Here is a 112,012-nt window from a genome sequence, read left to right as displayed (position 1 = left end):
TGATCCCAACCTTCCGCTTCGACGGCGAGCCGCTGGCGCTGGCTGACGCGACCATCTATGTGCCGACGCGGCGCGCGGCGCGCGCCCTGCGCGGCGCCTTCGTCGACATGCTCGGCAGACGCTCGGGCATCTTGCCAACGGTGCGGCCGCTCGGCGAGTTCGACGAGGACGAGGCCGCCTTTGACGCCGAGGCGGCACCGGCAATAGACCTCGCACCGCCGATCGCCGCGCAGGAAAGGCTGCTGTTGCTGGCGCCGCTGGTGCGCGCCTGGAAGGAAAGCCTGCCGGCGCACGTCAGGGCGCGCTTCAACGAGGAGTTCGTCGTGCCGACCTCGGCCGCCGACGCCATTTGGCTTTCGCGCGACCTTGCCCGGCTGATGGACGAGATCGAGACCGAGGGGACGGATTGGGCGAAGCTCGCCACGCTGGTCACCGGCAACCTTGCGGGCTGGTGGCAGGTGACGCTCGATTTCCTCGGCATCGTCACCGACAACTGGCCGGAGTTGCTCAAAGAGCGTGACCGCTCTAATCCGGCCGCGCACCGCAGCGCGCTGATCCGGCTGGAAGCGGCGCGGCTGAAGCGCAGTCCGCCGACCGGACCGGTGATCGCCGCCGGTTCGACCGGCTCCATTCCAGCCACGGCCGAGTTGCTTGCCGTGATCGCCGGCTTGCCGAACGGCGCCGTCGTGCTGCCCGGGCTCGACCGTGAGCTCGACGACGTGACCTTCGCGGCGATAACCGCGCCCGGCGCGCGGCCGGCAACACTTGGTCACCCACAATACGGCCTCGCCAAGCTGATCGGCAGCATTGGCATTGAGCGCCGCGATGTCGAGGAGATCGGCGCTGCGTCAAGACCGCTTGCATTACGCGCCGCCCTTGTCGGCGAGGCGCTGCGGCCGGCCGAGACCACCGAGCTTTGGACGGAGTCGCGGCCGCGTTTCCCGGTCAGCGATGTCGAGCAGGCGCTGGCCGGCGTGACGCTGGTCGAGGCTGCCAATGAGCGCGACGAGGCGGCAGCGATTGCCATTGCGCTAAAGCGCGCAGTGGAAACGCCGGGCAAGCGCGCGGCACTCGTCACCGGCGACCGCGCCCTGGCGCGACGCGTCTCGGCCGAGCTGCTACGCTTCGGCGTCGTCGCTGACGATTCCGGCGGCACGCCGCTAGCCAACACGCCGGCCGCCAGCATGCTCAGGCTGGCGCTAGGCGCAGCATTCCGGCCAGGCGATCCGGTGGGTCTATTGTCGCTGCTCAAGCATCCGCTGCTTGGCCTCGGTCTCGAACGCCAGAGCGTGCGCAAGGCTGCCGAGCTGATCGAGCTGGTGGCGCTGCGCGGCGGCACCGGCCGGCCGGACGTCGCTTCCCTCGACGCGCTTTTCGAGACGCGGCTCGCGGGCCTTGGCGGCGACAGCCGTCAGCCCTTCTGGTTCCAGCGCCTTACGGTACGCGGTATCGAAGAGGCGCGGGCAGTGCTCAATCGCCTCACCGATGCGCTATCCCCGCTCACGGCGATGCGCGGCGAGAAGGATGCCGATATCGCGACATTGACGCGGGCGAGCGTCGTGGCGCTGGAAGGTCTCGGCCGCGCGGCCGATGACAGCCTGACCAGCCTCTATGCCGGCGACGCCGGCGAGAAGTTCGCCGAGCTTCTGCGCGGGCTGGTTGCCGTGTCATCGCCGTTTATGTTCGATGCGGGCGAATGGCCCGACGTGATGGAGGCGCTGATCGCGCCGGAAACGGTCAAGCCGGCGCAAGGCACCGACCGCAACATCGCCATCTGGGGCGCGCTGGAAGCTCGCCTGCAAAGCGTCGACACGCTGGTCATCGGCGGCCTCAATGAAGGGGTCTGGCCGCGCAAGCCCGAGAGCGACCGGTTCATGTCGCGGCTGATGAAGACCGGCATCGATCTCGAGCCGCCGGAGCGGCGCATCGGCCTTGCCGCGCATGATTTCCAGATTGCGATGGGTACTGAAACGGTGGTGCTGACCCGCTCGGCCCGATCCGGCGACGCGCCGGCAGTGCCGTCGCGCTGGCTGCAGCGCATCCTCACCTTCATCGGCAAGGACCAGGCGACGGCAGTTCGCCGGCGCGGCGACGCGTTGCTTGCCTGGGCGCGCGCGCTCGATGCCGGCGACAGGAAGGATTTCGCGTCCCGCCCACAGCCGAAGCCGCCGCTGCACCTGCGGCCACAGCATTTCTCGGTCACCGAGATCGAGACGCTGCGCCGCGACCCCTATGCGATCTATGCCAGGCGGATTCTCGAGCTGATGCCGCTCGACCCGGTGATCCGCGACCCCGGTGCTGCCGAACGCGGCACGCTGTTCCACGAAATCCTGCATTTGTTTTCGCGAAGGGTGGAAGATCCGAGGGCGCCGGGCGCGCTGGCAGCCCTCATCGAGGCCGGTCGCGCGTGCTTTGCCGACGCGGCACTTCCGCCCGATATCGAGGCGGTGTGGTGGCCGCGCTTCGAAAAGCTCGCGGAAAACATCATCGAATGGGAGCATACCCGCGCCGACGCCGTCGCCCGGCGCTATGCCGAGGAACGCGCCGAAAAGACCGTTGTCGGCCGCACCGGCATCACGCTTTCGGGCTATGCCGACCGGGTCGACCTTCTCGCAGGCGGCATGGCCGACATCCTCGACTACAAGACCGGTTCCTCGCCTTCGAAGGCGCAGGCGCATACGCTTCTGTCGCCGCAGCTGGCGCTCGAGGGCGCGCTGCTTCGGCGGGGCGCTTTCAAGGAGCTCGGCATTTGCGAGCCCTCGCAGCTTGCCTTCGTGCGGCTGAAGCCGAACGGCGAGGTGTTCGAGGAATCGATCCTCGAATACAACCGCAAGCCGAAGACCGCCAACGAGCTTGCCGAGGAAGCGTGGGCGCGGCTGGAAAGGCTGCTGTTCCACTATGCTGACCCGACCACCGGCTATCTGTCACGCGCGCTGCCGTTCCGCGAAGGCCAGGCCGATGGCGACTACGACCATCTGGCGCGCGTGCTGGAATGGTCGGCCGGCGGCGCAAGCGAGGACGAGGCGGAAGGATGAGATATCCGATCCCCTCCGACACCGCCGCCAGCCAGGCGCGCGCTTCCGATCCGCAAAATTCCGCCTGGGTCTCGGCCAATGCCGGCTCGGGCAAGACCCATGTGCTGGCGCAACGCGTCATCCGGCTTCTGCTCAACGGCACCGATCCGTCGAAGATCCTGTGCCTGACCTACACGCGCGCCGCCGCCGCCAACATGTCGAACCGCGTGTTCTCGACGTTGTCGGAGTGGACGGCGCTTCCAGACGCCGAGCTTGCGACACGGATCGCGGCGCTCGACGGGCGGGCGGCCGACCGCGATACGATGCGGCGCGCGCGCCGATTGTTTGCCGAGGCGCTGGAAACGCCGGGCGGCCTGAAAATTCAGACCATCCACGCCTTCTGCGAATCGGTGCTGCATCAGTTCCCGCTGGAAGCCAACATCCCGGCGCATTTCGAGATGCTCGACCCGCAGATGGAGGCCTCGCTTTTCGCGGATGCGCGACGCGACATGATCTCGGGTGCCGGCGCTGGTGTCGAAGGCCTGGCGGAAGCCTTTGCCACGGTGCTGGAGCGCGGCGGCGAATTCGGGCTCGACATGCTGCTCTCCGAGATCGTCGGCAAGCGCGACGAACTGCGCGCCTTTATCGAAAAGCTGGGCAAGGACCGAGATTTCCGGCTGCTGTTCGCCGAGTTCGGCTTCAACCCCGGCCAGACGGCAGCCGGCATTGCCGCTTCGGTCTGGCCGCTGCCAGGCTTTGCGCCGAGCCAGTTCGCTGAATTCGCGCGCGCCGCCGAAGCCGCCGACGCGCGGCAGGTGCTGAACAACGTGCTGCCCTATGCGCAGACCGCTTTTGCCGAAGCCGATCCGATCAGGCGACTGCGACTGCTCGCCAAGGCATTTCTGCGCTCCGATGGCGACCCTTACGATCCACCGAAGATCTTCAAGAAGGCGCTGGTCGACAGGCTGCCCGACCTGCCCGAGCGCTATCTCGCGGCGGCCAGGGCGATCCTCGATGTATCGGACCGGCTGGCGCTGTTCCGCATGCTCGAAGGTACGGCCGCCGCGCTCACCGTCGCCGGCTGGCTGATCGCCCGCTACGAGCAGTTGAAGCGAAGCCGCGGTTTCCTCGACTTCAACGATTTGATCACCCGCACGGTAAGCCTGCTGTCGCGGCCCGATGCCGGGCCGTGGGTGCAGTTCAAGCTCGACCAGGGCATCGACCATATCCTGCTCGACGAGGCGCAGGACACCAGTCCCGACCAGTGGGAGGTGGTGAAGAAGCTGACGGAAGAGTTCTTCGCCGGCCTAGGCCAGCGCGAGACGGTGCGGCGCACGGTTTTCGCCGTCGGCGACGAGAAACAGTCGATCTACTCCTTCCAAGGCGCGGCGCCCGATTCCTTTGCCGAAAGCCGGCTTTTGTTTGCCGGGCGGGTGCGCGACGCGGAGGCTTCGTTTGCCGACCTGAAGCTCACCTGGTCGTTCCGCTCGAGCGACGACGTGCTTGCCGCCGTCGACCGCGTCTTCGCCGAGCCAGGCGTGCGGCGCGGCATCAGCCACGATCCCGATCCGCTCAGCCACAAGGCGATCCGCATCGATGCGCCGGGCTATGTTGAGGTGTGGCCCTCGATCGGCGCCGAAATGGTCGAAGAGCCCGACGACTGGACCTTGCCGGTCAACCACGCCAGCGCGCCCGCCGTGCGCGTGGCCGAACATGTGGCAACGACGATCCAGAACTGGCTCCGCAACGGCGAGGCCATCGAAGGCAAGGGCCGCAAGCTGACCGCCGGGGACATCCTGGTGCTGGTGCGCAAGCGCGATCGCTTCGTGCACGCGCTGTCGCGCAGCCTCAAGAATCGGCAGATCCCGGTCGCCGGCGCCGACAGGCTGAGCCTTCCCGGCCACATCGCCGTGCAGGACCTGATCGCGCTCGGCCATTTTTTGATCCAGCCGGAGGACGACCTGTCCCTGGCCGCCGTGCTGCGCAGCCCGATCTTCGAGGTTTCCGAGGAGACGTTGCTCACGCTCGCCGGCGAGCGGCCCAAGGGCCAGTCGCTGATCGCATCGCTCCGGCAGCATGCCGGCCGAGACGCGGCCCTGGCCGCGGTCGTTAGCCGGCTCGATGGCTGGGCGACTGAAGTGGCGTTCAAGCCGGTCTTCGAATTCTATGCCGCCGCGCTTTCGCGTGACGGCCTGCGCCGCAAGATGACGGCCCGGCTCGGGCCGGAAGCCGGCGACATCCTCGACGAGTTCCTGAGTTTCTGCCTGGCTGAGGAACGTACCGGCCTGCCGGGGCTGGAATCCTTCCTCTCGACGCTGGAAAACAGCGGGCCGGAGATCAAGCGCGAGATGGACCAGACCCGCAACGAGGTGCGCGTCATGACCGTGCACGCCGCCAAGGGCCTGGAGGCGCCGGTCGTCTTCCTGGTCGACGGCGGCTCGGCGCCGTTCAGCGACCAGCACCTGCCGCGGCTGATGGCCTTCGAAAGCTCGGGCGCTGATTGGAAGGGCAAGGGCTATCTCTGGCGCTCGGCGAGTGACGTCGCCAACGGCGTTTCGAAAGCGGCCTCGGCGCGGGCGCGCGAGCTTGCCGACGACGAATACCGGCGGCTGCTCTATGTCGGCATGACGCGCGCCGAGGACCGGCTGATCGTCTGCGGCTATCATGGCAAGCGCGCGCCGAGCACCGGCACCTGGCATTCGATCGTCAGCCGGGCACTGCTGGGTGCGCCGGAAAGCGCTGAACGGCGGCATCCGGCGACACCCGATGTGGCAGTACATCGCTTCCATATGACCAAGCTGCCGCCGATGGCGCTCAATCAGGCTGAGGAGACGATACCGTTCGATCATGCCGCGCCGCCGCCGGACGACCTGTTCCGGCCGCTGCCACCCTATGAGGACTTGCCGCGGCCGCTCTCGCCTTCAGGCGCCTCGGCGCTGATCGACGAAGCGACGGAAAGCTTGCCCGACACGCGCTCGCCGGTGCTCGACGCGGAAACCGAACCAGGCTTTGCGGTGATGCGCGGGCTGGCACTGCACAAATTGCTGCAGATGCTGCCCGGCATCGCGGAGGACGAGAGGCGGAGCGCGGCCGAGCGCTATCTGGCGCGCGCCGGCGCCGACTGGCCGGCCGAAGAGCGTGACACGGCGCTGGAAGCCGTGCTTTCCATCCTGTCCGACAGAAGCTTCGGGGCGCTGTTCTCGCCGTCCTCGCGGGCGGAAGTCGCCGTCATGGGCGGCCTGGAGGTAAAGGGCAGGCTGCGCTCCATCTCCGGCAAGATCGACCGGCTGGCCGTCACTGCGGAAACGGTCTCGATCGTCGACTACAAGACCAACCGGCCGGCGCCGGCCAGCCTGGCCGAAGTGCCGCCGGCCTATGTCCTGCAGCTTGCGCTCTACCGCGCGCTGCTTCAGCCGCTCTATCCGGGCCGCACGGTGACGGCCGCGCTGCTGTTCACCGAGGCGCCGCGCCTGATCGAGCTGCCGGCAGTGGCCATGGACGGTGTCCTTGCCCGACTCACGGGAGCGTGACACAAGAACTGCTTGAACATCGCCACCACAGCCACCACATTTGGTGCAACCCGAGTTTTCGAAAGGATTTCAGCATGGCCACCGTCAAGGTCGACAAGGGCAATTTCCAGGCCGATGTGCTCAATGCCAAGGAGCCGGTCGTGGTGGATTTCTGGGCCGAGTGGTGCGGTCCGTGCAAGATGATCGCCCCGGCGTTGGAAGACATCGCCAAGGAGCTCGGCTCGAAGGTGAAGGTCGCCAAGCTCAACATCGACGAGAATCCCGAGTTGGCCGCCCAGTACGGCGTGCGTTCGATCCCGACGCTGATGATCTTCAAGGGCGGCGAAGTGGCCGACATGAAGGTGGGTGCGGCGCCGAAGACCGCGCTGTCGCACTGGATCAATGGCAGCCTCGCCTGAGCCAATCCGAATATTAGCGAGATCGAGCCCGGCCATTGCGCCGGGCTTTTTCTTGGCGCCATCGCTGACGGCACTCTGGCCCTGACGCTTCGGGCGGCCATCTCCTTTCCTTAAGAAAAGGAGCCCCCCATGACCGGAACAGCCAAGGCCACAGTTCACGTCGACAATGAGCGCGTGATCGTCACCGAATACCGCTTCGCCCCGGGCGCCAACACCGGCTGGCACCGCCATGGCCACGACTATGTCGTCGTGCCGCTGATGGACGGCAAGGTGAAGCTGGTGACCAACGACGGCGAATCCTTCGCAGAGATGAAGCAAGGCGCGCCCTACTTCCGCCGGGAAGGCGTCGAGCACGACGTCATCAACGCCAATGACGGCGAATATGCCTTCATCGAGATCGAGCTGAAATAACCTTCGAGGCAGGCGCCGCTACCAATCGGCAACGCGATCGCCGCCGATGAATTGCGCGCTTTTGGCCGTGTATTCGAACAGCTCGATCTTCACGCCGTTGGGGTCTTTGATCCAGGCCTGCCAGGTGCCGTCGCAAGCGAGCTTCTTCGCCGTGACCTCGACCCCTTGCGACCGGATATGGGTGATCGCGGCGTCCATGTCTTCCACCTCCAGGCAGAAGTGGTTGATCTGGTTCGCCTCGCTGTAGCGGGCTTCGGCCTTCTCGAACACCTCGACATGGCTGCGGCCGCCGCAATCGAGATAGAAACCGAAGATCTTGCCGTCGCGCAGGAAGTTGAACCGCGTGTCCATGCCGAGCACATCCCGGTAGAAGCCGCGCGTCGCCTCAAGGTCATGCGCGAAGATGCAGACGTGGGCCAGCTGGTTCACCTTGATCACGATTGCTCCTCGCGACTGCCTCGGCGCTATCAGGTCGGCGGCGTGCCGTTCTCGTCCAGCACGGCGCCGGCGAAATATAGCGAGCCGCCGATGAGGATGCGCGGCGCCGGACCGTCCCAGCTATCGCGCAACAGCATAAGCGCATCGGCGACGGAGTTGACCGGCTCGGCCGACAGGCCGGCCTCGGTGGCGCGCAGCGCGAGCTCGTCATTGGGCACGCCGGCATCGCTCTTGCTCACCGGCACCGTGTAGACATGGCGGGCAAGCCCCTTGAAGGCGCTGAAATAGCCGGTCTGGTCCTTGGTGTTGATCATGCCGGCGATGAGGATCAGCGGGCGCGGGTTCTTTTCCTCCTGCTCGGCCAGCGCTTCGGCGATGACGACGCCGGCGCCCGGATTGTGACCGCCGTCGAGCCAGATCTCGGCGCCCTTTGGGGCAAGCTCAACCAGCCTGCCCTGCGTCAGCTTCTGCATCCGGGCCGGCCAGGCGGCACTGGTCATCGCTTTTTCGGCAGCGCGATGGCTGATCTCGAAGCCGGCGGCCTTGACCGCGGCGATTGCCGCGGCGGCATTGGCGAACTGATGCCGACCGGGCAGGCGCGGCAGCGGCAGGTCCATCAGACCGTCCTCGTCCTGATAGACCATGCGGCCGTTCTCCTCGAAGGCCAGGAAATCCTGACCGTAGACAACGGTCGGGCAATCCAGCCGCTCGGCGGTCTCGATCAGCACCTCCAGCGCGGTCTCGCTTTCCTGCGCGCCGATCACCACCGGGCAGCCGCGCTTCATGATGCCGGCCTTTTCGGCCGCGATCAGCTCAACGCGGTCGCCGAGATAGGCTTCGTGATCCATCGACACCGGCATGATCACCGAGACGGCAGGCCGCGAAATGACATTGGTGGCATCGAAGCGGCCGCCGAGCCCGACCTCGATGATCGCCGCCTCGGCCGGATGCTCGGAAAACAGAATGAAGGTGACGGCGGTGAGGATCTCGAAAACGGTGATCTTCTGGCCTTGATTGGCCTTGGCGACGCGCGCGATGGCCTCGGCAAAGACATCGTCGTCGACCAGCTTGCCGCCGCCCTCGGCCGCCAGCCGGTAGCGCTCGTGCCAGTTCACCAGATGCGGCGAGGTGTGCACGTGGACGAGGTGACCGGCCGCCTCCAGCAGCGCACGCGAGAAGGCGGCGCAGGAGCCTTTGCCGTTGGTGCCGGCGATGTGGATGACCGGCGGCAGCCGGTCCTGCGGGTTGCCGAGACGCTCGAGCAGGCGGGTGATGCGGTCCAGCGAAAGGTCGAAACCTTTCGGATGGAGCGTCATCAGATGTTCGATTTCACGATCGGCGGCGAGCGTTGTCATGGCGGAATCCTAGAGCATTTGCGGCGAAAGAACAGGATCGCCTTCAATGCTTTTCGTTCGTGTGCAATTCCGGACGCAAAACCGCTGCGCACTCTTGCTGGAATTGCTCTGGCGCATGAGCCCGAACCGGGATCCGTTTTGGAAAGGGATCATGCGCAAACGGCTACTGCGCGGCGCAGTTGGCGCAATCGCGTGGGCGGCAAACGACCTCGCGTCAGGCCTGCGGCCGGGATTCGGCGTTGACGACCGCCGGCGGCAGGATCTCAGGCTCCAATGGCGTCTCGGCCACTGGGGTCTTGAGGAGCATCTTCAACAGTCGTGCGATGGTCGAGCGCATCTCCAGACGCGAGACCACCATGTCGACCATGCCGTGTTCCATCAGATATTCGGCGCGCTGGAAGCCATCGGGGAGTTTCTCGCGGATCGTCTGCTCGATGACGCGTGGCCCGGCGAAGCCGATCAGCGCGCCGGGCTCGGCGATGTGAACGTCGCCCAGCATGGCATAGGACGCGGTCACGCCGCCGGTGGTCGGGTTGGTGAGCACCACGATATAGGGCAGGCCGGCTTCCTTCAGCCGGTCGACGCCGACCGTGGTGCGCGGCAATTGCATCAGCGAGAGGATGCCTTCCTGCATGCGGGCGCCGCCCGAGGCGGCGAACAGGATCAGCGGCCGCCTGCGCTGCAAAGCGACCTCGAAGGCATGGACGATGGCCTCGCCCGCGGCCATGCCGAGCGAGCCGCCCATGAAGGCGAAATCCTGCACGGTAACCACCACCGGCAGGCCTTCGATGGTGCCGACTGCGTTAAGAATCGCGTCCTCGAGGCTTGTCTTGGCCTTCGCCTCTTTCAGCCGATCGGTGTAGCGCTTCTCATCGCGGAACTTCAGCGGATCCTGCACGACCTTGGGGTTTTCCAGCGTCTCGTATCTGCCGTCGTCGAAGAAGTATTTCAGCCGCTCCTTGGCCGAGATCTTCATGTGGTGGCCGGAAGACGGGATGACGAACTGGTTGGATTCGAGGTCCTTGTGGAAGATCATCTCGCCGGTCTCGGGATCCTTGATCCAGAGATTTTCCGGCATGTCGGTGCGCCGGCCGAGCATCGAATTGATCTTCGGTCGAACGTAGTTGGTGATCCAGTTCATCGCTTCGGCTCCTGTCCCGACGAAGAGACGTCCAGCAATTCCAGGAAAAGTGTGTGGCGGTTTTCCGTCCGGAATTGCGTAAAAACAAATAGTCAGACTATTCGGCGGCAGCAAGGCGGGCCGAGCGGACGCCCTGGGCAAGCCCGCTGACCAGCGTGGCGACCGCTTCGGCCGGATCGGCGGTCTTCTCGCCCTTGGGCCCGAGCACATTGGCGACCGCGTTGACAATCGCCGTGCCGACGACGACGCCGTCGGCGGAGGCGCCGATGGTACGCGCCTGCTCGGCGGTCTTGACGCCGAAGCCGACGCAGACCGGCAGCGCGGTGTGACCCTTGATGCGTTTGACCGCCGCCGACACCTTGGCAGTGTCGGCCAAGGCCGAGCCGGTGATGCCCGTCATCGACACGTAGTAGACGAAGCCGGAGGTGTTCTCGAGCACCTTCGGCAGGCGCTTGTCGTCGGTGGTCGGCGTCGCCAGGCGGATGAAATTGATGCCCGCCTTCAGCGCCGGAACGCAGAGCTCCTCGTCCATTTCCGGCGGCAGGTCGACAACGATCAGGCCGTCGATGCCGCTCGCCTTGGCGTCGGCCAGGAAGCGATCGACACCGTAAATGTAGATCGGGTTGTAGTAGCCCATCAGCACGATCGGCGTTTCGTCGTCGCCGGCGCGGAATTCGGACGCCATCTTCAGCGTCTTGACCAGCGTCTGACCGCCTTTCAGCGCCCTGAGACCCGCCGCCTGAATGGCCGGGCCGTCGGCCATCGGATCGGAGAAAGGCATGCCGAGCTCGATGACATCGCTGCCGGCGCCGGGAAGCGCCTTCATGATAGCGAGCGAAGTGTCGTAATCCGGATCGCCGCCCATGAAGTAGGTGACCAAAGCCGGACGGCCCTCGGATTTGAGCTTCGCCATGCGGCGGTCGATGCGGGTCGTCATTGTCAGATCTCCATGCCCAGCATCTTGGCCACCGTGTGCACGTCCTTGTCGCCGCGGCCGGACAGGTTGACGATGACGATCTGGTCCTTGTCCATTTTCGGCACGATCTTCATCGCATGCGCGATGGCGTGCGCAGATTCCAGCGCCGGGATGATGCCTTCGACCCGGGTCGTCAGTTGGAAGGCCTCCAGCGCCTCGTCGTCGAGGATCGGCTCATATTCGACGCGGCCCGAATCGCGCAGCCAGGCATGCTCGGGCCCGACGCCCGGATAATCGAGACCGGCCGAGATCGAATGGCCGTCGAGAATCTGGCCATCCGCATTCTGCAAGAGATAGGTGCGATTGCCGTGCAGCACGCCCGGCGCGCCGGCATTCATCGAGGCGCAGTGCTCGACGCCGTCGAGGCCGCGACCGCCGGCCTCGATGCCGATGATGCGCACATCCTTGTCGTCGAGGAACGGGTGGAAAAGCCCAATGGCGTTGGAGCCGCCGCCGACGGCGGCGATGATGACGTCGGGCAGCCGGCCTTCCTGCTCCAGCATCTGGGCGCGTGCTTCCGTGCCGATCACCGACTGGAAGTCGCGCACCAGCTCCGGATAGGGATGCGGGCCGGCGGCGGTGCCGATCAGATAATAGGTGTCCTCGACATTGGTGACCCAGTCACGCAGCGCCTCGTTCATCGCGTCCTTCAGCGTGCCGTGGCCGGCGGTGACCGGGCGAACCTCGGCGCCGAGCAGCTTCATGCGAAAGACGTTCGGGCTCTGGCGGGCGACGTCGGTTGCACCCATGTAAACCACGCAGGGATAGCCGAAGCGCGCAGCGACCGTGGCGGAAGCGACACCATGCTGGCCGGCACCGGTCTCGGCAATGATGCGCTTCTTGCCCATGCGCTTGGCGAGCAGGATCTGGCCGAGGCAATTGTTGATCTTGTGCGAGCCGGTGTGGTTCAGGTCCTCGCGCTTGAAATAGACCTTGGCGCCGCCCCCGAGGCCCTTCGCCGAGGAAACCTCGCGAAGATACCTTGTCAGGCCCTCGGCGAAATAGAGCTTCGACGGTCTACCGGCATAATGGGTCGAAAGGTTCTCCAGCTCCGCCTTGAACTCCGGATCATTCTTGGCCTTGTTCCACTGCTCTTCGAGATCGAGGATCAGCGGCATCAGCGTCTCGGCGACGAAGCGGCCGCCGAAAATGCCGAACATGCCCTGCTCGTCGGGCCCGGTGCGGAAGGAATTGGGCATAGCCGGCCTGTTCATCGCCGATCTCCTGAGTCTTTGCTTCTGAGCACGTCCTTATCGGAAAACCGGTTCCCACTTTTCCGGGACATGCTCGGGTTTGAAAACTTCCTCAGGCGGCGCGGTCGTCGCGCGCGGCCCTGACGGCCCGGAAAAACTGCTCGATCAGCGCCGGATCCTTGACGCCCGGAGCGCTCTCCACGCCGGAGGAGATGTCTATCCCGGGCGGATTGGCCAGTCTGAGGGCATCGCCGACATTGGCGGCGTTGAGCCCTCCGGAAAGCATGTAATCGAGGCCGGCGTCAAGGCCGGCAAGGATGCGCCAGTCGAAGGCGACGCCATTGCCGCCAGGCAATTGCGATCCCTTGGGCGGCTTGGCGTCGAACATCAAGCGGTCGGCAACGCCGACATAGGGCTTTATCCGCTCGAGATCCGCGGCTTCGCTGACCGACAGCACCTTCATCACCGGCAGGCCGTAGCGGGTCTTGAGCTCGGCCACCTGCACCGGCGTTTCGGAGCCATGCAGTTGCAGCATATCCGGCTGCATCTTCGCGACAATATCGTCGAGAAAGTCATCATCCGCATCCACGGTGACGGCAACCGCCTTGGCCTTGCCGATGGCCGCCTGGCGCAGACGGCCGGCCTCGGCCGGATCGACGAAGCGCGGGCTTTTGGCAAAAAAGATAAAGCCGACATGGCTGGCCCCGCCGGCGAGCGCGGCGGCCATCGCGGCGTCGGTCTTCAATCCGCAGATCTTGATGTCGAGCGTCATGGCGCGGGATTGGCACGAAAAGCCGCAAGAGTCGAGAAAAAGCATGCCGTTGCCGGGCCGACGGAAAGCGCTACCTTTCGAATAGGAACACAGGCGGGAGCAGGAAGATCATGGCCGACAAGACCGTCGCCGAACTCAGGCAGAAGATCGCGCAAGCGCGCGAGGTGATCGCGCATCTGATGGACAAGTCCGCTTTCAACGGCGCCGAGGCGCACCGGGCGCTCGACTATTTCGGCAGCGACGCGTTCGACCGGAATTTTCTGCCGTGGCCGCATGCGAGTGAGGAAGGGCTGCGGCCGGAGGAACTCAACGCGGCGAATGACGATTGAGCGGCTGCGGTGGGCCGCCAGCTATACACGGGTGCCAGGCCGACGCCTACTCAAACACGATCGCCTGCAGCGCGCCGCCGTTGCGCTTCAGCCAGTCCTTGCAGCGATCGGTGTCGGGGCAGAGCTTTTCGCACAGCTTCCAGAATTTCGGTCCGTGGTTCATCTCTTTCAGATGCGCGACCTCATGCGCCACCAGGTAATTGATGACCGGCGGCGGCGCCATCATGATGCGCCACGAGAAGGACAGATTGCCCTCCGAGGTGCATGACCCCCAGCGGCTGGAGGTATCCTTGTAGCGGATCGCCTTGGCGCGCTTGCCGATCGCCTCGGTGTGCTTGACCACCAGCTTCTCGATCTCGCGCTTGGCCTCGCGTTTCAGATAATCGGCGATGCGGCGCGGCAGGTGGACACGCTCGCCATGGATGATGAGCAGCGGGCCGCGCTCGTCGCGCGCGATGGTGACGGTGCCGCGTTTGGCCGGCTCATGGACGATGCGGTGCGGCACGCCGCGGATCGGGATCTTGATGCCGGGCCGCACCTGCGGGCGCATCGGCACCTTGGCCAGGCGCTGCTCCAGCCAGTCTTGATGGCGGTCGAGGAACTTCTCCACCTCGCCGCGGCGCAAGCCGGGCGGCACGGTTATGCGCAGCCCCTGGCCGCCGGAATCGATACGCAGCGTCAACCGCCGGGCCCTCGCGCTCTCGACGATTTTGAGCGGCAGGGTGCGGCCGGCGACGCAATGCTCGCGCTCCACGACGGGCTTGGGTTCTGGCTTGGTCAGATTGCGAAAGAAGCCGAGGGTCATGGCCGGACGATACGCGATTCGAGAAAAACGACCAGTAGAGTGAGGCTACATGGAGAACAAAAAAGAAACGGCGCCGCTCGCGCGACGCCGCATGTCGGCCGAGCCTTATGATTGAGGCTCAGTCGTCAAGGAGGTTCGACCCCTTGCCGCGCTTCGGCCCCGTCGCTCCGGTTGGACCACTCGTCGTGGTCGGCGCGGTCCGCTTGTTACGCTCGGCCATGAAGCGGTCGAACTCTTCCTGGTCCTTGGCACGGCGCAGCTCGCGGGCATACTCGTCGAACTCGTTCAGCATCTCGTCGAGCTTGCGGCGCTCCTCGGCGAGGCGTTCGAGTTCCTTCTCGCGCCAGTCGTCGAAAGCGACGTTGCCGGTGCGGGACGAGCCATGGCCCCAGCGGGCCGCCTTTTCCGAGCCACGGCGGCAGCCGGCGAAGATGCCGTCGGTGGCGCGGTTGACATCGCGCTTGAAGCCTTCGAGCCGGTCGCCCCAGATGATGTAGGCAAGCATGGCGAAGCCCAGCGGCCAGAACACCATGAAGCCGATCACCATCAGCGCGATGGTCGCCGGCGTCCAGGCCGGACGGATCAATGCACTTGTGTTCATTTTCTCCCAATCCTTCCGTTGGAGACAGCCAAACCGGCTGCGTGGAATCGAAATGGGAAGGCGAAATCGGCGATTCAAGGCAAGTCCGGCCAAAACCGGCGAAAGGCCTGAAATGATTATCGCTTTTTGAGTTTCTCGAGGAAAAGCACTGCCATTCCGGCGACCAGCCCCCAAAAAGCCGCGCCGACGCCGAACAAGGTGAGCCCTGAGGCCGTCACCGCAAAGGTGAGCGTGGCCGGCATGCGCTCGCCCGCATCATGGAGCGCGATCGAGAGCGCGTTGGCTAAAGGCGCCATCAGCGCCAGGCCGGCGACCAGCACGATCAGGCTCTGCGGCAGGACGGCGAAGATCGCCACCAGCGAAGCGCCGAAGATGGCGAAGACCAGATAGGCGAGCGCATAGAACGGCCCCGTCTTCCAGCGCTCGGCGGGATCCGGATGGACATCCGGGCCGGTGCAGATCGCCGCGGAGATCGCCGCCAGATTGGTCGTCGAGGCGCCGAACGGCGCCGAGAGCAGCGAGAACAGCCCGGTGACGCCGATCAGCGGGCCAGGTTCCGGGTGGTAGCCGGCGGCTTTCAGCACCGCGAGACCGGAGAGGTTCTGCGAGGCCATGGTGACGAGGTAGAGCGGCAAGGCCAGGCCAATGATCGCCGAAACGGTGAACTGCGGCGCGATCAGCGTCAGTGTCGACAATTCCGGCGCCGGCAGGCCGCCGACGCGGCCGGTGAGGAAGGCGGCAAGGCCGCCGCCGATCAGCACGACAAGGACCGAAACCGCCGGGTTGAACAGCCGGATGACGAAGAAGGCGGCGATCAGCGGCAGGATCAGCCACGGATCGGCGGGAATGGCCTTGACCGCGCTGATGGCGAAGCCGACCAGGATGCCGGCCAGCATGCCGGACGCCACCGAGGCCGGAATCTGCGCGATCAGCCGGGTCAGCGGCTTGAACAGGCCGGTGGCGATCAAGAGGATGCCGGTGACGATGAAAGCGCCGACGGCTTGCGCCATGGTGAAGCCGCTGGAGGCCGCGATCAGCGCCAGGCCCGGGGTCGACCAGGCGGTGATGACCGGCATTTTCGTGCGCCAGGACAGCCACAGGCATTCTAGGGCCATGGCCAGGCAGATCGCCGTCACCCCGCTCGCGGTCTCGATCTGAGTGGCGCCGATCGCCTTGGCGGCGGCAATGACGATGGCTAAAGTGCCGCCAAAGCCGACGATGGCCGCAACGAAGGCGGATATCGGGATTGAAATGCGCATGCTCATGAAACCCGCTGGACCAGGTCGCCGACGGCGCGGTTGAGCATGTCGAGATCCTCCGGGCGGGAGAGGCGATGATCGCCGTCGGGGATAAGCGACAGCGTGACGTCATCGGCCGGCAGCAGTGCGGCGAGCTTCAGCGCATGGCCGGAAGGCACGTCGGGATCGGCGAGACCCTGCAGGATATGCACCGGGCAATGAGTGTCGATCGGCCCGGTCATCACCCGGTTCGCGCGGCCGTCCTCGATCAGCGCGCGCGTGTAGATATAGGGCTCGGCGGAATAGTCGGACGGTTCCTCGAAGAATCCCTTTTTCGAAAGGTCGCGCTTCTGCGCCCTGGTCAGCACCGGCTCGATCAGCTCGACGGTGAAGTCGGGCGCCGGCGCAAGCAGCACCAGGCCGGCGATGCGGTCGTCGCCGGCCTTGCGCAATTCCTGCACCATGCGCAGCGCAATCCACGCCCCCATCGAGGAGCCGACCAGGATCTGCTTGCCCTTGCTGAAGCGGCGAAAGACGGCGAGGCTCTCGGCCAGCCATTTCGAGATCGTGCCCTCGGCGAATTCGCCGCCCGATTCGCCGTGGCCGGAATAGTCGTGGCGCAGATAGGCGCGGCCTTCGCGGCTCGCCCAGGCCGACAGCGCCTCGGCCTTGGTGCCGAGCATGTCGGACTTGTAGCCGCCCAGCCAGACGATGCCCGGCGCTGAGCCCGGCGCCTGCCTGACAGCGATCTGCGTTCCGTTCACGTCGATGAAAACTGGTGCGCTGGCGTCCATGACCTCGTCCTTCCGGCCGGTCTTTTGGCACATCCGGCGGTTCGCGGAAAAGTGCTCGCACCTTTTCTTTGCTTGGTGCAGGCAATGGCAAGCTTTGAGGTGATTTCCTGGCGAGGCTGTGCTATTGACTCCGGCCGCGCGCTCACCACATAGGCGCGTCCAAGCGATTGAACTCAAAGAAACCCTGAACGAAACGGCCGAGGAGACCACGACCATTCGCAGACCTTTCAAAGCAGCGGCCCCGACCAAGGACGGTCCGCGCTCCAACCGAGACATCCGGGTGCCCCGGGTCCAGCTCATCGACGCAGAAGGCCACAACCGTGGCGAAGTTTCCATCAACGACGCGCTGCTGCTGGCCGAAGAGGCCGGGCTGGATCTCGTCGAGATATCGCCCAACGCGCAGCCGCCCGTCGTCAAGATCCTCGATCTCGGCAAGCTGAAATACGCCAACCAGAAGAAGGCGGCCGAGGCGCGCAAGAACCAGAAGGTCATCGAGATCAAGGAGATCAAGATGCGCCCGAACATCGACAGCCATGACTACGAGACCAAGATGAAGGCCGTGCGGCGCTTCTTCGAGGACGGCGACAAGGTCAAGCTGACGCTGCGTTTCCGCGGCCGCGAAATGGCGCATATGGAACTCGGCATGCAGCTCCTGAACAAGGTGCGCGAGGAAGTCGCGCCGATCGCCAAGGTCGAGGCCGAGCCGAAGCTCGAAGGCCGACAGATGATGATGGTGCTGGCGCCCCGCTGAAGGTGCGCCTCACGTTTTCCTTTCCGTCCTGGAGCCATTCCGGCGCGATCGCCGCAAACTGTCGCGCCGATCACGGTTTCGCGAGAGAGAATTGACCGGCCGGCGCTGCTTGGCGCTCCAAAATCCGCCTGAATTGCCGCGCAGGGCGACCCGACGATCGGCGGGGCGCCTGTTTTTCTATCCGATCGCCGGCTTCGCGACGATCGAGCTCCTCGATCGCGATCAAATCGACGATCGGGTGTTCCCGATCGCGACCAAATCGACGATTGGGTTTTCCCGATCGCGATCAAAACACGACGATCGGATTGGCCATGGTCGATGAAACAAAGATCCCGACCGACAACCAGATAGAAGGGTTGGGCGGCTACCAGTATATGCGCCGCATCGTGCTGGCGGTGCTCATCGTGGTGCTGTTTGCGGCACTCCTGTTCGGCCAGTCGACGTTCCCTCCCGAGACGCCCGTGCACGAGACGATCGAGATGTTCGGCGTGCTCCTGATCTTCCTGGGCATCGTCGGGCGCTTGTGGTCGACGCTCTACATCGGCGGCCGCAAATCCTCCGAAGTGGTCACCGGCGGGCCCTATTCGATCACCCGCAACCCGCTCTATCTGTTCTCGACCGTGGCGGCAGCCGGCGTTGGCGCGCAGATCGGCTCGTTTTCCGGCATCATCCTCTTCGCGGTCCTTTGCGCCGGCGCCTTCCACGTCGTCATCCTGCGCGAGGAGCGCTATCTCAAGGAAGTCCTCGGCGCTCCCTACAAAGCCTATCTGGCGCGCGTGCCTCGCTTCTTTCCAAAGCTTTCGCTCTACCAGGAAGGCGACACCGGCAGCTTCAAGCCGCGCCTGCTCTTGAACACGCTGCTCGACGGACTGGTGTTCCTGGTGGCGCTGCCGGCCTTCGAACTGATCGACGGCGCGCAGCAGTCGGGCGTGCTGCCGGTGTGGTTTACGCTGCCTTAATAGCTGCCGGACAGAAGCACTATTGAAGTGCCGGAGCTGACTTCCGGACATATTAATAGTCTGGCTACACCAATGGTGTAGCGATGGTCGCGGCAAATAAAGCGCTGACGGGTGCACTGTGTCGAGTGCCAGGCCGGGACCACCACATTTGCGAATGTCTTCCACACGGAGCAAAGCTTGAGGGTGAGGACTGCCGTTGCCGCCGTCGGTGGGTTCATTCTCCTGGCTTTGGCTTGGGTAGCGGAGACCGCGAACCACGTGACAGGGCAATTGTCCTCCACAAAGGACGCCTATATCGATCGCGGAACCTACTTCCGTCTGAAGGTGGACTTTGCCTATAAGGGCGAACAGCAACACTATGACATCGTCGTCGGCTGCAACGTCCTCAACATCCATTACAAGGACAGTTCCTCCACATACGAGGCAGGGCTGACCCCGACCGTGTGGGGTCAACGCATGAGCGACAATAAGGCGGTCGTCGTGCGCGCGCCCGACGCCTGCCGCGGCGACACGACGGAAAACGGCGGCGTGCCGGCGGATTTCCTTCCGGTGATGGTCGTCTATGACAATGCCAATACCGTGGCGTTCGGCACCGGCTACATGACGGACGATGCCTATCGGAGCCCGAAATCGGTGCTGCGTTTCGACAAGGCAACCGTCGAGCGCGCGACGCGCGCCGAGTTCGATGCCTTCCGTGCCAATGGCCCGCAGAACATCATCACCCGCAGTCAGTATCATTCGGCACAAAATGATTATCAACTCGGACTGCTCGGCCTCGCGAGAACGTATCCGGCATTCGGGAGGAGTTGCTCCGCTTTTTCCCGGTGGAAGCTGACCGGCCCAGAGCGGGAGATCGTCCGCAAGTACCGGCCGGCGAATGCTGCCCGATACTGGACTATTTCGGATCCGGCCGCGGGAGCCGCCTATGCGAACGAAATCCGCGAGGCGCGGAAAAAAGCGAAGAAACAAACGCGGGACGATGGGCTGACACTAGGGTTGAATGGAGGCTTCTGGCAGCCGGATTTTGGCGCGCTGCGCCGTGACGGCGTGCAATTGGTGGGATTGAAAGCCAGCAGCAAAGGCAGCAGCACCACGAGAGCTGCCGCGTTTTATCCTGCGGACACTTCGATGAGGCAGGACAAATGGCCGGTGGAGCGGACCGCGAGGATTGCGGCTTATGAGGTCCTGCAGTCGGTGAACACAACAAATATCGATATTGATGGCGGACTGAACCGTGGCTTCGCTTATTGCTACAGCGGCGAAGCGCCCAGAGGCGCACTGAGGGACAAGGTGTGGGCTTTGCCGGCAACCACGACCGTCGATGGCCAAGAGTCGGTAGCTGGCGCTCCAGAGCATTGGGGTTTTGGATTTGATCGCGCCAATTTCGTCTTCGACAGCGATGAATATGTGCTGGAACGCGTCCTTTTCAATCTCGAGTCCACACGAGGCGATCCATGACCAATGAGCCTGCGTAAGCGGGCTCTGGTCTTCTGCGACTTGAAGGGGCTGCACAGCTTCGGGTGTTGCGCACCGGCCCTGTTTGATCTATAGGACCGCCGTTCCAAGAAAACCGCCCGGCAGGGCATGCCGTGGCGGTTTCATTTGCTTTTCGGGCTTTGGTCGGCCCGAAGCGAGAAAAGAAGCGCGATGGTGCGCCACATTACGGAGTAGCAAAATGCCCAAGATGAAGACCAAATCGGCCGCCAAGAAGCGGTTCAAGATTACCGCCACCGGCAAGGTGCTGTCGGCTGCCGCCGGCAAGCGCCACGGCATGATCAAGCGTTCCAACAAGTTCATTCGCGATGCCCGCGGCACGATGGTTCTGGCTGAACCGGACGGCAAGAAGGTCATCAAGAATTTTCTGCCGAACGGCCTTTAAGCATTCGGTCCGGAACAGCGTTTTAAGGAGATCATGACATGGCACGCGTAAAGAGAGGCGTCACCGCCCACGCCAAGCACAAGAAGGTCCTGAAAGCCGCCAAGGGCTTCTACGGCCGTCGCAAGAACACCATCCGCATCGCCAAGCAGGCGGTGGAAAAGTCGCTGCAGTACGCCTATCGCGACCGCAAGAACCGCAAGCGCTCGTTCCGCGCGCTGTGGATCCAGCGCATCAATGCAGCGGTGCACGAGCACGGCCTGACCTATGGCCGCTTCATCGACGGCCTCAACAAGGCCGGCATCGAGATCGACCGCAAGGTCCTTTCGGACATGGCCATCCACGAGCCGCAGGCTTTCGCAGCCCTTGTGGCCAAGGCCAAGGTGGCGCTCGAATATCTGAAGAACACCACGCCGAATGCTTTTGAGAGCGCTGTCGCCTAAGCCAGCGCTTCCCAAGCATTCGCTATTCTGATTTTGGGGAACCCGCGCTGGCACGGCTGGCGCGGGTTTTTCTTATGCCTGATGCAACCAAATTGGTGACGCACCGAACCCCGGTGGTTGCCCGATCGAGAGAGTTTCGCCGTGAACGCCACCGCTGGAAATCTTGAAACCCTTGAAGCTTCTTTGATGGCCGACATCGCGGCCGCGGCCGACGAGCAGGCGATCGAGGCGGTGCGCGTCTCGGCGCTGGGCAAGAAGGGCTCGGTCTCCGAGATGCTGAAAACGCTCGGCGCGATGAGCGCCGAGGAGCGGCAGGTCAAGGGCCCGGCGATCAATGGGCTGAAGAACCGCGTCACGGAGGCGCTGACGGCGCGCAAGTCGGAGCTGAAGGACGTGGCGATCGCGGCGCGGCTCGCCGCCGAAACGGTCGACGTGACGCTGCCGGTGCGCCAGTCGCCGGCCGAGCGCGGCCGCATTCATCCGATCAGCCAGGTGATCGACGAAATCGCAGCGATCTTCGGCGATCTCGGCTTCGCGATCGCCGAAGGTCCGGACATCGAGACCGACTATTACAATTTCACCGCGCTCAATTTCCCGGAAGGCCACCCCGCGCGCGAGATGCACGACACCTTCTTCTTCCAGCCGGACGAGAAGGGCGAGCGCAAGCTTTTGCGCACGCACACCTCGCCCGTGCAGATCCGCACAATGGAGCAGCAGAAGCCGCCGATCCGCATCGTCATCCCCGGCAAGACCTACCGGCAGGATTCGGACGCCACGCACTCGCCGATGTTCCATCAGGTCGAGGGGCTGGTGATCGACAAGACCGCCAACATCGCCAACATGAAGTGGGTGCTGGAGGAATTCTGCAAGGCCTTCTTCGAAGTGCCGAGCGTCAAAATGCGCTTCCGGCCGTCCTTCTTTCCGTTCACCGAGCCCAGCCTCGAGGTCGACATCCAGTGCGACCGCTCGCGGCCGGGCGAAGTGCGCTTCGGCGAAGGCTCCGACTGGATGGAAATCCTGGGCTGCGGCATGGTGCATCCCAACGTGCTGCGTTACGGCGGGCTCGATCCCGACGAATACCAGGGCTTTGCCTGGGGCATGGGCATCGACCGCATCGCCATGCTGAAATACGGGATGCCGGACCTGCGCGCATTTTTCGACGCCGACGTGCGCTGGCTCACGCATTACGGCTTCCGGCCGCTCGACATGCCGACGCTGTTCGGGGGCCTTTCCACATGACCGCTCCCCATACCGGGGGCTGCCGCTGCGGTGCCGTGCGGTTCCAGGCCTCGGCCGAGCCGCACCACATCAGCTATTGCCATTGCGGCGATTGCCGGCGCGCCAGCGGCGCGCCGGTGTCGGCCTTTATCGGCTTCGCGGCCGACCAGATCGCGCTCGAAGGCAAGTCGCTGAAGAGCTACCGGAACGGCCCGGTGGCGCGCTCGTTCTGCGGCATTTGCGGCTCGCCGATCACCTATAGCGACGAGCGGCTCGCCGGCCATATTTACTTCACGCTCGGCGCCATGGACATGCCTGCCTATTTCAGGCCGACGCTGCATGCGCATGTGCGCGAGCAGCTGCCCTTCCTGCATATGCCCGATTCACTGCCGCGGCACCTCAAGACGAGCGTGGCCAGACCTGACGCGCAAAGCCCTTCCTACGGAACACAGTCATGAAATTCACCCTCTCCTGGCTCAAGGACCATCTCGAGACCGACGCTTCGCTTGCCGAAATCGTCGAGCGGCTGACGGCGATCGGCCTCGAAGTCGAACATGTCGACGACAAGGCGGGCCTAAAACCCTTTGTCATCGCCAAGGTGCTGACTGCCGTGCAGCATCCCGACGCCGACCGGCTGCGGGTGCTTACGGTCGATACCGGCGATGGCAGGCCGGCGCAGGTGGTGTGCGGGGCGCCCAACGCACGCGCCGGCCTGGTCGGCGCTTTTGCTGCGCCCGGCACCTATATTCCCGGCATCGACGTGACGCTTTCGGTCGGCAAGATTCGCGGCGTCGAGAGCCATGGCATGATGTGCTCCGAACGCGAGCTGCAGCTTTCGGACGAGCATACCGGCATCATCGACCTGCCCGAAGACGCACCGGTCGGCACCAGCTTCGCCGCCTACGCCCATCTCGACGATCCGGTGATCGAGATCAACCTGACGCCGAACCGCCCCGATGCGACCAGCGTCTACGGCATCGCGCGCGATCTTGCGGCGAGCGGCCTCGGCCGGCTGACCGGCGGCGCGATCATGCCGCATGCCGGCGACGGCATGTGCCCGGTGAAAGTCAAGATCGAGGCGCCGAAACTCTGCCCCGGCTTCGCGCTGACGCTGGTGAAGGGCGTGAAGAACGGCCCGTCGCCGAAATGGCTGCAGCAGCGGCTGATCGCCATCGGGCTTCGGCCGATCAGCGCGCTGGTCGACATCACCAACTACGTCACCTTCGACCGCGGCCGGCCGCTGCATGTGTTCGACGCGAAGAAGATCACCGGCAACCTTGTGGTGCGCCGCGCCAGGGACGGTGAAAACGTGCTGGCGCTCGACGGACGCGAATACTCGCTGACGCCCGAGATGTGCGTGATCGCCGACGACAACGGCATCGAATCGATTGCCGGCATCATGGGCGGCGAGCATTCGGGTTGCGACGAGAACACCACCGACGTGCTGATCGAATCGGCGCTCTGGGACCCGATCACGACGGCCCGCACCGGTCGCACGCTCGGCATCATCAGCGATGCGCGCTACCGCTTCGAGCGCGGCGTCGACCCTGAGTTTATGGTGCCCGGCGTCGAGCTCGCGACCAAGCTGGTGCTGGAATTGTGCGGCGGCACGCCGACCGAAATCGAGGTGGCGGGCTATGCCGGCCACAAGCCGAAGATCATTTCCTTCCCGCTGTCGGAAGTGAAGCGGCTGACCGGCATCGAGGTGCCGAGAGAAGAAGCGCTCACTATACTGACCCGCCTCGGCTTCGAGCCGCGCAGCTCAGGTGACGCCGTCGAGGTGAAGGTCCCCTCCTGGCGTCCAGATGTCGACGGCAAGGCCGATCTCGTCGAGGAAGTGATGCGCATCCACGGCGTCGACAACATAGCGCCGCAGCCGCTCACCTCGCATGACGCGGTCAACGGCAGGATCCTGACCATGCTGCAGGTGCGCACCCGGGCCGCCAAGCGCGCGCTCGCCGTGCGCGGCATGATGGAGGCGGTCACCTGGTCGTTCATTCCGGCGAAACACGCCGAGCTGTTCGGCGGCGGCCAGAACGGGCTGAAGCTCGCCAATCCGATCGCCGCCGACATGTCCGACATGCGGCCGTCGCTGCTGCCCGGGCTGATCAGCGCCGCCCAGCGCAATGCCGATCGGGGCATCGGCGACGTGGCGCTGTTCGAAGTGTCCGGCACCTATGAAGGCGACTTGGCCGACCAGCAGCGGCGCGTCGCCGCGGGCGTGCGGCGGGGCACCGCCAAGCTCGACGGCTCGGGCCGCAGCTGGGCCGGCAATGCCGGGCCGGTCGGCGTGTTCGACGCCAAGGCCGATGCGATCGCGGCGCTCGAAGCTTGCGGCGCGCCGGTCGACAGGCTGCAGATCGAGCCCGGCGGCCCGGCCTGGTACCACCCCGGACGCTCAGGCACGATCAAGCTCGGGCCGAAGACCGTGCTCGGCACTTTCGGCGAGTTCCATCCAAGGACGCTCGAAGTGCTCGACGCCTCTGGGCCGCTCTGCGGCTTCGAGGTCTTTGTCGATGCCGTGCCGGAGCCGAAGGCCAAGCCGACGCGCACCAAGCCGAAGCTGGAGCTTTCACCCTTCCAGACGGTGAAGCGCGATTTTGCTTTCGTCGTCGACCGGACGGTCGAGGCCGGCACGCTGGTGCGGGCAGCTTTGGCCGCCGACAAGAAGCTGGTCACCGGCGTCTCGGTGTTCGACGTGTTCGAAGGCGCTGCGCTCGGCGCCGCCAAGAAGTCGATCGCCATCGAAGTCTCGATCCAGCCGGTCGAAAAGACGCTGACCGACGAGGATTTCGAGGCGCTGGCGAAACGCATCGTCGAGAACGTCAACAAGCAGACGGGCGGCGTGCTGAGAGCATAAAGGATTGCCGGAAGGTGGCGAATCGCCCTCCATTGGGCGATGCACCATCTCCGCTATTCCGGCCTGCCTTTCGAGGAGCAACGCGCGGCGTTCCTCGAAATCGTGGCGGCGGACCCGCTGCTGGCCAAAACGCTGGCGCGAATGCGTGAACTGGCGTTGCCGGACTGGCTGGTGGTTTCCGGCGCGCTCTACAACAGCATCTGGAACCATCTCACCGGCAGGCCCTCAGGCTACGGCATCAAGGATGTCGATCTGTTCTATTTCGACGGCACCGATCTCTCCTACGAGGCCGAGGACGCGGTGATCCGCCGGGCGGCGCAGCATTTCGAAGGACTGACGCTGCCGGTGGAGGTGCGAAATCAGGCACGCGTGCACCTGTGGTATCCGGCCAAGTTCGGGCAGGCATGCCCGCGCTACACGAGCGCGAGTGAATCGGTCGGCTATTTCGCGTCGAAGACGCATGCGGTTGGGGTGCGGTACGATGCCGAGGGATGCCTAGATTTGGTGGCGCCGTTCGGGCTCGATGACATTTTTTCGTTCCGCATCACGCCGAACCGGGTGCTGGACAACCAGCGGACGCATGAGGCGAAGGGGAGGAGGGCGCGAGAGAACTGGCCGGAGATCAGCGTCGTGCCTTGGTAGGTCAGCGCGAGGCGCCCCCCTCTGTCCTGCCGGACAGAGGGGGGCGCTGTCCCGCCAGCGTCTCAAAGCAAACTGAAATGTCTAACCATTCACCAGCGCCAGCAGCTCTTCGGTATAGCGCTTGCCGACGACCTTGTCGGGCGACAGCGCGTCGCCGATGGCCGCGACCTCCGCGGCGCTCAGCTTGATCCCGGCCGCTGCCGTGTTCTGCTCCAAATGGCGGATCTTGCGCGCGCCGGGGATCGGCACGATGAAATCGCCCTGGTGCAGCACCCAAGCGAGCGCCAGTTGCGCCGCTGTCACGCCCTTTTCCATCGCCAACTTTTCCAGCACGGCAATGACGGCATTGTTGGCTTCCATGGCTTCGGCCTGGAAGCGCGGCAGGCCGAGGCGCCAGTCGCCGGCGCCGAGCGTATCGCGCTTGGCGATGGTGCCGGTGAGCAGGCCGCGGCCGAGCGGACTGTAGGGGACAAAGCCGATGCCGAGCTCGCGGCAAACGGCAAAGACCTCGTCCTCGGGATCGCGGCTCCACAGCGAATACTCGCTCTGCACGGCGGCGATCGGGTGCACGGCATGCGCCCGGCGCAGCGTGGCGCCGCTCACTTCCGACAGGCCGAGCGCCCGCACCTTGCCCTCGCGCACCAGTTCGGCCATGGCGCCGACCGTGTCCTCGATCGGCACGTTCGGGTCGACACGGTGCTGGTAATAGAGGTCGATGACGTCTGTGTTCAAGCGCTTCAGTGAGGATTCGGCCACCGCCTTGACGTGCTCGGGGCGGCTGTCGACGCCGATCATCCGGTCGGTGCCTGAGCCTTGCTCGGCGATCTTGAAGCCGAACTTGGTGGCGATCGTCACCTTCTCACGCACCGGCTTCAGCGCCTTGCCGAGCAGGATCTCGTTCTCGTAAGGGCCATAGACTTCGGCCGTGTCGAAGAAGGTGACGCCGATCTCGACGGCGCGGCGCAGCGTGGCGATGGCTTCCGCCTCCGGCTGTCCGCCATAGACAAAGCTCATGCCCATGCAGCCGAGGCCGACGGGGAAGACTTCGAGTTCAGTTCCTAATTTGCGGGTTTGCATGGCGCATCTCCTTGTTGCGATAGGGCAGAGAGATAGCGCCTCGCAGTGCGTTCGATAATTCTGTCTCTTTTGCACGGCTTGCTCTATTAAATAGAACAATGAATCGAACGAACCTCTCCCAACTTGCTGTGCTTGCCACGGTCGCCCAATGCGCCAGCTTCCGCGGCGCTGCCCGCGAGCTCGGCATCGCGCCGTCGGCGGTCAGCCATGCGGTGGCGAGCCTGGAGGCGCGGCTCGGCGTGCGGCTTCTGGCGCGCAGCACGCGCAGTGTCGCCCCGACCGAGGAAGGCGCGCGGCTGTTGGAGCGCCTGCGGCCGGCACTGTCCGAGATCGACCTGGCGCTGGAAACGGCGGTCGAGGCGCGCGACCGCCCGGCCGGCAATCTCAGGCTCAGCGTGCCGCGCACCGCCGCGCATCTGGTGCTGACGCCGCGGCTCGCTGCCTTCACGGCCGCCTATCCCGAGATCGTGCTGGAGGTCGTCATCGAGGACCGCTTCACCGATGTGGTGGAGGGTGGGTTCGACGCCGGTGTCAGGCTGGACGAAAGCCTGCAGCGCGACATGATCGCGGCGCGCATCGGACCGAACATCCGCGGCGCGTTGGTCGGCGCGCCCTCCTACTTCGCGACCATGCCCAAACCGCGTCATCCGCGCGATCTCGCCGATCACCGCTGCATCCGCTTCCGCTTCTCCAGCGGCATCCTCTACCGCTGGGAGTTCGAGAAGGACGGCGAGGAAATCGAGATCGCAGCACAAGGGCCGCTGATCCTCGACGAGGACCATCTGATCGCCCAGGCCGCGATCGACGGCGCCGGGCTCGCCTTCGTCTTCGAGGACTATGTGAAGGCGCCGCTCGCCGATGGCCGGCTGATCCGCGTGCTGGAGGACTGGTGCCCCGCCTTCGACGGCTTCTTCGTCTACTACCCAAGCCGCCGCCAGATGCGGCCGGCGTTGCGGGCCTTCGTCGATTTCTTCAAGGTGAGCGGGTAAGACTCCATCCTCCCCCTTGTGGGGAGGGCTGGAAGAAAGGTGATTTCAGCGACGTTTTTCGACCATGCAATCGTCCATCAACAACACCGCCACCCGCTATGGCTGGGCGATGATCATCCTTCACTGGCTGATCGGCATCATCTTCATCGGCCAGTTCGTGCTCGGCTTCGTGATGATGCGGATCGACAGCCAGCGGACGTCCTTCGAGCTGATCCAGCTGCATAAGTCCTTCGGCTTCCTGCTGCTTGGGCTGGTCATCCTGCGCATCGCCTGGCGTGTCGGCGATGCGGCGCCAGCACTCCCGCCTTCGGTGGGAACATTGGAGCGCAAGGCAGCGCCGCTGGCGCATTTCGCGCTTTACGCCTTCCAGGTTGCGCTGCCGCTCTCCGGCTGGGCGCTGGTCTCGGTCTCGACGCTGGAAATCCCGACGATGCCGTTCAACCAGTTCGTCATGCCCGACCTGCCGCTCGCCCAATCCGACGCCGCGGAAAGCTTCTGGTCGGCCGCGCATTGGTATCTTGCCTATGCCGGCATCGCGCTGGTCGCGTTGCATATCCTTGCTGCGATGCGCCACCATTTCCTGCTGCGCGACAGCGTGCTCACGCGCATGATCACGCCTTCGTCTGCCCGGGAATAGAGCGGGCCGCCCGTTCGTTGGTGGCGGGAAGACAGCAATGCGCTGGTTCAGGATAGGAAAGATGTCGATGCATGCGCGCATCCTCGGATTGGCGGCCTTTGCCGCTTGCCTTGCCGCGCCGGTTTGCGCCGCGGTGGCGCTCAGTGACGCCGCCGGCAGCTACACGATCAGCCCGGCGGGCTCCTCGATCCGCTTCACCATCGGCAAGGCCGGCGGTGGCGGCTTCGGCGGCGCCTTCGGCCGCTTCAAGGGCACGATCCGCATCGACAATGCCGATGTCGGGCGCTCGAAGGTCAACCTCACCATCTTTCCGGAAAGCGTCGGCACCGGCCAGGGCCGCATCGATGCTTTCCTGCGTTCCGACGCCGTCTTCGACAGCGCCAACAATCCGGAGATCCAATTCCGCTCGACAAACGTGACCCGCACCGGCGAGACCACCGCCGTGGTCACCGGCCGGCTGACGGCGCGCGGCAAGACGTTTTCGGAAAAGTTCACGGCCGAGCTCGATGGGCTGAAGTCAGGAACCATCAAGTTCCATGTCACCGGCAAGGTGCTCAGATCGCGCTACGGCATGGATGTCGGCACGCCGATTTATTCCAACGTCGTCGACTTCGACATGACCCTGACGGGGAGAAGGGGTTAGCTCTGGTCGCGCATCCTCGGGTTCGTCATCCTAGGGCGGAGCAAGGAGCGAAGCGACGCGCGCAGACCCTAGGATCCATGCCGTGACGCTAAAGCGTTGCAAGGGTTACAGAATTCTGCATCCCTGCACTTTACGTCATAGGTCACGGAATGGATCCTCGGGTCAAGCCCGAGGATGACGAAGGCGCTTTGTGGCCCGCGTCTGCGATTGGCTTTTCTCCGGAATTGGGGCACACCTCCATCGACGTAACCGACATGGAGAAGCATGATGTTCCGATGGGGTGTTCTGTCGACGGCCAAGATCGGCCGCGAGCAGCTTTTGCCGGCGATCGTAGATTCGGAGAACGGCGTGCTGTCGGCGATCGCCAGCCGCGACCTGTCGAAGGCCAAGGCATTGGGCGAGCGTTTCGGCGCGCCGCATGCCTTCGGCTCCTATGAGGAACTGCTCGCTTCCAAGGAGGTCGACGGCGTGTATATCCCGCTGCCGACCTCGCAGCATGTCGAATGGACGGCAAAGGCAATCGAGGCGGGAAAACATGTGCTGGTCGAGAAGCCGCTTGCGCTCGACGCCAAGGACATCCCGCCGCTGATCAAGCTGCGCGCCGAGAAGAAGGTGCTGGTCTGCGAGGCCTTCATGGTCGTCTACCACCCGCAATGGATCAAGGTGCGCGACCTGATCGCCAGCGGCGCGATCGGCCGCCTGCGCCACGTGCAGGGCGCGTTTTCCTACTACAATGTCGATCCCACCAACATGCGCAACCAGCTCGATCTCGGCGGCGGCGCGCTGCCCGACATCGGCGTCTATCCGACCGTGTCGACGCGCTTCTCGACCGGCAAGGAACCGGTCCGCGTGCAAGCCACCATCGAGCGCGACAAGACCTTCGGCACCGACATCTATTCCTCGATCCGTGCCGATTTCGGCGACTTCGAACTGTCCTTCTACCTGTCGACGCAGATGGCGGCGCGGCAGGTGATGGTGTTCCATGGCGAGAAGGGTTTCATCGAGGTCTTTGGCCCGTTCAATGCCGGGCTCTACGACCACCACCGCATCGAATTGCACAACCAGAACCACACCGAAGCGCAGGTGTTCCGCTTCCCAGGCACCCAGCAGTACCGGCTGGAATGCGAGGCCTTCGTACGCGCGGCCCAGGGCGGCAAGGACCGTGTCTTCACGCTGGAGGAATCGGTCCTCAACCAGAAGGTCATCGACGCCATCTTCCGCGCCGGCGACAAGAACGGCTGGGAGCCCGTCTGACAGGCCGTCGGAAGGGCGCTGGGGGAAACGAAGATGGCTGACGACGCGGATGTCATCATTGTCGGCGCGGGGCTGGCAGGCCTCGTCGCCGCGGCAGAACTTGCCGATGCCGGCAAGAAAATCATCATCGTCGACCAGGAGCCCGAGCAATCGCTGGGCGGCCAGGCCTTCTGGTCGTTCGGCGGGCTTTTCCTGGTCGACTCGCCCGAGCAGCGGCGCATGCGCATCCGCGATTCCCACGACCTCGCGCTCGCAGACTGGATGGGCACCGCCGCCTTCGACCGCGCTGAGGATTTTTGGCCGCGCAAATGGGCTGAAGCCTATCTCGGCTTCGCCGCCGGCGAGAAGCGCTCCTGGCTGATCGAGCGCGGGTTGAAATTCTTCCCCGTCGTCGGCTGGGCCGAGCGCGGCGGCGGCAATGCCAGCGGCCACGGCAATTCGGTGCCGCGCTTCCACATCACCTGGGGCACCGGGCCCGGCGTGCTGGAGCCCTTCGTGCTGCGCGTGCGCGAGGCGCAGAAGCGTGGGCTCGTCGAGTTCAAGTTCCGCTACCGGGTCAACGAGATCACGCGGACCGGGAAGACGGTGACCGGGGTGCGCGGCGACGTGCTGGAGCCAAGCACGGTCGAGCGTGGACGCAAGAGCTCGCGCAACGTGGCCGGGGATTTCGAGCTCCACGCCCAGGTCGTGATCGTCGCTTCCGGCGGCATCGGCGGCAACCACGAGCTGGTGCGTACGAATTGGCCGCAGCGTCTCGGCGCGCCGCCGAAGCGCATGATCACCGGCGTGCCGGACCATGTCGACGGCCGCATGCTGGCAATTGCCGAAGCAGCGGGCGGGAGGGTCATCAACCGCGACCGCATGTGGCACTATGTCGAGGGCATCAAGAATTGGGCGCCGGTCTGGACCGATCACGCCATACGTATCCTGCCGGGTCCCTCTTCGCTATGGCTCGACGCGCGCGGCAGACGGCTGCCGGTGCCGCTTTTCCCAGGCTTCGACACTTTAGCCACGCTCAGCCATATCATGAGCACCGGCTTCGATTATTCGTGGTTCATCCTGACGAAGAAGATCATCCAGAAGGAGTTCGCGCTGTCGGGCTCGGAGCAGAATCCGGACCTCACCGGCAAGAGCTGGCGGCAGGTGCTTGGCCGCGCCACGTCGGGCATTCCCGGCCCGGTGAAAGCCTTCATGGAAAAGGGCGAAGATTTCATCGTCGAGGCCAACCTTTCGAAGCTGGTGGCGCGGATGAACGGGCTGGCCGGCGAGCCGCTGCTCGATGTGGCGCAGGTCGAACGCGAGATCCGCGCCCGCGACATGCAGCTCGACAACCCGTTCTCCAAGGATGCGCAGGTCACCGCGCTGCGCGGCGCGCGCGCCTATCTCGGCGACAGGCTGATCCGCACCGCAAAGCCGCACAAGATGCTCGATCCGGCGAACGGTCCGTTGATTGCGGTCCGCCTCAACATCCTCACCCGCAAGACGCTGGGCGGCCTGCAGACCGATCTCGACAGCCGCGTGCTCAACGCGGAGGGCGAGCCGGTGCCTGGTCTCTACGCGGTGGGCGAGGTCGCCGGCTTCGGCGGCGGCGGCGTGCACGGCTATGCGGCGCTCGAAGGCACGTTCCTCGGCGGCTGCATCTTTTCCGGCCGCAGCGCCGGAAGGGCGGCGACGAAAGCGGTCGGCTGAGCGATCGAACGGTGTTGCCACAAGCTCGTGAGGCCTGCCCACCTTGTATGCTGCGGCCTCATTCCGGGGATTGATGGTGTTTGAAGTCGATGCCGGAAAGGGCGTTGACGATGCACGGAGACCTCATACCAAGCGGCCTCCGGCAAGTTTGGCCTCTTCCCCAAGCAGGATGGCCCGTACAACGGGTACCCACGCGCTTTAACGGATGCTAATATTCTCCGTTCCTCGGGAAGGTCGCAATGTCCAAGGTTTGTTTGTTGTGCGCGTGCCTTCTTTTGCTGGCCGGCTTGTCGACACCGGCCTCCTCTGAGACCCAGATCGGTCAACGCAGCCATAGATATGCGCTCGTAATCGGTAACTCGGCCTACCGTTTTGCATCATCGCTTCCCAACGGGGTAAATGATGCGAATGCCATCTCCCGAGTTTTGCAAGAGACGGGCTTCGACGTCACCCTTGGATTGGATACTGACGCATCAACGCTCAGGGAACTCATCGGAAAATTCAGGCGAAACTTGCGGCCGGGTGACGTCTCGCTTTTTTACTTCGCCGGACACGGGCTCCAAGCGAACGGGGAGAACTACCTATTGCCCGTTGACGCCGCCCTTCAACGTCCGGCCGACTTGGCTCTGGAGGCTGAGCGCCTGCAAGACATCATCGCCGCCATGACGGCCGAGGAAAATATCGCAATCGTCCTTCTCGATGCCTGTCGGGACAATCCTTTCGTTAAACAATTGAGTGGACCGGGTCAAAGTCGCGGCCTTGCCATAGGAAAGGGGCTGGGAGCCTTGGATGCTGGCAGGGGAGTCTTTATCGGCTTTGCAACACAACCCGGCAACGTGGCTCTCGATGGAGCCGTCAATCATAGTCCGTTTGCAGACTCTCTTGTGAAGCGGATAAAGACTCCTTCGATCGACATTGAAATTCTCATGCGTCGCGTCCGGTTGGACGTCATGAACGCGACTTCTGGGAAGCAGGTTCCCTGGAGCAACTCGTCCCTGGTGGAGCCGGGATTCTCATTCAACCCAGATGCCGCGTCTAGTCCGTCTTCGGCAGACGCCTATCAGCCAGACACCAACGCGGCGGCAGAGCTTGAATTCTGGAAATCAATCAAGGATACATCCGATGTCTCGATGTATCGTGCTTATCTAGCGGCATTTCCGAATGGTGCATTCGTCGAAATTGCAAAGAGCCGAATTGCCAAGTTCCAAGCACCTACGCCGCCACGCAAAAAGATCCTGCCGAAGAAAGTCAGTCGCAAGCCGCAAGTGTCGTTGCCTATCGATGAACCTTCCAATCGTTCGGCAAAAACGAGCGCACCAGCTAAACCGGAATCCGTGGGCCGATGCAGGGATGGCAACAAGGAGAGGTGTCGCCAGAGATGCCGTGAAGGCGCAAGGCGTGCCTGTCGCAAGCTGCAACAGCTAGGGGGTTAGTAACGCCGATGACTGCCTTGCGCGGCGGACTTAGCCCGCGCCGCCGACTGCGGCTGGAGACGAGCAAGGGTGCATGAAAAAATGCAGAACTCAAGAACGCGCCGGGCACCACTGCCGACCCGATCAGGATCGTGGATTAATACGCCACGTGAACCTCGCCGCGTGAGCGTAGGCAGCCAGCGACTGCTTCGGCCGGCGAGGCAAATGCGCGGGAGTTCAGTTTGATTAACTGGCGCACCGGAGAGGATGAAACTGGGAACTCGTATGTCATTGTGGTTACTTCAGATTCCTGACGGGAACGTCCGCTTTGCGCCACCATTTTTCGCCATTCAGACCACCGTTGCAGCTTCCCGAGAGCTGACGGTCTGCCTAAGCCGGCACTAAGGCCCCGAACGGGGTGGTAGCGGTTACGCCGGTCACAGGTCCTGGAACACCGCCCAAGGCGTAGAGGTTTGGACTGAGCTGCTGCCGGTTCGGTGGACGAGGTTAGGCTAGGTTATCCGCCCGCGTGGTCATTGCCACCGTGCGCGGCGATGAACATGGCGACGGCCGACCGGCAATAGGATTCGATCTCGTTGTCGTCCTCTGCTCTCGCCTCATCGAAGCGTGCGATAATCAGGAGATCGGAGCCTTTGAAAAGCGCGGCAAACAAACGGGCGGACCGGAGAGGATCGGGCACGTTCAGAACCGCCTTCGCGTGCAACTGACGCAACAGGGCCTCGATTTGGGCGATGATATGGGCGGGGCCGGCTTCGTAATGGAGCTTGCTCAACGACTTTTGACTCGTCATGTCGGCCATGACCATGGCTTCGACATTGCGGACGTCCGGGCGCAACAGCGTGCGAAGCAGTGATGATCCCACCGCCATGAGCTGATCTTCGGCCGAACCGTCGACGCCTTCAAAAAGGGCCTGTGGTATTAACTGATTGCAGCGGGCCGCAAACGCCGCGCCAAACAGCGTCTCCTTGTTCTCGAAGTGCCGATAGATGCTGAGCTTGGATATCTTCGCTCGCTGGGCGACCTTGTCCAATGTCGTCGCTTGAAAACCCAGTTCCGCAAAAAGTTCGCCCGCGGTGTCGACGATCGTTTGGCCAAGCGCCTCGTTGGCGGGCCGGCCGCGCCGGCCTCGGCTATTTTCGGTCACGACAATTCCAGTCCTTGACAGTATCCTAATTCCTGAATTACGATACCATACAGTTTCTTAAATGCGCAAGCCATTGGGGAGGTTTCAACCATGTCCTCCAAATCCGGGCCGCCCGGCGATATCGAATGCGGCATCGTCCGGTCGATCAACGCAGTGATGGGCGACTCGCTGGACGATATTGCGCGCCAGGCCCAACCCAACCCCCTCCAACCACAACACGGAGCCCATCACCATGGATGACGTCATCATCATCGGCGGCAGCTTTGCCGGTCTCGCTGGCGCCCTGCAGCTCGGCCGTGCCCGCCGCAAAGTCACCGTTCTCGATACCGGCCTGCCGCGCAATCGCTTCGCCGGCCACTCGCATGGTCTGCTCGGCCACGATCACAAGCCACCGCTGGACATCCTGGCTGAGGCGCGGCAGCAGCTGGCCCGCTATCCCACGGTCAAGCTGGTCAATGCCCGGGCCGAAAGCGTCTCCGGCGCCATCGACGATTTCTCAGTCGTCACTGATGATGGCGAAACCCTTAGGGCGCGCCGTCTGATCCTGAGCTATGGCGTCATCGACCAGATGCCTGATGTGCCGGGCTTTGCCGAAGGCTGGGGCACGTCCATCGTGCCCTGCCCCTATTGCGACGGCTTTGAAGTCGCCGGCCAGCATTGGGGCCTCGTCTGGTCCGGCCGGCAGTCGCACAATCAGGTCAGGCTGTTCCACGATTGGACCGACAGGTTGACGGTGTTCGCCGATGGTCATGACATTCCGCCCGATATCCGGGCCGATCTGGCGCGCCGCAACACACCTGTCGTCGATGGCCGGATCATCGAGATCGCCCATCACGGGGGCCATAACGCCACCGTCAAGCTCGATACCGGCCCGAATGTCGCGGTCGACATCCTGTTCGCGCATCCGCGCAACAAACCGTCCGCAAGCCTGCATCAATCACTGGGCCTCGCCACGGTCGATACGCCCGTCGGCATCATCCTCAAGGTCGACGAGCGCCGCGAAACCAGCATGCCCGGCATCTACGCCGCCGGCGACCTCGCCAACCCCCTCACGCCGCCATCGGTTACCCTGGCATCATCGCACGGCGCGATGGCAGGTATCTTCGCCCAGCAGTCCATGCTGGTTTGAGAGCAGAGATTGGAGAGGAGCATGGCCGTCGAACCGGACAGCGCGGGTGTGCGCTCTCCCTCCGCCTTTGGTCTATCTGGGAGCGCTGCTGTTGGGGCTGGCGGCGGAGCGGTTCGTCACCCTGCGCTCTTTCGACATCGACTGGCGGTTGCTGGTCGCGACGGGCGCGCTGCTGTTCGTTGCCGGCGCGGCGATGATGCTTGCGGCGGCGGGGCTGTTCCGGCGGCTGGGCACCAACGTTCCGCCGTCGCAGCCAACGACCCTCATCGCAACGACCGGTCCTTATCGGTGGACCCGCAATCCCATGTATCTCGGCATGGCGCTTATCTATGCCGGCCTTGCGATCGGCTTCGACGGGCCGATCGCCTTCGCGTTGCTCCCATTGGTGCTGATCGCGATCCAGACGCAGGTGATCGACCGCGAGGAGCGCTATCTCGAAGCGAAGTTCGGCGACGACTACCGCCGCTATAAGGCCGAGGTTCGCCGCTGGCTCTGACTGTTCCGCCGCTGCCGCCTGCGGGGCTTTCTGATAAACCAGCACCGGCTTCCTTGCCGCGAACTATCATATTCTGAAGGTTGCGGGCCGGTGTCATGGAAAACCGACTGGCCGGCTGACCCCGCAGTACACCCGGCGCCTGAGGAGACGCACAGATTTGGTCACCGCTTGCCGCCACAAATGAGCCGTCGACGCACTGCATGCCGACGTCTGCTTTCGAGAAGCGGTAACCAAGAGCGGAGAGACCGCCACCGGCCAACTCCGGTCATCGGACCGAAACGGACTGGAATGTGCGGAAAGGGTCTGGAAGCGGCCACCTTAGGAAGCCTGACGACGTCCGCACCACATTGGTATGTGCATTACAAAATGGCGCGCCCGAAGAGATTCGAACTCCTGACCCCCAGATTCGTAGTCTGGTGCTCTATCCAGCTGAGCTACGGGCGCGCATCAGGCCGTGTGAGACACAGGCCCCGCGATCCGGTCGAGACGCCGGCCGCGATGTGGAGTGTTCCCTAACGACTGAATTTCGGAAAAGCAAGCCGGCCCGGCAAAAGTTTTGTCGCAGGCGTTTACAGGATCACATTCCGACCGGGGTCTTTGCTTCGCGGAACTCCGAAGCGGGAACGTCTTCCCTGGCCTGCCACGGTCAAGCCGGGCGGCGCAGGCCGTTGCGGGCCTGATCGAGCCGCACCGGCTGGTCGGGGATGGTGACGGCGAAGACCGTGCGGCCGCCGATCGATTCGACCAGCTCCACCGTGCCGCCATGGGCGCGGATCAGCTCATGGGCGATCGCCAGGCCAAGGCCGGTGCCGCCGCTGCGCGCCGAGCCGCGGAAGGCGGCGAACAGGTTTTCGCGCGCCTTGGGCGGGAGGCCGGGGCCGGTGTCGCTGACGGTGATGCGGCTGACGCTGCCCAAGCGCTCGGCCGAGACGGCGAGCCGGCGCACCACCGCGCTCTCCGTGTCCGCCGCCATTGCCTGCACCGAGTTGCGGCACAGGTTGGTGAGCACGCGGAAGAGCTGGTCGGAATCGGCGTCGACTTCGAAGGTGAGCTCGACGGCATTGATGAATTCGATGCCCTCCTCGATGTCGAGCAGGCCGTGCACGTCGTCGACCAGCTGGCGCAGCCGCAAGCGGCGGCGCGACGGCGCCGGCTCCTGTGTGCGGCCATAGGCAAGCACGCCCTCCGAATAGGCGACGGCGCGGTCGAGCGCGCGCAACAGCTTCGGCGCGAAGGACTGCACGGTCGGATCCTTCACCTGGCGCAAGCGGTCCGACATAAGCTGCGCGGAAGCCAGGATGTTGCGCATGTCGTGGTTGATCTTGGACACGGCAAGCCCGAGGTTGGCGAGGTGCTTCTGCTCGGCGAGCATTTTTTGCAGCCGATCCTGCATCTGCGACAGCTCGCGCTCGGCGACGCCGATCTCGTCGGCACGCTCCGTCGGGCAAATTATGCGGCCGGGATCGTCGGGCGCCTCGGAGAAGGACAGGATCGAGCGCGTCATGGTGCGGATCGGGCCGATCATGATCAGATCGATCGCCGCATAGACGAGCATGGCGGTGAACAGCGAGATCAGCAGCGAGACGACGGCGACGTTGCGCGAATATCTGAGCATGGCGTTGCGCAGACTGTAGTCCGGCATGATCAGCTCGAATTCCTTGTCGCTATCGCCGACCGGGCCGAAGACGCGCAGCATGCGGTTGCCGCCGGCGAACAGCGTTTCCAGCGCGCCGGTCATGCCGTTGACCAGGCCGACATTGGCAATATCGATATGCTCGTCTACCTTCGGCGGCATGTCGGCCACGACAAGCAGCCGCGAGACGCCGCCGTCGCGCACCGCGATCGCCTTGGCGCCGATCGCCATCAGCACGTCGTTCTGGGCGGTGTGCGACAGGGAGTTGGGCTCGCCCTGCAGCAACACGATCGACACGGCGGCGGAGGTGCTCAGCCGCTCCTTCAGCCAGTTCACCCGGTAGCTGGCGATCCAGGGCAGGAAGATCAGGATTTCGGCGAGCAGCACGAAGACGATGGTGAGAAGCAGAAGCTTGGTCGACAGACCGCGCGACAGCGGCACCCGGCGCGGCGAGCTTGCCGCCGCGGGGCGTGGCTTTTCATCCGTTGACAGGACTTCACTTGTCATGACGCGGTTTTCACGAAGGCTTGATCGAGCAAGATTATGCGATTTGCGGCTTTTTTGCCAATTTCGCCGCCGGCCAGTGAAAAAATGCCTTTGGGCGGGCTGGATTGACTTCCAAAATCCTTCTTCCTATAAGCCCGCTCACGCTCGGGCCTTCCGTCCCGGCGCGGTTTCGATCGCGCCTATAACCGGCCCGGCAAAGCTCCTGTTACAGTGTGACAGAATCAAGAAGGGCCGCACGCCGCGGTATTAAAACAAATGAAGCGTACCTACCAACCGTCCAAACTCGTCCGCAAGCGCCGGCACGGTTTCCGTGCCCGCATGGCCACCAAGGGTGGCCGCGGCGTCGTCGCAGCCCGCCGCAACCGCGGCCGCAAGCGGCTCAGCGCCTGAACGAAAGACGAGATCGTTGCCCGCAACCGGCAAGCCAAAGGGGAAAACTCCCGGGCGGCTTCTGAAACGCGCGGATTTCATGGCTGTGCGCGGCGGCGAGAAGCGCCGCGGGCGGCTTTTTCTCGTCGAGGTTCTCGACCGGGGCGACGATTGTGCGCCACGCGTCGGCTACACCGTGACCAAGAAGGTCGGCAACGCCGTGGTGCGCAACCGCGTCCGGCGGCGGCTGAGAGAAGCCGTGCGAACGCATGCCGCCGATGACATGGCGCCCGGCAGTGACTATGTCATCGTCGGGCGCGAAGACGTGCTTGCCATTCCGTTCGGCCAGTTGAAGGCCGAGCTTTCCCGCCGGCTGCGCGGAACACGATAGGCCAAGGGCTTTCGATGGAAAACAACCGCAATTTCTTCATCACCATCGCGCTGTCGGTGCTGATCCTGACGCTCTGGCAGGTGTTCTACATGAACCCCAAGATGGAGCAGCAACGCGAGCAGGCCCGCATCGAGCAGCAGCGCGTCGAGGCGCAGAAGAAGGAAGCGCAGGGGACCAATCCGGGCGTGGCCGGGACGCCGGCGCCGGCTCCGGGCGCCATCCCGACCGCACCTGGCGGCGAGACAGTCACTGTCGAGAGCCGCGACCAGGCTGTTGCCGCGACCAAGCGCGTCAAGATCGACACGCCGAGCCTCGAGGGCTCGATCAATCTCACCGGCGCTCGCCTGGACGACCTCAAGCTCAAGCACTACACCGAGACGGTCGACAAGAATTCGCCCGAGATCCAACTCCTCAATCCGCAGGCGCTACCGACCGGCTATTTCGCCGAGATCGGGTTCGTCGGCACCGACAAGACCGGCGCGGTGCCGAGTTCCGACACGGTGTGGAGCGTTGAGGCCAATCCGACGCTGACCCCGTCGACGCCGGTGACGCTGACCTACACCAACGACAAGGGCCTGACCTTCAAGCGCACCATCTCGGTCGACAACGATTATATGTTCACCGTTTCGGACACCGTGCAGAATTCGGGAAGCGCTGCCGTCAGCCTGTTCAACTACGGTCGCGTCACGCGCTACGACAAGCCGGCGGTCGCCAGCACTTATGTGCTGCATGAAGGCCTGATCGGCGTTACTGGCACCGAGGGGCTGACGGAATACAAATACGCCGCCATCGAGAAGGACAAGGAAGTCAAGCCAGGCAAGTCGACCGACGGCTGGCTCGGCATCACCGACAAGTACTGGGCCGTCACCATGGTGCCGACCGAAAAGCAGCCCTTCCAGCCACGCTACGGCTATTTCGAGGACGGGCGCCATCGCTACCAATCCGACTTCCTCACTGATCCGATCAACATCGAGGCCGGCCAGTCCGCGACCATCGAAACCGAAGTGTTTGCCGGCGCCAAGGAAGTCGCCAAGATCAACGCCTATGAGGCTGACCGCCACATTCGCCAGTTCAACCTGCTGATCGATTGGGGCTGGTTCTATTTCATCACCAAGCCGATGTTCTGGCTGATCGACACGCTCTACAAATTCTTCGGCAATTTCGGCCTAGCGATCCTGGCCACGACCGTCATCGTCAAGGCCATCTTCTTCCCGCTGGCCAACAAGTCCTACGCGTCGATGGCGAACATGAAGAAAGTGCAGCCGAAGATGCTGGAAATCCGCGAGAAATACGCGGACGACAAGATGAAGCAGCAGCAGGCGATGATGGAGCTCTACAAGACGGAAAAGATCAATCCGTTGGCCGGCTGCTGGCCGGTGGCGCTGCAGATCCCGGTCTTCTTCTCGCTCTACAAGGTGCTCTACATCACCATCGAGATGCGGCACGCGCCGTTCTTCGGCTGGATCCACGACCTCGCGGCGCCCGATCCGACCTCGGTGTTCAACCTGTTCGGCCTGCTGCCCTTCGCGCCGCCGGCCTTCCTCCCGCATATGGGCGCCTGGGCGGTCGTGATGGGCATCACCATGTTCCTGCAGATGCGCATGAACCCGACGCCGCCGGACCCGACGCAGGCCGCGGTGTTCACCTGGATGCCGGTCCTCTTCACCTTCATGATGGGTTCCTTCCCGGCCGGCCTCGTCATCTACTGGGCCTGGAACAACCTGCTCTCGATCCTGCAGCAGGGCGTGATCATGAAGCGCCAGGGCGCCAAGATCGAGTTGTGGGACAATCTGGCGGCGATGTTCCGCAAGAAACCATCGCCGGCGGAATAGACGGCACCCCGGCCCTAACGCCAAAAACCCCGGCATGACCGGGGTTTTTTCGTTGGCGGCTTGCCCTATGGCGCTCCGGACAGAACTTCGCGCAGCCGTCTTTCGGAACTTGGCCTGCCCCCGCGAAACTGCGGCATGGCCTGCCTCGTAGCTTCCCCGGTCCTCCCCAAAAGCCGCGACGGCTTCCGGCGCAGCGACGCCGGTGTTGGGAAGGCCGTCCGGCAGGCCGGGGTCCCGCGGGGGGACCCCGGTTTTTCCTCCTAAAGCGCGACGCGCTTTAGGGACTTTGTTTTAGTGCAGTGTCGTTTTCCCAAAACCGCTCCACGCTTTTGGGCGACATGCACCAGCTCACTCCATGACGGCGCTGTGGTCGACCTTGGCCGGTGTGCCAGGCTTGCGCAGCAGAAGCACAAGCGGGATGGCGGCGAGCGAGAGCAACATCATCAGCTCGAAGTCGTCGACATAGCTGATGATCGTTGCCTGCAGCGTGACCAGCCCGTCGAGCGCGGCGCGGCCGGCGGCGGTGTAAGGGCTCAGCGCCTGCGCGATCGCCGGATCGCCGAACGCCGGATTATAGGGCGTCACATAGTCGGCGATGTTGGCATGGTTGATCTGCTGGTTCTGCGTCAGAAGCGCGGTGACGACCGAGATGCCGACGCTGGAGCCGATGTTGCGCGACAGATTGTAGAGGCCCGTCCCTTCAGCGCGCCGTTCCGGCGCCAGCGTGGCGAAGGTGATGGTGGTGAGCGGCACGAACAGGAAGCCTAAGCCGGCGCCCTGGATGAAGCCGGTGCGGATAATCGTCCATTGCGAAACGTCCGGGGTCCAGCCGGTCATGTCGTACATCGCCCAGGCGGTGACCGCGAGCCCCGTGAACAGCAGCCAGCGCGTGTCGACCTTGCCGACCAGCCGGCCGACAAGGAACATGCAGGCCATGGTGCCTAGGCCGCGCGGCCCCATGACGATGCCGGCGGTCACCACGGGATAGCCCATCAGCGTTTGCAGGTAGGGCGTCATCAGCGCCAGCGAGGCGAGATAGGTGATGCCTATGATGAAGATGAACACCATGCCGACCGCGAAATTCCGGTCGAGGAACAGCCGCGGGTTCACGAAGGTGTCGCGGGCGGTGAAGGTGTGGACGATGAAGATATAGAAGGCCGACGCGCAGACCAGCGCCTCGACGATGATCTCGGACGAGGAGAACCAGTTGAGCTGCTCGCCGCGGTCGAGGAACATCTGCAGCGAAGCGATGGCGAGGCTGAGCATGCCGAAACCCAACCAGTCGAGCCGGGCCTTGAGGTCGAGCTTGGTCTCCTGCACGAACATCGAGACGCCGGCGAAAGCCAGCACGCCGATCGGCACGTTGATGTAGAAGACCCAGCGCCAGGAAACATTCTCGGTCAGCCAGCCGCCGATGACGGGCCCAAGCACCGGGCCGACCATCACCGAGACGCCGAACAGCGCCATGGCCGAACCGCGCTCCTCGACGCTGTAGATGTCCAGCAGGATACTCTGGGACAGCGGTACAAGGGCGGCGCCGAACAGGCCTTGAAGCAGCCGAAAGCCGACGATCTGCGGCAGCGACTGGGCAAAGCCGCACAGCACCGAGGCGACGACGAAGCCGGTGATGGCGACCAGCAGGATGCGCTTGCGGCCGAAGCGGTTGGCAAGATAGCCCGAAGGCGGCGTCATCACCGCCGCGGCGACGATATAGGAAGTGAGCACCCAGTTGATCTGGTCGGCGCTCGCCGACACGCTGCCCTGGATATAGGGCAGCGCCACATTGGCAATGGTGGTGTCCAGCGCCTGCATGATGACCGCCAGGATGGCGCAGGCGGTGATGGCTCCGCGATTGGCGACCGCAGGCGTGCCCGTGGCGGCGGTGCTCATGACTTTTGCTCAAACCGCCTGAAGAGGTCGGTCACGAAATCGGGCAGGCCGCGGGCATGGCCGGTGTCTATGCTGACAACCGCGCTCATGCCCCCGCGCAGCGGCGGCTTGCCTTGCGGGTCGTCGATCGTCACCCGCATCGGGATGCGCTGCACGACCTTGACCCAGTTGCCGCTGGTGTTCTGCGCCGGAAGCAGCGAGAAGCTCGACGACGAGGCCGGGCTGATGCTGCCGACCTCGCCATGCCAGACCTCGCCCGGATAGCCATCGATGCTGATCGTCGCCTTTTGCCCCGGCCGGACATAAGTGAGCTCGGTTTCCTTCGGCTCGGCGGCGATCCAGATGTCGGTCGACGAGACCAGGCTGAAGGCCGGCTGCGAGGCGGGAAGGTACTTGCCGACCTGCAGCGCATCGACATTGGTAACGACGCCGTCGAACGGCGCCTTGACGACGGAATCGCCGAGGTTGCGCTGGGCATCATCCAGCGCCGATTGGGCCTGCAGGTAGAAGGGGTTCTTCTCGACCGGCTGGTCGGCGTCGCCGCCGAGCTGGGCGAGCGTTGCCTGCGCCTGCGCCTTGGCGACGATGACTTTCTGCCGGGCGGCGATGAGATCGTGCTGGGCGCTGTCGAAAGTCGCCTTCGAGGCGGTTGAGGTCTTGAGCAGGTCCTGCTGACGCTGGAAGGCCGACTCGTAATAGGGGATGTCGGCCTCGGCCTGGGCGATCTGCGCCAGCGATTGCTGGTAGATCGCCTGCAAGGTCAACACCTGGTTGCGCACCGTGCCGAGTTGCGCTTGAGCGCCGGCCAGCGCCGTCTCGAACGAGGCCGGCCGCAAGCGGAAGAGCACCTGGCCCCTCTTAACCGCCTCGTTGTCATGCACGTCGATCTCCTGCACGGTGCCGGAGACATCGGTGGAGACGCCGAGCGACTGCGCCTGGATATAGGCATTGTCGGTGGTCATGACCTGACCGCCGACGACGTAGTAATAGCCCCCGACCGCCAGCGCCACAGGAAGCAGCGCAAACAGGACGGGCCGGGTCAGGCTGCGCCGGGGCTTGGCTCGGGCCGGCGAAGCCATCGTCACGGCGGCCGGCTTCGGCTGGGCCGAGGGTGCTTCGAGCGCAGCGGGTTCCGGCGCGACAGGCGCTTCCAGCTCATCGTTTTCGATCGCCGGATTGGCGGCACGCCTTTGCTCGCGCTGGCTGTCCAGGCGAATGACCTGGTCGCTGCTTCTGTCGCCGGCATTGTCGCCGTCGGCGGGCTTGCGTGGTGAGGCTGGTTCAGACATGGACTTTCTCCCGGTCGACAGCCGGCTGGGCGCAGGCCTCGAACAGATTGGATTTGATCAGACAAAGTGTTTGCAGCTGCTGCCGCGCCTCCGCGGAAAGGTGAATGCCTTCCTGTCGAGACAGATAAGCCCGCACCTGCCAATGCCCGCGGGTCAGGCCCGAGCGGCGCGAGCGCTGCTCGAAGCGCTTTCCGGGCAGGCGCGCGACGTCGTGCAGCACGAAGCTGCTGGTGAGCGAGGAAGGCATGGGAGGAACTTCGGAGTCGGCAGACAAGTTTTCGTGAGCATGCTTATTATCATCATGCACATAATCCTGCTGGACGCGGTGTGCAAGACCGGCTAAGCCGCCTGGAGCAAATGTCGCGCCGACGTGGCGCAACCGAAGGGCGGCAGAGGCACGCACGAAAAATGAAGACGAACCGGCTCAGGATCGCGACCGTGACTGCCCTGCTGACATGCGCGTTTCCGGCCGCCGCCAAGGAAGCGGTGAGCTGCGGCGGCGCGGCAATGCTCGGCGGCGCGCAGCTCAACTGCAGCGACGTGCAACCCAAGGCTCCGCCGCAGTTCTGCACCTATAGCTGGGCCCTGCACACCTCGGCCGGCGACCAGAAAGTCGTCGACGGCAGTTTCACGCTGCCGCCCGGCGCCTCCAACGTCCAGGTCTATCAGGGCAGCGGTTTCGACAGCGCGCTTTCCAACCCGATCGTGATCTGTCGCGGCAGCCGCTGAGCGCGGGTTGGTGCTGCAGCCGGATCACGGTAGTTTGATCGGGAGACAGCGTCGCCAGGGCGCCGCCTCGTGCCTGCCAACTACGGACTGACCGCGATGACCGGACCCAACCCCAACATCAAGCATCCCATTGCGATGCATCCGCGCGTCGGCTACCTGAAGCCGCTGGTCAATGCGCCGAACATCGAGATCGGCGACTTCACCTATTACGACGATCCCGACGGCCCGGACAAATTCGCCGAGAGGTGCGTGCTGCACCACTATCCCTTCATCGGCGACAGGCTGATCATCGGCAAATTCTGCGCCATCGCCGAGGGTGCCCGCTTCATCATGAACGGCGCCAATCACGCCATGTCCGGCTTCTCCACCTATCCGTTCAATATTTTTGGCCATGGCTGGGAGGAAGGTTTTGACCCCGAGACCTGGTCGAAAGAGATCCGCGGCGACACGATCGTCGGCAATGACGTGTGGATCGGCATGGATGCGGTGATCATGCCGGGCATCGAGATCGGCCATGGCGCGATCGTCGCCGCGAAATCGGTTGTCACGCACGACGTGCCGCCCTATGCGATCGTCGCCGGCAATGCGGCCAAGGTGGTGAAGATGCGCTTCGATGAGTTCACGGTGCGACGGCTTTTGAAAGCGGCCTGGTGGAACTGGCCGGTCGACAAGGTCAGCCGCAACCTCAACGCCATTCGCGGCGCCGATATTTCCAAGCTGGAGGCCGCCGTTTGAACGCGCCGGATAAAACCACGAGCGAAACTGCCACAAGTCCGGAGCTGTTCACCCGCGCGTGGATCTTCATCCGCGGCGTGCCGTCGATGAAATTCCTGCCGCCGGAAGGGCCGCCGGAGATCGCCTTTGCCGGCCGCTCCAATGTCGGCAAGTCGTCGCTGATCAACGCGCTGGTCGGCCAGAAGGGGCTGGCGCGCACCTCCAACACGCCGGGACGTACGCAGGAGCTGAACTATTTCGTGCCGGACGGCTTCTCCGGCGAAGGCGCCGACCTGCCGCCGATGGCGCTGGTCGACATGCCGGGCTACGGCTACGCCAGCGCGCCGAAGGACAAGGTCGATGCCTGGACGAAGCTGATCTTCGAATATCTGCAGGGCCGCGTCACGCTGAAGCGCGTCTATGTGCTGATCGACGCCCGGCACGGCATCAAGGCCAAGGACGAGGAGGTGCTGTCGCTGCTCGACAAGACGGCGGTGTCCTACCAGATCGTGCTGACCAAGACCGATAAGATCAAGGCAGCCGGCGTGCCGAAGCTGATCGAGGAGACGCTTGCCAAGATCAAGAAACGGCCGGCGGCGTTCCCGGCGGTGCTCGCGACTTCGTCGGAAAAGGCCTCAGGGCTCGAGGATCTGCGCGCGGCGATCGCCTTGGTGGCGAACGGCGGCTGACGCATTTTTCGCCTTGGAGCAGGGCAGCCGCGTACTGCGCTCCCCCTCACCCAGTCTCCGCTTCGCCCGGCTGACCTCTCCCCGAGGGCCCCAGATAGAACAAGGACGGGCAGGACCAGCCGCGATCGGCCGACCTGACTGCGCGCCCTAACGCCCGCTCAATCCGTCTCGTCGCGCTCCGGCGCATGGTCGCGCCGGCCGGCAAGGATTTCGCGCTTGCCGACATGGTTGGGCGCGCCGACCAGGCCTTCCTTCTCCATGCGTTCGACCAGCGAGGCGGCGCGGTTATAGCCGATGCCGAGGCGGCGCTGGATGTATGAGGTCGAGCATTTCTTGTCGCGCTTGACCACTTTGACCGCCTCCTCATAGAGGGCGTCGCCATCTTCGGCGTCGATCGAGCCCTTGTCGAAGACTGGACCCGTGTCGGCCGGATCTTCTTCCTCTTCCTCGCCGGCGGTGACCGTATCGAGATATTCCGGGCGGCCTTGCGCCTTCAAATGCGCCACGACGTGCTCGACCTCGAGATCGGAGACGAAGGGACCGTGCACGCGCACGATGCGCCCGCCGCCGGCCATGTGCAGCATGTCGCCCTGGCCGAGCAGCTGCTCGGCGCCCTGCTCGCCAAGGATGGTGCGGCTGTCGATCTTGGACGTCACCTGGAAGGAGATACGGGTGGGGAAATTGGCCTTGATGGTGCCGGTGATGACGTCGACCGACGGGCGCTGTGTGGCCATGATCAAATGGATGCCGGCGGCGCGCGCCATCTGCGCCAGCCGCTGGATGGCGCCTTCGATCTCCTTGCCGGCCACCATCATCAGGTCGGCCATCTCGTCGACGATTATGACGATGTAGGGCATTGGCGCGAGGTCGATCTCCTGCTCCTCGAACAGCGGCTCGCCCGTGCCCTTCTCGAAGCCGACCTGCACCTGCATGACGACGACCTCCCCCTTGTCGCGGGCGGCCGCGGCGCGCTGGTTGTAGCCGTCGATGTTGCGCACGCCGAGGCGCGCCATCTTGCGGTAGCGCTCTTCCATCTCGCGCACCGCCCATTTGAGCGCGGTGACCGCTTTCTTGGAATCGGTGACAACGGGCGTGAGCAGATGCGGGATGCCGTCATAGACGGACAATTCGAGCATCTTGGGATCGACCATGATGAGGCGGCACTCCGCCGGCTTCATCCGGTAGAGCAGCGACAGGATCATGGTGTTGATGGCGACCGACTTGCCCGAGCCGGTGGTGCCGGCGACCAGCAGATGCGGCATCTTGGCGAGGTCGGCGATGACCGGCTCGCCGCCGATGGTCTTGCCCAGCCCCAGCGCCAACTTGCACGACGTGTTGCGGAAGCCGGCCGATTCGATCAGCTCGCGGAAATAGACCGTCTCGCGCGTTTCGTTGGGCAGCTCGATGCCGATGACATTGCGGCCCGGCACCACGGCGACGCGCGCCGAGATGGCCGACATGGAGCGGGCGATGTCGTCGGCCAGGCCGATGACGCGGCTGGACTTCACGCCCGGCGCCGGCTCGAACTCGTAGAGCGTGACGACCGGACCCGGCCGGACATGGATGATCTCGCCCTTGACGCCGAAATCCTCCAGCACGCTTTCGAGCAGGTCCGCGTTCTGTTCCATCCGCTCCTGAGACATGTAGAAGCCCTGGCCTTCCGGCGGCATCTGCAGCAATTCCTCGGACGGAAGCTCGTAGCCGGCCGAAGCGGGCTGCGGCGCGACCTTGCCGGCGACGTGCAGGGACGGCGCGGGTCTGGCGGCCTTGGCGCTCTTTGCAGCGGAACGCGGCGCGACGGACTCAGGCGCGGGCGCGCGCGATTCGATTTCCCGAGGCGCGGGCCGGAGCGCGGGCAGATCGACCGCCGCCGTCAGCGGGGCCAGGCTTGCGGCCGGCCCGTTCGAGCGCCATTCGATGACGCGGTAGAACGAGGTCGCCTCGCCCCCCATCGCGGCGGGGCGGAGCGGGCTCGGTTGCGCCGCAGGACTCACCCGCGCGGAAGCCGCGGGCGTCTGCAAAGGATCGTTCAGCCGTGCCCGCGCCAGGCGCTCGGCGAGCAAGGGCAGGCTGAACTCGAAAAACGCATCGTCGGAGAGATAGGACCAACGAAATTTCGGCGGCTGCGGCTTTTGTGCCGGAGTGGCTACGGCCCGTGGCGGCGCGGCGCCCGCCTGCTGCGGCTTGACGATGGCCTGCGACGGCTTGGCCGGAGCGGTGGCGGCCGCGGCGGGAATTGCCCGGGCCGGATTGGCCGGCTGGGCCGCCGGCGGCGCCGGGCGAATGGAAACGCCGCGGGAAGCCACCGCCTGGGCCTGCGCTTCATCAACTGGCTCCGGTGCGGGCCGTTTGTCGGAATCCGGCGTGCGAGTGAAGCGCACATTGGGCGCGAGGAAGAAATATTGCTGCCAGGCCTGGCCGCCGAACTCGTCGCCGCCAGCCGAATCGGCGGCGTTCGATTCGCCGTCAGCGGCGGCTCGCAGCGTGACGACCTGCCCCGTTTGTCGCTGCGGCGGCACGGCAGCGCCATGGTGCCGCGCGTCTTCCGAGCTGCTGTCGTCGTTGTCGCCGTAAGCGGAAGCGCCGGAAGGATTGGCACGGGTAAAACGCATGGATGTCACACTCGAGATTCGTCGAACAAACGTGTCCCGAGACATAGGAACCGATGGTTAACAAGCTCTTCCGGAAGGGTCCGGGAAAGTGCCGGTCGACGGTTCGAGTTGGGCTGGAAGAAGGAGGTGACCGGTGGCATCGAAGTCGGTTGCCGCGGCGCCGTAGCGTCGTCAAAGCGCCTCGCGTTCCTTCGCAATCGCTGCGCGCCGCGGGTTCACGCCGAGAGCGAGGCCTGCTCCTCGGCCGCGAGCTTCTCGGTGCCGTAGGCCTTCAGAAAGACGTTCACGCCGGAGCGAACGACATGCTCGATCTCGGCCTGGCTCGGCGCCTTGGTGCGGTAGGAAAAAATGCACTGGCGGAAGAGGCCGGCGAGGCAGAGCTCGGTGAACTGATAGGCGGCGAGATCGACATCGTCGATCTTCAGCAGGCCGCGTTCGACGGCTTCATTGAGGAAGATCATCACCTTGTCGTGGCCACGCTTGGGACCGCGCTCGTAAAAGCGGGCGCCAAGCTCGGGAATCCTGTCGGAAGCACCGACCACGGTGCGCTGCGCCTGGATGACCTTGGCCGAGGTGATCTTGGCGGAGAGCACCATGCCGAACTTCACCAGCGTCTTGCGCAGGTCGTCGAAATGGTCGAGCACCTCATACATATTCTTGAAGATGGTGCCGCGCTCTTCCTCGATGAGAGCCTCGAACAGCTCTTCCTTGTTGGCGAAATAGACATAGATCGTGCCCTTGGAGACGCCGGCCTCGCGCGTGATGTCGTTCATCGACGCGGCTTCGAAGCCCTTGTCGATGAAGACGCGGCGCGCGCCTTCGATGATCTGGGCCCGTTTTATCGGATCCTGCCCGGCCGCGGGACGGCCTTTGCGCAGGTCGAGCAGATCGCTATCGGCTGTCGTTTCGACCATCGACGTCAAACCTCGCGAAATATTTCGAACCAACCGGTTCGATTTGCTCTTGATATGGGCCTCTTTCCGCGCTATGTCAATCACCAATTCGAACCGAACGGTTCAGTCTGACTGACTTGTCCCAGAGAGATTATCATGTCCTCGAACGCGCCCGCTACCGCCGAAGTCCGCAATTTCCCCAACGCCAAGGTCCAGCCGTCGACCGAAGCTCCGGAAGCGCCTGTACTGCCCGCGCCTGCCGAAGCGCCGGCCAAGAAGAAGCGCTCTGTCCGCTCGCTGCTGCTGCCGATCATCGGGCTGGGCCTCCTCGGCGCCGGCTGCTGGTATGGGTACGATTACTGGACCGACGGCCGGTTCATGATCTCCACCGACGACGCCTATGTCCAGGCCGACATGTCGTTCGTGTCGCCGAAAATCTCCGGCTATGTGGACAAGGTGCTGGTGAGCGAGAACCAGAGCGTCAAGGCCGGCGATCCGCTGTTCGTCATCGATGACGGCGACTACAAAATCGCGGTCGCCCAGGCCGAGGCGCAGATCGCCACGCTGGCGAAGACGCTCGACCGCATCGACGCGCAGACCAAGGCGGCGCAGGCCTCGCTGGCGCAAGCACAGGCGCAGAAGATCGCCGACCAGGCGGCAGCCGACAATGCGGCACGCGCCCAGGCCCGCGCGGCGCAGCTGCTCAAGACCCATGTCGGCACGCAGGCGCAGCTCGACGACGCCCAGACGGCGCTCGACCAGGCAAAGGCAGCCCTTGCCGGCGCCGACGCGCAGATCACCGCCGCGCAGGCCAATATCGGCGTGCTCGAAGCCCAGCGCGCGGAATCCGCCAGCACGCTCGCCTCGCTGCAGCTCACCCGCGACAAGGCGCAGCGCGACCTTTCCTTCACCGTGCTCAAGGCGCCCTATGACGGCGTCGTCGGCAACCGCTCGGTCGAACAGGGCGACCTCGTCACCCCCGGCCAGAAGCTCGCCGTCGTCGTGCCGATGGACAAGCTCTACATCGTCGGCAACTTCAAGGAGACGCAGCTTGGCCGGCTGGTGCCCGGCGAGAAGGTCCGCATCACGGTCGATGCCATCGACGGCCAGACCTTCGAGGGCACGGTTTCGTCGCTGGCACCGGCTTCGGGCGCGGTGTTCTCGCTGCTGCCGCCGGAAAACGCTACCGGCAACTTCACCAAAGTCGTGCAGCGCGTGCCGGTCCGCATCGACGTGCCGGCCGACGTGCTGAAGACCGGCAAGCTGCGCGCCGGCCTGAGCGTCATCGTCGCCGCCGACAGCCGCACCGCGCCGGCCACGACGACCAACTGAGAGTTTGGGGGGCGGCCCGGTGGCCAATTTGAGCGCCGAGCCGCCCAGCCTGTTTTGACGCAGTTCCGGGCGGAAAACGCCGCGCACTTTTGGAGCTGCCGTAGGGAGGCCATGAGATGGCAACCGCAACCATTACCGCAGGAGCAGCGCCGGCCCGGCCGGCAGCCGCCGCCCCCGCCGACCACATGCCGGCGCGCCGCGTCATCGCCTTCCTGGCGATGGTGTTCGGCATGTTCATGGCAATCCTCGATATCCAGATCGTCTCGGCATCGCTGGCCGAGATCCAGGCCGGCCTCAGCGCCAGCTCCGACGAGATCCCGTGGGTTCAGACCGCCTATCTGATCGCGGAAGTGGTGATGATCCCGCTGTCGGGCTTCCTCAGCCGCATGCTGTCGACCCGCGTGCTGTTCACGACCGCGGCCGCCGGCTTCACAGCAGCAAGCGCGCTGGCCGCGACCGCCACCAACATCGACCAGATGATCGTCTACCGCGCCATCCAGGGCTTTATCGGCGGCGGCATGATTCCGAGCGTGTTCGCTGCCGCCTTCACCATCTTCCCGCCGTCGCGCCGCGCCGTCGTCTCGCCGATGATCGGCCTCGTGGCGACGCTGGCGCCGACCATCGGCCCGACGGTCGGCGGCTATATCAGCCATGCCATGTCCTGGCACTGGCTGTTCCTGATCAATGTCGTGCCGGGCATACTGGTGGCGACGGCTGCCTGGTCGCTGATCGATTTCGACAAGCCGAACCTCAAGCTGTTTTCCAAGTTCGACTGGTGGGGCCTGATCGGCATGGCCGCCTTCCTCGGCTGCATGGAATACGTGCTGGAGGAAGGCCCGAACCATGACTGGCTGCAGGAGCCGGCCGTCTTTGCCTGCGCCATCATCATGACCATAGGCGGTCTCATCTTCTTCTGGCGCGTCTTCACCGCCGAGGAGCCGATCGTCGATCTGCGGGCCTTCAACAATGTCAATTTCGCCTTCGGCTCGCTGTTCTCCTTCGTGGTCGGCATCGGCCTTTATGGGTTGACCTACCTCTATCCGGTGTTCCTCGGCCGGATCCGCGGTTACGATTCGATGATGATCGGCGAGGCGCTGTTCGTCAGCGGCCTGGCGATGTTCTTCACCGCGCCCGTTGCCGGCATCCTGTCGAACAAGATCGATCTCAGGCTGATGATGATGGTCGGCTTCATCGGCTTCGCCACCGGCACATGGTGGATGACGCATCTCACCGCCGACTGGGATTTTTATGAGCTCTTGATCCCGCAGATCCTGCGCGGCTGCTCGATGATGCTGTGCATGGTGCCGATCAACAACATCGCGCTCGGCACGCTGCCGCCGGAGCGGCTGAAGAATGCGTCGGGCCTGTTCAACCTGACCCGCAACCTCGGCGGTGCCGTCGGCCTGGCAGTCATCAATACGGTGCTGATCGACCGCAATGCCTTCCACTATGCAAGGCTTTCCGAGCATGTGCAGTGGGGCAGCGAGGCCGCGCAGACCAAGCTGCAGAACATGACGCTGACCTTCCAGCAAAACGCCGGCCTCGACGCCACGACCGCCGCCATTTCGAAGCTGTCCGGCATGGTGCAGCAGCAGGCGGCGCTGCTGTCATTCATGGACGTGTTCATGATGCTGACCGTGCTGTTCGCCTCGCTCGGATTTTTCGTGCTGTTCATCAACAAGCCGGCGCAGCAAGGCGGCGGTGGCGGCGGAGGCCATTGAGGAGCCGGAACCCCCGCCTGGCGTCCTCAACGCGTGACCCCGGAAATCGTCGCCGATTTCCGGGGTCATTTCTTTGGGCAGATCGCAGTCCGCTCAGGCCGCGGCGGGCTTGAAGGTCAGCGCCACGCCGTTGATGCAGTGGCGCAGGCCGGTTGGCGGCGGGCCGTCGTCGAAGACATGGCCGAGATGACCACCGCAGCGGCGGCAATGCACCTCGGTGCGCGTCATGCCGAGCGAACGGTCTTCGGTCTTGCCGATGGCATTGGGGATCTCCTGCCAGAAGCTCGGCCAGCCGGTGCCGGAATCGAACTTCGTTTCCGACGGATAGACCGGCAGGTCGCAGCCGGCGCAGGCGAAGATGCCCTTGCGGTGTTCGTTGAGCAGCGGGCTGGTGCCCGGATATTCGGTGCCCTCCCTGCGCAGCACGTCGAAGGCGGCATCCGAAAGGATGGCGCGCCATTCGGCGTCGGTCTTGGTGATCTCGAAGGTCTCGGCGGCCAGAGCCGGCTTCGCGCCGCCCATGTGCAACGCCGCTCCGGCTCCGATTGTGAGGGCGGTGGCGGCGGCACCGCTCCAGAGAAAGTCGCGACGGTTCATGGCCTTTCGTCCTGACGTGATCTTACAAACTAGGACGCCACCGGAAAAGCAAAAGCCGTTGACGGTTCGCGCGCCACCCGCGTCGACCGAAGCGCTGGCGATGCGGAGCGGCGCTTGACGGCAACACGGATCGTGGGAGGGAGACCGTGCGGCCGACGCGGACATACGCCACTTCGCCGGCCGCACGCGCTTTGTTACATCTTCGGTAGAAGAACCTTGTCGATGACGTGGATGACGCCGTTCGACTGGCGCACGTCGGCGATCGTGACATGAGCGACGTTGCCGTTCTCGTCGGTCGCCGTGACCTTGCCCTTTTCCGACTTCAGCGTCAGGGCGCAGCCGCCGACGGTCTTGACCTCATGCGCACCGCCATCGGCCTTGGCCATCTTGGCGACGTCGGCGGCCAGCGCCTTGGCGGCAATGACATGGCAGGTGAGGATCTTGGTCAGCTTGTCCTTGTTCTCGGGCTTGAGCAGCGTCTCGACGGTGCCGGCCGGAAGTGCAGCGAAGGCCTCGTTGGTCGGGGCAAAGACGGTGAAAGGACCGCGGGTCTGCAGCGTGTCGACCAAGCCGGCGGCCTTGACGGCGGCGACCAGCGTGGTGTGGTCCTTCGAATTGACGGCATTCTCGATGATGTTCTTCTTGGCATACATCGGGGCGCCGCCGACCATCGGATTGGCGGCATAGGCAACGGCGCCAAGCGCCGAAAGGCCGATTGTAGAGGCAAGCAGAAGGGTGGCGAGTTTACGCATTGTATCAGTCTCCTCGGGTTGTTTTCCCCATCCTTGGGAACGCGAGGAGATACGAGGCGTCAAAAACTTAGTTTCGCGAACTTCGAAGATTTTTTATTCGTCGGCCCGGATGCAAACGTACCGCGTCTAAGCGCACGAAAGCGCTGCTGCCGACACATGTCGGGTGGATAGACTTCGGCTAGTCTCCAATTCTTTTCCGAAGTGTCGTCAGATGCCCTTCAGATCGCCGGCGGCGACGACGGGGCCGGTCGGCTGGCCGGTCGGCGAACCGCCGGCCGGCTCGAGACTGACGGCGAGCACGGCGCCTTGCGCCAGCTTCTCCTGCACGGCCGGCGTGACGGCCATGCGCGCGCTCTGACCGGCCGGGATGACGCCCATCGAGACCGGCGCAGTCTTGCCCTCGATCATCCACAGCTCGAAATCCTTGCCGACGCCGCGTTCGCCGGAAACATGCGAGAGGCCGACCTCCTGGCGGGCTGCGTCGTAGACAGCGAGGTATTTGACGTTGCTGTTGTCGGCGGCGAGCGAGGCGACCAGCCTGGTTTCGGGCTGCGGCAACGGCGGATTGACGAGAGGCAGGGCGACAAAGACGGCCAAAGCGGCAAGCGCGGCCGCGGCAAGCCCGCGCCAGAAGGCGAGGCTCCCCAGCAGGCCGGTGCTGGGCGCGGCGGGGGTGGCCACTGATGAGGCAAACAGCCGCCGGTCGATCGCCGCCTTGACCGAAGCCGGCGCCTCGACCGCAGCGTAGGCGGCTGCCATCGGCGCGAAATGGGCTTCCCAGGCATCGACCAGGCGGGCAAAACCCGCCTCGGTATCGATGCGGCGGGAGGCGATCTGGCGTTCGTCGGCTGCCAGAACGCCGAGAACGTATTCGGCGGCGAGCAGGTCGTCGCCTCCGCGTTCCGGTCCGTTGTCTTCCGCCAGCGTCATCTTTCCAGGCATTCTCTCAGTTTGAGCAAGCTTCGCCGCAGCCAAGTCCGCATCGTGTTCAGCGGGACCTTGTGGCGCTCCGCCAGCTCGGCATAGCTTTCGCCGTTGAGATAGGCGCCCCGGACCGCCGCCGCCCGGTCTTTCTCCAATTCGTCGAGGCAATGGTAGATGCGGTCGGTCTCGCCGCCCGCGACAGCCATGGCCTCAGGCCCCGGCGCCGGATCGGCGACCTCGAGCGCTGCGTCGATATTGGCGGAAGGACCGCGCCGGGCCCTGATGCGGTCGATCGCATGATTGCGCGCAATGGCCACCAGCCAGGAAATCGGGCTGAGATCGGAAACCGCGAAACGATCGGCCTTGGTCCAGATCTTGACGAAGACCTCCTGCAGCGCTTCTTCCGCCTCACTCTTGTCCCTCAATACACGAAGGCAGACGCCGAAAAGTTTCCCGCTGGTCTGCTTGTAGAGCAGATCGAACGCAGCCCGGTCCTTCATCGAAGTCCGGACGATCAGCTTGCTGATGTCCTGAGGCCCCATGCAGGCAAATTAGAAGATTGCGATCTATTTGCAACGGCACCGGCGGTGTTGTCCACCCAAGGCTGCCGCATCGCCAGTACGTGAAGTCATCTTCTCCAATGCGAGATGAACAACGCAAATCCGGATTTCGATTTGCGGCTTCATGCGATAGCCTTCGCCAAAACAGGGGAGCGGCAATGTCAATTGAACGCGTGCTTTGGGAACAGGATGCGACCGGACTTGCCGAGCTCGTCCACAAGGGGGAAATCTCGCCGCAGGAGCTGGTCGACGCCGCGATCGCCCGCGCCGAGGCGACAAGACCCGACATCAACGCCATAGCGACGCCGCTCTATGACGCCGCCAGGGCGCGGGCGAAGGCGATCGACCGCAAGCAGCCGCTCGCCGGCGTGCCCTTCGCGCTGAAGGATCTCGGCATCGGCATCAAGGGCGTGCCGATCCATGGCGGCAGCCGCATCCCGGCCTTCACGGCCGATTTCAACTCGGTGATGGTCGAGCGCTATCTGGCCGCGGGCCTGATCCCGATCGCTACCAGCACCTCGCCCGAGCATGGGCTGCGGCTGATGACCGAATCGGCCCGCTTCGGCATCACCCGCAACCCCTGGAACACCGGCCACACCACCGGCGGCTCGTCCGGCGGATCGGCGGCGCTGGTGGCGGCCGGCGTGGTGCCGGCGGCGCACGCTTCCGACGGCGGCGGCTCGATCCGGGTGCCTTCGGCCTGCAGCGGCTTGGTCGGGCTCAAGACCTCGCGCGGCCGGGTGCCGCTGACGCCGCTCACCAGCGAGAGCTGGTACGGCATGGTCGTCGACCATGCGGTCAGCCGCTCGGTGCGCGACACAGCCCTCCTGCTCGACCTGACGCACGGCGCCGATCCGCTGTCGCCTTATGCGGCGCGGGAGCCGAAAGGCTCCTTTGCTGCTGCCGCGGCCCGCGATCCAGGCCGACTCAGCCTCGCCGTCTACCGCAAATCGCCGCTCGGCCTGCCGATCTCGGCTGAGACGATCGAAGCGCTGGACACCGCGGTGGCGCTGGCGCGCGAGGGCGGGCACACGGTGGAAGAGATCGACCTGCCTTATATCGGCCGCGACTTCATCGCGAATTTCTGCAAGAGCGTCGCCTCGGCCGTCGCAGGCATGATGCGTGCCGAGGCGAAGCGCGTCGGCCGCCCGGTGTCCGGCGAGGTCGAACGTGCGACGCGCGTGCTCGGCCGCCTCGGCGAAATGCTGTCCGCCGGCGAGGTCTATGACGCCGTGCAGCGGCTCAACGCCACCGCGCGACAGATGATCGAAGACACGGCGCGCTTCGATGCCGTGCTGATGCCGATCATTGCGCACCCGCCGCTCGCCTGCGGCGCGATGGATCCGAAAGGCGCCGACGAGCTCGTCGAGAACCTCCTCGACAAATTGCATCTTACCGGGCTGCTCAGGATCAAATCGTTTTTCGGCCAGCTGATGGACAAGAGCCTGTGGTTCACTCCCTGGCCGGCGATCCACAATGTCAGCGGCCAGCCCTCGATCGCGCTGCCGGTGCATGTCACCTCGGCTGGCCTGCCGCTCGGCATCCAGGCCGCGGGACGGCCAGGCGACGAGGAGACGCTTTTGTCGTTCGCCGCGCAAATGGAGAAGATTTCAGGATGGCTGAAACGCCGCGCACCGCTCAAGGTGCCCGGCTAGGTCTGTTGATACTCAGGTGATGCCGGCCTGCGAATGGCGGTTTTCTGCGCTTCCGTACTTGCGTACCAGAAATACGCTCCGTTCCGGTTCTCGAAATCCGCCATTCTCGACCGGCCTGACCTGAATCTCGACAGACCTTGAAACCCGCCGATTTCGTCATTGTGAGCGCAAAGCCGTTTGCGACCTGCGGCAATTCCCGCTAAGACGCCCGCCATCCTTGCCACCTAGGGAAAAGCACCGATGACGGACATCGCCGCCAACGCCGAAATGCAGGCCGCGCTGCTTTCCAGAGCGCTGCCTTATATGCAGCGCTACGAGAACAAGACGGTGGTGGTGAAGTATGGCGGCCATGCCATGGGCGACAACGAGCTCGGCAAGGCCTTTGCCCGCGACATCGCGCTGCTCAAACAGTCCGGCGTCAACCCGATCGTCGTTCACGGCGGCGGGCCGCAGATCGGCGCCATGCTCAACAAGATGGGCATCGAATCCAAGTTCGAGGGCGGCCTGCGCGTCACCGACCAGAAGACGGTCGAGATCGTCGAGATGGTGCTGGCCGGCTCGATCAACAAGGAAATCGTGGCGCTGATCAACGCCGAAGGCGAATGGGCGATCGGGCTCTGCGGCAAGGACGGCAACATGGTCTTCGCCGAAAAGGCGCGCAAGACCATGATCGATCCGGATTCCAACATCGAGCGGGTGCTGGATCTCGGTTTCGTCGGCGAGCCGGTCGAGGTCGACCGCACGCTGCTCGACCTGTTGGCTCGTTCCGAGATGATCCCGGTGCTGGCGCCGGTGGCGCCCGGCCGCGACGGCCATACCTACAACATCAACGCCGATACTTTTGCCGGCGCCATCGCCGGCGCCTGCCGCGCCTCGCGCCTGCTGTTCCTGACCGACGTGCCGGGCGTGCTCGACAAGAACAAGAAGCTGATCGACGAGCTGACGGTGGCCGAGGCCAAGTCGCTGGTCAAGGACGGCACGATATCGGGCGGCATGATCCCGAAGGTCGAGACCTGCATCGAGGCGATCGAGCGCGGCGTCGAGGGCGTTGTCATCCTCAACGGCAAGACGCCGCATTCGGTGCTGCTCGAGCTGTTCACCGAGCACGGGGCCGGCACGCTGATCGTGCCCTAGCGATTATTTAACCGGCTAGCCTACTGCTTTCCGCGACCCGCTTATCCTCCGCGACGGTCAGGGCCGGCTTTCGCGCCGGGCGCTGAAAGACCATCGATTCCTCGTCGGCGTCCTGCGGCGCGCCCCAGAATTCGGCAAGCGTCGGGCCCGCGGCCACGCGGCGGTCCCGCACCAGAAAACCCCAAACCTCACGGAACCAGACGCGGCGGCCCATCTTGGTGTACCAACGCATCGAATGCCGCTGCTCTGGGTCCGGATGGAAAAGGACCCGCGCCAGCGCTTTCGGCCGTGACTGCACGGCAAGCTCGATCAGCTTGACAGCGGAGAACAGCATCCACGGTTTCAGCCGGGTCATATGCAGCACCTGGTGCTTGTAGTCCCAGAGCCGGACGTCCTTCTGGATCACCCTGCGATCCTTGGCGATGCGGAAGAACGGCGTCCAGCGATGCGGCGTCACATAGAGCGCCTGGATCTGGTCGGGATCATAGGCGATGAGCTGGCGAAAGCCGCGCCAGAGATCGCGAAAACCCTCATCCTCGAAGCCAACGACCCAGGTCGCCATGGACAATATGCCGTGCCGGCGAAGCAGCCGGATCGCCTCGCGGTCGGACTTGGTGCTGCCGCCCTTGCGGATCAGCGACAGTGTGGCCTCGTCGGTGTTCTCCATGCCGAGCAGCCAGCGGATGACGCCGGCCTTGCGATAAAGGTGCAGGATATCGGCATCGCGCACGATATCGTCGGCGCGCGTCGAGCCGACGATCAGCACCGGCACGTTCTCGGCGATCATGGCATCGAGAAAGGCGCGCCAGGCCTTCTTCGAAGAGGTGGGGTTCTCGTCGGCCAGATTGACCAGCTCGACGCCATACTCGCGGTGCAGCCAGGCGATCTCCTTGGCGAAGCTGACCGGGTCGCGATGTCGCCAGCGGGTCCAGAAGCCGCGCTGGCCGCAATAGTTGCACAGATGCGGACAGCCGCGCGAGAACTGCATGACCACGGCCCGCTTGCCGCCCCAATAGCTGTAGCGGCCATGGTCGATCAGCTCCCAGCCGACGCGGCAGGCGTCGAGATCGGCAATCGTCATCGCAGGCGGCGTCGCGAAGGGTCGGCCGCAATCGTCGCGGTAGGCGATGCCGGCGACACCCGACACCGGCCGGCGCCTTTCCAGCGCCTCGACCAGCGCCAGCGCGGTCGCCTCACCCTCGCCGCGCACGATGAAGTCGAAGACGTCCGTTGCGGCGAGCACGTCGCGCCAGTGATAGGTCGGGAAGACGCCGCCATAGAGGATGACCACCCCTAGCGCGCGGGCCTTGATCATTTCCGCGATCCGCAGCGCGGTCGGATGCGCCGAGGTCGAGCCGGAATGGCCGATCAGGACGAAATCCGGATTATCGCTCAGGGCCTCATCGACGAGCGTGGAAAGCGGCATCGGCCCGAACTCCGCGTCGACCAGGCGCACCCGATGGCCGGCATCGAGCAGCGGACCGCCGATCGCCAGCAGGCCCAAAGGCGGCAGGTGATCGTCGGGCACGCGGCTGCCGATGGCCGTATGCGGCGGGTTGACCAGCACGATGTTCATGGCGGACCTCCGTTGTGTCGGTCCGCCGGTCGTATTTGGCGATGTCGAAGCCGCCTTGGCGCGGTTCAGCAGTTTCGATGCAGCTTTCCCACAGATTTGATGGGCACACCCGAAACGTCGCGCAGAGCGGGAGACGGCGTTAGCCCAGTGCATAACAAAAGGTTAAGGACATGCGCGTTGCGCAGCTCGATCGAGCTCTGGTTTTCGGCGCTTCAAACCTTCGGCAGGGAGAGTATTAGCAATACCTAATGCAGTTGACCCTAAACTTTTATTAAAACTCTAGGCATTTATAATTGTCGGTTGGGGGACCACAAGGAAATGCCCATATGGCGCTGAATCCCGATCTGAAAATCGATGAGGCGAGCCTCATCACATCGACGTTGATCAAGAAGCACAAGGCGGCGTCCGCGGAGGCGGTCGACGCCGCCGAGCTCAAGGCGCGGGCGGCCCAGCTCGCCCTGGTGCTGGACCTCGCTCATCAGGCTTTCGCGCGCCAGGAGCCCGCAGGGCAAATCGTCGAGCGCCTGGCGGGTCGACTGCATGAACTGCGCCGGGAGGTCGCTCCGGCTCTTTGGCAGGAACTGATCCCGCTCGCTCAGCAGCACCGCGTGGCGGCCTACCTGAAGCAGGATCCGTTCACGCGCTGGTCCTTCGAAAAGCCGCGCGGCTATTCGGGCGACGCGACGCTGCTGGACATCTACTACAAGCACCCGAGCGCGGACGAGATCGTGGCATCGTCGAGCGAACTCGGCCGCGAGATCTTTGCCTATACGAGCGAAGCGGCAAGCTCGGTGGCGGGGCGCGAGCGCCGCGAGATACTGGCCAAAACGGTCGACGAAACGGCTGCCCGGGTAGAAAACGCCGAGGTGCTGGCAATCGCCTGCGGCCATTTGCGGGAAGCCGAACTCTCAAAGGCACTCGCCGAGAGAAGGTTAAAGCGCTGGATCGGTCTCGACCAGGACCCGGTGAGCGTCGGCACGGTCAACCGCGACCTCGCCGGTACGGCAGTGGAAGCCGTGGACGGATCCGTGCGCGGTCTTTTGCGGCGCGCCTACCCGCTTGGCACATTCGATCTCGTCTATGCGTCCGGGCTGTATGACTACCTGCCGCTTTCGGTCGGCGCACGCCTGCTGCAGCGCGCCATGGAACTGGTCAAGCCGGACGGCGAATTCCTCTTCGCCAATTTCAGCGACGAGATCACGACCGACGGGTACATGGAGACGTTCATGGACTGGCCGCTCATCCTGCGGTCGGCCGGCGACATGTGGGACATCATCAATGCCGCGGTGGACAAGAACCGCGTCGAAGCCGAGGTCTATTACGGATCGAATAGGAACATCGTCTACGGCAAGATCCGCAAACGCGTGGATTTCGCGGCGCCCGCCATGGAGCGGTAGCGGAGCCGCTTCACATTCCGATTTCAAGTCGGGCCGTGCAGCGGCCCGGCTTCTGATGCAGCGCGCGGCGTCCTCGTTTCGCCGAGATGGCGCCGCCCTACATTCCTGCCGCACTGCTTTGAGTTAAGCGACGAGGTCCTGCCTGGCCTGCATGATCTCTTCGATCGGGACGGGACGTCCGGTCAGGAAGCCCTGGATCGACTGGATGCCCATGTGCTGCAGCAAATTCTGCTGCTCTTTCGTCTCGACACCCTCGACAAGGACCGTATGGCCCAGATTGCGCAGCAGTCTGACCATGTCCTGCAACAGGCTCAGGCCTCGAACCGTCTGGCAATCGTGCAAGAAACTCCGATCGATCTTGACGACGTCGAACTTGAAACGACGGAGCCAGGCCAGACCTGCAAATCCGGTTCCGAAATCATCGAGCCAGATCTGAACGCCCAGGTTTCGAAGCTGCTCGATACTTCTGGCGGCCTGCGCCTCCAGGGATATATCGCTGCCTTCAGTGACCTCGAGCGCCAGCCTCTGGGGCGCCATGCCATGCCGACCAAGGATCTCGGTGACGTGAAGCGGGAAATTCGGAGCCTTGAGCTGGACGACCGAGACGTTCACGGACACGACCGATCCCAATCCGTGCTCGACCATGTCGCCGCAAGCCCGATCGATCACCCACATCCCGAGTTCCTCGATCCCGCCGGTCTGCTCGGCGACAGGTATGAACACGGACGGGCTGATCACGCTGCCGTCGAAGTCGCGCAGCCGCATCAACGACTCATGGCCAAGCACCTTGCCGGATATCGCATCGCAGATCGGCTGATAGACGACGGAGACCAGTCCCTCCGAAACGGCTTGCTTGAGCAGTTCCGAAAGATTCTGGCTGGCGCGCTTCTGATCGATGGCCTGCGCATCATAGATGGTGACGGTCGCGCGACCGGAAAACTTGGAGGCGTAAAGCGCGCGATCGGCCTCCTGCAACAAGATCCGAAGCTCTATGCTTTGATCGGCGCGCGTCAACGAGGCGCCAGCGCTGATGGTGACGATGTTGAGTTTATCGTCCCGATCGGGATGGGAGATGTTCAAGTCCTCGACGGCCCGGCAGAATTGATGGGTCACCTCGCGCAGGTGATCCGGTCCGGCGACCTTGCAGAGCACGACGAATTCTTCGCCGCCGTACCGTCCCGCGATGGCGTGATTGGACGCCGCCGTCTCGTCGAAGGCTCGGGCAAGCTCGATCAGGCAGTCGTCGCCGGCCTGATGGCCGAGCCGGTCGTTGAACCGCTTGAAGTAGTCCACGTCCATGAGAATGACGCCTATTTCGTCATTGTCCCTAGCCCATTCCTTGCACAACTCCGCGAATTCCCGGGTGATCGCCCTGCGGTTCTTAAGCCCGGTAAGCGGGTCGGTGTCTGCGATCTCGATGAGCTTTTGACCATTTTCGATGGCGACCTGCTCCTGGATCTGCGCCTGAAGGGCATGCAGGAAGGTTTGGTAGCGCTCCATGCTGAGGCGCCATGACAGATAAAGCGACAAAACAAGGCAATTCACGAAATAGGTTGCAAGCACCAGACGGGTGCCAAGATCGGCTTGAAGCAAGAACAGCGTGGCGCCGAGGAATGCTATTGTCACGGTTGCGGACGACAGCGCCGAGAGCCATAGCCGGAAGTTGAAGAAAAGGTTGGCACCGAGAATGAAAACCGTGCCGAAGATGATGAAATGGGACAGCGCCTCCTGATGCGTCGTTCCGAGCGCCGACAGCAGCCATCCGATCGCGCCCGCCACGATCGCCAGAGCAGCAACGTAGTGCAGAGTGGTGACGGCAAAATCGCGTCGAGCAACAAGTTCGACAAGCACCAGGAAGGTCAATCCCAACGTCAGGCGCGTCAGAATCACACGGTCGGCAATGTCCGGGAAAAGGAACCAGTCGAAGGCCCCGTAGCATATGTAGCTCAACACAGCCGCCGCTATGCCCCAGCGCACGACCTTGCGATTCTGATCCGCGTTCTTCTGCAGCAGCATCGCAAAAAGCGTCGGATCGGCGGATTTCCACGGCGGGCGTGAAATCGCTTCAGTGACCCTCTGAGCCACGTCCTCCGTCAGTTGCATGCAATGCTCCTTTGCGATCATCCTCCGCATGAACGGGTTCGAGCAAGCGAAGTCCGTCAAGTCCTTACGGAAGGACGAAGGCAAGCCTGGTTCATTATAAGACACTAATGTTGCTAACCGCCGGTAAACGGATCATGCGATTGCACCGGCCCAGCGACCCGCTAAGGATTCCATGCAACAATCATGAGTTACCGAATAATGCATGGTCACACTTTCTCCAGATCGCAAGAGAAGACGCACGAAACATTGCGTAAATTTCCAAGGGCGTCTTTTGTTAAGATTCGTGTAACCTTAATTTCAGTTGATATCGGGGAAATCGTCCCGAAGTAGATTCGCCCCGACAACATTGTCGGGCCGTTCTTTACGGAGAACCGTTTCGGGCACGATTACCGCCGCAAATGGCTGAGCGGCACGTGGCCTGGCCCCTTGATGTTCTGCAGCACAAGCTGGGTGTGGACGTCGCGGACGCCGGGCAGCCGCATCAGCCGGTGCATGACGAAAGCATTGAGATCGTCCACCGACGGCACCATCACATGCAGCAGGAAATCGTGGTCGCCGGTCATCGTCCAGCAGGACGAGACCTCGTCCATGCGCTGCACGGCGGCGATAAAACTTTCCGGCGAGCCGTCGCTGTGGCTCACCAGGCGGACCTGGATGAACACCTCGACCGTCAGCCCCAGCGCGCGTCGGCTGAGCACGGCGGCAAAGCCCTTGATGACGCCGGCGCCTTGCAGCGCCTCGAAGCGCCGCGCGCAGGGCGTGGTCGACAGGCCGATCTCCTGCGCGAGTTCCGACACGGCCTTGCGCCCGTCGCGTTGCAGGGTGTCCAGCATTCTTATTTCGAACTCATCCAACTGAGGCATTTTCCCTCCTAAACGTCTAAATTTGAGCGAAGTTTACCTCAAAATCCCTCGCTTGGCTACAAAGAAGGCTGATTTGCCTCACGAGCCGCGGCTACGATGACGCCACCATCCGGGAACCGACGATTTTTTTCAGGAGGAAGAAATGACGATCAGCGTTGCCGACTATGCCCGCGAATGCGCGGCGCAAGGCCTTCGCGGCGACTATTCGGTGTGCCGCGCCGACTTCACAGTGGCTCAGGATTACGACTATTCCGCCGACGAGCAGGCAGTGTGGCGCACGCTCTGCGATCGCCAGACGAAGCTGACGCAGAGGCTGGCGCACCGTTCCTATCTCGACGGCGTCGCGACGCTCGGGCTGCTCGACAAGATTCCGGATTTCGACGCCATCAGCGAGAAATTGCGCAAGCTCACGGGCTGGGAAATCGTGGCGGTGCCCGGGCTGATCCCCGCCGGCCCCTTCTTCGACCATCTCGCCAACCGCCGTTTCCCAGTCACCAACTGGCTGCGGACCAGGCAGGAACTCGACTACATCGTCGAGCCGGACATGTTCCATGACTTCTTCGGCCATGTGCCGATCCTGACGCAGCCGGTGTTCGCCGATTTCATGCAGATGTATGGTGAGAAGGCCGAGGACATGATCGCGCTGGGCGGCGACGAGATGATCACCCGGCTCTACTGGTACAGCGCCGAATACGGCCTCATCCAGGAAGCCGGCCAGCCGGTAAAGGCTTTCGGCGCAGGACTGATGTCGTCTTTCACCGAGCTGCAATTCGCGGTCGAAAGCAAGGACGCCCATCATGTGCCGTTCGACCTGGAGACGGTGATGCGCACCGGCTACGAGATCGACAAGTTCCAGCGCGCCTACTTCGTGCTGCCGTCCTTCGACGCATTGCGCGATGCATTCGCCGGCGACGACCTCGCCGGGATCGTCACGCGGTTCAAGGGTCAGCCGGCGCTCGACCCCGCCACGGTGTAGGTACTGAAACAAATGCGCGGCGCCCAAAACCGTTCGGTGCGGCGTGCTTCGAGGTCCGGCTTTCGCCCAGCCGGCCGTCAGAGCGGCTCGGTGGCCTGAAGGCGGCTGAGCCGCTCTGGGTTTTGCGGAAGCAAGCCGCCAGTGTCCGGTCCCTCGGGCATCAGCCGACCGAAGCCGGCTCGGCCTTGAGCCTCGCCAACTGCTCGCTTTGCAGCTCCAGCGCGGCGTCGATGAAGCGCAGCACGGTCGCCAACTCGGCGTCGCTGAAACCCGCCATCACTTTCTCGCCCTCGCGCGCGATGGCGCCATAGTAGCGCTCCGAAAATTCTCTGGTCAGCTCGGTCGCCTCGATCACCACCTTGCGCCTGTCTTCCAGGCTGCGGGTTCGGGTAACGAGCCCACGCGCCTCAAGGCGGTCGATCAAGGCCGTCACCGCTGCCGGCGTCAGCCCCGTCGCCGCCGCCACGGCGCCGGCCGATTGCGGCCCCGCGTAGAGCAAGCCCAGACAATGCCGCTCGGCCGCGATCAGCCCAAGCCGCTCCCCGACCGCCTCGTCATAGGCTTGCGTCGCGTCCTGCCAGCGCATGACGGCACGGCTGACGGCCGCCGTCATCTCAGCACGATTCATGCTTGACGAATTTAGTTCGATCATCTAACTATCAAGTTGTCTAACATTCAGACTATCGTATCAATATGCGATGCCACCCTTTGCGAAGCAAGGGCAAAGTCGCCGACAGGAGTGAACAATGAGCTTGATTCAACAGCGCCCCCCTCTCTCGCATGAGGACGAGTACAGATACGCCAAGCTGGCCATGGAATGGTATGGCTGGGGCTCGCCCATCGGCCTCGGCATCCTGCTGGTGGCACTTGCCGCCGCGGCCGTGCTGGTGCGGGTCGCCGTTTACGGACTGTAGATCCGACCCCCAAAGGCGCGCCAGGGCGGCGCCGGTTGCCATTGCAGGCGCCGGCGCCGCCCGCCTGTCGGGAGTTCAGACTGTGATCACCTGGCCGAGGTGATCGCCCAGCCGGCAGGCGAGCGCCCGCCGTCTCCTCATTCGTCGGATAATCGCCACCATTGCCGATAGACTCGGCGATGCGCACGCGGCCGAGATTCTTCCGCGCCATGGTCGTGCCGAAGAGCCGCAAGCCTTCCGCGATGCGGACTCCCTAGGCATTCCGTTGCTGGACGGCACACATGCCGCCGCCGAAGCCAATTCCGTGCCAAGTCCAGATGAAAACCGCGTTACAACCTGCGGATCGCCGCGGCTGAATTTGGTAAGGGTGAGGAATTTGCTAACGCCACTCAGGCCTCAGGCGGCTTCCGAAAGGTCGCGATCGAGAACGGACAGGTTGCGGCCGCGATGCTTGGCCTCGTAGAGCCTGCGGTCGGCGGCGCGCATCAGCTCCGACACGGTGGCGCTCTCGCCACAGGTGATGCCGCCGATCGAGACCGTCAACGGCACGGTCCGCTCGTCGACAGGGCGAAAGCGGATCAGCTCGACCTCGCGGCGGATGCGCTCGGCCACGCGCCTTGCTTCCGGTTCGGTGGCGCCAACCAGGAAGGCGGCGAACTCCTCGCCGCCGATTCGGCCGAGCACATCGCCGCTGCGCACGCCGCGCTCGATGGCGCCGGCGATCAGAAGCAGCGCATCGTCGCCGGTCAGGTGACCGTAATTGTCGTTGATGGTCTTGAAGTGGTCGGCATCGATGATCAGCAGGGCGCCGCGATCGGCCTTGCGCCGGGAACCGTCGAGCGCGGCGAAGAAGGTCTCGCGGTTGAGCATGCCGGTCATGTCGTCGCGGCTTGCTTTCTCCGACAGGCGTCTGTGGGCCGCGGCGAGCTGGGCATGCGCGCGGGCAAGCTCGCGATGCGCATTTTTCAGCCGGTCGCTTTGCCAGAAGGTGCCGACGCTAGCGATCCATGCGAGAATCAAAGGGCAAACTGTGGCCGTCAGCCAGACGGTGCGGCTGATCGGAAAGCCCATGGCCGGGACCACAACCAGCGTCAACAAGAGCGAGACAGCGACCGAAGCGAACGCGACGACTGCGGACTTCAAGATTATGCGACTCATCGCTGTCTCCCAACGGACTGCCTCTGTGCCAGCAAGCGCTGAAGGTGACCTTTCCGGGACGATTAAAATTTGAAGCGAGGCGCCATTTTCACGACGCAAGACGCGCGGAAGTTGTGGATAAGCTCCGCGTCCGCATGCCATAAGGAGGCCATGACGACGACACCCGAGCCCGCCCGTTTTGCCCATGTCACGGATTGGGTATTCGACCTCGACAACACGCTCTATCCGCATCACTCGAATCTGTTCGCGCAGATCGACGTGAAGATGACCGCCTATGTCGGCGAGCTGCTGACGCTCTCGCGCGAGGAGGCGCGCAAGCTGCAGAAAGAGCTCTACCTGGAGTACGGCACGACGCTGAACGGGCTGATGGCGCGCCATGGCATCGACCCCGACGACTTTCTCGAGAAGGTGCACGACATCGACTATTCCTGGCTGGTGCCCGATCCGGTGCTCGGTGCCGCGATCCGCCAATTGCCGGGCCGCAAGTTCATTTTCACCAATGGCGACCGCAAGCATGCCGAGCGCGCCGCGCGCCAGCTCGGCGTATTGGATCATTTCGACGACATCTTCGACATCGTCGCGGCGGGTCTCAACCCCAAGCCGGCCCGCCAGACCTATGAGCGGTTCGCCGAGCTGCATTCCGTCACCGGCCACAACGCGGTGATGTTCGAGGACCTGGCGCGCAACCTCTCGGTGCCGAAATCGCTCGGCATGACGACGGTGTTGGTCGTGCCGCGCAATTTCGAGCCGACTTTCTCCGAGATCTGGGAGCGCGACCCGGCGAATGAGGACGACGTGGATTTCGTCACCGACGACCTCGCCGGCTTCCTGACGGCAATCGTCGAGGTCCCGGGCTGACCCAACTCCAGATTGCCGGCGCCGCCGTCAGAACTCGCTGGTCATTGCGGTAACGACGAGCGCGCGCTCAGAGGCTGTAGAAGCGGCGAACGATGTCCCAGGCTTCGTCGGCGGTGTCGACGAAATCGATGATGTCCTGGTCGCCGGGCGAGATCGTGCCTTGCTCGGCAAGGAAGTCGAGGTCGATCGCCCGTTGCCAGAACGCCTTGCCGAACAGGATCACCGGCACGCGCTCCATGCGCCCGGTCTGGATCAGCGTCAGCGTCTCGAAGAATTCGTCCATCGTGCCGAAGCCGCCCGGAAACACGGCTACCGCCTTGGCGCGCATGACGAAATGCATCTTGCGGATGGCGAAATAGTGGAAGTTGAAGCAGAGTTCGGGCGTCACATAGGCGTTCGGCGCCTGCTCGTGCGGCAGCACGATGTTCAAGCCGATCGACGGCGCGCCGACATCGTCGGCGCCGCGATTGCCCGCCTCCATGACTCCCGGTCCGCCGCCGGTGACGACGACGAATTCGCGATAGTAGGACGTGGCCGACTGCTGCGAGCACAGCCGGGCGAACTTGCGCGCCTCTTCGTAATATTTGCTGTTTAGCTCGAGGTTCTTCTTCTGCGTCTCGTTCTTGGCGGCCCAGGCGGCGCCGCCCGGCTCGGGAAGGCGCGCCCCGCCGAACAGGATGACGGTCGAGCGGATGCCGCGTTCGGCAAGGATCATCTCCGGCTTCAAGAGCTCGAGCTGCAGGCGCACCGGACGCAATTCGCGCCGCGTCATGAAGTCGGGATCGTTCCAGGCCAGGCGATAGGTTTCGGCCCGCGTCTGCGGCGTGTCCGGCACGCTTTTCGACCGCTCGAGATCCTCGTCCGAATGGGGCAGCGGCGTCCAGCCCGCCTTTTCCATGGGTGTCATCGAATCCACCGTCCTAATTCCTTTACTTGCGCCGTCCCGTGACGCAGTCGCGATTGACCCCCATTAAGGCTTCACATAGGGTCCGCGCGATTTCAAAACAGGTTAAGGCGCAGGCCTTAACAGCTTTGTAATGGAGCAAATTCATGTCGAAGCCCGATCTGGCGAGCCTCGAAAAGACCATCGAAAAGGCCTTCGAGGAGCGCGATACGATTTCGACCGCGACCCGCGGCGAAACGCGCGACGCCATCCAGTCGGCGCTCGACTTGCTCGACCGCGGCGTGGTTCGCGTCGCCGAGCGGCAGGACGACGGCAAGTGGCTGGTCAACCAGTGGCTGAAGAAGGCGGTGCTGCTCTCCTTCCGGCTGAACCCGATGGAGATCATCAAGGGCGGCCCGGGCCACTCGGTATGGTGGGACAAGGTGCCGTCGAAGTTCGAGGGCTGGGGCGCGGTCGATTTCGAGAAGGCCGGCTTCCGCGCCGTGCCGTCCTCGGTCGTGCGCCGCTCGGCCTATGTTGCCCCGGGCGCGGTGCTGATGCCGTCCTTCGTCAATGTCGGCGCCTATGTCGATACAGGCACCATGGTCGACACCTGGGCTTCGGTCGGTTCTTGCGCCCAGATCGGCAAGAACGTGCATCTCTCCGGCGGCGTCGGCATCGGCGGCGTGCTGGAACCGATGCAGGCCGGTCCGACCATCATCGAGGACAATTGCTTCATCGGCGCGCGCTCCGAGGTGGTCGAAGGCTGCATCGTGCGCGAAGGCTCGGTGCTCGGCATGGGCGTGTTCATCGGCCAGTCGACCAAGATCGTCGACCGCGCCACCGGCGAGGTCTTCTACGGTGAAGTGCCGGCAAATTCGGTGGTCGTCGCCGGCTCGCTGCCGGGCAAGCCGCTGCCAGATGGCGAGCCGGGCCCCAGCCTCTACTGCGCCGTCATCGTCAAGCGCGTCGACGCCAGGACCCGCTCCAAGACGTCGATCAACGAATTGCTGCGCGATTGATCTTTCCCGCGAACAGACGCAGCCTCCGCCGGCGCGACATTCCGTCGCGCTGGTTCAACGGAGGGGCGTCATGGACTGGAAGTATCTGCTGACGAGTTTCGACGGCCGCATCAACCGGGCCAAGTTCTGGGCCGGCATCGGCATATTCATCGTCATCGCCATCATTGCGTTCATTCTCGACTCGATCCTCGGCACACGTTTCACCACCGCCGGCGGCGACCAGATCGGCATCCTCGGCATCCTCGTCGCGCTGGCATCGATCTATTTCGCGATTGCTCTCTATGCCAAACGCTGGCACGACCGTAACAAGTCGGGCTGGTGGACACTGATCGGCCTTATACCCATCATCGGCGGCATCTGGCTGTTCATCGAACTGGGCATGCTCGAAGGCACCAGGGGCGCCAATCAATACGGACCGGACCCGCTTGCCTGAAAAAGCAGACTTCATCTGGCTCTTCTTCAAAACCTCGGGCCGCGTCAGCCGCGCGGCTTATTTTCTCGGCGGATTGCTGGTTGCTATCGTCCAGGCCTTTCCGCTTTATCGCTTCACGCTGGTGCCGGAAGGTTCGGCCGAGAGCAACATGTGGTCGTTCGTCTTCTTCCTCACGTTCCTCGCCTCGTTGTGGTCGAACGTCGTGCTGGCAGTGAAGCGGCTGCACGACCTCGACAAGCCGGGCATCACGGCGCTGGTGCTGTTCGTTCCCGTCGTGTCGATCGTTGCCTTCCTGGTGCTCTGCCTGTTTCCGGGACAGCCCGGATCCAATCGCTACGGCAGCCGCACGAATGCGCCGGCCGACCGCTAGCGCCGGATGATTTTTAGGTCGTTTCGACCTCAAATCTGATCCGGCTCTAAATCACAGAGCTAAGGCGTGATGTAATCGGTCAATGACGATGTCGTCATCCTTGGCGTCAACGAGACCGAGAATTTGAGCAGCTGCAAATATCACGCTGATCGAGGACCGCGGCTGACCTCGTGGGGCGTCAATCCGGGCGGACCGCGCCTGTCCGCTTCCGCCTGACGCACCAGCGCCATGATGCGCTTTGTCACAGGCGCCGGCATGCCGGTCTTTTGCGCGAGCCGCAGGATCGCTCCCTGCAATTCGTCGACCTCGGTCGGCCTGCCGCGCTGGAGATCGTCCCACATCGAGGAGCGCGCCTTGGGGTCGATCGCCAGCAGCCGCCGGGCCAGGATTCCGAACAGCCAGTCCGGAAGCCGCAGCACTTTCGGCAGCAGCCATGGTGGCGGCCCAGCGATGCGCGCCGGCTCGATACGGCAAGCTTTCATTGCAGCCAGGGCCTCGTCGATCTGGTCCGCCAGAATGACGCGCCAGCCGCGGTCCGCCAATTCGGTTGCCAGCGGCAGGTCGGAGAGCGCGACCAGCGCATTGTTGAGGTTCATCAACAGTTTGCTCCACTGCACCGCCTTGATGTCGGCCTGGGTTTCGACCCCAAGTCCTTCGACATTGAGCAGTGCTGCAAGACCGGGCTCAGTATTCTCGATGATGATCATGCCGTCGCTGGCGCGACGGACGCTGAACGGCGTCTCGCCGTCCGGCGATTGCACGACATTGAACGCGACCATACCGGCAAGCACGCGATGCGCGGGAAGCGCTCCACGCAGTTTGTCCGGATTGTCGACGCCATTCTGCAGGCTGATCACAATGGCATCGGGGCGGGCATGAGCCGCAACAAGCGCCGCCATCTCCTCGGTCGCGCCGCTCTTTACGGTGACCAGAACGATATCCGCGTTGCGCAGCGCCAGCGCCGGATCGTCGCTGACCGCCAGCGTCTCAGGCCCGATGCGTCTGTCGCGGCCGTCAAGATCGCTGATCCGCAGCCCGTCCTTGCGCAACGCCTCCACAATGCGGCCGCGGCCAAGGAAGACGACCTTACGCCCGGCGAGCGCCAGGCAGCCGCCGAAATAGCAGCCGATGCTGCCGGCGCCGGCTATCGCGATCGTCTTTCCTTCTTTGGCCATGCGATCATCCCGTCCTGGCCCGCGCGACTATACGACACGACAACCATATTGTCGGCGGCTTGCTCGGCGAACATCTGCCACCGTGACAGGCCTGCCGCTTTCGACTATCGCTTTGCCCATGAAATTGCCGACCGACCCTGCCCAGAACCTTGCCGCCCTGATCCGCTGCCCTTCCGTGACGCCCGCCGAAGGCGGCGCGCTGCAGACCTTGGAAGACATGCTGAAGCCACTCGGCTTCGCCGTAGAGCGGCCGATATTCTCGGAAGATGGCACGCCGAACATCGAAAATCTCTATGCGCGCCGCTCCGGCAACGGCCCACATCTGATGTTTGCCGGCCATACCGACGTGGTGCCGGTCGGCGACGAGGCGGCGTGGACGCATCCGCCCTTTGCCGCCGAGATCGCCAATGGCGAGATGTATGGCCGCGGCGCCGTCGACATGAAAGGCGGCATCGCCTGCTTCATCGCCGCGGTGGCGCGCCACATCGAGAAGAATGGCGGCCCGAAAGGCTCGGTCTCGCTGCTGATCACCGGCGACGAGGAAGGGCCGGCCATCAACGGCACGGTGAAGCTGCTCGACTGGGCTGCCGCCAAGGGCGAGAAATGGGACGCCTCGATCGTCGGCGAGCCGACCAATCCGGATGCGCTTGGCGATATGATCAAGATCGGCCGGCGCGGCTCGCTCTCCGGCAGCGTCATCGTCAATGGCCGTCAGGGCCACGCCGCCTATCCGCAACTTGCCGACAACCCGGTGCGCGGGCTTATGAGCCTTGTCGACGCGCTGCTCCATCCGGTGTTCGACAGGGGAACAAAGGATTTCCAGCCGACCAATCTGGAAGTGACGTCGATCGACGTCGGCAACCCCGCGACCAATGTCATCCCGGCCAAGGCCACCGCCACGTTCAACATCCGCTTCAACGACACTTGGGATGCCGAGACCGTCCAGGCCGAGATCCACAACCGGCTCGACCAGGCGGCGGGCCGCAAGAAATATCGGCCGGGCAAGAAGACCGCCGTCGACTACGAGCTTGTCTGGCGCGACCGGCCGAGCCATGTCTTCCTTACCCGCGACGAAAAGCTGATCGACACGCTGAGCGGTTCCGTGGCCGCGGTGGTCGGCAAGAGGCCTTCGCTCTCCACCTCCGGCGGCACTTCGGATGCGCGTTTCATCAAGGATTTTTGCCCGGTGGTCGAGTTCGGGCTGGTCGGCAAGACCATGCACATGGTCGACGAGCGCGTGGCGGTCGCCGATCTCGAGACGCTGACAGGGATATACGAGCGCTTTATCGAGGACTGGTTCGGACAAGGTCTGACGTGACCATGCTCTCAACGGACGAAACCTTTGCTTCGCTGGCCGGCGCCTGGCGGCTGATGCTCGGCAGGGCCGACGGCCTGCGCATGCTCGATCTGTCTGCGGACGGTTTTTGGAATTCCTTCTTCGCCATCGTCGTGGCGGCGCCGGCGCTGATCGTCGGCTGGGTCGGGATCGCCAATGAGATAGGCGATCCGAATGCGTTCGCCGGGCGGCTCGGCATGCTGCTCCGGCTGGCAACCGTCGACATCGGTTCCTGGGTGCTGCCGCTGGTGGCGCTTGCGCTGGTCGCGCCGCGCGCCGGCATCGGCAGCCGCTTCGTCCACTACGTCGTCGCCTCCAACTGGGCCTCCGCGATCATCGCCTGGCTGATGCTGCCGTCGGCGCTGCTGAGGCTGTTCCTGCCTTCGACCGACGAGGTCAGCGGCTTGGTCTCGCTGCTTCTGTTCGCGCTGTCGATGGTGCTGACCTGGCGCATGACCAACGCGACGATCGGCAAGGGCGCGGCTGCCGGCACCGCGGTGTTTGTCGGCATGTTTGTCGCCTCGCTGCTCGTCTTGTTCGGGCTGCAGGCGCTGCTCGGCATCGACATTCCGGACGGCGCGAGGGGCTGATCTTGGCCGGCTGACGGGTTCTTTTCTTGAGACAGGGGGGTATGATAGTTTCACACCACTGTCCTCCCGGAGCGCTAGCCATGTCCGCTACCGAAAAACGCACCTTCAGCCTGCCGGCCGAGCAAGCGGCCTTCATTGATCAGCTCGTCCGCTCGGGCACGTATGCGACCAGCAGCGAAGTCATCCGCGCCGGGCTCCGCGCCCTTCAGGAGCGCGACGCCGCGGTGGAGCGTTGGCTGCGCGAGGAGGTCGCTCCGGCCTATGATGCGTGGAAGGCAAACCCCGGCAAAGGCATTTCGCCGGAGGAAATGGCCGAACGGGCGCGCAAGCGTCACGAGCGCTATTCGCAAAAGAAACCGTGAAGCGTCGGACCGTCGTCTATACGCTTGATGCCGGCGACGATCTCGATCGGATTTACACCTTCATTGCTCAAGCCAGCAATCCCATCCTTGCAGACCGCTACGACGCTCGCATCCGGGCGTTCTGCGAGCGCCTCGAGCATGGCTCTGAACGCGGCACGCGCCGTGATGACGTGCGGCCGGACCTTCGCGTCGTCGGATTTGAGCGCCGGATAACTGTCGCTTTCGTTGTGGAGCCTGAGCGCGTCGTGATTCTGCGCCTCTTCTATGGCGGCGCGAATTGGTCGGACGAACTCGCCGGGGACGACGCCGGCTGATCGACGCCGCCCTCAGACGTCTTCTGGATAGTCCACCCCGACCAAGAACAGGCCGTCGGGCGGCGCTACCTGTCCGCAGGCTGCCCGGTTGCGCGCTTCGAGCGCTGCCTTGAGATCGGCGGCGCTCCAGGAGCCGTCGCCGACCCTGCGCAGTGAGCCGACCATCGAGCGCACCTGGTTGTGCAGGAAGGAACGCGCCGAAGTTCGCACCTCGATGAGATTTCCGGCGCGGGTGACATCGAGACGGTCAAGCGTGCGCACCGGGCTTTCGGCCTGGCACTGGGTGGAGCGGAAGGTGGTGAAATCGTGCCGCCCGAGCAGCACCCTCGCCGCCTCGTGCATGGCCTCGGCATCGAGCCGTTTCGGCACCCACCAGACCTTGCCCCGTTCAAGCGCCGATGGGGCACGGCGGTTGAGGATGCGATAGAGATAATGGCGGCCGGTGGCCGAAAACCGCGCATCGAAATCGTCGGCGACGACGGCAGCCTTGAGGATGGCGATGCGCGCGCCGGCCGCCTGCAGATGGGCGTTGACGGCGTCGCGCACCTTGTCGCGCGCCCAGTCCCTGGCCAGATCGACATGGGCCACCTGGGCGGTCGCGTGCACGCCGGCATCGGTGCGGCCGGCGGCACGTATTCGCACCTCTTCGCCGCAGAACTTTTCGATCGCCTGCTCGATCGCCTGCTGCACCGAAAGCTGGTCCGCCTGATGCTGCCAGCCGGCGAATTGGCTGCCGTCATATTCGATATCGAGCCGAAAACGCGGCATGACAGCTCTGCGTTTGGCGCTCGCCTAGGCGGCCAGCGCGGTGAAGGCCGAAGCGTATAGCAGTCTGCCGGCCTCGGGCGCGTCGCCCCAGGCCAGCGCCTGCAGCGCCTCGCCCTGGTACTCGCTCTCGAATTTCTCGGCGCGGGCGTGGGTGTAGCCGAAGCGGCCGTAATAGGCCGGATCGCCGAGCACCACCGCCAATGCCTCGCCGGCTTCCTTCAGGCGGACATGCGCCTCGCGGATCAGCGCGCCGCCGATGCCGGTGCCGTGGAAGGACGGCTCGACGGCCAGCGGCGCCAGCGCCACGGCCGCGAAGCGCTTGCCGCCGTTCTGCACAAAAAGCCTGGAAAACAGGATGTGGCCGACGACCTGGCCATCTTCTTCCGCAACCAGTTCGACGACGGCGTCGCCGCCGGTGACCAGCGCATCGACCAGGCCGGCCTCCGCCTGCTGGCCGAAGGCATGCTCTTCGACGAGGCGGATCGCCTCGCGATCCCGCGGCGTCGCCGCACGTATCGACATCATGCTCATTGGAGTTTCGTTCCTTTTTCGATCTTGGCCCCGCGCAAGAACTCCTGCGCGGCGGCGGGCCTTCCACCCGCCCGTTGAACTTCGACCAGCCGCACCGCGCCTGACCCGCAGGCGACCGTCAGCCGATCATCGAGAATACCTCCCGACTCGCCGACGCCGTTGGAGAGCGTCGAGCGAAGCAGTTTCAGCCGCTCCACGCGGCCACCAATTTCGACCTCGCACCACGCGCCCGGAAAGGGCGAGAGGCCGCGAATGTGATTGTGGACTTCGCCGGCAGGCCGCGTCCAGTCTACGCGTGTCTCCGATTTATCGATCTTTCGCGCATAGGTCACCCCTTCCGTCGCCTGCGGGGCAAATGTCAGACAATTTATCCCCAACTGTGCGAGCGCATCCACCATCAGCGAGGCGCCTCGAGCCATGAGGAGGTCATGCAATTCCCCGGCGGTCATATCGGGACCAATGGCGCATTTTTCAACCAATGCCACCGAGCCGGTGTCCAGCCCCTCTTCCATGCGCATCACCATCATGCCGGTTTCGACATCGCCGGCCATGATGGCGCGCTGTATGGGAGCAGCACCGCGCCAACGCGGCAAAAGTGAGGCATGGCCGTTGAGGCAACCGAGCCTGGTGGCTTCAAGAACGGGTTTCGGCAGAAGGAGGCCATAGGCGACGACCACGGCGAGATCGGCCCGCAAACCGGCAAAGGCCTGCTGCTCGGTCTCTGCCTTGAGTGATGTCGGCGTGCGCACCTCGAGCCCGAGCCGTTCCGCCTCGCGCTGCACGGGCGAGGGCGTCAATTCCAACCCGCGCCGGCCGGCGGCGCGCGGCGGCTGCGTATAGACGGCGGCAATCTCGTGGCCGGCCTCGGCGATGGCGCTGAGCGTCGGCACGGAAAACTCCGGCGTGCCCATGAAGATGACGCGAAGGGGCATTTCTCCTGCCATGCTATGTTCAGGCGTCCGCTTCAAACGGGTTCACGAGCTTCAGGCCAAGCTCGTCGAAGTCGCGAACATTGCGTGTCGCAAGCGTAGCGTCATGGGCCAGACAGATAGCCGCAATCATGGCATCGGAAAGACTGACCGGACGACCGATATTTTCCCGCATTGCCCGAAGCTTGCCGGTAAGGCGAGGTACCGAGCCAGCAAAGTCAACGATGCGACCCGAAAACTGCTTCGAGATCAGATGGTCGAGAGCACGAACGTGTCGATCAGAGCCGGTCTTATTCAGAAATCTTTCGGCGCCGAAAGATTGTTCCATGACGACCGGGCCGCACAGGTAAAGATTGAGCAGATCCTGTTTGCGAAACCATTCGACCACGTTCGGATCAGGTGTGATCCTGCTTGCTTCGGAAACGACGTTGGTATCGAGAATAATCAATCGAAACCCTCGACCAAGGGGCCAAAGTCCTGTTTCCTCGCAGCTTCGATTTCAGCCATTGTCTCAGCAAACTCGTTGTCAATTGCGCTTTCGTTTGCGAATGCGGAGCGGATACTCTCCCATGCTGAGAAGTTTGGCTCTAGCCTTCTTTCCTTTTCCACACTCATGCCCTTCCACAAAAGATCGATGGCTTTGCCCGATAGGCTCTGGCCGACTTTTCGAGCGGCTTGCTCAATTTCGCGCTTTAGGGGTTCTGGTACATTTCTGATTAGCATATCGCTCAAGGCTAAGCCTCCAATTTGATATCATGATATCATGGTTAGGCGATTTGCTCAATCATACCCAGCACGGGTTTGCGCGGCGCTTAAAGACTCTTCGGTAACCAAGTTCGAATGCTTTCCTCATATGATTCGGGCCTCTTGCCCCTTCGGAGCCATTCATATGAAGACTCGTCAAAAGACATTTGGGGCGTGTCCTACGCCAGGTTCAAATCGCTCGATGAGGAATCTACGAAGGGCAAGTTGTCCAAACGACGTGAGCGGGCATTAGCTGTCTACCTCACGCCGCTTTTTGCAGTGGCATTAGTCGTGGTTTTGATATTCTCGCCAAAGTCTCGCGCGCTTGCGTTTGAGTTGGGTTCCAAAGCCATCGAAGTCGGGAAAGACTGGATCCTGCGTGGAATGCTCGAATGAGGTTCAGCCCGCCATCTTGCCCGGCGCCTTGTCCTTGGCGAGCTTCTTGAATTTCCTGACCACCATGTCGCGCTTCAGCTTCGAGATATGGTCGATGAACAGCACGCCGTTAAGATGGTCGATCTCGTGCTGCAGGCACGTCGCCATCAGGCCTTCGGCCTGCATCTCCTGCAGCTTGCCCTCGCGGTCGAGATATTTCACCCGCACCGCCGCGGGACGCTCGACCTCGGCATAGTAGTCAGGGATCGACAGGCAGCCTTCCTCATAGACCGAGCGCTCGTCGGAGCTTTCGAGGATTTCCGGATTGATGAAGACATGCGGTGCCGGCGGCTCGCCTTCCTTGGCGAGGTCGATGACCAGCAAACGCCGCGGCTCGCCGACCTGGATCGCCGCCAGCCCGATTCCCGGCGCGTCATACATGGTTTCCAGCATGTCGTCGGTGAGCTTGCGCAAGTCACCGTCGACGCGCTCGACCGGTTTGGAAACCTGGCGCAGGATTGGATCGGGAAGGATGATGAGCGGCTTGATCGACATGGCGTCTCACCTAAGACGTCGATGGAAAAGCGTCAACCGGGGCGGCTTTGACTTGTTCACGTTTTGATCTGTGCCAGCAGAGCGAATCGGTTATGCTGCCCAAATGAACGACATGACCTCGATCCTTTCGCAGCCCGTCGCGCGGCTCGGCGCCACCACGATCAGGCTCGGCGAGACGCTTGGCTTCGGAGCGCTGCTGCTGCTGACGCTGTTCCTGGCGCTCGTCATCGCGTTGTGGCGCGCGGGAAAGGCGCGCGCGGCGGCGGCGGCGGAAGCGGCCGACCATGCCCGCGACACCGAGGCCAGGATGGCGGACATTCTGCAGGCGCAGGCCGAGATGCAGGGTCGCATGGGCGCTATCGCCGAAGTGTTCGGCGCCAGGCAGGCCGAGCTCACCCAATCGCTCGGACAGCGGCTCGACGCCATGACCGGCCGTCTTGGCCAGACCATGGCCGAGCAGACCAAGTCGACGCATGAGAGCCTGGCCAAACTGCAGGAGCGGCTGGCGGTGATCGACACGGCGCAGGGCAACATCCAGTCTTTAGCCGGACAGGTCGTGCAGCTGCAGGCGATCCTCTCCAACAAGCAGACTCGCGGCGCCTTCGGCCAGTCGCGCATGGAGGCGATCATTGCCGACGGCCTGCCGCACGGCGCGTACGAGTTCCAGGCGAGCCTTTCCAACGGCAGCCGGCCCGACTGCCTGGTGCGGATGCCGAACGGCGCGCCGATGCTCGCCATCGACGCCAAGTTTCCGCTGGAGGCCTGGAATGCCATTCGTGCCGCCGAAACCGCCGACTTGCAGAAGGCGGCGGCGCAGGCGTTCCGGCGCGACATCGAGGTGCATATCCGCGACATCGCGGAAAAATACCTGATCCAGGGCGAGACGCAGGACACCGCCTTCATGTTCGTGCCCTCGGAATCGGTGTTCGCCGAGATTCACGAGAATTTCGAGCCCGTGGTGCAGAAGGCGCACCGCGCCCGCGTCGTCATCGTCTCGCCGTCATTGCTGATGCTGTCGATCCAGGTCATCCAGGCGATCCTGAAGGACGCGCGCATGCGCGAGCAGGCGCATCTGATCCAGGGCGAGGTCATCCGCCTGATGGAGGACGTGGCGCGAGTCGACGAGCGTGTGCGCCGGCTGCAGACGCATTTCGGCCAGGCGGCCAGGGATATCGACGACATCCTCGTCTCGACGACGAAGGTCACCAAACGCGGGCAGAAGATCGAGGCGCTGGAGTTCGCCGAGGGCGAACCCGAACCGCCACGCGGTCCTGCCAAGGTGGAGGCGGGCGCACGCGTGGCCGATTCCAAGACGGGTCAGCTCAGGCTGCGCGTCGTCGAAGGCGACGACTGAGCTGCCGTAACTCCGTTACTGCTCCTCGATGGTGGTGATGCCTTCGATCTCCGGCAGCCAGTGCAACGCCGAGCGGTGCCAAACCTGTCTTCTCGGCACCAGCTGGTCGCGCTGGCGCGCCGTGCCCACCCGAATGCCGTAGATTTTCGGTCCATCGCCAACCGACGTGGCATAGAGATGCGATCCGCATTCGCCGCAAAACCCCTGAGCGCGCCTGGCGCCGCTGGATCCGGTCTTGATGTAGACCTTCGGCGTGCCGTTGGTAATCCGGTAATCCTCTTCTGGCGCGCCCACCGTCACGCGAAAGGCCGTTCCCGTCAGTTGCTGGCAATCGGTGCAATGGCAGATCGAGGTCTTTTCGGGATCGACCTCCGCTTCGTAGGTGATGGCGCCGCAATGACACCCGCCGTCGATTCTCATTCGGCATGCTCCCAAAAGATTGCTTCGCTCAAATCTAATCCTCTTCGGAGGTCCCGGCGATAGCCTTACGCCTGCGCTCCCATGTGCCAGTCGCCTGCGGCTTGACGAACAGCCTGGTGATTTCGGGCATGTCGCTTTTCAGTCGCGCCTCCAGGCGTTCAACGCAGGCTTCGATCTCAGGCGCCGTGAGATGATCCTCGAATTCGATGCTTAGGCCTGCGACGATCTCCTCCGGGCCGATATGGACGCTCAGTATGCCGTTCGCCCGCTGCACGGCCGGGTCTTCCTGAGCGATCGCCAGAACCTTGCGCTGCACCTCGGGCGAAGCGGGCTCACCGATGAGCAGACCCTTGCTCTCGCGCGCCAAGAAGATGGCGGTGGCGCCCAGGATGACGGCGATGCCGATCGAGCCGGCGCCGTCGAGCTCGGGGATACCCAGGAGCTCGGCAGACAGGATGCCGACGAAGGCGACGACGAGGCCGAGCAGCGCGGCGCTGTCCTCGAACAGCACCGTGTAGATGCTGGGATCCTTGCTCATCCGGACCGCCTCGAACCAACCCAGCCTTCCCTTCTGTCCCCGGAACTCCTTCAGCGCCACCAGCCAGGAACTGCCTTCGAACAGAAAAGAAAGACCAAGCACGATGTAGTTGACCTTGGCGTTGACGACCGGTTCCGGCGCCATGATGTGGATGACGCCCTCGTAGAAGGAAACGCCGGCGCCAAGCGCGAACACCAGCAGGGCGACAATGAAGCTCCAGAAATAGAGTTCGCGTCCGTGTCCGAGCGGATGCGTGCGGTCGGGCGGGCGCGCGGCACGGCGCATGCCGTAAAGCAGAAGCGCGCCATTGCCGGTGTCGACCAGCGAATGCACGCCCTCCGACAGCATGGCTGAAGAGCCTGTGAAGGACGCTGCGGCGAATTTGGTCAGGGCGATCGCAACATTGCCGGCGAGCGCGGCGTAGATCACTCTTTTCGAGCCGCTATGCCCTGCCATGCGCTTCCGATCCTCTTCCAAGTGGGAGCTCAGCGGCCGCCGCCCAAAGCTCCACCGACAATGCGCCAGCCGCTCCGAGGTTCAGATGCCCCTATGCATTTCTGTTGCCTGATCGATCCCGAGGTCGCGGGATCAAGGGAAAACGGTTGACATAGCGCAAGCCGGCTTTCGAAGCTGCAAGCGGCCTCTTGCGGTCGGGCGCTTCTCTTGTTTCACTTGTGCTGCCCACAAATCGGAGGAGCGAATCATGGCGAAAGGTGCGATGAAGGCGGGCAAGGAACCCCGCAAGCCGAAAAAGGACGCCAAGAAACCGGCCGCGGCCCCGGCTCCGAAGGCGCCGCCGGTCAAGGCGATGCGCATCAAGGAGAAGTAGGCCGTCAGCGCGGCCGATCCGTCTCGATGCGGATTTGAACCGGCGGCATGCCGAATGCTGCCGGTGTTTTGTTGATCGGGGTACAGAACTCACTATATCGGTACCGCGAGGACGACCTCGCTTCCCCGAAACCCGGCCGGGACGACCCGCCACGTCAAAACGTCGAGCATTCGATGCTCGATCGATGGAGCGTTCGCGATGTCCTGGATCTTCCTTTTCTTCGCCGGCCTGTTCGAGATCGGCTGGGCGATCGGCCTCAAATATACCGATGGGTTCTCGAAGCCGTTGCCGACCGTGCTCACAATCGTCTCGATGATCGTCAGCCTTGGTCTGCTCGGGCTTGCGTTGAAGACGTTACCCGTCGGCACCGCCTATGCGGTATGGACCGGCATCGGCACTGTCGGCACGGCCTTGCTCGGCATCTGGCTGCTCGGCGAGCCGGCGACCGCGGTGCGGCTTGCCTGCATCGGGCTGATCGTCTGCGGCATCGTCGGGCTGAAGCTCGTCGCCTGATGCGCACGAACGCACTCAGGGCCGCTCCTGGCGACCCTGATTCATTTTTCGAACGAACTCGAACCTAGCGGGCCGAGAAGCCAGGAGGCGTGCGACCGACGCGCGCCTTGCGGGCGGCGTAGCGCGCATCGCGCTTGGCCTTGCGTTCGGCCTCCTCGGCGAGCAGGCGGGCGATGCGTTCGGTTTCCTCGGCTTCGCGGATCTTGGCCTCGGCAGCCGCCGCCTCTTCGGCAGCAATACGGGCCGCTTCGGCCACTGCCTCGCGTTCAGCCTTCTCGGCCGCTTCGCGCGCCAGCTTTTCCTGCTTCAACCGGGCCTTCTCGGCCTCGCGGATAGCACGGGCCTCGAGGATCGCCTTGCGTTCCGCCTGACGCGCCAGAACCGCTGGGTCGTCCGCCGCCGGCTTTGACTTGAAGCGCTCCAGGAGCGCCTTCTTTGCCTCGTTCGCGGCGTTGCGCCGCTCGAATATGTCTTTTTCCCTGTAAATAGCCAAGTCCACTTCCCTGAAGTCAATTCGCGACGCTTACATACGCGCGAAAGCGGTGAGTTCAAGCGCCAAAACGGTATGCCAGCCATGAAAATCTGGGCTGTTGCCGTCGGGATACGTCGCCGCGGCGCGATGCACTGTTCACAAATCGCGCCTCTGGCGGCTCTGGGGGCCGGTCGCTACCTCTAGCGCCAAACAATCAACGCCCAAGCGGCGCATCAGGATGCATGAAAATGGAACTTGGCCTCTACACTTTCGCGGATGTCAGCCCGGAGCCGGGCCCCGGCGCCATCGGCCCGCACGAACGGCTGCGCAACCTGATCGAGGAGATCGAACTGGCCGACCAGGTCGGTCTCGACGTGTTCGGCCTCGGCGAACATCATCGCCCCGACTATGCGGCCTCGGCGCCGGTCGTGGCGCTGGCCGCGGCCGCGGAGCGGACGAAGCGGATCAAGCTCACCAGCGCGGTCACGGTGCTTTCTTCCGACGATCCGGTGCGGGTCTTCCAGCAGTTCGCGACGCTCGACCTTCTGTCCGGCGGCCGCGCCGAGATCATGGCCGGGCGCGGCTCCTTCATCGAATCGTTTCCGCTGTTCGGCTACAATCTCGAGGACTATGACGAGCTCTTCGCCGAGAAGCTGGATCTCCTGCTTGCCATCCGCGATCAGGTGAAGGTGACGTGGCAGGGCAAGCTGCGCGCGCCGATCAACGGCCACGGCGTCTATCCCCGACCTTTCCGGGACAAGCTGCCGATCTGGATCGCTATTGGCGGGACGCCGCAGTCCGCCGCCCGCGCCGGCGTGCTCGGCCTGCCGCTGGCGCTTGCCATCATCGGCGGCGAGCCGGCCCGCTTCGCGCCGCTGTTCGAGATCTATCGCGAGGCGGCAAGGCGCGCCGGCAACGATCCCGCCTCGCTGGCGACCAGCTTGAACGTGCATGGCTTCGTCGGCGAGACGACCGAGAAGGCGGCCGACGATTTCTACGCACCGCAGGCCGAGGTGATGAACCGCATCGGCCGCGAGCGCGGCTGGGGGCCGACCTCGCGGGCGCATTTCGATCAGACGCGCGGGCCGAACGGCGCGCTGTTCGTCGGCGAGCCCGAACAGGTGGCGGAAAAGATCGTCGCCCAGCACAAGATCTTCGGCAACGACCGCTTCCCGTTGCAGATGGCGATCGGCACCATGCCGCATGCCAAGATCATGAAGGCGATCGAGCTCTACGGCACCAAGGTGGCGCCGGTCGTGCGCAAGGAAACGGCGAAGGCCGCGCCGGCGCCAGTCGCCTGAGCCCGCCTGCCCAGCAAGATGCGCCCTCACCGCCGGCTAAGGAACCTTGGCGGCGGCGCGTACGTTTTCCTCGGCGATCGCGAGGGAACGGATGAAGGTCGAAACGAGCGCTTCGGGTTCGAACGTTGCCGAAAGCCCGGACGAGCGCGCCAGCGCCCGCGCCGAATTGCGCCTGATTCGATTGCTGCTGATCGGCATCTTCGTGCTGATAACGATCGCCGCGCTTTATTTCGCCCGCGCCTTCTTCATGCCGGTGATCCTCGCCTTCCTGCTGGCGCTGACGCTGACCCCGATCGTGCGCTTCCTGCGCAAGCGCGGCATCCCAGAAGTCGCCTCCGCGACGCTACTGGTGTTGCTGTCCCTCTTCGTCTTCGCCAGCGCCGGTTACCTGCTCAGCGGCCCGGTCATCGACCTCATCAACAACAGCTACTCGATCGGCGAGCAACTCACCGAGCGGCTGGCGCCGTTCAAGCGTCCGCTGGAGAGGGTCATGGATCTCTCGCGTCAACTGCAGGCCCTGACCGAGACATCGCAGGAACCTGGTGTGCAGAAGGTCGCGCTGGCTCCGTCCGGCATCCTGTCGACGGCGGCCAGCAACATTCTGGGGGCCGGCACGAGCATCACCCTCGTCTTCGTGCTGTCGCTGTTCCTGCTCGCCTCCGGCACCTTGTTCTACGAGAAGATCGTCCAGTCCTTCGCCCACCTCAGCGACAAGAAGCGCGCGCTGCGCATCGTCTATGACGTCGAGCACGAGATTTCCCATTACCTGCTTACCGTGGCGGCCATCAATGCCGGCCTCGGCACGGTGATCGGACTTGGCCTTTGGGGACTTGGGATGCCGAACCCGCAGGTCTGGGGCGCGGCCGCGGCGCTGCTCAACTTCCTGCCCTATGTCGGCGGGCTGATCACCTTGCTGCTGGTCACGATCATCGCGCTGATCAGCTTCGATACGATCCCCTACGCGTTGCTGGCACCCGCCTTCGTTTTGTTGTGCGACATCGTCGAGGGCCAGTTCGTGACCCCGACGGTGGTCGGCCGGCGGCTCGAGATAAACGCGGTGGCGATCTTCATCGCCATCGCCTTCTGGTCATGGCTCTGGGGTTTCGTCGGCGCGCTGATGGCGGTGCCGCTGCTGGTGGTCATCAAGGTGTTCTGCGACCATTTCGATGGCCTCAGCCATGTCGGCAATTTCCTCGCCGCGCAGCAGACCATGGCGATCGACGACGAGGCCGGCGATAACAACCACAAATCCGGCGCGTGAGGCCTGGCCCAATCTGCATGTCCGGCCGGCTGTTTGCGGCGCCCATGGCGAGTGCCTACACCGGTCCGGTCTAGCCGGACCCGCCTGCATGAATGACTTCGATCTCGCGCTGCGCAACAACCGCCTGTCTATCCATCATCTCGGCGGCCGCAGCGAGCAGCGGGAAATCGCCTCAGCGACCGGACTCGCCGACGTGCTGGAAGGCCAGTTCGCCATCGTCATTCCCGACCGCGCCGAATTCGAGGCCCGGTTGCGGCAGAAGCAAATCGTGGAGACCTGACCAATGACGGCCCTTTCGGTTCTCGACCTGTCGCCGATCACGCAAGGCAACAATGCCTCGCGGTCGCTGGCCAATTCGCTCGACCTTGCCCGCCATGCCGAGCGGCTTGGCTACCAGCGCTACTGGCTCGCCGAGCACCACAACATGCCGGGCATTGCCAGTGCCGCGACGTCGGTTGTGATCGCCCATGTCGCCGGCGGCACCAAGACTATCCGCGTCGGCGCCGGCGGCATCATGCTGCCCAACCATGCGCCGCTGGTGATTGCCGAGCAGTTCGGCACGCTGGCAGCACTTTTCCCCGGCCGCATCGATCTCGGCCTCGGCCGCGCGCCAGGCACCGATATGATGACGGCACGGGCGCTTCGCCGCAACCTGGAGGCCAGCGACAACTTCCCCCAGGACGTGGTCGAGCTGATGGGCTATTTCCAGCCGGCCGAGGAAGGCCAGCGCATCCGCGCGGTGCCGGGCGAAGGCCAGGGCGTGCCGGTCTGGATCCTTGGCTCCAGCCTCTATGGCGCGCAGCTCGCGGCGCTGCTTGGGCTGCCCTATGCTTTTGCCTCGCATTTCGCGCCGGCCGAACTCGACCACGCCCTGGAGGTCTATCGCACCCGTTTCCAGCCGTCGGCGCAGCTCGACAGGCCTTATGTGATGCTCGGCCTCAATGTCTTTGCGGCACCCACCGATGCCGAGGCGAAGCTTTTGTTCACCTCGCTGCAGCATGCCTTCGTCAACCTGCGCAGCGGCCGGCCCGGCCAGCTGCCGCCGCCGGTCGAAAACTACGACCGCGACCTTGATCCCGTCGCCAGATCCATGCTGGCCCAGGCGCTGTCCTGTGCCGTCGTCGGCGCGCCGGAGACGGTCCGCCAGGGCATCGACGCCTTCGTGCGCCGCACGGGCGCCGACGAATTGATGGTGACGGCGCAGATGTTCGACCACACCGCGCGGGTGCGCTCCTTCGAGATCCTCGCGGACGTGCACAGATTGATGTCGCAAGCGGCCTGACCGCTGTGCCCCCTGTCAGCCGGGGGGTGCAAGCGATCGCCGTCGGAACACACATGTTCTGAAGCTCGGCGCAACTCCGTTCGCAGGCATTCACGCCCGGATAATGGCGACTGCGACGTTTTTGCCCGCGCCGGATTTACCTCGGTCCGGGCGTATCGGGCGGCAAATCGGCCGCAAAATTGGCGATTTAGCACCGTTCCCGGCAGAGGATCGGCTTGGTGGATGCGTTGCGCAGGATGCTTGCGCCTCGTGCCGCCTGTTCTTATATACGCGCCAACCGCCCGGCCTTGAAAACCCGGGGACCGTGGCGGAATTTCTTGTGAACAGGGGCTTTCGTCGGAACGCCTTATCAGGGTCCTGAGAGCCTGCTTAGAGGAGAGACTAGAACAATGGCAAAAGTAATCGGTATCGACCTCGGAACCACCAACTCCTGCATCGCCATCATGGACGGCAAGGAGCCCAAGGTTATCGAGAATGCGGAAGGCGCGCGCACGACCCCTTCCATCGTCGCCATCAACAGCGATGGCGAACGCCTCGTCGGCCAGCCGGCCAAGCGCCAGGCGGTCACCAATCCTGAAAACACCATCTTCGCGGTCAAGCGCCTGATCGGCCGCCGCTATGACGATCCGGTGACGGAGAAGGACAAGAAGCTTGTCCCCTACAAGATCGTCAAGGGCGACAATGGCGATGCCTGGGTCGAGGCCGGCGGCAAGAAGCTTTCGCCCAGCCAGATCTCGGCCATGATCCTGCAGAAGATGAAGGAAACGGCTGAAGCCTATCTCGGCGAGAAGGTCGAGAAGGCGGTCATCACCGTTCCGGCCTATTTCAACGATGCCCAGCGCCAGGCGACCAAGGACGCCGGCAAAATCGCCGGCCTCGAAGTGCTGCGCATCATCAACGAGCCGACGGCTGCCGCACTTGCCTATGGTCTGGAGAAGAAGGACGGCAAGACCATCGCCGTCTATGACCTTGGCGGCGGCACGTTCGACATTTCGGTGCTCGAGATCGGCGACGGCGTCTTCGAAGTGAAGTCGACCAATGGCGACACCTTCCTCGGCGGCGAGGACTTCGACATGCGCCTGGTCGAGTACCTGGCGGCCGAGTTCAAGAAGGAACAGGGCATCGACCTCAAGGCCGACAAGCTCGCCCTGCAGCGCCTGAAGGAAGCGGCCGAGAAGGCCAAGATCGAGCTGTCGTCGACGACGCAGACCGAGATCAACCTGCCCTTCATCACTGCCGACGCCAGCGGGCCGAAGCACCTGACGATGAAGCTCACCCGGGCGAAGTTCGAGAGCCTGGTCGAGGACCTCGTGCAGCGCACCATCGACCCCTGCAAGGCGGCGCTCAAGGATGCCGGCCTGAAGGCGGGCGAGATCGACGAAGTGGTGCTGGTCGGCGGCATGACCCGCATGCCCAAAATCCAGGAGATCGTGAAGCAGTTCTTCGGCAAGGAGCCGCACAAGGGCGTCAACCCGGATGAGGTCGTCGCGCTCGGCGCCGCCATCCAGGCCGGCGTGCTGCAGGGCGACGTCAAGGACGTGCTGTTGCTCGACGTGACCCCGCTGTCGCTCGGCATCGAGACGCTGGGCGGCGTGTTTACCAGGCTGATCGAACGCAACACCACGATCCCGACCAAGAAGAGCCAGGTGTTCTCGACGGCCGAGGATTCGCAGTCGGCGGTCACCATCCGCGTCTTCCAGGGCGAGCGCGAGATGGCGGCCGACAACAAGCTGCTCGGCCAGTTCGACCTGGTCGGCATTCCGCCGGCTCCGCGCGGCGTGCCGCAGATCGAGGTCACCTTCGACATCGACGCCAATGGCATCGTCAACGTCTCGGCCAAGGACAAGGGCACCGGCAAGGAGCACCAGATCCGCATCCAGGCTTCGGGCGGTCTGTCCGACGCCGACATCGAGAAGATGGTGAAGGACGCCGAGGCCAATGCCGAGGCCGACAAGAAGCGCCGCGCCCTCGTCGAGGCCCGCAACCAGGCTGAATCCCTGGTGCATTCGTCCGAGAAGTCGCTCAAGGACTATGGCGACAAGGTCTCGGAAGCCGACCGCACCGCGATCGCCGACGCGATTGCGGCGCTGAGGTCCGCAGCCGAAGGCGATGACGTGGCCGATATCGAGGCCAAGTCGCAGTCGCTCGCCGAAGCTTCGATGAAGCTTGGCCAGGCCATGTACGAGGCCTCGCAGAAGGAAGCGGCCGAAGCCGACGCCAAGGCGGACGCCGCCAAGGATTCGGACGTGGTCGACGCCGACTTCGAGGAAATCGACGAAGACGACGACAAGAAGAAGTCGGCCTGAGCCGGCTGACGGCCAAACAATGCGAAAAGCCCGGCGCAAGGCCGGGCTTTTTTGCAACCTTCACCGAAAAAGTGCGGACCTTGCCCAAAAATTGACGGAAAAACACCGGCGAGCCCGGCTCGGCTCTGGCATCCGGGCAACATCGCTCCTAAATCGAACAACGTGCCGGCGACGACGCGACAATGCTTGAAGACATTGAGCATCCGGACAGCGGGATAAAATGAAAGCTGATTTCTACGAAACGCTGGGCGTGCAAAAAGGCGCCGACGACAAGGAGCTGAAGAGCGCTTTCCGCAAGCTCGCCATGCAGTTCCATCCCGACCGCAACCCCGGCGACCATGCCTGCGAGCACAAGTTCAAGGAAATCAACGAAGCCTACGAGACGCTGAAGGACCCGCAGAAGCGCGCGGCCTATGACCGTTTCGGCCACGCCGCCTTCGAGCAGGGCGGCATGAACGGCGCCGCGCACGGCTTCGGCGCCGGCGGCTTCGCCGACATCTTCGAAGACATTTTCGGCGATATGATGGGTGGCCGCCAGCGCCGCTCGTCGGGCGGCCGCGAGCGCGGGGCCGACCTGCGCTACAACATGGAAATCTCGCTGGAAGAGGCGTTTTTGGGCAAGACGGCGCAGATCCGCGTGCCGGCATCGATTTCCTGTTCGGAATGCTCCGGCAGCGGCGCCAAGCCCGGCACGCAGCCGGTCACCTGCGCGATGTGCCACGGCCATGGCAAGGTGCGGGCAACGCAAGGCTTCTTCTCGATCGAGCGCACCTGCCCGCAATGCCAGGGGCGCGGCCAGACGATCAAGGACCCCTGCCCGAAATGCGCCGGCCAGGGCCGCGTCACCGAGGAGCGTTCGCTGTCGGTCAACATCCCGGCCGGCATCGAGGACGGAACCCGCATCCGGCTTGCCAATGAGGGCGAGGCCGGCCTGCGCGGCGGCCCCTCGGGCGACCTCTACATCTTCCTTGCCGTCAAGCCGCACGAATTCTTCCAGCGCGACGGCGCCGACCTCTACTGCAAGGTGCCGATCTCGATGACGACCGCCGCCCTCGGCGGCTCGTTCGAGGTCACCACGCTCGACGGCACGCAGACCAAGGTGAAAGTGCCGGAAGGCACCCAGAACGGCCGCCAGTTCCGGCTGAAGGGCAAGGGCATGCCGGTGCTGCGGCAGCCCAATGTCGGCGATCTCTACATCCAGACCGCGGTCGAGACGCCGCAGAACCTGTCGCGGCGCCAGCGCGAGCTCCTGGAAGAGTTCGAGCAGCTGTCCTCGAAGGACAATTCGCCCCAGTCGAGCGGCTTCTTCGCCCGCATGAAGGACTTTTTCGAATCCTTCGGCGAACCCTGACTGGGATGCGGGAGGGGTTGACGCGCTGCCTCAACGTCATCAACATCTTATGCCAGATCTTGCCTTGCCTTGTTCCACCTAGCTGCTAAGTAGCGAGTCGGGGAGCGTTGAGGAGAGCTCGCATGGCACGTGGTCCCGGGTTGCGCAAAGCGCTGACGGAAAAATTCGACGACGAGCTGAAGTTCTTCAAAGGCTGGATCGACAAGCCGAAAGCTGTCGGCTCGATCGTTCCCACCAGTTCCGTCACCGCCCGCAAGATGGCCTCGATCGTCAACCCGAAATCGGGCCTGCCGGTGCTGGAGGTCGGCCCCGGCACCGGCGTCATCACCCGTGCCATCCTCGCCCAGGGCGTGAAGCCGGAGAACCTCTATGCGATCGAATACTCGACCGACTTCGTGCGCCATCTGCGCCGGCTCTACCCGCGCGTCAACGTCATCGAGGGCGACGCCTTCAACCTCGACGCAACACTCGGCGACAAGCGCGACATGGTGTTCGACTCGGTCGTCTCCGGCGTGCCGCTGCTCAATTTCCCGGTCGCCCAGCGCATCGCCTACATCGAAAGCCTGCTCGACCGCATTCCCGTCGGCCGGCCGATCGTGCAGCTGACCTACGGCCCGCTGTCGCCGATCCCGCCCGGCCGCGGCGACTACACGGTCAAGCATTTCGATTTCATCATCCGCAACATTCCGCCGACGCAGCTGTGGATCTACCGGCGCGAGGCATGTTGACCGAAAGCGCCTGGCCATCGAAAGCGCTTGGGGATTGATCGCTCTTCGGCCTATACGTCGTTCGACAGGTGGCCGATGGCAGTAATCCCAAGAATCCTCGTCTTTGCAGGCTCGATCCGCACCGGTGCTTTCAGCGGCCGGACGGCCGATGTCGCGCAAAAGGAACTCGCCATGCAGGGTGCGGAGGTGACCCGCATTTCGCTCGGCGACTATCCGCTGCCGATCATGGACGAGGATCTCGAGAAGGACAAAGGCATTCCCGAGAATGCCGTGAAGCTCGGCCATCAGATTTCCGCCCATGACGGGCTGCTGATCGCGACGCCTGAATATAACGGCTCGATCCCGCCGCTCCTGAAGAATTCGATCGACTGGGTGAGCCGGCTCCGGCGCGACGGCAGCCGCTCGTTCAGGCCGCTTTACGGCAAGCCCGTCGCGCTCTGCTCCTCCTCCGAGGGCAAGTTTGCCGGCATACGCTGCATCAACCATCTGCGCGCGGTGCTGGTGCGCTGCCAGATGGAAGTGATCACGCCGGAATGCTCGGTTTCCGGCGCCGATGAAGCCTTCGCCGAGGACGGACAATTCCGCGACGCCAGACTGCACCAATCGATGGAGCGCCTATGCCGTACACTGATCGAAACCTCGCGCATGCTGTCCGTGAGGATCGAGGTCTGATGCATCCGGTCGAGACCATGCGCGACAGGCTGATCGTCGGCCTCGACGTGCCGACGCTGAAAGAAGCCGAACAGACGGTGCGCGAGCTCGAAGGCAGTGTCTCTTTTTACAAGATCGGCTATCAGCTCGCCTTTGCCGGCGGGCTCGATTTCGCGCGCGAGCTCGCCAGCGGCGGCAGCAAGGTCTTCCTCGACATGAAGCTGCTCGACATCGACAACACGGTGGCCAAGGGGGTCGAGAATATCGTCAGGATGGGGGTCTCGATGCTGACACTGCATGCCTATCCCAAGGCTATGCAGGCGGCGGTGGAAGCAGCCAAGGGCAGCGATCTCTGCCTGCTCGCGGTGACCGTGCTGACCTCGATGGACGAGCAGGACATGATCGATGCCGGCTATGAACACGATCCGCACACGCTGGTGCTGAGGCGCGCCGAACAGGCGCTGCATGCCGGCATGGGCGGCATCGTCTGCTCGGCCGAGGAGGCCGAAGCCGTGCGCCGGATCGTCGGTCCCGACATGGCCGTGGTCACGCCGGGTATACGGCCGAGCGGCAGCGACCATGGCGACCAGAAGCGTGTGGTGACGCCGGCGCAAGCGATCCGCAACGGCTCCAGCCACCTTGTCGTCGGCAGACCCATCGTCAAGGCGCCGGATCGGCGGGCGGCGGCCGAAGCTATCTTGGCCGAAATGTGCTCGGCATAAAGCCGATCCCGTTTGCGAACCGAAACAGGAGAAAAGAATGCCAAAGGGATATTGGGTTGCCCGGGTCGATGTGCGCGACCCGGAAGGCTACAAAGACTATGTCGCCGCCGCCAAACCGGCTTTCGAGCGCTTCGGCGCGAAATTCCTGGCGCGCGGCGGCGAGCATGAGAAGGCCGAGGGGCCTGGCCGCGCGCGCAATGTGATCATCGAGTTCGAATCGCTTGCCGCCGCGCATGACTGCTACCACTCGCCAGAATATCAGTGCGCCGTCGCCATCCGGCAGAAAGTGGCTGACGGCGAGATCGTGCTGGTCGAGGGGGTTTAGGCCCAGGGCGCATCGTCCTGCCTTGACATGATCATGGAAGGCGGTGGCGCAGAATAAAGATTTGCAGCGATCCTTCGCCGGCGTCTCAAAGCCGCTCCGCTGCCGCAGACCGGTCCAATCCCTAAGCTTATGCCCTCAGCCGGCTGGTCGCCGTCTCCGCCATCGCATCCGCCAGGCTCATGCCCCATTGCCTGCGGCAATAATCGCGGAAATCGAAGCAGGGCAGGCCGGGACAGACTTCGAACTCGATGAGATGGATGGTGTCGTCGGCCTCGACCCTGAAATCGACCGAGAAGACGTCCTTCAGGCCAAGCCCGGCGATCAGCTCCTGCGCGATGGCGCGGATCGCGCGATCGGCCGCCTGCTGGCTGGCGGCGACCTGCTCGAGTTCCGGCTCGGCATAGGTGCCTGCGTCCCTGGCGGCCTGGCCGCTATCGCCGTAGAGCGCCATAGAGTCGGCCATGGTCTGGAAGTCGCCGCCGGACTCGACGAAGGCGATGCCGAGCGCCTCGACGCCGGTATCCGGCTTCAGACCGAGGAAGCTTGCCCGCACATTGCGGCCGGCGACATAAGGCTGGACGACGACATCGTCGCGATAATGCGCAAAGACCCGCCGGCTGAGCTCCAGCGCATGACCAAGATCGCGACAGCGCGAATCCGGCCAGATGCCGATCTTGGCGCCGAGCCGGTTTGGTTTGACGAACCAGCCGGCGGACGAGGCCGACGGCTCGACCAGCCATTTCCCATTTCGGGCCAGCCCGGCCGGCGGCACCGGCAGGCCAAGCGCGCCGAGCACGGCGCCGGAGCGGAACTTGTCCTGGCAGAGCGCGAACAACGAATCGTCGGCGCCGATCGTCTTCAGCCCATTCAGCCTTGCCAGCGCAGGCGAAGCGCCGCCACGGAAATAGGCGATGCCGTCGGTCAGCGTCCAGACCAGGGTTTTGACGGGATCAGCGTTCGCCAACACGGTCGCGGCGTCGTCCAGCTCGACGGCCATGAAGGTTAGGCCGCGCGTTTCGCAAGCGGCGGCGAGCTGGCCGAATTCGGGCGCGAGATCGGTCGACTGCGCCAGATAGGACGAGATCTCGATGGCGCGTTCCGTCGGGTAGCCGTCGGCGACCAGCCGGTCGAAGCAAGCGTTCTCCGGCTCGTGGACAAGGATCAGCGTCGGGCCGTTGCGCGGCATGGAAGCTCCCAGAAAAGGCAGGTGCTACCATCGCATGGCGGTTGCAATCGGCTTTCAGGAAACCGACCTGAGCGAGCGATAATGCGCAAGCCGCTCAGGCGATCAGCACGCGCGGCTCGAAGCGGCCCCGGACCGGAATGTCGAGCAGGAAGGTCATGCCGGCCTGAGGATCGAGCTTGCGCTGCTTGTCGTCCTTGCCTTTCCAGGCCGATGTCACCGCAAGGCGGTCGGCGTTCGGCCCGACAAAGGCGGGGCAGGAAGGCTGCGTTACCGGCATCGGGATTTCGCGCAGCAGCATGCCGTCCGGCGAATACGCCTTCACCGCCTTGCCGCCCCAGACGGCGTTCCACAGCACCCCGTCGCGGTCGACGACCGAGCCGTCGACATAGCCTTTTTGCGAACGATGATCGACGAAGATGTTCGGCTCACCCGTCGGCAGGCCGGTCGCCGGATCGCAAGCGACGCGCATCAGAAGCCCGGTCGCGGTGTCGGTGTAATAGGCGATCGTCCCGTCGTCGGAAAAGCAGATCGAGTTGGACACGGTAATGTCGGAGAACAGTCGGCGAAGCTCGCCCTTGAAGAACCAGTAGATCGCGCCGGCGCCCTTGCCCTCGTCCTTGCCCATCGTGCCGGTCCACAACGCGCCGCAGGGATGGACGCGGGAATCGTTGGAGCGGGTCAGCGGATTGTCAGCTTCGATCGGCGTGTGCAGCGTCAACTTGCCGGTCGCCACATCGCGGACCTGCAGGCCGATCTCGGTGGCGATCAGCTGGCGGGCATCGTCGATGACGGCTATGGCGCTGGCCATCACGCCGAGATCATGGATTTTCAGCGCGCCGGCGAACGGCTTTTCCAGAAGCTTGCCATTGACGATGTCGAACCAGAACAGTGTCTCGGTGCCGGGATCGTAGCTCGGTCCCTCCCCCAACTGGCAAATGTGATCGCTGAAGACCGAAACGCTGTCCATCAAATCCCTCCGAAGGCTTCGTCCCAGGCCGCGACCGCGGCGCGGGCGCGCTCAGCCACTTCATCGACGCTGGCGCCCGGCTTATAAAGGCTCGACCCCAAGCCGAAGACGCTGACGCCGACGGCTTTGTAGCCGGCAAAATCCTTGTCCGAAACGCCGCCGACGGCGCCGATCAGCGCCGTTGCCGGCAGCACGGCGCGGATCGCCGAAATGCCGCCGGCGCCGAGCACGCTTGCCGGGAAGAATTTAAGCGCCGAAGCACCGAGCCTGATCGCCTGGAAGGCCTCGGTGGGCGTGAACACGCCCGGCATCGTCACCATGCCATACTGCATGGCGCGGCCCATGACATCGGCATCGATGTTGGGGCTGACCAGCAGCCGGCCGCCGGCCTTGTGCAATGCATCGACATCGGCCGCCGTCAGCACCGTGCCCGCGCCGACCAGTGCGGTTTCGGGGAGGACTTCCGCGATCCTGGTGATCGACGAAAACGGTTCCGGCGAATTGAGCGGCACCTCGATCGCCTCGATGCCAGCGTCGAAGACCGCCTGGCCTATTGAGATCGCCTCGGTCGGCTTGAGGCCACGCAGGATGGCGACCAGCCCGCGTTTCAATTTCGGAAAGGGTGCTGTCTGCGTCACGCGTCGCCTCCGATCATGCGGTTCTCGCGCGCGGCTTCGACAAGGCCGGCGCGCACCGCTTCATCCGCATCGACGATCCGAAAAGCAAGACCGGCGAAGCCAAGAGCGGCGCCATAGAGCGAAGCCAGCGCGCCGGAAGCGATCAGCACGACGGGCGCTTCACTGATGCCGTAGCGCCGCTTCGCCGAAGCGATCTCGCCGCCGATCAACAGCCCGGACAGGCACGCCGCCGCCTCGTCGGATTTCAAATCTTGCAGCAGCCCGGCGGCGCGGATCGCAAACAGCTTTGACGTGACATCGCCGCCTTCGCCCAGCGCGCGCTCGCACCACTGACGGAAGAACGGACCATCCGCCGTGACCGGTGCCGGATGCTCGCCAAGCGAATGTTTCAGGATCGAATGCGCGGCCAATACCGAAAACAACTCGCCGGTCGGCCAGGTGCCGAAGCCGGCGACCGCGCCGTCCTCGACCACGACCCATTTGGAATGGGTGCCCGGCATGCAGACGAGGTGGCGGCCCTTTGCCGGCAAATTCGCGCCGGCAAGCTGCGTCTCCTCGCCGCGCATGACATCCGGGGCGTCGGCGAGGCGCTGGGCGAGGCCGGGCACGATACGAATGTCGCGGCGCTCGCCTTCGATGCGGGCGGCGCCTGCCAAGATGGCGCCGATCGGCGCAGGCACGGTGACGTATGGCGCCTCGATCCAGCCCTGGCGGGAACCCGCCATGCCGCAGATGATGACGGGCAGGGACTCCGGCGCGCCCATGGCGGCGAGATGGCCCTCCAGCACCGTCGCAAAACCTTTTTCGCGCGCCGTGATCAGGCCGTCGTCGCCGCGCCGCTCGGCGAGCAACTGACCCGCGCCGTCAAGCAGCCAGGCCCTGAGCCTGGTCGTGCCCCAGTCGAGGGCGGCGACCGCAGGCGCGCCGCTCACAGCACGCCTCCGTCGACGATCAGCATTTGCGCGGTCAGCATGCGCGAGGCGTCCGACGCCAGGAACAGCACCGTGCCGACAATGTCGTCGGGCTGCATGGGCTCCTTGATGCATTGCTTGGCGACATGGGCGGCAAGCGCCTCCTCGGTGACCCAAAGCTCGCGCTGGCGTTCGGTGATCACCCAGCCGGGCGCGACCGCGTTGACGCGGATGCCGTCGGCGCCGAGCTTGCCGGCAAGGCCTTTGGTGAGACCGAGGATACCGGCCTTGGCGGCGGTGTAAGCCGGCAGATCGGGATGGTTGATGAGGTAGGACGTGGAGCTGAAATTGATGATCGAGCCGCCGCCGGCGCGCTTCATGCCCGGCGCCACCGCCTGGGCGGTGAAGAAATGCGGCCGCAGGTTGATGGCTAGGTTGTTGTCCCAGAACTCGATGGTGACATCCTTCACCTCATGGCGATCGTCGAGCGCGGCATTGTTGACCAGCGCAATGACATCGCCATGCGCTTTTGCCGCCTTCGCTACCGCGGCGCGCAGCGCCTCGACGTCGCGCAGATCAGTCTTGAGATAGAGCGGACGCCGGCCAAGCTCCCTTTCCAGACGGTCGGCCAGCGCCGTGCTGGGCTTGTCGGCGATGTCGATGAAGGCGACCTTGGCGCCTTGCCGCATGAAGCCCTCGGTCAGCGCCGCGCCGATGCCGGAACCGCCGCCGGTGATCAACACCGAGGCGCCGTCGAGGTCGGCGAAACGAGCCGATGGCATCATGATTTCTGTCTCCCTTTGGCCGGCGCGCATCCTAGCCATGCCGGCCCCGGGAGCAAGGGTGAAAAGGCGATTTCGGCGGCAATATGTCTGACAAAATAGCAACCGCGCTTCCGTGAGGCGCAGACGGGTCGGCTTGGATCGCAGGTTGGTCGATCAGATCGCCTTGGCGCGCAGCGCGCCGCGATAGGAATCGCGCAGATAGCCAAGCGTGGCGTCGGCATCGACGGGCTTGCCGAACAGATACCCCTGGCCACCCGCGCAGCCGAACTGGACGAGGCGGTCGGCCTGCGCTTCCTCCTCTATGCCTTCGGCCACAACGTCCATGCCGAGTCCTTCGCACATGGCGAGAATGGCACGGATGATGTGTTCCGAGGGGCGGTCTTCGAGGATCGAGGAAACGAAGGCGCGATCGATCTTCAGCTTGTCGAAATGGAATTCGCGCAGGCGCCCGAGCGACGACTGGCCGGTGCCGAAATCGTCGAGCGAGACGCGGATGCCGACGCGGCGCAGATCCTCGACGATCTTCTCGGCCGAAGCCGGGTCGGTCATCAGGCCGGTTTCGGTGATCTCGATCTCCAGCCGGCGCGGATCGAAGCCGGTGCGGTCGAGGATCGCCAGGATATGCAGGCCGGTGTTCTGGTCGACAAGCTGCGACGGCGACAGGTTGAAGGACAGGAACAGGTCCTTCGGCCAGTTGCGCGCCGCCTCGGTCGCCTTGCGCAGCACCAGCTGCGACAGCGGGCCGATGATGCCGCGCTCCTCGGCGATGGGAATGAACACGCTCGGCGGCACCATGCCGAGATCGCGATCGGTCCAGCGAGCCAGCGTCTCGAAGCCGATGGTGCGGCGACTGGTGAGGTCGACGATCGGCTGGAAATGCGGCTCGACCTCGCCGGCCGAGACGGCGCGGCGCAGCGCCTGCTCGATGCGGGTGACGCGCTTGGCGGCCTCCTCCATCTCGCGTGTGTAGACGACGACGCGGCCGCGGCCCGAGCGCTTGGCGTGGTAGAGCGCGGTCTCGGCCTTGTTGATCAGGATCTCTGTCGTCTCGTCGCCGGAATAAAACAGCGAGCAGCCGACCGAAGCCGACAATCTGGCGGTGCGCTCGCCGACATCATAGGGCGCCGACAGGATCTCGATCAGCATGCGCGATTTTTCGGCGGCCTGCTCCTCGCTGAACACCATCGGGTAGAGGAAGGCGAACTCGTCGGCGCCGATGCGACAGACGGTGGAATAGCCATCCATCGAGGCACGCAAGCGCATAGCCACCTGGATCAGGATGTCGTCGCCGGCCTTGTGGCCGAACAGATCGTTGATCGGTTTGAAGCCATCGAGATCGAGAATGCCGACGGTGAAGGGCGCGGGATCGTCGGCGCGGTCGCTGATCAGGCGATCGACCTTGTCGTAAAAGCGACGATGGTTGCCAAGTCCGGTCAGCGGATCGGTGAAGGCCAGATCCGCGTTTTCCCTGCCTGGCTGCCCGGTGCCAAACGTCGTTTGCATCATGTTCCTGTTCTGACGGGGGAATTTGTGACCAGACTGGCAGCAAAGCGTTTAGGAAAGGTATCGGAAAATCGATTTTCTGAAGATGCGGAAAAGGGTCTTGGCGCCACCCCTAGCGGTCCAGGGTCTTTGGCGGTGGAGGCTTAAACCGGGCATTAACAGCTTCAATAAATAGTAAAGCGGCCCGGAGGCGCCGGCATTGGGGCCGGCATTGGCGCGGCTGGTCGGCTGGGCCCGGGCACCGGAGACAGGCATGCCGCACGAGGTCCGCAACGAGCCGGCGATCGCCGTGCTCCTGCCCTGCTACAATGAGGAGCTGACGATCGGTGAGGTCGTGCGGCGCTTCCGCGAGACGCTGCCCTCCGCGACGATCTATGTCTACGACAACAATTCGAAGGACCTGACCGCGCTCAGGGCCCGCGCGGCCGGCGCGGTCGTCGTGCGCGAACCGCGCCAGGGCAAGGGCAATGTCGTGCGCCGCATGTTCGCCGACATCGAGGCCGACATCTATGTGATGGCGGACGGCGACGGCACCTACGCGCCGGAAGATGCGCCGGAGCTGATCAACACACTCTTGACCGAGCGCTCGGACATGGTGGTGGGCACCCGGCGGGGCGTCACCGACGACGCCGGCCGCTCCGGCCACGCCTTCGGCAACCGCATCTTCAACCGGCTCTACAAGGGCCTGTTCGGCGCCGATTTCACCGATATCTTTTCCGGCTACCGGGTCTTTTCGCGGCGCTTCGTCAAGAGCTTCCCGGCGGTTTCCGGCGGCTTCGAGATCGAGACCGAGATGTCGGTCCATGCCTCGCAGCTCAAGCTGCCGGTGAACGAGATGGCGCTCGACTACGGCCGCCGCCCGGAAGGCTCATCGTCGAAGCTGTCGACTTTCCGCGACGGCGCCAGGATCCTGTGGATGTTCGCCATGCTGGTGAAGGAGACGCAGCCGCTGCGTTTCTTCGGCACGTTTGCCCTGTTCTTCCTGGCGGCCAGCATCGGGCTGATGATCCCGGTGCTGATCGAGTTCGCCGAGACAGGACTTGTTCCGCGCATGCCGACCTGGGTGCTGTCCGTTGGCCTGCTCCTCTTGTCCATGCTGGCGATGGTCACCGGGCTGATCCTCGATTCGGTGTCGCGCGGCCGGGCCGAACAGAAGCGCATCTTCTATCTTTCCATCCCTGCCGGCCGCATCGAGCGACGCGCGGGCTTCAACGGCGAGGCCTCCCGGAAGAGGGAGGCGGGCAAGCCCTCGCGAGCCGCCTGATGGTCCGGCTTGGCCGCTTCGTGCTTGCCGGCGGCATCGGCTTCTTTGCCGATGCGGCCGCGCTCTGGCTGCTGCTTTCCGTCACGCCGCTAGGGCCGCTGGCGGCGCGCGTGCTGTCGATCGGCTTCGCGCTCACCGTCACCTGGCAGATCAACCGGCATCTGACCTTTGCGCCGTCGAGCCGAGGCATCGCGCAGGAAGGCGCGCGTTACGGGGGCGTCGGCGTCGCCACCAGCATCGTCAATTATCTCGTCTATTGTGCCCTTCTGTTCGCGCTGCCCTCCCTGCCGCCGCTGGCGGCGCTGACGGTCGCCTCGCTGGTCGCGATGGCGCTGTCCTTCGTCGGCTATTCCCGGCTGGTCTTCGACCGATAGTCTCTGGCCGATTGGCAGATGCCGCCGATTTCCCTATATCGGCGGCAGAGATTGCCGGAGGCCCGAGATGCCGTTGAAAATCGCCGTCCAGATGGACCATGTGTCGACGGTGTCGATCGCCGGCGACACCACCTTCGCGCTGTCGCTGGAAGCGCAGCGGCGCGGCCACAAGCTTTTCCACTACACGCCCGACCGGCTGTCGATGCGGGACGGGAACGTGTTCGCGCGCGCCGAGGAGATGCAGGTGCGCGACGAGAAGGGCAGTCATTATTCGCTGGGCGAGCCGGTGCGCACCGATCTGTCGGAGATGGACGTGGTGCTGCTCAGGCAGGACCCGCCCTTCGACATGAACTACATCACCACCACCCACATTTTGGAACGCATCCATCCGACGACGCTGGTGGTCAACGACCCGGCCTGGGTGCGCAACAGCCCGGAAAAGATCTTCGTCACCGAATTCCCGGACCTGATGCCGGAAACGCTGATCACCAAGGACCCCCAGGAGGTGGCCGCCTTCCGCAGGGAGTTCGGCGATATCATCGTCAAGCCGCTCTACGGCAATGGCGGGGCGGGCATCTTCCATCTGCACGAGGCCGACCGCAACCTTGCCTCGCTGCTCGAAATGTTCGGCCAACTGTTTCGCGAGCCCTATATCGTGCAGCGCTATCTCAAGGACGTGCGCAAGGGCGACAAGCGCATCATCCTGATCGACGGCGAGCCGGTGGGCGCCATCAACCGCGTGCCGGCCGAGCACGATTCGCGCTCCAACATGCATGTCGGCGGCCGCGCCGAGAAGACCGAGCTGACGGAGCGCGAACGCGAGATTTGCGCCCGCATCGGGCCGGCGCTCAGGGAACGCGGCTTCATCCTCGTCGGCATCGATGTGATCGGCGACTACATGACCGAGATCAACGTCACCTCGCCGACCGGCGTGCGCGAGGTGCGGCGCTTCGGCGGCGCGGACATTGCTGCCCTGTTCTGGGACTGCGTGGAAGGAAAGCGGAAGTAGCGCCCCTCAGGTGCCCCTGAGCGGGACCGTATGTTCCGGTAATGTTCTTGCTTAAGCCGCAAATCTGTGGTTGTCTAAACCAAACTCGCTCGCCGCCTGATCGCAGGACCTGCGAGCGAGCCGGTATCCGGGGGCTTGAGACAAGATGGTAGCGCGGGTTCGCACGGTGGCTTTCCAGGGCATCGAGGCCGTGCCGGTCGATGTCCAGGTGATGATCGCGCCGGGCAAGGTCGGGATGCAGATCGTCGGTTTGCCGGACAAGGCGGTGGCAGAGAGCCGGGAACGCGTGCAGGCCGCGCTTCATGCCTCCGGCCTGTCGATGCCGTCGAAGAAGGTGACGGTGAATCTCGCGCCGGCGGACCTGCCCAAGGAAGGCAGCCACTACGACCTGCCGATCGCGCTCGGATTGATGGCCGCGCTCGGCGCCATTCCTGGCGATATGCTGGCCGGCTATGTCGTGCTCGGCGAATTGTCGCTCGACGGCACCATTGCCGCTGTCGCCGGCGCGCTGCCGGCGGCGATCGGCGCCAACGCCGAAGGCAAAGGCCTGATCTGTCCGTTCGCCTGCGGGCCGGAGGCAGCCTGGGCCGGCAAGGATTTCGATATCCTGGCGCCGCGCAGCCTGATCGCCATCGCCAACCATTTTCGCGGCACCCAGGTGCTGTCGCGTCCCGAGGCCGGCATCCAGGTCGCCGCGCGCGATCTGCCGGACCTTGCCGACATCAAGGGCCAGGAAAGCGCCAAGCGGGCGCTGGAAGTGGCGGCGGCGGGCGGCCACAATCTCCTGATGGTCGGACCGCCGGGCTCGGGCAAGTCGATGCTGGCGCAAAGGCTGCCCTCGATCTTGCCGCCGCTGGCGCCGAAGGAGCTGCTCGAAGTCTCGATGATCGCGTCGGTGGCGGGCGAGCTCGGCGAAGGCAAGCTGACAGACCGACGGCCGTTCCGGGCGCCACATCATTCGGCGTCGATGGCGGCGATGGTGGGCGGCGGCTTGCGCATGCGGCCGGGCGAAGTGTCGCTTGCGCATCACGGCGTGCTGTTCCTCGACGAGTTCCCGGAATTCACGCCGCAGACGTTGGACGCGCTGCGCCAGCCGCTGGAGACCGGCGACTGCGTGATCGCGCGCGCCAACCACCGCGTCACCTATCCGGCGCGCATCCAGCTGGTGGCGGCGATGAACCCGTGCCGCTGCGGCATGTCGGGCGAGCCCGGCTATCGCTGCCTGCGCGGCGAGCGCTGCCGCACCGAATACCAGGCGCGCATTTCCGGCCCGCTGCTCGACCGCATCGATCTCAGGATCGAAGTGCCGGCAGTCTCGGCAAGCGACCTGATCCGGCCGGACAAGGCCGAGACCAGCGCCGCGGTGGCGCAGCGCGTGGCGCGCGCCCGGGCCATGCAGCGCGAGCGGCTGGAAAGGCTGGGTGCGGCGGCCACCACCAACGCGCACTGCCCGCCTTCGGTCATCGAGGCGATCGCCAGGCCCGACGCCGCCGGGCTGACGCTGCTCAAGGACGCCAGCGAAAAGCTCGCCTTCTCGGCGCGAGCCTATCACCGCGTGCTGAAGGTCGCGCGGACGCTCGCCGATCTCGACGCCAGCGAAACCGTCGGCCGCATCCATCTCGCCGAGGCGATCTCCTACCGCATGAGCGCGGAGCGCATGGCGCAGGCGGCGTAAGGTCCCTGGCGCGGATTTCCGGCGCTACCCCGCCCGGTCCTTCGCCTTCAGCTCCAGCCTGCGCGCATGCAGCACCGGCTCGGTGTAGCCGTTGGGCTGAACGGTCCCCTTGAATACCAGGTTGCAGGCGGCCTGGAAGGCGATCGACTTGTCGAAATCCGGCGCCATCGGCCGGTAGAACGGGTCGCCGACATTCTGGCGATCGACGATCGCTGCCATGCGCTGCAGCGAATCCCGGACCTGGATCTCCGAGCACACCTTGTGGCGCAGCCAGTTGGCGATGTGCTGCGAGGAAATGCGCAGCGTGGCGCGGTCCTCCATCAGGCCGACATCGTTGATATCGGGCACTTTCGAGCAACCGACGCCCTGATCGATCCAGCGCACGACATAGCCCAGAATGCCTTGCGCGTTGTTGTCGAGCTCGCGCTGGATCTCGTCCGGCGTCCAGTTCGGCCGCACCGCCACGGGCACCGACAGGATGTCGTCGAGCCTGGCCTTCGGCCGGCTCCTCAGCGCCGCCTGCACGGCGTGCACATCCACTTTATGATAGTGCGTGGCGTGCAGCGTCGCCGCGGTCGGCGAGGGCACCCAGGCGGTGTTGGCGCCGGCCTTGGGGTGCGCGATCTTCTGTTCCAGCATCGCCGCCATCAAATCCGGCATCGCCCACATGCCCTTGCCGATCTGGGCGTGGCCGGCGAGCCCGCATTCCAGGCCCGTATCGACGTTCCACGCCTCATAGGCGGAAATCCAGGCCGCCTGCTTCATGTCGCCCTTGCGGATCATCGGGCCGGCTTCCATCGAGGTGTGGATCTCGTCGCCGGTGCGGTCGAGGAAGCCGGTGTTGATGAAGACGACGCGCTCTCTGGCGGCGCGGATCGCTTCCTTGAGGTTGACGGTGGTCCGCCGCTCCTCGTCCATGATGCCCATCTTGATGGTGTTCTTGGCCATGCCGAGCAGGACCTCGACGCGATCGAAGATTTCCACGGCGAAGCCGACTTCCTCCGGCCCGTGCATCTTGGGCTTCACCACATACATCGAGCCGGCACGGGAGTTGGCGCGGCGGCCGTTGTCGCCGACATCGTGCAGCGCGATCAGCGCGGTGAGCGCCGCGTCCATCATGCCTTCCGGCACCTCGTTGCCGTCGCGGTCGAGGATCGCCGGATTGGTCATCAGGTGGCCGACATTCCTGACCAGCATCAGCGAGCGTCCGGGCAGCAGCAGCTGGCCGCCATTCGGCGCCGTGTAGCGGCGGTCCGGATTGAGCTTGCGGACAAAGCTCTTGCCGGCCTTGGTGATCTCTTCCGCCAGGTCGCCCTTCATCAGGCCGAGCCAGTTGCGATAGACGACGACCTTGTCCTCGGCATCGACGGCGGCGACCGAATCCTCGCAATCCTGAATGGTGGTCAAGGCGGCCTCGAGGACGACGTCGGCAATGCCGGCCGCATCGGTCTTGCCGATCTGACTGGCATGGTCGACGACGATCTCGATATGCAGGCCGTTCTTTACCAAAAGCACGGCTTCCGGCGTGGCGGCGTCGCCGCGATAGCCGACGAACTGCTTTAGGTCGGCAAGCGTGGTGGCGCCGGCGCCTTCGCCGACCTTCAGCGCGCCGTTCGCCACCGACAGCCCGTTGATGCCGGCCCATTTGCCGGTGGTGAGCGGCACGGACTGGTCGAGGAAGTCCCTGACCCAGGCGATCACCTTGGCGCCGCGCATGGGATTGAACGTTTTGCCCTTTTCGGCGCCTGCGGTCTCGGGAATGGCGTCGGTGCCGTAGAGCGCGTCATAAAGCGAGCCCCAGCGCGCATTGGCGGCATTGAGCGCATAGCGCGCGTTCATCACCGGCACGACCAGCTGCGGCCCGGCGACGACCGCGATCTCCGGATCGACATTTTCGGTCGAGACGCTGAAGGCCGGACCTTCCGGCACCAGATAGCCGATCTCTTCGAGGAAAGTTTTGTACAGCTCCATGTCGACCGGCGCGCCGTTGGCGCGGTACCAGTCGTCCAGCCTCTCCTGCATGGCGTCGCGCTTGGCGAGCAGCGCGCGGTTCTTCGGCGCGAGGTCGTGGACGATCTCTGAAAAGCCGGTCCAGAACTGTTCCGGATCGATGCCGGTGCCGACTGCTGCCTCCTCGGCAACGAAGTCATGGAGCTCCCGGGCAATCTGCAACCCGGCGATCTCGATGCGGTCGGTCATCAGCACGTCTCCAGATGGGTAAGGCTTTGCCGGGGCTTTGACATGTTTGGGGTTCAAGGGTCAATTCGGCTTAGGGTGAAGGTGCGGATTTTGGCGGCAAGCGAATCTCCCCCCTTGAGGGGGAGATGGCCGGCAGGCCAGAGGGGGTCGCCTCGCGTGGAGCGCGAGCTCTATTCGTTGCAGCAGGCCGGGCCCAGTCGGGCCGACCCCCTCTGTCTCCTTCGGCGACATCTCCCCCTCAAGGGGGGAGATTGCTTCTAAACCGCAATCCTTGGGCGCCCTGAGGCCACCGCCACCACATGCGCCTCGATGAACATGCGCTGGTTCTCGACCGTCGAGACCTTGAACTCGGTGGAAACATCGATTTCGGCGCTGTCGGTGCCGGCATTTTTCGCGCGTTCGGCGACGATCGCCCGCACGTCGGCTTCCGCCGCGGCGATCGCCTTCTCCTCCTCGGTGAAGTCGCGCACCGTCTGCCCCGAGGCAAGCCGGAAAAGCCCTTCCCTGGGCTGGCTGACGCGAGCTTCGGCCGAGACGCGGACCTGGCCGACGACCGCGCCGAGCGCGTTGGCGACATCGGTGTCCTCCGGCACAATGCAGCCATTGCCGATCAGCGGCGGCAGGCCGGCGTAATGCAGCGGCGCCGAGGCGCCGAGGCCGATCACCGGCCGGTCGAGCGCGACGCTGAAGCGGGCGATGCCGAGATGCGCATCGACGGCGCGCTGCACCAGCGCGTGCGCGACGGTCGCGGCGCCGTCCAGCCCGTCCTCGGCGAAGGCGGTTTCGAGAATATATTCGGCCGACCAGCGCGTCAGCGTGACGAGCACGCGCTGGGCGAGCGCTTCCGGCGTCGCGGCGATCGGCTGGCCGCGGCCGTCGCGGCGGCGGGAAAACAGCTCGGCGCCGAGACGGGCGGCGGCGGGATCCCAGTTCGACTGCTTGCCGAGCACATGGGCGGCGTCGGACGGCGTGAAGCCGCAAATGTGCACCAGGCCGCGCGCCACCAGCCGGTTGAGCGTAGCGTTCTGGGCGTTGGAGCTGAGCAGCCGGTCGAGTGCCAGCGGGGTGGCGCCGATCGCCTCGTAGAGTTTCGCTTCCGGCGCGGTGAGGCCGGCGGCGAGGCGATCCGGCACGCCGGTGCGCACGGCAAAACGCCCGTCCATGCGGCCGGGATTCGGCGCGCGCAGCTGCCGCTCCAGCTCGGCGGTGACGGCTTCGCCATGCGCCAGGCCGGCCAGCGCCAGCGGCACCAGGCGGCGCGGCCCGAGCAGGATCTTGGGGTCGAGCGCGCCGTCCTCCAGCGCCACTTCGGAGTCGCCGCCAAGGCCGAAGGTGCGCATGGCGACGGCTTCGACCATGGTGCGGAAGCCGCCGACGGTGGCGCCTTCCGGATCGAGCCGCGGCCGGCCGCTATCCAGCACGGCGACGTCGGTGGTGGTGCCGCCGATGTCCGAGACCATGGCGTCGTCCAGCCCGGTCATGTGGCGGGCGCCGACCAGGCTGGCGGCCGGGCCGGAGAGGATGGTCTCGATCGGCCGCTGGCGGGCGAAGGCCGCCGAAACCAGCGCGCCGTCGCCGCGCACCACCATCAAAGGTGCGGCGATGCCGCGCCGGCCAAGAAAGCCTTCGGTCGCCGCGACCAGCCGGTCGATCATCGAGATCAGCCGGGCGTTGAGCAGCGTGGTGAGCGCGCGGCGCGGACCGCCAAGCTTGGCCGAAAGCTCGTGGCTGGCGGTGACCGGCAGGCCGGTTTTTTCGCGGATCAGGTCGCGCGCGGCGAGCTCATGCGCCGGATTGCGGGTGGCGAAATAGGCGCAGACGGCGAAGCCCGACACCGAACGCCCAAGCTCCGGCAACGCCGCCTCGAGGCCGGAAAGATCGAGCTTCGCGGCATTGCCGTGCACGTCGTGGCCGCCGGGGCAGAACACCACCGGATCGCTGCCCAGAGCCGTCTTCAGCCCGTCGCGGGCAAGGTCGGCCTCGGCAAAGCCGATCATCACCAGCGCCACGCGCCCGCCCTGGCCCTCGACCAGCGCGTTTGTGGCAAGCGTGGTCGACATCGACACCAGCTTGATCGCGGCCGGGTCGGTACCGGATTTCTCCAGCACCGCGTCGACCGCGCCGGAAATGCCGACGGCGAGATCGTGGCGCGTGGTCAGCGCCTTGGCCTTGGCCAGCACCTTGCCCTTATCTGGGTTGTCCAGGGGCCCGCCCTCCTCCGACCACAGCACGGCGTCGGTATAGGTGCCGCCGGTGTCGATGCCGAGGAAGAGCGGTTTTGGCTTGGCGGTCATTTGGCGGTGGCAAGTCCGGGCAAGAGGTTTTGGTGCCTGCCCCTTAGCCGATACGGGCCGGCGGATAAAGGCGGGAGCGATGGGCCAAGAGCAGAGATGGTGCGGCTTCGAAGAATTTGCTGAGACGCCAGCGCCAAGCCACCCCCCTCTGTCCTGCCGGACATCTCCCCCTCAGGGAGGGAGATTGGCAACTTCCGCGCCGCGCCATTCCTGCAATGTTGGCAATAGGCGAGGGCCGGTGTGACAGCTGATCTCCCCCCTTGAGGGGGAGATGGCCGGCAGGCTAGAGGGGGTCATCTCGCATGGAGCGCCGGCCTGGTTCTGCAGCCGGAGGCCGAGTCCGGTCGGACCGACCCCCTCTGTCGCCTTTGGCGACATCTCCCCCTCGAGGGGGGAGATTGGCAGCTTCACTCCGCCAGATCCACCGTCTCGGTCGAATGCTCGACGCAGATGAAGCAGCAGGTGTCGCAGGGCTGGTCGTTGTCGGGGCCGACGCCGGCGGTGACGGAATCGTTACCGGCCACCCAGGCGCCCCAGCAGATGTGCTCGCCGGGCTCGCAGGAGATCGGCACGGATTTGCGCGCCTGCGGCCGGATCAGAAAAACCTTGTCGCCGCCCGGCCAGACCTTTTCGCTGTCGCGGCTGAACAGTTCCAGCGCGACGCCGTCGGAGCGCTGGTTGCGGACAAAGACCGACATGTCGGCGGCGAAGGCCGGCGCGGTGAAGAGAAGGGCGGCGAGCAGAGCGCGAATCATGGTGAGGGTTCCCGAGGGGGAGTAGAGCACGGGAAGCACCGGTAATCTCCCCCCTCGAGGGGGAGATGGCCGCGAAGCGGTCAGAGGGGGTCCTTGCGCGTAGAACGCCGACCTCATCTCGTGCCGCACGGCGTCGGCGCTCCACGCGGCGACCCCCTCTGTCGCCTTTGGCGACATCTCCCCCTCGAGGGGGGAGATCAGCGCCTCACCACCACGTGCGGCGCGAATGTCTTCACCGCCTCGATCAAGTCCTGGTCGTGGATGTCGAGCGAGGAGATCTCCATGTGCACGGTGGTCTTGCCGAAGGGCATCAGGCCGAAGGCATTGGCGGCGGCGTATTTGATCGCGTCGGGCGGCTCCTCGGTGAGTTCGAAATTGAGCATCGCCGCGCCCTTGCCGCCGGAGGCGAGGCGCACGCTCCGCACCTTGTTCCACGGCACCAGCACGTCGCCGGCGCGAGCATCGCGAAAACCGCGCTGATCAAGCGTGACCTTGACCGAATTGTCGAAGGCGCCGCGCGAAATGAAGACGCCGAGCGCCAGGAAGGCGACGCCGAGCAGCGCGATCCACAGCACATGGCCGCTGGACGTCCCCGAGGCGAGGCCCTGCAGCGCGCCGAAGCCAAAGATGCCGCCGATCAGGAACGGTCCCACCGCCGGCAGGATCTTGCCCGAGGCGCTGTTGCGGATTTCGAGCGGCGCGGCCATTTTTCGCCCGCTCAACGCTGCGATTTCAGCAGCGTCCAGATCCAGCCGACGAAGGTGAGGACCAGGAACGGATAGCCGGCGGCGGGCAACGGCGCCGATGTGGGCAAAAGCGGCGCGCCCCAGAGGATCATCAGGGCCGAGACGACGAAGAGCACGGCCGCGACGAAAGCGGTAAGCCGTATCCACAGCGCGAAGGTTTTTGGCGCGCTGACCATGACCAGCCCCGCCGCCCAGAGGCAAATGCCGCCGACATAGGACGGCACGCTCGCCTCAAGGCCCGCCGCATTGCCGGCCAGAAGCAGGCTTTCGCCGGCGAGGTAGGTGAGGAAGCCGGCCGCGACGAGATCATTGCCCAGCCGCTGGTATTTCATCGTCAGCAGCGCCGCCGCGACGACGACCCCCACGCCATCGATGGTCCACAGCGTCTCGCGCAGCGCGTCGCTGGCAACGAAGGCACCTGCCATGCCCAACGCGGCGCCGATGGCGAGGCCGATCGCGGCGGCGGTGTCCGTGGTGGAGCGCATGCGATGTCTCCCCAAGCCGGGAAGAGGATACACCGAGGTGGGGTGGTGGTGAAGGGCTGGGCCGATCAGTCTCGGGGCGCCGCATATGCGGTGATGGCGAAACAGAAGCGGCGGCGTCGTTTGATTTACTGGTGCTCGGCACTACATCTTTTGGAATTTCCGCTCTACTAAGAATCATTCATATGAACGATCGGCCGCAGCGAACGGAGTTGCGTCGAAGATTTACGCCAAGAGAAGGCGGCTATGATTTTCACGCTAGCCTCCGCCGATTTTGCCAGCGCCTGATGACTGGAGAGACACTTGACGTCTTGCTGGCGGCCAGTTCAACGATTTCACAAGGATCTGAGAGGCGGTCGGCCCAACTTGGCCTGCAGCAGCTGGCGGTCTGGAGAGATCAAAATCCAGGTACAGTTCTGGAGTTCCCCGCAGTGACAGTGCGGAGCCCGGCAGGGACGTTTTCGGTTACCTTCACACCAAATTTCGGCCTCCAGGTCGGGGGCCAGTCCGTCGCAATCCATGTTTGGAACACTGCGACACCACGGCTAGAGCCGCGATTGGTTCGGGCCGTCCTGTCTTCAGTCCAACCGGCTTATTGGGCGACGGACAATAGGCCTGACGATATTGCTGTCTTGTGCCTGCGGACTATGCGTCTTATTCGTCTCGGCGACGCCTCGGATGTCGCAGAACTAGGGCGGCTCATCTTCGCGGGTATAGACGGGGTCTTTCAAGAAATGGCTGCGGCTTTGCGCGAAGCTCCGCCGGCGCCAGAAGATCGTCCGGGACCACCACCCGGAGAGTAATCCCGACCGCGCAGCTTCAGCGCCGCGCTGGCGGGGGACCCGCTGCCGGCAGCTCCCCCGGTTTCGAAGCCTGCCATCGATTCACTGGATCGATGGCTTGGCGCGCTCCGCGCGCCAACCGGCTTCTCAATCCCCCATCTTAAGCGCCTGGATGAACGCCTCCTGGGGAATATCGACCTTACCAAACTGCCGCATCCGCTTCTTGCCCTCTTTCTGCTTGTCGAGCAGCTTGCGCTTGCGGGTCACGTCGCCGCCGTAGCATTTGGCGGTGACGTCCTTCCTGAGCGCCGAGACGGTCTCGCGGGCGATGATGCGGCCGCCTATTGCGGCCTGGATCGGGATCTTGAACAGGTGCTGCGGGATCAGCTCCTTCAGCTTCTCGCACATGGCGCGGCCGCGCTTTTCCGCCGCCGACCGGTGCACCAGCATGGACAAAGCGTCGACCGGCTCGTCATTGACCAGGATCGACATCTTCACCAGGTCGCCCTCGCGATAGTTGGTCAGGTGATAGTCGAAGGAGGCGTAGCCCTTGGAGATCGACTTCAGCCGGTCGTAGAAATCGAACACGACTTCGTTGAGCGGCAAATCGTAGGTGAGCATGGCGCGCTTGCCGACATAGGAGAGATCGGCCTGGATGCCGCGCCTATCCTGGCAGAGCTTCAGGATGCCGCCGAGATAATCGTCGGGCGTAAGAATCGTGGCGCGGATCCACGGCTCCTCGATCGAGGCGATCTTGACCACGTCGGGCATGTCGGCCGGATTGTGCAGTTCCTTGGTCGTGCCGTCGACGAGGTTCATGCGGTAGACGACGGACGGCGCAGTGGCGATGAGGTCGAGGTTGAACTCGCGCTCCAGCCGCTCCTGGATGATCTCCAGATGCAGCAGCCCCAGGAAGCCGCAGCGGAAGCCGAAGCCGAGCGCGGCCGACGTCTCCATTTCATAGGAGAAGGACGCGTCGTTGAGGCGCAGCTTGCCGACGGCGGCGCGCAGGTCCTCGAAATCGGCGGCGTCGACCGGGAACAGGCCGCAGAACACCACCGGCTGCGCCGGCTTGAAGCCGGGCAATGCCTTTTGCGTCGGGCGGCGATCCTCGGTGATGGTGTCGCCGACGCGGGTGTCGGCCACTTCCTTGATCGAGCCGGTGAAGAAGCCGAACTCGCCGGGGCCGAGCTCGTCGACATTGACGCGGGCCGGCTTGAAGACGCCGGTGCGCTCAACGAGATATTTTGCGCCGGTGCCCATCATGCGGATGGTCTGGCCCTTCTTCATCACGCCGTCGATGACGCGGACCAGCACGATGACGCCGAGATAGGCGTCGTACCAGCTGTCGACCAGCATGGCCTTCAAGGGTGCTGCGATGTCGCCCTCGCGCGGCGGCGGCAGCTGGTGGACGATCGCCTCCAGCACGTCCGGCACGCCCAGCCCGGTCTTGGCCGAGATCAGCACGGCGTTGGAAGCGTCGAGGCCGATCACCTCCTCGACCTGCTCGCGGATGCGCTCGGGCTCGGCCGCCGGCAGGTCGACCTTGTTCAGCACCACGACGATCTCGTGGTTGTTGTCGATCGCCTGATAGACATTGGCCAAGGTCTGCGCCTCGACCCCTTGCGAGGCGTCGACCACCAGCAGCGAGCCCTCGCAGGCGGCGAGCGAACGCGACACCTCATAGGCGAAGTCGACA

The 112,012-nt window shown here is 64.4% G+C and carries 110 protein-coding genes, 1 tRNA gene and 1 pseudogene (2 of these 112 only partly in view); 61 read left to right on the top strand and 51 right to left on the bottom strand.

Annotated elements, in window-relative coordinates; genetic code table 11:
• From addB to CK221_RS04580, 4 genes are all read left to right on the top strand, one after another.
• On the top strand, window positions 1-3,035 hold the 3' portion of the coding sequence (gene addB, locus CK221_RS04595) for a double-strand break repair protein AddB (RefSeq protein ID WP_095776879.1). 85 nt of this gene lie to the left of the window's left edge; only the last 3,035 of its 3,120 coding nucleotides appear in the window; its start codon lies off the left edge, out of view; the stop codon is at window positions 3,033-3,035.
• Window positions 3,032-6,544, top strand: coding sequence for a double-strand break repair helicase AddA (addA, locus tag CK221_RS04590; protein ID WP_095776878.1), 3,513 nt, complete (start codon window positions 3,032-3,034; stop codon window positions 6,542-6,544). Before addB ends, addA begins: the two co-directional genes overlap by 4 nt.
• A 74-nt stretch (window positions 6,545-6,618) precedes the next feature.
• Window positions 6,619-6,942 carry a thioredoxin gene (gene trxA, locus CK221_RS04585; protein ID WP_041000044.1) on the top strand — a complete coding sequence of 108 codons (324 nt, stop codon included), beginning with the start codon at window positions 6,619-6,621 and terminating at the stop codon, window positions 6,940-6,942.
• A gap of 129 nt (window positions 6,943-7,071) precedes the next feature.
• Complete coding sequence (locus tag CK221_RS04580) at window positions 7,072-7,353, top strand: cupin domain-containing protein (protein WP_095776877.1); 282 nt, start codon at window positions 7,072-7,074, stop codon at window positions 7,351-7,353.
• An 18-nt stretch (window positions 7,354-7,371) separates the two neighbouring features.
• Here CK221_RS04580 and CK221_RS04575 read toward each other — a convergent pair whose 3' ends face one another.
• From CK221_RS04575 to CK221_RS04550, 6 genes are all read right to left on the bottom strand, one after another.
• The gene (locus CK221_RS04575; RefSeq protein WP_095776876.1) at window positions 7,372-7,791 is read right to left on the bottom strand and encodes a VOC family protein; all 420 of its coding nucleotides are present in this window, start codon (window positions 7,789-7,791) and stop codon (window positions 7,372-7,374) included.
• A 29-nt stretch (window positions 7,792-7,820) separates the two neighbouring features.
• Entirely contained in the window at window positions 7,821-9,146 is a 1,326-nt protein-coding gene (locus tag CK221_RS04570; protein WP_095776875.1) for a folylpolyglutamate synthase/dihydrofolate synthase family protein, read from the bottom strand.
• A 214-nt stretch (window positions 9,147-9,360) separates the two neighbouring features.
• Window positions 9,361-10,287, bottom strand: coding sequence for an acetyl-CoA carboxylase, carboxyltransferase subunit beta (accD, locus tag CK221_RS04565; RefSeq protein WP_067002939.1), 927 nt, complete (start codon window positions 10,285-10,287; stop codon window positions 9,361-9,363).
• A 97-nt stretch (window positions 10,288-10,384) separates the two neighbouring features.
• On the bottom strand, window positions 10,385-11,224 hold the full coding sequence (gene trpA, locus CK221_RS04560; RefSeq protein ID WP_095776874.1) for a tryptophan synthase subunit alpha: 840 nt from the start codon (window positions 11,222-11,224) through the stop codon (window positions 10,385-10,387).
• Window positions 11,225-11,226: 2 nt separating this feature from the next.
• A complete protein-coding gene (trpB, locus tag CK221_RS04555; protein WP_095776873.1) occupies window positions 11,227-12,477 on the bottom strand; it encodes a tryptophan synthase subunit beta in 1,251 nt (416 codons plus the stop codon).
• Between the two features lie 91 nt (window positions 12,478-12,568).
• Window positions 12,569-13,228 carry a phosphoribosylanthranilate isomerase gene (locus CK221_RS04550; protein ID WP_095776872.1) on the bottom strand — a complete coding sequence of 220 codons (660 nt, stop codon included), beginning with the start codon at window positions 13,226-13,228 and terminating at the stop codon, window positions 12,569-12,571.
• Window positions 13,229-13,338: 110 nt separating this feature from the next.
• Between CK221_RS04550 and CK221_RS04545 the strand changes: the two genes are divergently transcribed.
• Window positions 13,339-13,557, top strand: a complete 219-nt coding sequence (locus CK221_RS04545) for a hypothetical protein (protein ID WP_095776871.1) — start codon at window positions 13,339-13,341, stop codon at window positions 13,555-13,557.
• A gap of 46 nt (window positions 13,558-13,603) precedes the next feature.
• On the opposite strand, the gene CK221_RS04540 is transcribed toward CK221_RS04545, so the two are convergent.
• The 4 genes from CK221_RS04540 to CK221_RS04525 all read right to left on the bottom strand — a co-directional run bounded on the left by CK221_RS04540 (window position 13,604) and on the right by CK221_RS04525 (window position 16,995).
• Complete coding sequence (locus CK221_RS04540) at window positions 13,604-14,362, bottom strand: M48 family metallopeptidase (protein WP_067002950.1); 759 nt, start codon at window positions 14,360-14,362, stop codon at window positions 13,604-13,606.
• A 118-nt stretch (window positions 14,363-14,480) separates the two neighbouring features.
• Window positions 14,481-14,963: a DUF2852 domain-containing protein gene (locus tag CK221_RS04535; RefSeq protein WP_067002952.1), complete on the bottom strand. Its 483-nt coding sequence runs from the start codon at window positions 14,961-14,963 to the stop codon at window positions 14,481-14,483.
• Between the two features lie 116 nt (window positions 14,964-15,079).
• Complete coding sequence (locus CK221_RS04530) at window positions 15,080-16,222, bottom strand: benzoate/H(+) symporter BenE family transporter (protein ID WP_095776870.1); 1,143 nt, start codon at window positions 16,220-16,222, stop codon at window positions 15,080-15,082.
• A gap of 2 nt (window positions 16,223-16,224) precedes the next feature.
• Window positions 16,225-16,995 carry an alpha/beta hydrolase gene (locus CK221_RS04525; RefSeq protein ID WP_095777085.1) on the bottom strand — a complete coding sequence of 257 codons (771 nt, stop codon included), beginning with the start codon at window positions 16,993-16,995 and terminating at the stop codon, window positions 16,225-16,227.
• A gap of 214 nt (window positions 16,996-17,209) precedes the next feature.
• Between CK221_RS04525 and infC the strand changes: the two genes are divergently transcribed.
• From infC to CK221_RS04475, 10 genes are all read left to right on the top strand, one after another.
• Complete coding sequence (gene infC, locus CK221_RS04520; protein WP_067003282.1) at window positions 17,210-17,746, top strand: translation initiation factor IF-3; 537 nt, start codon at window positions 17,210-17,212, stop codon at window positions 17,744-17,746.
• A gap of 91 nt (window positions 17,747-17,837) precedes the next feature.
• Complete coding sequence (locus tag CK221_RS04515; protein ID WP_143749025.1) at window positions 17,838-18,068, top strand: hypothetical protein; 231 nt, start codon at window positions 17,838-17,840, stop codon at window positions 18,066-18,068.
• The gene (locus tag CK221_RS04510; RefSeq protein ID WP_095776868.1) at window positions 18,058-18,705 is read left to right on the top strand and encodes an isoprenylcysteine carboxylmethyltransferase family protein; all 648 of its coding nucleotides are present in this window, start codon (window positions 18,058-18,060) and stop codon (window positions 18,703-18,705) included. The genes CK221_RS04515 and CK221_RS04510 overlap by 11 nt, the downstream gene beginning before the upstream one ends.
• A 183-nt stretch (window positions 18,706-18,888) precedes the next feature.
• On the top strand, window positions 18,889-20,163 hold the full coding sequence (locus CK221_RS04505; protein WP_143749024.1) for a hypothetical protein: 1,275 nt from the start codon (window positions 18,889-18,891) through the stop codon (window positions 20,161-20,163).
• Window positions 20,164-20,380: 217 nt separating this feature from the next.
• Window positions 20,381-20,584: a 50S ribosomal protein L35 gene (gene rpmI, locus CK221_RS04500; RefSeq protein ID WP_027166935.1), complete on the top strand. Its 204-nt coding sequence runs from the start codon at window positions 20,381-20,383 to the stop codon at window positions 20,582-20,584.
• A 38-nt stretch (window positions 20,585-20,622) separates the two neighbouring features.
• Window positions 20,623-21,024, top strand: a complete 402-nt coding sequence (rplT, locus tag CK221_RS04495; RefSeq protein ID WP_040968947.1) for a 50S ribosomal protein L20 — start codon at window positions 20,623-20,625, stop codon at window positions 21,022-21,024.
• Window positions 21,025-21,210: 186 nt separating this feature from the next.
• Window positions 21,211-22,263: a phenylalanine--tRNA ligase subunit alpha gene (gene pheS / locus CK221_RS04490; protein WP_245322440.1), complete on the top strand. Its 1,053-nt coding sequence runs from the start codon at window positions 21,211-21,213 to the stop codon at window positions 22,261-22,263.
• Window positions 22,260-22,700, top strand: a complete 441-nt coding sequence (locus CK221_RS04485) for a GFA family protein (RefSeq protein ID WP_095776865.1) — start codon at window positions 22,260-22,262, stop codon at window positions 22,698-22,700. Before pheS ends, CK221_RS04485 begins: the two co-directional genes overlap by 4 nt.
• Window positions 22,697-25,102: a phenylalanine--tRNA ligase subunit beta gene (gene pheT / locus CK221_RS04480; RefSeq protein WP_095776864.1), complete on the top strand. Its 2,406-nt coding sequence runs from the start codon at window positions 22,697-22,699 to the stop codon at window positions 25,100-25,102. The genes CK221_RS04485 and pheT overlap by 4 nt, the downstream gene beginning before the upstream one ends.
• Before the next feature lie 39 nt (window positions 25,103-25,141).
• A complete protein-coding gene (locus CK221_RS04475; RefSeq protein ID WP_095776863.1) occupies window positions 25,142-25,744 on the top strand; it encodes a nucleotidyltransferase family protein in 603 nt (200 codons plus the stop codon).
• Window positions 25,745-25,825: 81 nt separating this feature from the next.
• Here CK221_RS04475 and CK221_RS04470 read toward each other — a convergent pair whose 3' ends face one another.
• Window positions 25,826-26,821, bottom strand: a complete 996-nt coding sequence (locus CK221_RS04470) for an aldo/keto reductase (RefSeq protein ID WP_095776862.1) — start codon at window positions 26,819-26,821, stop codon at window positions 25,826-25,828.
• A gap of 98 nt (window positions 26,822-26,919) precedes the next feature.
• Here CK221_RS04470 and CK221_RS04465 point away from each other — a divergent pair, with 98 nt between their 5' ends.
• The 6 genes from CK221_RS04465 to CK221_RS04440 all read left to right on the top strand — a co-directional run bounded on the left by CK221_RS04465 (window position 26,920) and on the right by CK221_RS04440 (window position 33,466).
• The gene (locus tag CK221_RS04465; protein ID WP_095776861.1) at window positions 26,920-27,810 is read left to right on the top strand and encodes a LysR family transcriptional regulator; all 891 of its coding nucleotides are present in this window, start codon (window positions 26,920-26,922) and stop codon (window positions 27,808-27,810) included.
• Between the two features lie 64 nt (window positions 27,811-27,874).
• Window positions 27,875-28,447, top strand: a complete 573-nt coding sequence (locus CK221_RS04460; protein ID WP_095776860.1) for a cytochrome b — start codon at window positions 27,875-27,877, stop codon at window positions 28,445-28,447.
• 67 nt (window positions 28,448-28,514) lie between these two features.
• A complete protein-coding gene (locus CK221_RS04455) occupies window positions 28,515-29,090 on the top strand; it encodes a YceI family protein (protein WP_067003284.1) in 576 nt (191 codons plus the stop codon).
• Window positions 29,091-29,357: 267 nt separating this feature from the next.
• Entirely contained in the window at window positions 29,358-30,344 is a 987-nt protein-coding gene (locus tag CK221_RS04450) for a Gfo/Idh/MocA family oxidoreductase (RefSeq protein ID WP_095777084.1), read from the top strand.
• Window positions 30,345-30,377: 33 nt separating this feature from the next.
• Window positions 30,378-32,033, top strand: a complete 1,656-nt coding sequence (locus tag CK221_RS04445) for an FAD-binding dehydrogenase (RefSeq protein WP_095776859.1) — start codon at window positions 30,378-30,380, stop codon at window positions 32,031-32,033.
• A 239-nt stretch (window positions 32,034-32,272) separates the two neighbouring features.
• Window positions 32,273-33,466, top strand: a complete 1,194-nt coding sequence (locus tag CK221_RS04440; protein ID WP_095776858.1) for a caspase domain-containing protein — start codon at window positions 32,273-32,275, stop codon at window positions 33,464-33,466.
• Window positions 33,467-33,962: 496 nt separating this feature from the next.
• Here the strand turns inward: CK221_RS04440 and CK221_RS04435 are convergent, their stop codons facing one another.
• Window positions 33,963-34,610, bottom strand: coding sequence for a TetR/AcrR family transcriptional regulator (locus CK221_RS04435; RefSeq protein WP_095776857.1), 648 nt, complete (start codon window positions 34,608-34,610; stop codon window positions 33,963-33,965).
• Between the two features lie 232 nt (window positions 34,611-34,842).
• Here CK221_RS04435 and CK221_RS04430 point away from each other — a divergent pair, with 232 nt between their 5' ends.
• On the top strand, window positions 34,843-35,739 hold the full coding sequence (locus CK221_RS04430; protein WP_095776856.1) for an NAD(P)/FAD-dependent oxidoreductase: 897 nt from the start codon (window positions 34,843-34,845) through the stop codon (window positions 35,737-35,739).
• 21 nt (window positions 35,740-35,760) lie between these two features.
• Window positions 35,761-36,235: pseudogene (locus CK221_RS04425) on the top strand (isoprenylcysteine carboxylmethyltransferase family protein).
• A 367-nt stretch (window positions 36,236-36,602) separates the two neighbouring features.
• Here the strand turns inward: CK221_RS04425 and CK221_RS04420 are convergent.
• Window positions 36,603-36,679: transfer RNA gene (locus tag CK221_RS04420), tRNA-Arg, on the bottom strand.
• Window positions 36,680-36,881: 202 nt separating this feature from the next.
• Window positions 36,882-38,375, bottom strand: coding sequence for a HAMP domain-containing sensor histidine kinase (locus tag CK221_RS04415; protein ID WP_067002984.1), 1,494 nt, complete (start codon window positions 38,373-38,375; stop codon window positions 36,882-36,884).
• A gap of 255 nt (window positions 38,376-38,630) precedes the next feature.
• Here CK221_RS04415 and rpmH point away from each other — a divergent pair, with 255 nt between their 5' ends.
• From rpmH to yidC, 3 genes are read left to right on the top strand one after another with little or no spacing between them, the layout of a single operon-like run.
• Window positions 38,631-38,765 carry a 50S ribosomal protein L34 gene (gene rpmH, locus CK221_RS04410; protein WP_008833937.1) on the top strand — a complete coding sequence of 45 codons (135 nt, stop codon included), beginning with the start codon at window positions 38,631-38,633 and terminating at the stop codon, window positions 38,763-38,765.
• Window positions 38,766-38,781: 16 nt separating this feature from the next.
• On the top strand, window positions 38,782-39,135 hold the full coding sequence (rnpA, locus tag CK221_RS04405; RefSeq protein WP_067323826.1) for a ribonuclease P protein component: 354 nt from the start codon (window positions 38,782-38,784) through the stop codon (window positions 39,133-39,135).
• A gap of 14 nt (window positions 39,136-39,149) precedes the next feature.
• Entirely contained in the window at window positions 39,150-40,967 is a 1,818-nt protein-coding gene (yidC, locus tag CK221_RS04400; RefSeq protein WP_095776855.1) for a membrane protein insertase YidC, read from the top strand.
• A 348-nt stretch (window positions 40,968-41,315) separates the two neighbouring features.
• Here yidC and CK221_RS04395 read toward each other — a convergent pair whose 3' ends face one another.
• The 3 genes from CK221_RS04395 to CK221_RS04385 are packed head-to-tail and all read right to left on the bottom strand — an operon-like array spanning window position 41,316 to window position 44,393.
• On the bottom strand, window positions 41,316-42,857 hold the full coding sequence (locus CK221_RS04395) for a DHA2 family efflux MFS transporter permease subunit (protein ID WP_095776854.1): 1,542 nt from the start codon (window positions 42,855-42,857) through the stop codon (window positions 41,316-41,318).
• Entirely contained in the window at window positions 42,854-44,146 is a 1,293-nt protein-coding gene (locus CK221_RS04390) for an HlyD family secretion protein (protein ID WP_095776853.1), read from the bottom strand. The genes CK221_RS04395 and CK221_RS04390 overlap by 4 nt, the downstream gene beginning before the upstream one ends.
• A complete protein-coding gene (locus tag CK221_RS04385) occupies window positions 44,139-44,393 on the bottom strand; it encodes a hypothetical protein (protein WP_095776852.1) in 255 nt (84 codons plus the stop codon). Before CK221_RS04385 ends, CK221_RS04390 begins: the two co-directional genes overlap by 8 nt.
• A 161-nt stretch (window positions 44,394-44,554) precedes the next feature.
• Here CK221_RS04385 and CK221_RS04380 point away from each other — a divergent pair, with 161 nt between their 5' ends.
• The 3 genes from CK221_RS04380 to yihA all read left to right on the top strand — a co-directional run bounded on the left by CK221_RS04380 (window position 44,555) and on the right by yihA (window position 46,278).
• Window positions 44,555-44,875 carry a hypothetical protein gene (locus tag CK221_RS04380; RefSeq protein ID WP_095776851.1) on the top strand — a complete coding sequence of 107 codons (321 nt, stop codon included), beginning with the start codon at window positions 44,555-44,557 and terminating at the stop codon, window positions 44,873-44,875.
• A gap of 96 nt (window positions 44,876-44,971) precedes the next feature.
• Window positions 44,972-45,610 (top strand): CatB-related O-acetyltransferase, encoded by a 639-nt coding sequence (locus CK221_RS04375; RefSeq protein ID WP_095777083.1) that lies wholly within the window; start codon window positions 44,972-44,974, stop codon window positions 45,608-45,610.
• Window positions 45,611-45,654: 44 nt separating this feature from the next.
• Window positions 45,655-46,278, top strand: a complete 624-nt coding sequence (gene yihA, locus CK221_RS04370) for a ribosome biogenesis GTP-binding protein YihA/YsxC (RefSeq protein WP_280952171.1) — start codon at window positions 45,655-45,657, stop codon at window positions 46,276-46,278.
• Between the two features lie 158 nt (window positions 46,279-46,436).
• Here the strand turns inward: yihA and CK221_RS04365 are convergent, their stop codons facing one another.
• Window positions 46,437-48,890: a DNA translocase FtsK gene (locus CK221_RS04365; RefSeq protein ID WP_095776849.1), complete on the bottom strand. Its 2,454-nt coding sequence runs from the start codon at window positions 48,888-48,890 to the stop codon at window positions 46,437-46,439.
• A 215-nt stretch (window positions 48,891-49,105) separates the two neighbouring features.
• Window positions 49,106-49,804, bottom strand: a complete 699-nt coding sequence (locus CK221_RS04360; RefSeq protein ID WP_067323814.1) for a TetR/AcrR family transcriptional regulator — start codon at window positions 49,802-49,804, stop codon at window positions 49,106-49,108.
• A 135-nt stretch (window positions 49,805-49,939) separates the two neighbouring features.
• Here CK221_RS04360 and CK221_RS04355 point away from each other — a divergent pair, with 135 nt between their 5' ends.
• Complete coding sequence (locus CK221_RS04355; RefSeq protein ID WP_095776848.1) at window positions 49,940-51,115, top strand: HlyD family secretion protein; 1,176 nt, start codon at window positions 49,940-49,942, stop codon at window positions 51,113-51,115.
• Window positions 51,116-51,231: 116 nt separating this feature from the next.
• On the top strand, window positions 51,232-52,836 hold the full coding sequence (locus CK221_RS04350) for a DHA2 family efflux MFS transporter permease subunit (protein ID WP_067003293.1): 1,605 nt from the start codon (window positions 51,232-51,234) through the stop codon (window positions 52,834-52,836).
• A 93-nt stretch (window positions 52,837-52,929) separates the two neighbouring features.
• On the opposite strand, the gene msrB is transcribed toward CK221_RS04350, so the two are convergent.
• From msrB to CK221_RS04330, 4 genes are all read right to left on the bottom strand, one after another.
• Window positions 52,930-53,433 carry a peptide-methionine (R)-S-oxide reductase MsrB gene (gene msrB, locus CK221_RS04345; RefSeq protein WP_067323811.1) on the bottom strand — a complete coding sequence of 168 codons (504 nt, stop codon included), beginning with the start codon at window positions 53,431-53,433 and terminating at the stop codon, window positions 52,930-52,932.
• Window positions 53,434-53,627: 194 nt separating this feature from the next.
• Window positions 53,628-54,185 carry a fasciclin domain-containing protein gene (locus CK221_RS04340; RefSeq protein WP_067323809.1) on the bottom strand — a complete coding sequence of 186 codons (558 nt, stop codon included), beginning with the start codon at window positions 54,183-54,185 and terminating at the stop codon, window positions 53,628-53,630.
• Between the two features lie 207 nt (window positions 54,186-54,392).
• Entirely contained in the window at window positions 54,393-55,115 is a 723-nt protein-coding gene (locus tag CK221_RS04335) for an anti-sigma factor (RefSeq protein WP_179294464.1), read from the bottom strand.
• Window positions 55,112-55,651 carry a sigma-70 family RNA polymerase sigma factor gene (locus tag CK221_RS04330; RefSeq protein ID WP_067003014.1) on the bottom strand — a complete coding sequence of 180 codons (540 nt, stop codon included), beginning with the start codon at window positions 55,649-55,651 and terminating at the stop codon, window positions 55,112-55,114. The genes CK221_RS04335 and CK221_RS04330 overlap by 4 nt, the downstream gene beginning before the upstream one ends.
• A 176-nt stretch (window positions 55,652-55,827) precedes the next feature.
• Here CK221_RS04330 and CK221_RS04325 point away from each other — a divergent pair, with 176 nt between their 5' ends.
• Together CK221_RS04325 and argB are read left to right on the top strand one after the other, a co-directional pair.
• The gene (locus CK221_RS04325) at window positions 55,828-57,324 is read left to right on the top strand and encodes an amidase (protein WP_095776846.1); all 1,497 of its coding nucleotides are present in this window, start codon (window positions 55,828-55,830) and stop codon (window positions 57,322-57,324) included.
• 240 nt (window positions 57,325-57,564) lie between these two features.
• Window positions 57,565-58,458 (top strand): acetylglutamate kinase, encoded by an 894-nt coding sequence (gene argB / locus CK221_RS04320; protein WP_095776845.1) that lies wholly within the window; start codon window positions 57,565-57,567, stop codon window positions 58,456-58,458.
• 7 nt (window positions 58,459-58,465) lie between these two features.
• On the opposite strand, the gene bchE is transcribed toward argB, so the two are convergent.
• Window positions 58,466-60,034 carry a magnesium-protoporphyrin IX monomethyl ester anaerobic oxidative cyclase gene (gene bchE / locus CK221_RS04315; RefSeq protein WP_095776844.1) on the bottom strand — a complete coding sequence of 523 codons (1,569 nt, stop codon included), beginning with the start codon at window positions 60,032-60,034 and terminating at the stop codon, window positions 58,466-58,468.
• A gap of 326 nt (window positions 60,035-60,360) precedes the next feature.
• Here bchE and CK221_RS04310 point away from each other — a divergent pair, with 326 nt between their 5' ends.
• Window positions 60,361-61,431, top strand: a complete 1,071-nt coding sequence (locus CK221_RS04310) for a class I SAM-dependent methyltransferase (RefSeq protein ID WP_095776843.1) — start codon at window positions 60,361-60,363, stop codon at window positions 61,429-61,431.
• A gap of 123 nt (window positions 61,432-61,554) precedes the next feature.
• On the opposite strand, the gene CK221_RS04305 is transcribed toward CK221_RS04310, so the two are convergent.
• Together CK221_RS04305 and CK221_RS04300 are read right to left on the bottom strand one after the other, a co-directional pair.
• Complete coding sequence (locus CK221_RS04305) at window positions 61,555-63,534, bottom strand: GGDEF and EAL domain-containing protein (protein WP_067003295.1); 1,980 nt, start codon at window positions 63,532-63,534, stop codon at window positions 61,555-61,557.
• A gap of 386 nt (window positions 63,535-63,920) precedes the next feature.
• On the bottom strand, window positions 63,921-64,397 hold the full coding sequence (locus tag CK221_RS04300) for an Lrp/AsnC family transcriptional regulator (RefSeq protein WP_095776842.1): 477 nt from the start codon (window positions 64,395-64,397) through the stop codon (window positions 63,921-63,923).
• 142 nt (window positions 64,398-64,539) lie between these two features.
• Between CK221_RS04300 and phhA the strand changes: the two genes are divergently transcribed.
• Window positions 64,540-65,373: a phenylalanine 4-monooxygenase gene (gene phhA / locus CK221_RS04295; protein WP_095776841.1), complete on the top strand. Its 834-nt coding sequence runs from the start codon at window positions 64,540-64,542 to the stop codon at window positions 65,371-65,373.
• 160 nt (window positions 65,374-65,533) lie between these two features.
• Here phhA and CK221_RS04290 read toward each other — a convergent pair whose 3' ends face one another.
• Complete coding sequence (locus CK221_RS04290; RefSeq protein WP_095776840.1) at window positions 65,534-66,025, bottom strand: MarR family transcriptional regulator; 492 nt, start codon at window positions 66,023-66,025, stop codon at window positions 65,534-65,536.
• A gap of 94 nt (window positions 66,026-66,119) precedes the next feature.
• Here CK221_RS04290 and CK221_RS30140 point away from each other — a divergent pair, with 94 nt between their 5' ends.
• Window positions 66,120-66,287, top strand: coding sequence for a hypothetical protein (locus CK221_RS30140; protein ID WP_179294449.1), 168 nt, complete (start codon window positions 66,120-66,122; stop codon window positions 66,285-66,287).
• A 396-nt stretch (window positions 66,288-66,683) separates the two neighbouring features.
• On the opposite strand, the gene CK221_RS04285 is transcribed toward CK221_RS30140, so the two are convergent.
• The gene (locus CK221_RS04285) at window positions 66,684-67,445 is read right to left on the bottom strand and encodes a GGDEF domain-containing protein (RefSeq protein WP_067323795.1); all 762 of its coding nucleotides are present in this window, start codon (window positions 67,443-67,445) and stop codon (window positions 66,684-66,686) included.
• A gap of 150 nt (window positions 67,446-67,595) precedes the next feature.
• Here CK221_RS04285 and CK221_RS04280 point away from each other — a divergent pair, with 150 nt between their 5' ends.
• Window positions 67,596-68,303 carry a pyrimidine 5'-nucleotidase gene (locus CK221_RS04280; RefSeq protein WP_067003034.1) on the top strand — a complete coding sequence of 236 codons (708 nt, stop codon included), beginning with the start codon at window positions 67,596-67,598 and terminating at the stop codon, window positions 68,301-68,303.
• Window positions 68,304-68,370: 67 nt separating this feature from the next.
• Here the strand turns inward: CK221_RS04280 and CK221_RS04275 are convergent, their stop codons facing one another.
• Window positions 68,371-69,210, bottom strand: coding sequence for an LOG family protein (locus tag CK221_RS04275; RefSeq protein ID WP_082953833.1), 840 nt, complete (start codon window positions 69,208-69,210; stop codon window positions 68,371-68,373).
• Window positions 69,211-69,353: 143 nt separating this feature from the next.
• Here CK221_RS04275 and dapD point away from each other — a divergent pair, with 143 nt between their 5' ends.
• The 3 genes from dapD to CK221_RS04260 all read left to right on the top strand — a co-directional run bounded on the left by dapD (window position 69,354) and on the right by CK221_RS04260 (window position 71,011).
• Window positions 69,354-70,208 carry a 2,3,4,5-tetrahydropyridine-2,6-dicarboxylate N-succinyltransferase gene (gene dapD / locus CK221_RS04270; RefSeq protein ID WP_095776839.1) on the top strand — a complete coding sequence of 285 codons (855 nt, stop codon included), beginning with the start codon at window positions 69,354-69,356 and terminating at the stop codon, window positions 70,206-70,208.
• A gap of 70 nt (window positions 70,209-70,278) precedes the next feature.
• Window positions 70,279-70,641, top strand: a complete 363-nt coding sequence (locus tag CK221_RS04265) for a DUF805 domain-containing protein (protein ID WP_095776838.1) — start codon at window positions 70,279-70,281, stop codon at window positions 70,639-70,641.
• Complete coding sequence (locus CK221_RS04260) at window positions 70,634-71,011, top strand: DUF805 domain-containing protein (RefSeq protein ID WP_095776837.1); 378 nt, start codon at window positions 70,634-70,636, stop codon at window positions 71,009-71,011. The genes CK221_RS04265 and CK221_RS04260 overlap by 8 nt, the downstream gene beginning before the upstream one ends.
• Before the next feature lie 140 nt (window positions 71,012-71,151).
• On the opposite strand, the gene CK221_RS04255 is transcribed toward CK221_RS04260, so the two are convergent.
• Window positions 71,152-72,186, bottom strand: a complete 1,035-nt coding sequence (locus CK221_RS04255) for a 2-dehydropantoate 2-reductase (protein ID WP_095776836.1) — start codon at window positions 72,184-72,186, stop codon at window positions 71,152-71,154.
• Window positions 72,187-72,304: 118 nt separating this feature from the next.
• Between CK221_RS04255 and dapE the strand changes: the two genes are divergently transcribed.
• From dapE to CK221_RS04235, 4 genes are all read left to right on the top strand, one after another.
• A complete protein-coding gene (gene dapE, locus CK221_RS04250) occupies window positions 72,305-73,504 on the top strand; it encodes a succinyl-diaminopimelate desuccinylase (protein WP_095777082.1) in 1,200 nt (399 codons plus the stop codon).
• Window positions 73,505-73,506: 2 nt separating this feature from the next.
• Window positions 73,507-74,112, top strand: a complete 606-nt coding sequence (locus CK221_RS04245; RefSeq protein ID WP_095776835.1) for a transporter — start codon at window positions 73,507-73,509, stop codon at window positions 74,110-74,112.
• 80 nt (window positions 74,113-74,192) lie between these two features.
• Complete coding sequence (locus CK221_RS04240) at window positions 74,193-74,474, top strand: type II toxin-antitoxin system ParD family antitoxin (protein WP_095776834.1); 282 nt, start codon at window positions 74,193-74,195, stop codon at window positions 74,472-74,474.
• Window positions 74,471-74,788 carry a type II toxin-antitoxin system RelE/ParE family toxin gene (locus CK221_RS04235; protein WP_095776833.1) on the top strand — a complete coding sequence of 106 codons (318 nt, stop codon included), beginning with the start codon at window positions 74,471-74,473 and terminating at the stop codon, window positions 74,786-74,788. Before CK221_RS04240 ends, CK221_RS04235 begins: the two co-directional genes overlap by 4 nt.
• 12 nt (window positions 74,789-74,800) lie before the next feature.
• Here CK221_RS04235 and truA read toward each other — a convergent pair whose 3' ends face one another.
• From truA to def, 6 genes are all read right to left on the bottom strand, one after another.
• The gene (gene truA, locus CK221_RS04230) at window positions 74,801-75,556 is read right to left on the bottom strand and encodes a tRNA pseudouridine(38-40) synthase TruA (protein ID WP_095776832.1); all 756 of its coding nucleotides are present in this window, start codon (window positions 75,554-75,556) and stop codon (window positions 74,801-74,803) included.
• 24 nt (window positions 75,557-75,580) lie between these two features.
• A complete protein-coding gene (locus tag CK221_RS04225; RefSeq protein WP_067323775.1) occupies window positions 75,581-76,087 on the bottom strand; it encodes an N-acetyltransferase in 507 nt (168 codons plus the stop codon).
• Complete coding sequence (fmt, locus tag CK221_RS04220; RefSeq protein WP_095776831.1) at window positions 76,084-77,019, bottom strand: methionyl-tRNA formyltransferase; 936 nt, start codon at window positions 77,017-77,019, stop codon at window positions 76,084-76,086. Before fmt ends, CK221_RS04225 begins: the two co-directional genes overlap by 4 nt.
• Window positions 77,020-77,038: 19 nt before the next feature.
• A complete protein-coding gene (locus CK221_RS04215) occupies window positions 77,039-77,464 on the bottom strand; it encodes a type II toxin-antitoxin system VapC family toxin (RefSeq protein WP_095776830.1) in 426 nt (141 codons plus the stop codon).
• A complete protein-coding gene (locus CK221_RS04210; RefSeq protein WP_082953832.1) occupies window positions 77,461-77,739 on the bottom strand; it encodes a plasmid stabilization protein in 279 nt (92 codons plus the stop codon). The genes CK221_RS04215 and CK221_RS04210 overlap by 4 nt, the downstream gene beginning before the upstream one ends.
• Before the next feature lie 420 nt (window positions 77,740-78,159).
• A complete protein-coding gene (gene def, locus CK221_RS04200; protein WP_067323765.1) occupies window positions 78,160-78,690 on the bottom strand; it encodes a peptide deformylase in 531 nt (176 codons plus the stop codon).
• Between the two features lie 103 nt (window positions 78,691-78,793).
• Here def and CK221_RS04195 point away from each other — a divergent pair, with 103 nt between their 5' ends.
• Complete coding sequence (locus CK221_RS04195; RefSeq protein ID WP_095776828.1) at window positions 78,794-80,044, top strand: DNA recombination protein RmuC; 1,251 nt, start codon at window positions 78,794-78,796, stop codon at window positions 80,042-80,044.
• Between the two features lie 15 nt (window positions 80,045-80,059).
• On the opposite strand, the gene CK221_RS04190 is transcribed toward CK221_RS04195, so the two are convergent.
• Both CK221_RS04190 and CK221_RS04185 read right to left on the bottom strand, forming a co-directional pair.
• Window positions 80,060-80,464 (bottom strand): GFA family protein, encoded by a 405-nt coding sequence (locus CK221_RS04190; protein ID WP_095776827.1) that lies wholly within the window; start codon window positions 80,462-80,464, stop codon window positions 80,060-80,062.
• Window positions 80,465-80,498: 34 nt separating this feature from the next.
• Complete coding sequence (locus CK221_RS04185; RefSeq protein ID WP_095777081.1) at window positions 80,499-81,458, bottom strand: cation diffusion facilitator family transporter; 960 nt, start codon at window positions 81,456-81,458, stop codon at window positions 80,499-80,501.
• 247 nt (window positions 81,459-81,705) lie between these two features.
• On the opposite strand from CK221_RS04185, the gene CK221_RS31045 reads away from it, so the two are divergent.
• Window positions 81,706-81,831, top strand: coding sequence for a hypothetical protein (locus CK221_RS31045; protein WP_082953831.1), 126 nt, complete (start codon window positions 81,706-81,708; stop codon window positions 81,829-81,831).
• 198 nt (window positions 81,832-82,029) lie between these two features.
• Window positions 82,030-82,344, top strand: coding sequence for a quaternary ammonium compound efflux SMR transporter SugE (gene sugE, locus CK221_RS04175; protein WP_095776826.1), 315 nt, complete (start codon window positions 82,030-82,032; stop codon window positions 82,342-82,344).
• Window positions 82,345-82,408: 64 nt separating this feature from the next.
• Here sugE and CK221_RS04170 read toward each other — a convergent pair whose 3' ends face one another.
• On the bottom strand, window positions 82,409-82,837 hold the full coding sequence (locus CK221_RS04170) for a DUF6481 family protein (RefSeq protein ID WP_095776825.1): 429 nt from the start codon (window positions 82,835-82,837) through the stop codon (window positions 82,409-82,411).
• A gap of 227 nt (window positions 82,838-83,064) precedes the next feature.
• On the opposite strand from CK221_RS04170, the gene CK221_RS04165 reads away from it, so the two are divergent.
• The 10 genes from CK221_RS04165 (at window position 83,065) to CK221_RS04120 (ending at window position 92,743) form a co-directional block, all read left to right on the top strand.
• Window positions 83,065-84,117, top strand: coding sequence for an LLM class flavin-dependent oxidoreductase (locus CK221_RS04165; protein WP_095776824.1), 1,053 nt, complete (start codon window positions 83,065-83,067; stop codon window positions 84,115-84,117).
• Between the two features lie 91 nt (window positions 84,118-84,208).
• Window positions 84,209-85,378 carry an AI-2E family transporter gene (locus CK221_RS04160; RefSeq protein WP_067003075.1) on the top strand — a complete coding sequence of 390 codons (1,170 nt, stop codon included), beginning with the start codon at window positions 84,209-84,211 and terminating at the stop codon, window positions 85,376-85,378.
• An 88-nt stretch (window positions 85,379-85,466) separates the two neighbouring features.
• Window positions 85,467-85,658, top strand: a complete 192-nt coding sequence (locus CK221_RS04155; RefSeq protein WP_245425919.1) for a hypothetical protein — start codon at window positions 85,467-85,469, stop codon at window positions 85,656-85,658.
• Between the two features lie 3 nt (window positions 85,659-85,661).
• Entirely contained in the window at window positions 85,662-86,660 is a 999-nt protein-coding gene (locus CK221_RS04150) for an LLM class flavin-dependent oxidoreductase (RefSeq protein WP_095776823.1), read from the top strand.
• A 389-nt stretch (window positions 86,661-87,049) separates the two neighbouring features.
• A complete protein-coding gene (gene dnaK, locus CK221_RS04145) occupies window positions 87,050-88,966 on the top strand; it encodes a molecular chaperone DnaK (protein WP_095776822.1) in 1,917 nt (638 codons plus the stop codon).
• Window positions 88,967-89,186: 220 nt separating this feature from the next.
• Window positions 89,187-90,317, top strand: a complete 1,131-nt coding sequence (dnaJ, locus tag CK221_RS04140) for a molecular chaperone DnaJ (protein ID WP_067003083.1) — start codon at window positions 89,187-89,189, stop codon at window positions 90,315-90,317.
• Window positions 90,318-90,439: 122 nt separating this feature from the next.
• On the top strand, window positions 90,440-91,045 hold the full coding sequence (gene pmtA, locus CK221_RS04135; RefSeq protein ID WP_095776821.1) for a phospholipid N-methyltransferase PmtA: 606 nt from the start codon (window positions 90,440-90,442) through the stop codon (window positions 91,043-91,045).
• Window positions 91,046-91,120: 75 nt separating this feature from the next.
• Window positions 91,121-91,717, top strand: coding sequence for an NADPH-dependent FMN reductase (locus CK221_RS04130; RefSeq protein WP_067323746.1), 597 nt, complete (start codon window positions 91,121-91,123; stop codon window positions 91,715-91,717).
• Window positions 91,717-92,418, top strand: a complete 702-nt coding sequence (pyrF, locus tag CK221_RS04125) for an orotidine-5'-phosphate decarboxylase (RefSeq protein WP_095776820.1) — start codon at window positions 91,717-91,719, stop codon at window positions 92,416-92,418. Before CK221_RS04130 ends, pyrF begins: the two co-directional genes overlap by 1 nt.
• A 37-nt stretch (window positions 92,419-92,455) precedes the next feature.
• On the top strand, window positions 92,456-92,743 hold the full coding sequence (locus tag CK221_RS04120) for a DUF1330 domain-containing protein (protein ID WP_095776819.1): 288 nt from the start codon (window positions 92,456-92,458) through the stop codon (window positions 92,741-92,743).
• A 127-nt stretch (window positions 92,744-92,870) separates the two neighbouring features.
• On the opposite strand, the gene CK221_RS04115 is transcribed toward CK221_RS04120, so the two are convergent.
• The 6 genes from CK221_RS04115 to CK221_RS04090 all read right to left on the bottom strand — a co-directional run bounded on the left by CK221_RS04115 (window position 92,871) and on the right by CK221_RS04090 (window position 98,733).
• Entirely contained in the window at window positions 92,871-93,929 is a 1,059-nt protein-coding gene (locus CK221_RS04115; protein WP_095776818.1) for a D-alanine:D-lactate ligase-like protein, read from the bottom strand.
• A 94-nt stretch (window positions 93,930-94,023) separates the two neighbouring features.
• Window positions 94,024-94,896 (bottom strand): SMP-30/gluconolactonase/LRE family protein, encoded by an 873-nt coding sequence (locus tag CK221_RS04110; protein ID WP_179295073.1) that lies wholly within the window; start codon window positions 94,894-94,896, stop codon window positions 94,024-94,026.
• Window positions 94,896-95,534 (bottom strand): 2-dehydro-3-deoxy-6-phosphogalactonate aldolase, encoded by a 639-nt coding sequence (locus CK221_RS04105; protein ID WP_095776816.1) that lies wholly within the window; start codon window positions 95,532-95,534, stop codon window positions 94,896-94,898. The genes CK221_RS04110 and CK221_RS04105 overlap by 1 nt, the downstream gene beginning before the upstream one ends.
• Window positions 95,531-96,466: a 2-dehydro-3-deoxygalactonokinase gene (locus tag CK221_RS04100; RefSeq protein ID WP_095776815.1), complete on the bottom strand. Its 936-nt coding sequence runs from the start codon at window positions 96,464-96,466 to the stop codon at window positions 95,531-95,533. Before CK221_RS04100 ends, CK221_RS04105 begins: the two co-directional genes overlap by 4 nt.
• Window positions 96,463-97,230: an SDR family oxidoreductase gene (locus CK221_RS04095; protein WP_095777080.1), complete on the bottom strand. Its 768-nt coding sequence runs from the start codon at window positions 97,228-97,230 to the stop codon at window positions 96,463-96,465. The genes CK221_RS04100 and CK221_RS04095 overlap by 4 nt, the downstream gene beginning before the upstream one ends.
• Window positions 97,231-97,383: 153 nt before the next feature.
• Window positions 97,384-98,733, bottom strand: a complete 1,350-nt coding sequence (locus CK221_RS04090) for an EAL domain-containing protein (protein ID WP_067324636.1) — start codon at window positions 98,731-98,733, stop codon at window positions 97,384-97,386.
• Between the two features lie 253 nt (window positions 98,734-98,986).
• Here CK221_RS04090 and CK221_RS04085 point away from each other — a divergent pair, with 253 nt between their 5' ends.
• The 4 genes from CK221_RS04085 to CK221_RS04070 all read left to right on the top strand — a co-directional run bounded on the left by CK221_RS04085 (window position 98,987) and on the right by CK221_RS04070 (window position 103,055).
• Complete coding sequence (locus CK221_RS04085; RefSeq protein WP_245430571.1) at window positions 98,987-99,997, top strand: glycosyltransferase; 1,011 nt, start codon at window positions 98,987-98,989, stop codon at window positions 99,995-99,997.
• Window positions 99,997-100,371, top strand: coding sequence for a GtrA family protein (locus CK221_RS04080; protein WP_095776814.1), 375 nt, complete (start codon window positions 99,997-99,999; stop codon window positions 100,369-100,371). The genes CK221_RS04085 and CK221_RS04080 overlap by 1 nt, the downstream gene beginning before the upstream one ends.
• A gap of 67 nt (window positions 100,372-100,438) precedes the next feature.
• Window positions 100,439-101,380, top strand: coding sequence for a glutathione synthase (gshB, locus tag CK221_RS04075; protein WP_095776813.1), 942 nt, complete (start codon window positions 100,439-100,441; stop codon window positions 101,378-101,380).
• Between the two features lie 145 nt (window positions 101,381-101,525).
• A complete protein-coding gene (locus CK221_RS04070) occupies window positions 101,526-103,055 on the top strand; it encodes a YifB family Mg chelatase-like AAA ATPase (protein ID WP_095776812.1) in 1,530 nt (509 codons plus the stop codon).
• A gap of 24 nt (window positions 103,056-103,079) precedes the next feature.
• Here CK221_RS04070 and CK221_RS04065 read toward each other — a convergent pair whose 3' ends face one another.
• The 6 genes from CK221_RS04065 to lepA all read right to left on the bottom strand — a co-directional run.
• A complete protein-coding gene (locus CK221_RS04065; protein WP_095776811.1) occupies window positions 103,080-105,254 on the bottom strand; it encodes a malate synthase G in 2,175 nt (724 codons plus the stop codon).
• 257 nt (window positions 105,255-105,511) lie between these two features.
• The gene (locus CK221_RS04060) at window positions 105,512-107,548 is read right to left on the bottom strand and encodes a hydantoinase/oxoprolinase family protein (RefSeq protein WP_095776810.1); all 2,037 of its coding nucleotides are present in this window, start codon (window positions 107,546-107,548) and stop codon (window positions 105,512-105,514) included.
• Window positions 107,549-107,955: 407 nt separating this feature from the next.
• Complete coding sequence (locus CK221_RS04045; RefSeq protein WP_095776807.1) at window positions 107,956-108,303, bottom strand: hypothetical protein; 348 nt, start codon at window positions 108,301-108,303, stop codon at window positions 107,956-107,958.
• 197 nt (window positions 108,304-108,500) lie between these two features.
• Window positions 108,501-109,010, bottom strand: coding sequence for a hypothetical protein (locus CK221_RS04040; RefSeq protein WP_095776806.1), 510 nt, complete (start codon window positions 109,008-109,010; stop codon window positions 108,501-108,503).
• A gap of 11 nt (window positions 109,011-109,021) precedes the next feature.
• Complete coding sequence (locus CK221_RS30130; RefSeq protein WP_179295072.1) at window positions 109,022-109,534, bottom strand: hypothetical protein; 513 nt, start codon at window positions 109,532-109,534, stop codon at window positions 109,022-109,024.
• 926 nt (window positions 109,535-110,460) lie between these two features.
• Window positions 110,461-112,012, bottom strand: the 3' portion of a protein-coding gene (lepA, locus tag CK221_RS04025; protein ID WP_095777078.1) for a translation elongation factor 4. It continues 254 nt past the right edge of the window; the window shows 1,552 of its 1,806 coding nt (coding positions 255-1,806); the start codon falls outside the window, past its right edge; it ends in the stop codon at window positions 110,461-110,463.

The sequence above is a fragment of the Mesorhizobium sp. WSM3868 genome, from assembly GCF_002294785.1.
Taxonomy (GTDB): Bacteria; Pseudomonadota; Alphaproteobacteria; order Rhizobiales; family Rhizobiaceae; genus Mesorhizobium.
The sequence above is the reverse complement of the archived record's forward strand: the minus strand, read 5'-3'. Positions and strand labels throughout refer to the sequence as shown.

Excerpts from the sequence above, each read along its gene's own strand:
- CK221_RS04330 (WP_067003014.1), bottom strand. The coding sequence starts at position 55,651 with ATGGGGCCTCAGGACATCAGCAAGCTGATCGTCCGGACTTCGATGAAG.
- addA (WP_095776878.1), top strand. The coding sequence starts at position 3,032 with ATGAGATATCCGATCCCCTCCGACACCGCCGCCAGCCAGGCGCGCGCT.
- trxA (WP_041000044.1), top strand. The coding sequence starts at position 6,619 with ATGGCCACCGTCAAGGTCGACAAGGGCAATTTCCAGGCCGATGTGCTC.
- CK221_RS04360 (WP_067323814.1), bottom strand. The coding sequence starts at position 49,804 with ATGGTCGAAACGACAGCCGATAGCGATCTGCTCGACCTGCGCAAAGGC.
- CK221_RS04185 (WP_095777081.1), bottom strand. The coding sequence starts at position 81,458 with ATGGCAGGGCATAGCGGCTCGAAAAGAGTGATCTACGCCGCGCTCGCC.
- CK221_RS04530 (WP_095776870.1), bottom strand. The coding sequence starts at position 16,222 with ATGCGCATTTCAATCCCGATATCCGCCTTCGTTGCGGCCATCGTCGGC.
- CK221_RS04535 (WP_067002952.1), bottom strand. The coding sequence starts at position 14,963 with ATGAACACAAGTGCATTGATCCGTCCGGCCTGGACGCCGGCGACCATC.
- CK221_RS04445 (WP_095776859.1), top strand. The coding sequence starts at position 30,378 with ATGGCTGACGACGCGGATGTCATCATTGTCGGCGCGGGGCTGGCAGGC.
- CK221_RS04550 (WP_095776872.1), bottom strand. The coding sequence starts at position 13,228 with ATGACGCTCGACATCAAGATCTGCGGATTGAAGACCGACGCCGCGATG.
- CK221_RS04465 (WP_095776861.1), top strand. The coding sequence starts at position 26,920 with ATGAATCGAACGAACCTCTCCCAACTTGCTGTGCTTGCCACGGTCGCC.
- CK221_RS04285 (WP_067323795.1), bottom strand. The coding sequence starts at position 67,445 with ATGAGTCGCATAATCTTGAAGTCCGCAGTCGTCGCGTTCGCTTCGGTC.
- CK221_RS04350 (WP_067003293.1), top strand. The coding sequence starts at position 51,232 with ATGGCAACCGCAACCATTACCGCAGGAGCAGCGCCGGCCCGGCCGGCA.
- CK221_RS04475 (WP_095776863.1), top strand. The coding sequence starts at position 25,142 with ATGCACCATCTCCGCTATTCCGGCCTGCCTTTCGAGGAGCAACGCGCG.
- CK221_RS04340 (WP_067323809.1), bottom strand. The coding sequence starts at position 54,185 with ATGCGTAAACTCGCCACCCTTCTGCTTGCCTCTACAATCGGCCTTTCG.
- CK221_RS04305 (WP_067003295.1), bottom strand. The coding sequence starts at position 63,534 with ATGCAACTGACGGAGGACGTGGCTCAGAGGGTCACTGAAGCGATTTCA.
- CK221_RS04300 (WP_095776842.1), bottom strand. The coding sequence starts at position 64,397 with ATGCCTCAGTTGGATGAGTTCGAAATAAGAATGCTGGACACCCTGCAA.
- gshB (WP_095776813.1), top strand. The coding sequence starts at position 100,439 with ATGCCGTTGAAAATCGCCGTCCAGATGGACCATGTGTCGACGGTGTCG.
- CK221_RS04150 (WP_095776823.1), top strand. The coding sequence starts at position 85,662 with ATGACGGCCCTTTCGGTTCTCGACCTGTCGCCGATCACGCAAGGCAAC.
- dapD (WP_095776839.1), top strand. The coding sequence starts at position 69,354 with ATGTCGAAGCCCGATCTGGCGAGCCTCGAAAAGACCATCGAAAAGGCC.
- CK221_RS04245 (WP_095776835.1), top strand. The coding sequence starts at position 73,507 with ATGCTCTCAACGGACGAAACCTTTGCTTCGCTGGCCGGCGCCTGGCGG.
- CK221_RS04070 (WP_095776812.1), top strand. The coding sequence starts at position 101,526 with ATGGTAGCGCGGGTTCGCACGGTGGCTTTCCAGGGCATCGAGGCCGTG.
- CK221_RS04065 (WP_095776811.1), bottom strand. The coding sequence starts at position 105,254 with ATGACCGACCGCATCGAGATCGCCGGGTTGCAGATTGCCCGGGAGCTC.
- CK221_RS04240 (WP_095776834.1), top strand. The coding sequence starts at position 74,193 with ATGTCCGCTACCGAAAAACGCACCTTCAGCCTGCCGGCCGAGCAAGCG.
- CK221_RS04355 (WP_095776848.1), top strand. The coding sequence starts at position 49,940 with ATGTCCTCGAACGCGCCCGCTACCGCCGAAGTCCGCAATTTCCCCAAC.
- CK221_RS30130 (WP_179295072.1), bottom strand. The coding sequence starts at position 109,534 with ATGCGCTCCACCACGGACACCGCCGCCGCGATCGGCCTCGCCATCGGC.
- CK221_RS04415 (WP_067002984.1), bottom strand. The coding sequence starts at position 38,375 with ATGACAAGTGAAGTCCTGTCAACGGATGAAAAGCCACGCCCCGCGGCG.
- CK221_RS04470 (WP_095776862.1), bottom strand. The coding sequence starts at position 26,821 with ATGCAAACCCGCAAATTAGGAACTGAACTCGAAGTCTTCCCCGTCGGC.
- CK221_RS04580 (WP_095776877.1), top strand. The coding sequence starts at position 7,072 with ATGACCGGAACAGCCAAGGCCACAGTTCACGTCGACAATGAGCGCGTG.
- CK221_RS04310 (WP_095776843.1), top strand. The coding sequence starts at position 60,361 with ATGGCGCTGAATCCCGATCTGAAAATCGATGAGGCGAGCCTCATCACA.
- CK221_RS04080 (WP_095776814.1), top strand. The coding sequence starts at position 99,997 with ATGGTCCGGCTTGGCCGCTTCGTGCTTGCCGGCGGCATCGGCTTCTTT.
- def (WP_067323765.1), bottom strand. The coding sequence starts at position 78,690 with ATGTCGATCAAGCCGCTCATCATCCTTCCCGATCCAATCCTGCGCCAG.
- CK221_RS04390 (WP_095776853.1), bottom strand. The coding sequence starts at position 44,146 with ATGTCTGAACCAGCCTCACCACGCAAGCCCGCCGACGGCGACAATGCC.
- CK221_RS04455 (WP_067003284.1), top strand. The coding sequence starts at position 28,515 with ATGCATGCGCGCATCCTCGGATTGGCGGCCTTTGCCGCTTGCCTTGCC.
- CK221_RS04485 (WP_095776865.1), top strand. The coding sequence starts at position 22,260 with ATGACCGCTCCCCATACCGGGGGCTGCCGCTGCGGTGCCGTGCGGTTC.
- CK221_RS04335 (WP_179294464.1), bottom strand. The coding sequence starts at position 55,115 with ATGACGCTGGCGGAAGACAACGGACCGGAACGCGGAGGCGACGACCTG.
- pmtA (WP_095776821.1), top strand. The coding sequence starts at position 90,440 with ATGGCACGTGGTCCCGGGTTGCGCAAAGCGCTGACGGAAAAATTCGAC.
- CK221_RS04430 (WP_095776856.1), top strand. The coding sequence starts at position 34,843 with ATGGATGACGTCATCATCATCGGCGGCAGCTTTGCCGGTCTCGCTGGC.
- CK221_RS30140 (WP_179294449.1), top strand. The coding sequence starts at position 66,120 with ATGAGCTTGATTCAACAGCGCCCCCCTCTCTCGCATGAGGACGAGTAC.
- CK221_RS04160 (WP_067003075.1), top strand. The coding sequence starts at position 84,209 with ATGAAGGTCGAAACGAGCGCTTCGGGTTCGAACGTTGCCGAAAGCCCG.
- accD (WP_067002939.1), bottom strand. The coding sequence starts at position 10,287 with ATGAACTGGATCACCAACTACGTTCGACCGAAGATCAATTCGATGCTC.
- CK221_RS04195 (WP_095776828.1), top strand. The coding sequence starts at position 78,794 with ATGAACGACATGACCTCGATCCTTTCGCAGCCCGTCGCGCGGCTCGGC.
- CK221_RS04365 (WP_095776849.1), bottom strand. The coding sequence starts at position 48,890 with ATGCGTTTTACCCGTGCCAATCCTTCCGGCGCTTCCGCTTACGGCGAC.
- CK221_RS04450 (WP_095777084.1), top strand. The coding sequence starts at position 29,358 with ATGTTCCGATGGGGTGTTCTGTCGACGGCCAAGATCGGCCGCGAGCAG.
- CK221_RS04460 (WP_095776860.1), top strand. The coding sequence starts at position 27,875 with ATGCAATCGTCCATCAACAACACCGCCACCCGCTATGGCTGGGCGATG.
- CK221_RS04545 (WP_095776871.1), top strand. The coding sequence starts at position 13,339 with ATGGCCGACAAGACCGTCGCCGAACTCAGGCAGAAGATCGCGCAAGCG.
- CK221_RS04225 (WP_067323775.1), bottom strand. The coding sequence starts at position 76,087 with ATGAGCATGATGTCGATACGTGCGGCGACGCCGCGGGATCGCGAGGCG.
- pheS (WP_245322440.1), top strand. The coding sequence starts at position 21,211 with ATGGCCGACATCGCGGCCGCGGCCGACGAGCAGGCGATCGAGGCGGTG.
- msrB (WP_067323811.1), bottom strand. The coding sequence starts at position 53,433 with ATGAACCGTCGCGACTTTCTCTGGAGCGGTGCCGCCGCCACCGCCCTC.
- CK221_RS04255 (WP_095776836.1), bottom strand. The coding sequence starts at position 72,186 with ATGGCCAAAGAAGGAAAGACGATCGCGATAGCCGGCGCCGGCAGCATC.
- CK221_RS04510 (WP_095776868.1), top strand. The coding sequence starts at position 18,058 with ATGGTCGATGAAACAAAGATCCCGACCGACAACCAGATAGAAGGGTTG.
- CK221_RS04440 (WP_095776858.1), top strand. The coding sequence starts at position 32,273 with ATGTCCAAGGTTTGTTTGTTGTGCGCGTGCCTTCTTTTGCTGGCCGGC.
- CK221_RS04045 (WP_095776807.1), bottom strand. The coding sequence starts at position 108,303 with ATGATTCGCGCTCTGCTCGCCGCCCTTCTCTTCACCGCGCCGGCCTTC.
- rpmH (WP_008833937.1), top strand. The coding sequence starts at position 38,631 with ATGAAGCGTACCTACCAACCGTCCAAACTCGTCCGCAAGCGCCGGCAC.
- trpB (WP_095776873.1), bottom strand. The coding sequence starts at position 12,477 with ATGAACAGGCCGGCTATGCCCAATTCCTTCCGCACCGGGCCCGACGAG.
- CK221_RS04385 (WP_095776852.1), bottom strand. The coding sequence starts at position 44,393 with ATGCCTTCCTCGCTCACCAGCAGCTTCGTGCTGCACGACGTCGCGCGC.
- argB (WP_095776845.1), top strand. The coding sequence starts at position 57,565 with ATGACGGACATCGCCGCCAACGCCGAAATGCAGGCCGCGCTGCTTTCC.
- CK221_RS04280 (WP_067003034.1), top strand. The coding sequence starts at position 67,596 with ATGACGACGACACCCGAGCCCGCCCGTTTTGCCCATGTCACGGATTGG.
- phhA (WP_095776841.1), top strand. The coding sequence starts at position 64,540 with ATGACGATCAGCGTTGCCGACTATGCCCGCGAATGCGCGGCGCAAGGC.
- CK221_RS04210 (WP_082953832.1), bottom strand. The coding sequence starts at position 77,739 with ATGCTAATCAGAAATGTACCAGAACCCCTAAAGCGCGAAATTGAGCAA.
- CK221_RS04040 (WP_095776806.1), bottom strand. The coding sequence starts at position 109,010 with ATGGCCGCGCCGCTCGAAATCCGCAACAGCGCCTCGGGCAAGATCCTG.
- CK221_RS04380 (WP_095776851.1), top strand. The coding sequence starts at position 44,555 with ATGAAGACGAACCGGCTCAGGATCGCGACCGTGACTGCCCTGCTGACA.
- CK221_RS04375 (WP_095777083.1), top strand. The coding sequence starts at position 44,972 with ATGACCGGACCCAACCCCAACATCAAGCATCCCATTGCGATGCATCCG.
- CK221_RS31045 (WP_082953831.1), top strand. The coding sequence starts at position 81,706 with ATGGCGAAAGGTGCGATGAAGGCGGGCAAGGAACCCCGCAAGCCGAAA.
- rplT (WP_040968947.1), top strand. The coding sequence starts at position 20,623 with ATGGCACGCGTAAAGAGAGGCGTCACCGCCCACGCCAAGCACAAGAAG.
- CK221_RS04265 (WP_095776838.1), top strand. The coding sequence starts at position 70,279 with ATGGACTGGAAGTATCTGCTGACGAGTTTCGACGGCCGCATCAACCGG.
- pyrF (WP_095776820.1), top strand. The coding sequence starts at position 91,717 with ATGCATCCGGTCGAGACCATGCGCGACAGGCTGATCGTCGGCCTCGAC.
- CK221_RS04110 (WP_179295073.1), bottom strand. The coding sequence starts at position 94,896 with ATGGACAGCGTTTCGGTCTTCAGCGATCACATTTGCCAGTTGGGGGAG.
- CK221_RS04130 (WP_067323746.1), top strand. The coding sequence starts at position 91,121 with ATGGCAGTAATCCCAAGAATCCTCGTCTTTGCAGGCTCGATCCGCACC.
- sugE (WP_095776826.1), top strand. The coding sequence starts at position 82,030 with ATGTCCTGGATCTTCCTTTTCTTCGCCGGCCTGTTCGAGATCGGCTGG.
- CK221_RS04325 (WP_095776846.1), top strand. The coding sequence starts at position 55,828 with ATGTCAATTGAACGCGTGCTTTGGGAACAGGATGCGACCGGACTTGCC.
- CK221_RS04095 (WP_095777080.1), bottom strand. The coding sequence starts at position 97,230 with ATGATGCCATCGGCTCGTTTCGCCGACCTCGACGGCGCCTCGGTGTTG.
- CK221_RS04290 (WP_095776840.1), bottom strand. The coding sequence starts at position 66,025 with ATGATCGAACTAAATTCGTCAAGCATGAATCGTGCTGAGATGACGGCG.
- dnaJ (WP_067003083.1), top strand. The coding sequence starts at position 89,187 with ATGAAAGCTGATTTCTACGAAACGCTGGGCGTGCAAAAAGGCGCCGAC.
- rpmI (WP_027166935.1), top strand. The coding sequence starts at position 20,381 with ATGCCCAAGATGAAGACCAAATCGGCCGCCAAGAAGCGGTTCAAGATT.
- bchE (WP_095776844.1), bottom strand. The coding sequence starts at position 60,034 with ATGAACATCGTGCTGGTCAACCCGCCGCATACGGCCATCGGCAGCCGC.
- CK221_RS04090 (WP_067324636.1), bottom strand. The coding sequence starts at position 98,733 with ATGCAAACGACGTTTGGCACCGGGCAGCCAGGCAGGGAAAACGCGGAT.
- dapE (WP_095777082.1), top strand. The coding sequence starts at position 72,305 with ATGAAATTGCCGACCGACCCTGCCCAGAACCTTGCCGCCCTGATCCGC.
- CK221_RS04570 (WP_095776875.1), bottom strand. The coding sequence starts at position 9,146 with ATGACAACGCTCGCCGCCGATCGTGAAATCGAACATCTGATGACGCTC.
- pheT (WP_095776864.1), top strand. The coding sequence starts at position 22,697 with ATGAAATTCACCCTCTCCTGGCTCAAGGACCATCTCGAGACCGACGCT.
- CK221_RS04540 (WP_067002950.1), bottom strand. The coding sequence starts at position 14,362 with ATGACCCTCGGCTTCTTTCGCAATCTGACCAAGCCAGAACCCAAGCCC.
- CK221_RS04395 (WP_095776854.1), bottom strand. The coding sequence starts at position 42,857 with ATGAGCACCGCCGCCACGGGCACGCCTGCGGTCGCCAATCGCGGAGCC.
- CK221_RS04275 (WP_082953833.1), bottom strand. The coding sequence starts at position 69,210 with ATGACACCCATGGAAAAGGCGGGCTGGACGCCGCTGCCCCATTCGGAC.
- truA (WP_095776832.1), bottom strand. The coding sequence starts at position 75,556 with ATGCCGCGTTTTCGGCTCGATATCGAATATGACGGCAGCCAATTCGCC.
- CK221_RS04115 (WP_095776818.1), bottom strand. The coding sequence starts at position 93,929 with ATGCCGCGCAACGGCCCGACGCTGATCCTTGTCCACGAGCCGGAGAAC.
- trpA (WP_095776874.1), bottom strand. The coding sequence starts at position 11,224 with ATGACGACCCGCATCGACCGCCGCATGGCGAAGCTCAAATCCGAGGGC.
- fmt (WP_095776831.1), bottom strand. The coding sequence starts at position 77,019 with ATGCCCCTTCGCGTCATCTTCATGGGCACGCCGGAGTTTTCCGTGCCG.
- yidC (WP_095776855.1), top strand. The coding sequence starts at position 39,150 with ATGGAAAACAACCGCAATTTCTTCATCACCATCGCGCTGTCGGTGCTG.
- dnaK (WP_095776822.1), top strand. The coding sequence starts at position 87,050 with ATGGCAAAAGTAATCGGTATCGACCTCGGAACCACCAACTCCTGCATC.
- CK221_RS04120 (WP_095776819.1), top strand. The coding sequence starts at position 92,456 with ATGCCAAAGGGATATTGGGTTGCCCGGGTCGATGTGCGCGACCCGGAA.
- CK221_RS04190 (WP_095776827.1), bottom strand. The coding sequence starts at position 80,464 with ATGAGAATCGACGGCGGGTGTCATTGCGGCGCCATCACCTACGAAGCG.
- CK221_RS04165 (WP_095776824.1), top strand. The coding sequence starts at position 83,065 with ATGGAACTTGGCCTCTACACTTTCGCGGATGTCAGCCCGGAGCCGGGC.
- CK221_RS04085 (WP_245430571.1), top strand. The coding sequence starts at position 98,987 with ATGCCGCACGAGGTCCGCAACGAGCCGGCGATCGCCGTGCTCCTGCCC.
- CK221_RS04525 (WP_095777085.1), bottom strand. The coding sequence starts at position 16,995 with ATGGACGCCAGCGCACCAGTTTTCATCGACGTGAACGGAACGCAGATC.
- CK221_RS04155 (WP_245425919.1), top strand. The coding sequence starts at position 85,467 with ATGAATGACTTCGATCTCGCGCTGCGCAACAACCGCCTGTCTATCCAT.
- CK221_RS04060 (WP_095776810.1), bottom strand. The coding sequence starts at position 107,548 with ATGACCGCCAAGCCAAAACCGCTCTTCCTCGGCATCGACACCGGCGGC.